We start from the raw sequence: 111,312 nt of genomic DNA, 5'->3' as shown, positions 1-111,312 counted from the left end.
GAACTGGCGGTGCTGTATGCGGCGCTGGGAGACGGAGGCATCGCCAAGCCGCTTGTCTGGCGGGAAGAGGAAGAGGCCGCCTCCCTCGCGCGTCCCGGACGGCGCCTGATCGGAGAGTCGAGCGCCGAGGAAATTATCCGCATCCTGCAAAATGGCCCGACACCGGAAGGTCGCGTGCCGGGCCGCCTGACGGAAAACGCCCCTCAGATCGCCTTCAAGACCGGCACGTCCTATGGCTATCGCGATGCGTGGGCGGCCGGGGTGGCGGGTGACCTGGCGATTGTCGTCTGGGTTGGCCGGGCCGATGGCGCGCCGCGGCCGGGTGTGACCGGCGGCGATGCGGCCCTGCCGGTCCTGTTCGAAATTGCAGACCGGGCGGCCCACCATCTGCGCGACACGGGTGAGGCGCGCGGCCGCCTGACATCCGAAAAGCACGTCAGGTCCAGGGGCGCCATGCGCGACTTTGCCGCCGCTGCGCCGCCGCAAATCCTGTTCCCGCCCCGCGATGCCGAATTGTGGGCCGGCAGTGTCGATGGTGCCCCGGCGCGCGGGTTCGTCCTCGCCGGCCGGGGCGACGGCAAATTGTCCTGGTATGTCGATGGCGCGCCCTGCGAGGTTGACGATGCGGGTGCGCCGGTCTGGTCACCGACGCGCGAGGGCTTTTACACCGTTACTGCAGTCGATTCAGCAGGCCGCGCCAGCCGAGTCCGTGTACGTGTGCTCACGGGGCCTGCCTGAAGACACGGCATTGCCGCAATTTCGACACGCCCTGGCAACACGCGATCAACACAAATCTGTTAGGTATGCGATTGCCGTCTTCTCGGCAGCGGGGGATTTCCCATATGTGACGTCAAACGGCGCGTATTGCCGCCGTCCTGATGAATAGTGAGTATGTCATGCGTGCCCGTTCTGCCCCCGTTGTCGCCATTGCTGCCGGCCTTGCCGCGACCGGCCTTGCCTTCTTTTCAAGTGCGGGCGCTGAGGACCAGCCAGTCAATGAAGCGCCCAAGCGCATGGCGTCGGCCGTCTTTGCCGGTGGCTGCTTCTGGTGCGTCGAATCCGATTTCGACAAGGTTGACGGCGTTATCGACACGATTTCCGGCTATACAGGCGGGCATGTCGCAAATCCGACCTACAAGCAGGTCAGCCGTGAAAACACCGGCCACTATGAATCGGTGAAGGTGACCTACGACCCCGATATCGTATCCTACGACTATCTCGTTTCCTATTTCCTGCACCATGTCGATCCGACGGATGCCGATGGCCAGTTCTGCGACAAGGGCGAGAGCTATCGCACCGCCATCTTCGTGGCGAGCCCGGAAGAGCGTGCCATTGCAGAGGCCGATATCGCTTCTGTTGAAGCGTCAGGCGTGTTGCCGGATCCGGTGGTGACCCAGGTGATCAGCGCTGACACGTTCTGGCCGGCCGAAGATTATCACCAAGATTACTATATCAAGAACCCGATCAAGTACCGCTATTATCGCGCGTCCTGCGGACGGGACGGCCGGGTCAAGGAACTCTGGGGCGACAGCGCCGCCGCTCACTGACCTGTCAGGAGCGGGCAGGGCTGTGCCGGAAATTCCGACTGGCCCTTGTGGCGCGCTTCCCACGCCGCGTCATGGCGCTCAGGCGCGAAGCCCGATGCCAGATAGAGATGGAACTGCCGCGTGATCGGGCAGCCATTGCGGCGCGTGCCGAGCGGGATCTCGATCTCTCCCACCGATTCAAATGTCGTGAAGTCGCTGCGCAGCATGGGCCGCATCGCCGGATGCAATGACACGACCAGCACGGTCTCATCCAGCGGCGGCTCAAGCGGCGCGGATTCGGAAAAGCTCTTCGGCACACCATACCGCCGCCAGGAGAGCAGGGGCAGGTCGCGGCCGCGCGCATAATAGTCCAGCCCGTGCCACACCTCGCGCTCGTCGACGAGCACGGACGTGGCACCAAGCTCGCGCGCCTGACGGAACACTTCCGCCGCCGCCGTCTCCCATCCGCGCGTACGCTTCTGCGCATTGTCGAAACCGAGTTCGGTCGAGATGTGGGCAGGGATGAGGGTCATGGTCGTGAAGAAGACAGCGATCAGGGCGTGGGCGGCGAGACTGGTCCACAGGAGGCCTGCCGGACGGTAGGCATGAAGGCGGCCATAGAACATCATTGCGCCTGCGATCACGCCGCCGATCAGCAGGCGCAGCCAGAGCGCAAGGTCCGGCGTGGCCAGGATGGCCACGAAGGTCAGGCCTGCAATCCAGAACCACAGGCTGCGATTGGGCTGCGCGCGGATCAGCCAGGCCGCCACCAGGACGCTGGCTGCCGGCCAGGCGGTCGCCGCCCAGTTGGCATTGGCCCGTGACAGGACAGCCTGCACGAGGATGATGACAAGTACCGGCACGACAAAGCAGAGCAGCCAGCGGTCACGGCCCATCAAGCCCGCCTCCGAGCGGCGCATCACGAACAGGCCGAAGACCAGCGAAATCAGGCTGATCGGCCCGAACACGCCCATCTGGTCGACAAGGAACTCAAGCGCATGTTCGGGATGGAAGAGGTCTCCGCCGAGATTGGCATTGTCCACCGTGTGGCTGACCGTCTTGAAATCATTGGCGGCATTCCAAGCCATGTGCGGTGCGAAGATGGCGCCAGCCACCAGGAGGGCGACCAGCCCGTGACGCGACAGCAAGGCCTTGCGCGTGTCGCGGTCGAGCAGCAGCGTCAGGCCCATGCCGATCAGGAAGTAGACCATCGCATATTTCGACAGGAAGCCCGCACCGAGCGCGACACCGAGGGCGGCCGCGCTGGCCCAGCCGCCCTCGCCGCTGCGCAGGCGCCAGAAGGCAAAGAGGCCCGCGCACCAGAACGGCATCAGCACGCCATCGGTCGATATCACGACAGATGACAGGATCACGGCGGGCATCAGCGCATAGCCGAACGCGGCCATCATGCCGGTGCGCGCGCCGTACATTGCGCGGCCGAGCAGGAATATGAACAGCGCGCCGATCGTGTGCAGGAACGGCGCCGCCAGCCGCACGGCCCATTCGTCATTGCCAAACACGGATGTCACCGCATGGATCACCCAGGCGATCATGGGCGGCTTGGAATAATAGCCCCAGTCCAGAGTCTCGCCCCAGCGCCAGTATTGCGCCTCGTCAGCATAGAGGTTCAGCGGTGCCACCGCGAGAAAGCCGACACGCAGCAAGAGGAGCAGGCCGAGACCCGCAAGCGTCGCACGCAAATACAGGGATTCCGATTCGCGACTCAGGCCTGCCATGTCGTCTCACCTTGATACATGCTCTGCTTATGCCGCGCACGGCGCGTCGAATACAGCCCCCTTTTCGGGCAAGACCTGCCCCCTGACGGCTCAAAGCGTGGCTTTTTTGCATCGCAACAAATCGAATGACACGATTCACGGCTACCTACGTTGAACTGTTAAAAACTTGTCACTAATCCGTCATGCAGCGGCGGTAAGCGACCGCAAACCGACCACGCACACCTTTCAGGTCGGCGGATCATTCGCATCAGGGGAAAATCATGATGAATTGGAATACTTTCGGTCGCGGCATGGCGGTTTCCGCCATCGCGCTCAGCGTGGCTGGCATTGCCTCCGCACAGGTCACAACTTCCAGCATTCGCGGACAGGTTTCCGATGCAGACGGCGCTCCCGTCTCCGGTGCGACAGTTGTCATCACGCACACGCCATCGGGCACACTCTCTGCGGCCGTTTCCGGCCCGAACGGCTCATTTTCGTCGCGCGGCCTGCGCGTCGGCGGACCCTACACCGTTGAAGTCACCGGCGCCGACTTCACGCCTGTCACCGTCACAGACATCTTTATCGCACTCGACCAGACCTACCCGCTGAACCTCACTGTTTCCGGCGCGCGTACGCTGGACACGGTTGTCGTCACCGGCAGCCAGCTTCAGTCCGGCTTCTCCAGCCAGGGGCTCACGACCTCGCTCGGCCTTGAGGCTCTCAACGAAGTCGTCACGATCGACCGCGACATTACCGACGCAGCCGAGCTCGACCCGTTCGCAAGCGTGAACGTCCAGTCGGGCGGCGCCAAGGAACTGACGATTGCCGGCGCAAACAACCGTTTCAACTCGCTCACCATCGACGGCGTTGCACTCAACGACCGCTTCGGCCTGAACGCCAACGGCTACCCGACCCAGCGCTCGCCAATCTCGTTCGACGCGATCCAGTCCCTCTCGGTTGAAACCGCTCCGTTCGACACCGAGTATAACGGCTTCACCGGCGGTACGATCAATGCCGTGACAAAGTCGGGCACCAACGAGTTCCACGGATCGGCCTTCTACTTCAAGACCGACGATTCGATGGCTGGCGACGAACTTAACGGCCGCACGGTTGACCGTTCGTTCGAAGAAGAGACCATCGGCGGCACATTTGGCGGCCCGATCATCAAGGACAAGCTCTTCTTCTTCCTCTCCTATGACAAGTATGAAGAAGCTGCAGCCCTGAACCGCGGCCCGACAGGCTCGGGCGCCGTCAATATCGAAGATGTGACGCCTGAAGATATTGCCGAAATCACCAATATCATGTCGACCGTCTATGGTTTCGACACCGGCGATTTCGCCGGCGGCGTGCCACCGGTCGAAGACGAGAAAATCCTCGGCAGCATCGACTGGAACATTACCGACAATCACCGCGCGAAATTCACCTATATCAAGACCGAAGGCGCAGCGATCAACGAGCAGAACGGCAACAACTTCGTGCAACGTGCCGATCTTGCCTACCCGTCCTCCTGGTATACCAACTCGGAAACAGTGGAATCCTTCATCGGCCACCTCTACTCCGACTGGACGCCGAGTTTCTCGACCGAAATCAAGATTGCCCAGACGACCCAGGCCACAGGCCAGGACAGCCTGAATGGCGCCGAGTTCTTCCTCGGCTCGGTCGAAACATCGACAGGTACCGTCATTGCATTCGGGCCTGACCGTTTCCGTCATGGCAACGAACTCGATCAGGAATTCATGCAGTACAAGCTGAAGGCCGAATACCTTTACGGCGATCACACACTGAAGGCTGGTATCGAGCGGGAAGAAGTCGATGTCGACAACCTGTTCGCCCAGAACTCCGAAGGCACGTATGCCTTCGCGTCGATCGACGATCTTCGCAACCGGATCGCAACTGACGTGACTTACAACAATGCCATCACCAATGACGAGAATGACCTTCGCGCCATCTGGGGTTACAATTACAATTCGGTCTATGTGCAGGACACCTGGGACATTCGCGACGATCTCAGCCTGCTCTTCGGCCTGCGCTATGACTACTACCAGTCGAGCGGCAAGATCCGTGAAAACCAGAACTTCATTGATCGCTACGGCTATTCCAACACGAACGACCTGGAAGGCCTTGATGTCGTCCTTCCGCGCTTCTCGTTCAAATGGGACGCCAATGACGCCGTCACGGTTCGCGGTGGTGTCGGCCGGTTCTCCGGTGGTTCGCCAAGCGTGTGGGTCTCCAACAGCTATTCCAACGATGGCGTGATCAACGGAGATGTTTCCGACTCCGGTACGATCCTCGTGCCGAACACGCCTGACGCGGCAACGGGCAACTATATCCCGGGTTACCTCCTGGACGAACTTGCGAACCAGACCCCGGACGGTTCGGTCAATGCGCTCGACAATTCGTTCGAGATCCCGTCGACCTGGAAGGCCAATCTTGGCGTTGCAGTCAACACACCGGGCAACTGGCTGCTGACAGCTGACGTGCTTTACAACAAGCTCGAGAACGCACCTTACTGGTATGATGCAACCTGCGGCGATCCGGTTTCTGCCGCACCAGACGGGCGTCCTGTCTATAGCTGTGGTGGTGCACCACAGGCCATCATCGTCGGCAGCGTTGACAAGGGCAACTCGCTGCTCTGGGCTGTTTCGGCCAGCAATGACTGGGAAACACCGGTTGGCGATTTTGACCTCTTCACCAGCTATACGCATGCAGACGTCAACGATATCGGCATGGGTACGTCTTCGACCGCCACGTCGAACTATTCCGACACGGCACGCTACAGCTACCAGAACCCACGGACGGGTACGTCGAACTTCGAAGTCGAGCACCAGTTCAAGATGCGCCTGAACTGGGAGAAGGAATTCTTTGCTGACTATGCAACCAAGGCATCGCTCTTTGCGACCCGTCGTTCGGGTCAGCCTTACTCCTACACGTTCAACACGACGGGACGGAATGATGTGTTCGGCATCAACGAAAGCAGCGCCGATGATGCCGGTGCCACTTTCTACGTGCCGACGGGCTTTGACGATCCGCTGTTCTCGGCGAATTCCTTCGGTGGAGATGTGAACCTCCAGCAGGACTTCTTCAGCTACATCGCCACCTCGGAACTCAACCAGTACAAGGGCAGCATTGCACCCCGTAACGGTGACAATTCCCGCTGGTCGACGATCGTTGATCTTCGCCTCCAGCAGGAACTGCCAGGCGCGATGAAAAACCACCGCACATTCCTGTTCCTTGATGTCGAGAACCTCGGCAACCTGCTCGACAGCAGTGCAGGCCGTATCGAGCGTACCCGCTATGAGTACAAACGTCTGGTCAGTGCCGCGACAATCGAAAATGGCCAGTACGTCTATGGCTTCCCCGGCCGCGATGGCATCTGGGGCACAGGCGACCGGGATGAATCGACATTCAGCACGTCGAAGAACTCCGAAGTCCTGAACCAGTCGCTCTGGCAGGTCCAGATCGGTGTGAAGTACGAGTTCTAGATCCTTCGCGGATCCAGAGCGTAGATTGGGGAAGGGCGGCCTGTCATGCAGGCCGCCCTTTTCCTTGTTTCAAACCTGTGGCAAGGCCAGCGACCATGACCGTTACCCCCCGTTTCCTCCCACCCGAATGGGCTCCGCAGTCTGTACTCTGGTGCGGCTGGCCCCGGCTTGCCGATGAGTGGGGCGGTGATTTCCACGGCGCGCGCGCTGAAATCGCCGCCTTTGCCCGCGTGGCGGCAGGCTTCCTGCCGGTGAAGCTGGCGGCCGGATCAGACGAGGCGGCCCGGTCAGCCCGCGAGGCTGTCGGCGATGTTGCTGAAATCGTCGAGGTTCCGACCGGTGATATCTGGCTGCGGGACACCGGCCCGATCATCACGACGGGCGAGGGCGGCGCGCAGGCCGAAACCTTCCGCTTCAATGGCTGGGGCGGCAAATACCTCATGCCCGGCGATGCCGATACGGCGGCTGCGGTGGCCGGTGTCGAAGGCATCAGGGTGCGCGCGCATGACCTGGTGCTTGAGGGCGGCGCGATCGACGTCGACGGGGAAGGGCGGCTGTTGACAACGCGGCAATGCCTGCTGAACCCGAACCGGAACGGCAACTGGACCGAGGCGGACGCCGAAGCCGCGCTGGCTGCGGCCTTCGGGGTGAACGAAGTGATCTGGCTGGGCGACGGCCTGCTCAATGATCATACCGATGGCCATGTCGACAATATCGCGCGCTTCATCGCGCCGGGGCATGTGCTGTGCCAGCACCCGGCCGGCAGCGAGGACCCGAATGCCGAGATACTGCTCGCCATAGAAGACAAGCTGCGTACCGCGGGGCTGATGGTCTCGACGATTTCCTCGCCGGGCCATGTCCACTTCGGCGATGGCGCGCCCGTGCCTGCCAGCCACATGAATTTCACCATCACGAACGGGGCGGTGATCGTCCCGACCTATGACGAGCGGTTCAGTCTGGTTGCGCTCGCCCAGCTCGGGCCGCTGTTTCCCGGCCGCAAGGTGATTGGCCTTCCGGCATTGAACATTTTGCGCGGGGGCGGCAGTTTCCATTGCATGACCCGCGAAATCCCCGCCTGAACCCCTTTCACCCGCTCACCGCCCCCTTCCGCCCCCTCGGACACCGCCCATGACCCGCTCCATCACCCTCGCCGCCATCCAGTTCTCGCCGAGCGACGACGTTCAGGAAAATATCGCCCGTGTGGCGGACTTAATCGAACAGGCGGCTGCGCAGGGCGCAGATGTCGTTCTGCCGCCGGAACTTTTCTGCGGCCATTATTTCTGCAAGACGCAGGAAGAGGCGCATTTTGCCCGGGCCCTGCCATGGGAAACTCATCCGGCAGTCGTGCAACTCTCTGAAATCGCAAGGAAATGCGGCGTCGTTGTGCCTGTCTCAATCTATGAGAAGGACGGTCCGGCCTATTACAATTCCCTCGTCATGCTCGACGCTGACGGCAGCGCCATGGGCGTCTACCGCAAGAGCCACATTCCGGATGGCCCCGGCTATCAGGAGAAATTCTACTTCCGCCCCGGCGACACGGGTTTCCGCGTCTGGGATACGCAAAAGGGCCGTATCGGCGTCGGCATCTGCTGGGACCAGTGGTTCCCGGAAGCGGCCCGCGCCATGACCCTCATGGGCGCCGACGTGCTGCTGTACCCGACCGCGATTGGTGCCGAGCCACAGGATTCAGCCCTCGACACGGCAGGGCGCTGGCGCCGGGCCATGCTGGGACATGCGGTATCAAACGTGATTCCGGTCTGCGCGGCCAATCGTGTGGGCGATGAAGGCGGGCAGGTATTCTATGGCACCAGCTTCATCGCCGACCAGGCTGGCGAGGTCGTGACCGATCTCGGCCGCACTGAGGAGGGCGTCATTCAGGCGACGTTCGACCTCGATGTGGTCGACCGGGATCGCGCGGCCTGGGGGTTTTTCCGCGACCGGCGGCCGGACCTTTACGGCGCGCTGGTCTAGTCCTGCGGGCCGCGGCGCGCCGCGTCGAACCAGTCTGTCATCACGCCGCCGGGTACGCGGGAAAGATCGCGGTACCAGTCCGGCAGGTTGTTGATCGCATCGGCTGTGTCACCCCAGCGGCGAAGGTTTGCATCGGCCGCAGAGTGGAAAGCCTCGCGCATGCGGGCCTCATCCATGGGCTGGAATTCCGGGACACCCTGAACGCCGGCGAGGCTTTTCTGCGCCGTAAGCATCATTTCCAGGGTCGAGGCAGTGAGGGCAAGCGAGGCGCGCCAGGGCGCCAGCCAGAGGTCCATCATGACGGAAAATCCTTGTTTCTAATCTGAATAGTAGGCCGATATTGTGCGGTGCACAACAAATCTCATGCCAAACATGCCTGCTTGCCCCGTTTTCGCCGCGAGCGAATGCCAATAGTCTCCTGCCATGACAGACTTCCAGTTCACCAATTTCACGCCGTCTCCGGCCCGCGGTCGGGTCCTCGTTTTCGATTCAGGGGTCGGAGGCCTGACCGTCGCTGAGGAAATCCGGGCGCTGGGGCCGGCCCTCGGCGTTCACTATGCCGCCGATAGCGGATTTTTCCCCTATGGGGACAAGTCCGATGAGGCGCTGCAGGAGCGCCTGCCGCGCGTTGCAAAGATGCTGTGCGATCATGTCCGGCCGGATGTCTTCGTGATTGCCTGCAATACGGCCAGCACACTGGCGCTGGAGGATGTCAGGGCTGTGCTCGACATTCCGGTCGTCGGCACGGTTCCGGCCATCAAGCCCGCGGCGGCATTCAGCCAGACGGGAACCATCGGCCTCCTGGCAACACCGGGCACGATCCGGCGCGCCTATACTGCCAGGCTCATCAACGAGTTTGCCGGAGACCGGCGCGTCATCATGCATGGCAGTATCGAGCTAGTCCGGCTGGCCGAAGCCCATGCGCGCGGCGAAGACGTGCCGATTGAGGCTATCGCGGCCGCCCAGGCGCCGCTGTTCGAGGCGCCGGGCGGTGACCAGATCGATACGGTCGTGCTGGCCTGCACGCACTTTCCGCTCGTGCGCGGGCAATTGATCGCCAGCGCGCCGCATGGGGTCAGCTACGTTGATTCCGGTGCGGCCATTGCGCGCCAGACGATCCGCGTCCTGCCGCCGGAAACCGAGGCGCGCGGGATTGGCGGCTCAGCCTATCTGACCAGCCCGCCCGAGGAGTCGCCGGATCTGGCGCTTGTCCTCAGGCGTTACGGCTTCCCGGATGTTCACTTGGTGGCTTTGGAGCCGATCGCGATGACTTCTGCGCCAAGAGCGTTGTAGAGGCTGGGCCAGGGCGCATCATGCACGATGGCGACTTCGGTTTCACCGAACCCGTTGAAGCGGCTGGCCATCGCGCGACCATAGGCGCCGATATTGCCAAACTCCAGATAGTCACCCTCGGTCAGGCCGGCCGGCAGCCAGACCTTGTCGGGGAACTTGTCGGTCGAATCGCAGGTCGGGCCGTAAACCGTATATTCGGCCATGCCGCGCAGCTTGCGTCCGTCACCCGTGATCGCGCGCACCGGAAAGGCCCAGCGTTCGTGAACGGCATCATAGAGCGAACCATAGGAACCATCATTGATGTAGATCGAACCGGGCTTCGCCAGTTCGATTCGCACCAGAAGGCTTTCAGCTTCGGCAACGAGCGCGCGGCCGGGTTCGCACCAGAGATCGGCGTTCTCGAGAACGAACATGTTCTCGAACGACGTTTCGACCATGGCGGCATAGGCTTCCAGTGATGGCGGCGGCGTATCGGCATAGATCGACGGGAACCCGCCGCCAACGTCCACGATATCGACGGTCACACTGGCCGAGATGATGATGCGCGAGACATCGGCCATGGCGGTTGCCCAGGCAGACGGCTTCATCGCCTGGCTGCCGACATGGAAGGACACGCCCAGTTCATCGGCATAGCGGCGGGCTTCGCGCAGGATGGCTGCAGCCTCGTCTTCGTTCGCGCCGAACTTGCCGGTCAGCGGCAGGGTCGCGCCATCATTCGACACGCCGATGCGCACGATGATGGTGAGGTCCCTGGCATAGCCGGTTTCTTCGAGGATCTTATGCAGTTCGGCCTGCGTGTCGGTCACGAAGATGCGCACGCCGTACTGGTGGTAGGCGCGGGCAATCGCGCGGCGGTTCTTCACGGGGTGAAGGAAGGCCATGCGGGCGCCGGGGAAGCGGTTGTAGATCAGTTCGATCTCGTTTTCGGATGCGACATCAAAGCTGTTGATGCCGGCAGCCCAGAGGGCGTCGAGCACGTGCACGCCGGGGTTTGCCTTGACGGCATAGAACGGCTGGGCCGGAAAGCTTTCCCGGAACCATTTTGCAGCCGCCGTCACCCGCTCAGGGCGGAAGCAGTAGACAGGAACATCGGGCTCTTGCGAGCGCACAATATTATAGGGGGTAGCGTAGGAGTGCATGACACCTAACCTCCAAAGGGCTTTTAACCAGCTTCGGGCGTTAGTGCAGGGGGCCCCCAGTTTAAGGGTTGGCCCAGATGTCCGCCACATCCGTATTCGGGCTGTGAGATATGCGATGATGGGGGGGAGCGCAAGTGAAAAAATGAGTCATTTTCGCTTAACGTCGCAAAAACGTCATACAACTTCGACGTGACTGTCATCGCCGGAGCGTATTGGAACGCCAGATATCCCGTTCCGGGAATGGATTTTCAGGAGGCATCGCATGAAATCTGGCGTTCTTGTCGGGGCAGCCCTTGCTCTCGCTGTGGCCCTTGCCGGTTGCGGGAAAACGGACCTGTCCACACTGGAAGTGTCTGACGCGGCGCCTCAGCGGCCGCCTGTGGCCGGTAGCACGCAGAAGATCAAGATCGTCGGCTCATCGACAGTCGCGCCCTTCTCGACCACCGTGGCCGAGCGTTTCGGGGCGACATCGCCTTATCCGACACCGATTGTCGAAACGACCGGGACCGGCGGCGGTTTCAAGTCGTTTTGCCAGGGTGTCGGCCCCGACCAGCCGTCGCTGTCGAATGCCTCGCGCCCGATCAAGACGAGTGAGACAGCCCTGTGTGCCAGCAATGGCGTCAACAACATCATTCCGATCGAGATTGGCTATGACGGAATCGTGGTGGCGAATTCCAGGCACGGCCCCGACTTCGACATTACCAAGACGCAGCTCTACCTCGCGCTGGCGCAGGACATTCCGGACGGTGCAGGCGGGTTCAAGCCGAACCCCTACAAATCCTGGCATGAAGTCGGTCCCGGCCTGCCGGACGAGCCGATCACCGTGTTCGGCCCGCCGCCGACCTCCGGCACGCGCGATGCCTTCGTCGAACTCGGCATGGAAGATGGCGCCGAGGCGCTGCCCGAAATGGCTGCGCTCAAGGCAAGCGACAGCGACGCCTTCAAGGAGCGGGCTCACACGATCCGCGCCGATGGCGCGTGGATCGACTTCGGGGAGAATGATACGGCCATCATCCAGTCACTGGTGAAGACACCCATGGCGATCGGCATTCTCGGACATTCCTTCCTTGAGCAGAACGGCGACAGGATCAAGGGCGCTTCGCTCGCGGGCGTGCCGGCGACATTCGACAATATCAATTCAGGCCAGTACGGCCTGTCGCGGGTCATGTTCATCTATGTGAAAGGGCAGAACCTGCCGCTCGTGCCGGGCCTGTACGACTTCCTCGAATATTACACCGATGAAGACGCGTTCGGACCGGACGGTTACCTCCTCGAGAAGGGGCTGATCCCGCTGAAGGATGAAAATCGTCAGGCCCAGCGCGATATTGTTGCCGCACTGGAAAGCCGGTCGGCACGGTAGGCGGGCCTACAGGCCCTCGATCGGCGGTTTCCTGCGGCGGCGCAGGCGGATCTTCTGCCAGAACCGCCGGCGCGCCGGCGCGGGAAGCGGCTGGAGATTCTCGATGAAGGCTTCCGCGCAGGCCTTCCAGCTATAGGTCTCGGCATAGGCGCGGCAGGTCTCGCGGCTGAGCGCCAGACAGTCCAGCGCGCCCTGTGCAAGGTCTCCGCCGACGGGCGTGATCGTGCCAGCATTTGATCCGGGGATGACATCGCGCGGGCCGGTGGCTTCGAATGCGGCGACAGGCAAGCCGGACGCCATGGCCTCCAGGACGACAAGACCGAACGTGTCGGTCAGGCTGGGGAAGACGAAGACATCTGCGCTGGCATAGATTGCGGCCAGCTCGTCTGCGAACTTCCCGCCAAGGAAGGTCACCTTTGGATAGTTGCGCTTCAATTCTTCGAGCTGCGGGCCGTCTCCGACGATGACTTTCGAACCCGGCAGATCGAGTTCGGCAAAGGATTCAATGTTCTTTTCGACCGCCACGCGGCCGACATTCAGGAAGATCGGTCGCGGCAGGCCCTTGAAGGGGTCGTTCGCGGCGCCCGCATCAATGCGTTTTGCCGGATCGAAAAGCTCGGTATCGACCCCGCGCGTCCAGGCCACAAGATTGATGAACTTTCGCGCGCGAAGCTCCTCGACCATGGACGGGGTCGGGACCATGACCTTGCCGGAATACTTGTGGAACCAGTGCACGAAGGAATAGCCGACCGATATCGGGATGGGCAGCCGGGCGGCGACATATTCCGGAAACCGCGTGTGATAGGCGGTCGAGAAGGGGTGCTTGACGGTCAGGCACATGGCGCGGCCGGCCATGCCGAGCGTGCCTTCGGTGGCGATGTGGATCGCATCAGGTTCGAAATCGTCAAACCGCTCCTCGATCTTCTTGCGGGCGAAGAGGGCAAGCTTGATTTCAGGATAGGTTGGCAGGGGAACGGTACGGAACCCGTCGCCGGGGTGAACGATTTCCCAGATATGCCCCATGGCTTCGGATTCAGCGATCACCCGTTTCATCGTGCGAACGACGCCGTTGACCTGAGGGTCCCAGGCGTCGGTGATCAGCATGATGCGCATGGGGGCTCCTTGAGGCCGCTGTCCGGTCGGCGGCAATGTGGCGGGGTTGGTCCCACGCGTAAAGAGGCGGAACCGCTGCAAACTCACTCGCGTTTGGTTCTATGGGACGATATATCTGTACCCGTAAACAAGAAAAGGCGGGCACAAATTTGCTCCGCCGCCGCACCGCTCCTCTCACACTAACTATTCGGAATTCCATATGCCTGATTCGATGCCTCTCGCCTCCCTTAACTGGGATAGCCTGGACGACCACAAGTTCGACGATGAGGAGGCACTTCTCGAGCGATTGCTGAAGGAGGCGCCGCTTGACGATGGCGCACGGCTGGCGGCTGTCCGGCGCGGCCGCGAACTGGTGGAAATCGCCCGCAGCCGGGGCCGCAAGAAAGGCATGATGGAAAGCTTCCTGGAGGAATTCGGCCTGTCGAATTCCGAAGGGTTAGCGCTCATGTGCCTGGCCGAGGCCCTGCTGTGCGTGCCCGATGCGGAAACCCGAGATGACCTGATCGCCGAGAAGATACGGTCGGGCGACTGGGCGTCACATCTTGGCCAGTCGGAAAGCTGGCTGGTGAATGCGTCGACCTGGGGGCTGATGCTGACGGGCCGCGTGATCGGGGTGCCGAAATCCCTGGAGAAGGGTCCGGGCGCCTTTGTCTCGGGACTGATCCGCGAAAGCGGCGAACCGGTCATCCGCGCCGCCATGATGCAGGCCATGCGGATCATGGGCGAGCAATTCGTCCTCGGCCGGACGGTGAAGGAGGCTCTCAAGCGCGGCAAGCGCATGGTGAAGACCGGAGAGGCGGCGCATTTCAGTTTCGACATGCTGGGCGAAGGCGCCCGCACGGCTGAAGACGCGGCCCGCTACCTGAAAGCCTATGAGCTGGCGATTGATGCCGTGGCTGCCGAAAAGGACAAGGCGGTTGCGCCAGAGAAGGCGAGCGGCGTGTCAGTCAAGCTTTCGGCCCTGCATCCGCGTTTCGAGGCGGTCAATGAAGCGCGCGTGATGAACGAGCTGTATCCGCGCCTGCTCGGGCTGTGTGAAAAGGCGGCGTCCGCGAATATCCATCTTTGTCTGGATGCGGAAGAGGCCGACCGGCTAGTACTGAGCCTCAAGCTGATGGACCGGCTGGCGCATGAGCCGTCGCTCAAGGACTGGACCGGTCTCGGGCTTGCCGTGCAGGCCTACCAGAAGCGCACGCTTTCGGTGATCGAGAAGCTGATTACGCTGGCGGAAGAGACCGGACACCGTTTCATGGTCCGCCTTGTGAAGGGCGCATATTGGGACAGCGAGATCAAGCATGCGCAGGTCGAAGGGTTTCCGAACTTCCCGGTCTTCACGACCAAGCCGGGAACGGATTTTCACTACCTGGCCTGCGCGAAGCTGATGCTGGATGCCTCACCGACGCTCTATCCGCAATTTGCGACCCATAATGCCCACACGCTGGCGGCGGTTGATATTCTCGCCGAAGCGGCGGGTGTCACCGACTATGAATTCCAGCGCCTGCACGGCATGGGCGAAGCATTGTATGATGCCGCCGAAGCCGGCCGGCGGGTGCGCGTCTATGCGCCGGTGGGGGCGCACAAGGACCTGCTGCCTTACCTCGTGCGCCGCTTGCTGGAGAATGGCGCGAATGCCAGCTTCGTGCACTCGTTCCTTGATCCTGATGTGCCGGTGGAAGATGTCGTCGACGATCCGATCACCCGCGTTGAAATTGGCCCCCGGCGGCATCCCGGCATCCCGACGCCGCCACGCCTTTATGGGCCTGAGCGGCGCAATTCGACCGGGCTGGACCTCAGCCAGAAATCCGTGCGCGATGCGACGGCGGCAGCGCTGAAATCCTTCCGCGATAGTCCGGCGATTGCGGCGGGCGCCATTGTTTCGGGCAAACCGGAAACCGGCGGCGGCGAGATGATCCGCGTTCCGTTCCATACCGAACATGTGCTTGGGGCCTGCAGGGAAGCCAGCCCCGAGGCGATCGACAGGGCGCTGGATGCAGCGGTCAGGTTCCAGCCGGCCTGGGATGCGCTGGGCGGATCCAAACGGGCAGAGCACCTGCGGGCTATGGGTGATATCCTTGAAGAGAATGCGCCGCGCCTGATCGCTCTGATGGCGCGCGAGGCGGGCAAGACGCTGGCCGATGGCGTGGCCGAGGTGCGCGAGGCGGTTGATTTCTGCCGGTATTATGCGGCGCAGGCCGAGCATGAGTTTGAAGGCGCGGTGCGCCTTCCCGGGCCGACGGGCGAAACCAATCACCTGTCGCTGCACGGGCGCGGTGTCTTCTGTTGCATCAGTCCGTGGAATTTTCCGCTGGCCATCTTTACCGGCCAGATCGCGTCGGCCCTCGCGGCCGGCAATACGGTTGTTGCCAAGCCCGCCGAGCAGACGCCGCTGGTGGCGTTCGAGGCGGTGCGCATGTTCCAGAAGGCCGGCCTGCCGGTGGATGCCCTTCACCTTATGCCGGGGAAGGGGGAAACGGTTGGTGCGGCCCTGACGGCGGACCTGCGCGTGTCAGGCGTCTGCTTTACCGGCGGCACATCGACGGCGCGGATGATCAACCGGGCCCTGGCTGAGCGCGATGGCGCGATCATTCCGCTGATTGCCGAGACGGGCGGACTGAACGGGCTGTTCGTGGATACGACGGCCCTTCGCGAGCAGGTGATTGATGACATGATCGTGTCGGCGTTCGGGTCGGCGGGCCAGCGCTGTTCGGCGCTGCGCATTGCCTTCATTCCGAAATCGACCGCGAAAAGCCTGATCGACGGGCTGATCGGCGCGATGGACGAATTGAAGATGGGCAATCCGGGCGAGGCCGATACCGATGTCGGGCCGGTGATCGACGCCGATGCGCGTTCGCTGCTGGCAGCGCACCTGGAGAAGATAGGCAAGGAGGCGAAAGTCCTGCACCAGGTTGACGCCGGAAAGATTGGCGAGGAGGGCTTTGGCTTTGGTCCGGCGCTGGTCGAGTTGTCCTCGATCGACCAGATCCACGAAGAGAATTTCGGGCCCATCCTGCATCTGCTTCGCTATGATCCAGATGATGTCGAGGAAGTTGGCGCGGCGCTGAAAGCCAAGGGATATGGACTGACGCTCGGCATTCACTCGCGGCTGGAGCGCTTCCACGCGGCGGTGAAAGCGGCCTGTCCGGTGGGCAATACGTATGTGAACCGGTCGATGACCGGGGCAGTTGTAGGTGTGCAACCGTTCGGGGGCGAGGGGCTTTCAGGCACCGGACCCAAGGCGGGCGGACCGCATTATCTCCATCGTTTCGCCACCGAACGCGTGGTAACGGTGAATATCACGGCCCAGGGAGGCGATGCCGAACTCCTGAGCCTGTAACAAGGAGACCAGCCGATGCTGAGATTAGCCTTCTGCGCCCTTATGGGCGTTCTGTTGACCACTGCGTGCACGAAGAAGCCGGAAGCGCCGGATACGGATGTCACGCAAGGGGTTGAGCAGCCCGCAGCCGGGGTGGCGGCCGAGGCCGGGCCGGACGCCGTGGCAGTGGCCGACACGCCGCACCAGATCGAGGTGTCGAAGGACTATTTCACCGGCTCTGCCCGCGTCGATGATGCCCTGTTCGCCGTGGCGCCGGATCTCGCGGCTGACCTGCTGGCCGATGCGCGTGTGCGGATCGAGGCGATGGATGAGGACGCGCTGACCTACAAGGAAACGGATCCGGACTATTTCAACCCGTACAGCCTGTCGGTCGAATGGACACTTGTGGCGCAGGCCGGCGGCCTGATCAGCATTGAAGGTTTCACCGGCGCCTATACAGGCGGGGCGCATGGCAATTACGGCACCGATGCGCGCATCCATGATGTGGCAGCGAAAACCGATATTGCGCTGGGCGACCTGCTGGCTGATCCCGAGGGGGCGATGGCGGCCAGCCTGCCGGTGGTGCTATCCGAAATCGGACGCCAGCGCGCCGAGAAGGCGGGCGGGGGCGGATCGGCCGACACGTTCCGGGGCGAGGCTGCGGATGCGATTTCAGCCGAGAGCATTCTGAGCGGCGAGATTGGCCTCGCCGCATCAAACGCGGCGGACAGGTTCGGCGGGTTCACTGTGCATTTTGCGCCCTACGAGATCGGCTCCTATGCCGAGGGCGCCTACAAGGTGACCGTGCCGCAGGCCGTGTTCCATGATTTCCTGAAGCCGGACTATGCGGGTCTGTTTGCAGGCGAACCGGTGATCGCGGAATAGGGCTGCGGTCCTCCCTGCACATGCGGCGCCTGTTGGGGCGCTTCGGGGGTGGTTTGCTGGTTTTCGGGAGCCGGTTCGGCGTCAGGTATCGGGAATCGTGAGCCCGTAGTCCCGGCCGATGCCGGGATCTCGTGCGGCAAATCCGGACCAGATGGCCTGAGGCCCCTGCCTGCGCAGGGGACACGGAGCTTTGGTTTCGGGGCTCAGGGCAAGCCTCAGCCGGTCCGATACGGGTGCACGGAATTTGCACGGACGATGCCCGGTAAGATCATCCGATGCGCGGATGAGGATGACCCGGCCTGTCTTTGTGACACCCCAGAACATCTGGCTGCCGGGGCCGCCATTTTCCCTGAACCATGCCTTGAGGCGCTGGATGCGGAAGTAGATCAGCGGCCAGAGGGGCATGAGGTACCAGGGCAGGCCCGGCAGGGGCGAGAGGAGGGAGAAAGGTGGCATCGCGGCGCATTATACGCGCAGTGTGAGGGGGTGGGATAAGCGCCCCCTCCGTCTGGCCGTTTCACGGCCAGCCACCTCCCCCGTGAACGGGGGAGGATGAAGGGTCGGCGCGCCTCCCTCTCCCAAGGGAGAGGGGCTTTTAGAGGGCCTGTTTGAGGGCGAGATAGATGGTTTGGGTGTGGTGCTTGTCCTGCAGGGGATTGTAGAAGGTCACCGGTTCGGCCCAGGCTTTTGCGAAGACGCCGGACAGGCGCTGCACGAAATCGCTGTCGGGGGTGACATCCGACCAGAGCCCCATCAGGCCGCCGGGCTTCAGGTGCGTCATCAACTGCTGCAGGCCCGCTTCGCTGTAGAAATGGCCGCTGCGCGCATCCAGCAGCCAGTCGGGCGTATGGTCGATGTCGATCAGGATGGCGTGGAACTGGCGGCCCGGATTGTCCGCATCGAAGCCGGTGCCGGACCGGGCGAGGGCGAAGAAGTCATCGCGCACGATCTGGCAGCGTGGGTCCGCGCTCAGCGGCGGGTCGAGCGGCACCAGCCCGGCATCGTGCCAGTCGGCCACCGCGTCCAGCATCTCGACCACACGCAGCGAGGCAACGCGGGGATACTCCAGCACGGCGCCTGCCGTGTAGCCGAGACCGAGGCCGCCGACGACGACATCCCATGTCTCATCCGTATCGGGATTGAGGCTGGCGAGCGTGTCGAGGCCGAGGCGGGCGAGGGCGATTTCCGACACGGTGAAAATGTTCGACATCAGGTGCTCGTCGCCGAGGATGATTTCGAACACGTCCACTTTCAGCAGAGGGTGAAACCGCCGGCGCAGGCTGATCGGCCCGATCGGCGTGTCGCGATAGTCGAGTTCTTCAAACAGGCGGCTCATGGGCGGGCGTCCTTGCTGCGGGGGCATCCCCGGCCGTCTCAGTCGCCGCTGACCATGAAATGGGCCATCAGTGTGGTGACGGGTTTGGACTTTTCGTCCTGCCAGGCTTCGGCATGGACCGAGCACATGCGCCGGCCCATCTTGGTGATGTGGGCGCGGGCATAGAGGTTTTTGGCGTGGGCCTGGCGCAAATAGTCGATGGTAAGGTTGATCGGCCGCGGCGGGCGGGTGAGGTGTTCGGTGACGAGGAAGACCTGCGCCATGGCCGTGATCTCGAGAAAGGCCCCGATGGCGCCGCCATGGATGGCACGGATGGCGACATTGCCGATCAGCTTGTCCTGAAAGGGCAGCACGGCGGTCATCTCGTCGCCCATGACTTCGCAATGCATGCCAAGTTCCTGCGCGAAAGGTGTGCGGGCGATGAAGGTGGTAACCTGGTCGGCGCGGCTGAGCACGGTTTCACGCGTCATCCTGGCCTCCCATGGTCGAAGGCGGGCGCGGCTTGGTGATGGCAAAGGCCCCGGCTGCGGTGGCGATGACCTTGTCGCGTGTCTCGTGATAGGCCCAGGCGCGGGTGAAGCAGATCGAGCGGGTGACATGATAGCACTCGGCCTCGCCGAGAATGTCGCGGCGCGGTTCGGCCGGGCGCATATAGTCGATGCGCAGGTCGAGCGTGGCGACAAAGCGGGCGCGTTCCATGGCCGAACCGGCCGCCGTGCCGCAGAGATTGTCAAGAAAGGCGGTCAGCACGCCGCCATGGATGACGCCGGTATCCGGGTCGCCGACGAGGCGGTCCTTCCAGGGCTGGACGCCCCAGACATGGCCCTTTTCCACCTTGGTCATGCGGAAGCCGAGACGGCGCCCCCACGGGATGACACCCGAGATCATGTCGAGGTTCCCCTGCATCAATTCCAGCGGAATCGGGGCTGACGTCGCGTCATTGCTCATGTGCAGGCCTCTTCATTTGACGTTCGATCCGCCCCGGATAACATCTGGTCAGGACCGTGGGAACACTTCACGCAAGGGAGGACATGCCAAATGGCATTTGACGGCAGCACGAAACCGAAGACCTGCATCATCGGGGCCGGGTGCTCGGGCTTTACCATGGCCAAGCGACTGAAGGACAAGGGCCTGCCCTATGACTGTTTCGAGATGTCGGACAATATTGGCGGCAACTGGTATTATAAGAATCCGAACGGCACCTCGTCCTGTTACCAGAGCCTGCATATCGACACGTCGAAGTGGCGCCTGGCCTTCGAGGATTATCCCGTGCCGGAGGACTGGCCGGATTTCCCCCACCATGCCCAGCTGTTGCAGTATTTCCATGACTATGTGGACCATTTCGGCCTGCGGGAGACGATCACGTTCAACACGGCGGTGACGGATGTGGCGCGCCTGCCGAACCGGCGCTGGAAGGTGACCCTGTCGACCGGGGAGACCCGTGAATATGACGCCGTAGCGGTGGCCAATGGCCATCACTGGGATGCGCGGATGCCGACCTATCCCGGGCATTTCGATGGTTACCAGGTGCATTCCCACCATTATCGCGACCCGTTCGAGCCGTATGACTTCCGGGGCAAGAACGTGATGATTGTCGGCGCCGGCAATTCGGCGATGGATATTTCGTCGGAACTGTCGCAGCGGCCGATTGCGAACAAGCTGTTCATCTCGATGCGGCGCGGCGTGTGGGTGCTGCCGAAATACATGGACGGGACACCGGCCGACAAGGCGGCGCTGCCTGCCTGGCTGCCGTCAAAGCTCGGCCGCAAGCTGGCGCGGGCCAAGATCAAGAAGACCATTGGCATGATGGAGGATTATGGCCTGCCGAAGCCTGACCATGAGCCGCTGGACGGGCATCCCTCGGTGTCTGGCGAGTTCCTGACGCGGGTCGGCTGCGGCGATATCCTGCCCAAGGGCGGGATCGAGCGGCTGGACGGCGATGGCGTGGTGTTCAGCGATGGCAGCCGCGAAAAGGTCGACGCGATCGTCTGGGCGACGGGGTATAATGTGACCTTCCCGTTCCTGAAACAGCCCGAACTGACGCCGCAGGACAATACATTCCCGCTGTACAAGCGGATGGTGAAGCCGGGCTTTGAAAACCTGTTCTTCCTCGGCCTCGCCCAGCCGCTGCCGACATTGGTGAACTTTGCCGAGCAGCAGTCGAAACTGGTCGCGGCGGCGCTGACGGGGGAATATGCCTTCCCGGACGCGGCCGAGATGGAGCGGGTGACGATGGCGGACGAGAAGGAACACCTTGGCCACTTCTATGACAGTCCGCGCCACCGGATGCAGGTGGATTTCGGCGTCTATGTCGCGGATTTGCTGAAAGAATTGAAGCGCGGCGCAAAACGCGCAGGCGTGGTTGCCTGATATTAAGATTGCCGGGGTATAGTCGCTGCGATGTTGCGTCTGTTTTCAGCCCTGATGCTGCTCCTGGTGGCCGCCGCGTGTGCCTCTGCGCCGCCACGGGCGGCCGCGCCGCGTGTCGTGGTGAATTACGGCCCGCCGGGTGATCCGCACAATCCGGTGCAGGGGCCTTACCAGCCAAACCAGTACCTGCAGGTGTGTAACGGCATGTCGGTGAGCAATTCGCCGCCCTTCTATCCGGGCGGCTGGGTGCAGGATTTCAAGCCGGTGATCGTGGTCAACACTGTGGTTCTGGTGACGGTGCCGACCAATGATGCCTGCCTGTCATCGGGTTTCGGCTTTCGCGGCGGGCGGATTCACGAGGGGGTCGATCTGACGCGGCGCCCGGCCGGGCCGGTCTATGCCGCAGCGCCGGGCCGGATCATCGAGGCGCGCCATTCGGACGGCTATGGCTGGCAGGTGCTGATCGATCATGGCAAGGGCGTGTACACGCGCTATGCCCATCTGGCGCATTTCGAACCGAGCGTGGCGGTGGGCCGCGAGATCGGCTTTGGCCAGCCGGTTGGCCAGATGGGCGATTCCGGCAATGCGACGGCCGTTCACCTGCATTACGAAATCCTGACCGGGAATTATCATAATCCCCGCGGCTCCAAGGGGCTGGACGTGCGTGACCCGTTCAGCTTTCCCGCCTATGAACTGACGTTCGCGGGGTCTTGAACGGGGAGCGGGGGACAATGGAGCTGACAGGCAGGGCGGCATGACTAGCCGCTTTTTCGATCCGTCGCTGGTGGCGCGGACCTATCGCGACCCGCTGGCCTGGCTGAGCCTTGGCACCGACCTGGTGCCGATCATCGCGATTATCCTGTTCCAGTGGGGGCCGACACCGCTGGTGGCGCTGTACTGGCTCGAGAACCTCGTGATTGGCGGGTATACGATACTGCGGCTGGCGGGCAGCGCGGTGACGGGCCTCGGGAACCTGCTGCTGGCCCTGTTCATGATCCCGTTCTTCACGCTGCATTACGGCATGTTCTGTTACGGGCATGGCATCTTCATCAAGTCATTCTCGGGCGCCGGGGGCGGCGATGGCTATATGGACGTTGTGAACTGGGCGCTGGGGTCCGGCGAGGGCATGGCCTGGTTCGTGGCGGTGATTGCGGCGTCAAACATGGTGTTCTATCTCATCGACTTCATCGGCAAGGGCGAGCTGCGCCGGACGAATCCGGCCGCCGAGATGTTTGCCCCCTATGGCCGCATCGTGACGCTGCATGTGGCGATCATTCTCGGCGCCTTCCTGTCGATTGCGACGCAGCAGCCGCTGCTGGGCGTGCTGGTGCTGATCCTGATCCGGGTCGTGTTCGGGATCGTGCTGTCTGTGCTGCGCCGCATGCGCCTTGAGGGCCAACTGGGCAAACTTGCAGACACATTCGCGCAAGCATTGTAAAAAGTTGACGTTTGATGACGGGTTGCGCTAGGTAAGCCCGCTGAACCGCCTGAGGCGGCAACAAAGGATATGGAATGCCCCCTGCCATCAAGACCCTTGCCGGAAGCGGCGCCGCAGCCGGAATCGGAACCGGAAAGCGCGCCAAATCCAAGGCCGCCAACCGCCGGGCGATTCTCGACGCCGGGCGGCGCGTGTTTGCGCGGATCGGCTTTGATGCCACGACCGTGCGCGACATCATCCGCGAAACCGACCTCGCTGCCGGGACATTCTACAATTACTTCAAGTCCAAGGAAGAAGTGTTCGAGGCCATTGCGGAGGACTCGACCCATCGTTTCCGGGCCCACCTGAGCGATGTGCGGGCCAGGGCGACCACGTTCGAGGACTATATCCACCAAGCCTATCACGCCTATTTCAGCTTCATTGCGGCCGAAAATGCAGAGGCGATCAAGGGCGGTGCGCCGCACCTGGCGCTGATCGGCGTGCGTGTGGATACGCCGGAAATGCTGGCCATTGCCGACGAGATCCGGTCTGACCTCGATCATGTCCTGTCGGCGGCCGGGGCGCCGGTGATCGATATCGACTATCTCACGGCGGCGGCAATCGGTATCGCCCGGGAGATGGGCGACCATATGCTGCATCGCCGCCCGGTCGATGCCGGTGCGGCCACGCGATTTGCAGCAGCCCTGCTATTGGCCGGCGTGCGGGACATTGCCGGCAAGGTGATCTGAGGAAGCGCTTGGCGGACCTCGGGGAAGGGGGCTAAGCTGGCCTGAAAAGGGCAGTTTGGGAGCCGGGCCATGAGTTTACAGCAGAAAATAGCGAAACTGATATTCAAACTGCCGGACGGTTTGCTCGTGCGGATGGCGGGGGGCAAGCCAATCGAGATCAACGGCCGCGTGCTGGAGCCTCAATTGCAGATGGTGGCGTGGAACGGGCGCAAGGCGCCGCCGCTGTCATCGCTTCCGGCAGAGGTGGTGCAGGCTGCCACGCGCGAACAGCTGGCCATGCTGGCGGCCGCACCGGAGCCCGGTGTGATCATCGAAGACTCGACGATTCCGGGGCCGGACAAGAACCAGATACCGGTCCGGATCTACCTGCCCGACGAACAGGACCCGGCCCATCCGATGATGGTGTACTATCACATGGGCGGCGGCGTGATCGGCGACCTTGATACATGCAATGCGTTCTGTTCAATGATCGCGGTCGTGGCCAAATGCCCGGTCCTCTCCGTCGACTATCGCCTTGCCCCGCCGCACAAGTTTCCGGCGGGCATCAATGACGCCATCGCGGCGTATGAATGGGCACTGCGCAATGCTGGCAAGTATGGCGCGCCCGATGGCGTCGCGGCCGTGGGCGGCGACAGTATGGGCGGCAATTTCGCAGCCATCGTGTCGCAGGAAATGAAGCGTCAGGACAAGCCGGTCCCTGCGCTGCAATTGCTGATCTATCCGGCGGTGGACCTGGTCGAGGAATTCCCGTCGCGCAAGGATTTCGCGAACACGTTCTCGCTGTCGACCGATACGATGGACTGGTTCATGGACCAGTACCTGCCGGAGGGGCAGGACCGCAGTGATCCGCTTCTGTCGCCGGGCCAGACCGGCGACCTGTCCGGCCTGCCGCCCGCCATTGTCATTACCGCCGGGCATGACCCGCTGGTCGACGAGGGCGACGATTACGCCCTGCGGCTGGGACGTGAGGGCGTTTACGTGAAGCACAAGCGATATGACAATCTCGCCCATGCCTTTACGGCGTTCACGGATTTCTCGCCGGGATCGCGGCGGGCCTGCCTGCAGATCGCGGGCATGGTGCGTGACATGTATGGCCGATCGTGAGGGCGCTTGTCTGCCATACGATCACGGATGATTTTTCCGGGACCGAAATCCGTGATGTGCCGATGCCTGAGCCGGGCCCCGGTGAGGTGCGCGTCCGGGTCAAGGCCGCGAGCGTCAATTTCCCTGACCTCCTGCTGACGCAGGGCAAGTACCAGCTGAAACTGGAGCCGCCCTTCACGCCTGGGATGGACTTTTCCGGCATCATCGACGCGCTGGGCGAAGGTGTGACGGGACCGCTGCGGCTGGGAACGGATGTTGCCGGCGGCGTGCGGTCCGGGGCGTTTGCCGAATATATCGTCGTGCCGGTCGCGTCGCTGCAGAAGAAGCCGCCGGCGATGAGCTTTGCCCAGGCGGCGTCCTATTCGGCTGCCTACCTGACGGCCTATGTGGCGCTGGTGCGCCGGGGCAACCTGCAGGCGGGTGACACATTGCTGGTGCATGGCGCGAGTGGGGGTGTGGGGCTGGCGGCGGTTGATGTCGGCAAGCTGCTGGGCGCGACGGTGATCGCGACAGGCGCGTCGGACGAGAAGCTGGAACAGGTGGTCGCTTATGGCGCCGACTTTGCCATCAATGTGACGCAGGGCTTTCGCGACAAGGTGAAGACGCTGACCAGGGGACGCGGCGCGGATGTGATCTTCGATCCTGTGGGCGGCGACGTGTTCGACGAGAGCGTGCGGTGCATTGCGTTTGACGGGCGGCTTCTGGTGATCGGCTTCACGTCAGGCCGGATCGCGACCGTGCCGACCAATATGCCGCTGATCAAGGGCTTCTCGGTGGTTGGCGTACGGGCAGGCGAATATGGCCGCCAGTTTCCCGAGAAGGGCCGGGAGAATGTCGAGACGATCTGGAAATGGGCCCGGGAGGGGAAGGTGCACCCGCGCGTGCATGCCGAGTTCCCACTGGAGCAGGCGATGGACGCGTTCGCGATGCTGTGGGACCGGAAGGTTGTCGGCAAGGTGGTGGTGACGCCCTGAGGCCCTGGCCGTCCGGCTTTCGGCGCGCTGCGCTAGCCCGTGTAGAGCACGAGCCCGAGAATGCCGGCGCTGACCAGCAGCACACCGATGATTTCCCGCGCGGTGATGCGTTCCTTGAAGAACAGGATCGACGCGCCGATCATGAACACGACCTCGATCTGGCCAAGGGCGCGGACATGGGCCGCGTTCTGCAGGGTAAAGGCCGTGAACCAGGCGAGCGAGCCCAGCATGCCGACAAGGCCGACCCAGCCGGCGCTGCGCCAGCTGCGCAGCAGGCGGCCTGCTTCGCCAGGTTCGCGCAGCTGGAGCCAGGCAAGCACGGCGAGGGCCTGGAAGGCGGTGACGAAGGCGAGTGTCGTGACCGCGCGCAGGAAGACGTCACCTTCCGCCAGCGACAGCGATGCGCCGCGATAGGCGACGGCGGACAGGCCGAACAGGCTGCCCGATGCGATGCCGATGAGCGCCTTGCGGTCAAGGAATGTGCGGCGGGCGGCGGGGTTTGCCGGGATCGAGATCAGGATCACGCCAATGAGGCTGACGAGGATGGCGAGCGCGACGGGCAGGGACAGCCTGTCGCCGAGGAGGACGATGCCGAACAGGGCCGTCTGCACCGGTTCTGTCTTGGTGAAGGCCGTGGCGACGGTGAAGTTCTTGTGGGAAAAAAGGTGGATCAGCAGGCCGGTCGCCAGGATCTGGGCGAGGCCGCCGAGAAGGCCGCTGGCGATGAATATGGGGTTCAGTGCCGGCGCGCTCTGGCCCGTGACGGCGAGCAGGCCTGCCAGAAGGAGGGCGGCGAGCGGGGCTGCATAGACGAAGCGTGCCGACGTGACGCCCCATGTGCTGAGCGTATCCTTCAGCCGCTTCTGCAGGACCGAGCGCAGGTTCTGCAGGAAGGCTGCAGCGATGGTAATGGGGATCCAGATTTCCATCCGGCGCTTGGACAGCAGGGCGTGCCGGTTGTCAAAGCCTGTTCAGCCCGGGCGGCCTAGCGCACGCGGGTGCACTGGGGATAGGTGGTTGTGCCCTTTTGCAGGACCGCGAAAGGTCCCTGGTCCCAGAACACGACGCGGGTGGGCCCGATGCCGGACTGGTAGCGCATGCCCCTGTCGGCCGCGACCTGTTCAAGCTGGTGAACCTGACCATTGAACATGACGGTTGCGGTGGTGCCGACAACGCTCGCCTGGAGCTGGAGGGCACCGCATTCGTAATAGGGGGAGATGACGTTCGACGCATAGGGCTGGGTATAGGCGGGGTCAGTTTCCATGCGCATGTCGTCCTGCTGGCTGGTGGCAGGCGGGGTGACGGCGCAGGCGGCCGCAGTGGTGGCGAGGGCGAGGAGGGCGGCGAGTGAGCTGGCGCGTTTCATGACGTGTCTCCGGTCTGGCTGTCTTCCCGGGCAAAGCGGCCAGACGCCGGAATGGTTCCGGCGCCTGAGCAGCATGTATCTAGCGGCGGGCCGTGATCGTGTCGCCGTTCGGGGCATAGATGACGAGCGTGCCATCCTGCGTGATCGTGTACTGTCGGGCGCTGCCGAGAATGTCGGTAAAGGCGCGTTCCTGGTTCATCAGGGCCGGCGGGCAGCCCTTGCGGGTGAGCACGATCTCGGTGAGGCGCAGGTCCTGGGGCGCGGTCGCCGAATAGCCGGCCGAGTAGGAATTGCACGACGCGTTGCCGCTGATCCGGCCCGAGGAATCAAAATTGATCGTTGCGCGGGAGAAATCGACGACACCGCGGCGGTTGATATCCTCGACGACCCATTCCTGGCCGGTCAGGCCGGTATAGGCCCCGGGCCCGTGCGTCTCGGGATACTGGGTGCCGGGATAGGGCGAGGTGTAGGGACTGCCGGGTGTGGCATTGACAAGAAAGATCGTGCCGAGATCGGAATAGGGCGCGTAGAGATCGACCGGGTAGGTCGTGTCTGTGGTCCAGAAGAGTTCGCCGCCGGGGCTGCGGATGGTGGCGCGCAGCGTGTACTGGCCGCGCGGGTCGACGTCGCGGTCGTCGATCGTCAGGCTGAACGGTACGGGAACCTGCGCATTGCCGAGGTTCATGACGGATTCATCGAGGATGTCGGACGGCATATCCATGCGGGTCGTGTCGCTGAGCGTGACGGTGGCGGTGCTGCCCGGCGGCAGGGCAATGCGCTCGCGATAGCTGAGCTGGCCGGTCACGACATGCTGGGTGACGCGGCTTTCGGCCGGGTATTGCGACGTGGGCGTGACGGCGCAGGCGGCGGTCATCGCGCCGAGGGCGACGGAGGCGAGGGCGGTCGAGAATTTCATTGTGGCGTTTCCCTTCAGTATGGACTGCCGGGAGGACGCGTTCTGTCCTGGGCCAGGATGCGTTCCCGTTCGCAGGTGTAAACGGCCCTGCGAACGGAAAGTTCCGCACTCAGACCGTGCGCTTGGCCTTGTCGGCGTCGTTGGTGGCGGTGATGGCGTCCTTCGCGGCCTGCCATTCCTTGTCGCCCCAGGCGGTGAGCTGGGAGAAGTTGCCGCCGGACGCATTGTACATGGCGCCGTCAATGGCGATGGTCTGGCCGTTGATGTATTCCGCGCCCGGCCCCATCAGCAGCACGGCGAGGTTGACCAGTTCGTGCATCTCGCCGACCCGGCCCATCGGATTGGCCGCGCCTGAGTCCATGCGCTTTGCGCCGTCCGCATCCGGCGCGAGCCGCTTGGACATGCCTTCGGTGGGGAAGGGGCCGGGCGCGATGGCGTTGAAGCGCAGGCCATAGCGGCCCCATTCGACGGCGAGGCTTTGCGTCATCGTGTTGACGGCGGCTTTGGACATGGCCGAGGGCACGACGAAGGGGCCGCCATTCCACACCCACGTGGTGAGGATGGAGATGACATTGCCGCGCGATCCGGCCTTGATCCAGCGCGTGCCGATATCGTGCGTCATGTAGAATGTGCCGCGGAAGACAATGTTCGCGATGGCGTCAAAGCCGCGGATCGAAAGGTCTTCGGTGCGGGAGATGAAATTGCCGGCGGCATTGTTGACGAGGCCGGTGAGGGGGCCGTGCTTGGCCCAGATTCCGTCATTCATGTCGGTAATGGCTTCGGCGACGCGGATGTCGCAGGCATGCGGCACGACCTTGCCGCCATGCTTTTCCATCAGTTCGGCCGCCGTTTCCTCGCAGACGCCTCCGCGCCGGCCGCAGATGTGGACCTCTGCGCCGAGTTTCAGGAAACCTTCGGCCATTTCCTTGCCGAGGCCGGTGCCGCCGCCGGTGACGAGGATGCGTTCATCCTTCATCAGGCCATCGCGGAACATCAATTTTGACGTATCCATAGGTGTTCTCCCTTCTCGTTTTCTGGTAGCCATCATAGCGCGATTGTCGCTGGAGGTATGCCATGAAACCCGTCCTTTTCACCCTTGTCTCGCTTGCCCTCGCGGCAGGAAGTGCGGCGGCCGATCCGCTCGACGTATTCGGCACGTTCGCCACCGAGGAAGAGAACTCGCATGTTGAGATTGCCGATTGCGGTGACGGCAGCCCGTGCGGCACGATTGTCTGGATCGATCCGGCAAGTGTCTCGGAAGGCAAGACGCCCGAGACCGCGACAGATGCCGACGGCAAGAAGATTCTCGGCCTCACCATGCTGCAGGGCTTCGAGAAAAAGGCCAAGGGCTGGGCCGATGGCACGATCTACAATCCGAAGGAAGGCAAGACCTATGGGTCGCGCATCAAGCGGCTGGACGATGGCGTGCTGGAAGTGAAGGGCTGTATCGGCCCGCTCTGCAAGACGCAGCTGTGGAAGCCGGTCAGCTGAGCGGCGTTACTTCCTGAACGGCAGGCTGACCAGCCGCCAGAGAACCCAGACGGGCAGAACGATCGTGGCGCCCGCCAGTGCGGGTTTCCAGAAATTGCGGATGGCCCATCCGGCCGCCGCCAGAGTCTGGCGCGCAATCGATGCGATGGCTTCGGGTATGTCCACATCCGGTGAGGCCGGATTGAAATTGGATGCCAGCACGACAAAACCGACAAGGATGCACAGTCCGAGCAGCTTGGCGACGCCCCATGGGCCGATGCCGAACAGGCGGATGAGGGCAGGGCGTGACGGGGGCTTTTCGACCGTAGCCTTCGGGGCCGGCTGAGGCGGGGGCGGCGGTGGAAGCGGTTCTACGACGGGCGGTTCGCTGTCACTCATGGTCCGCCTTGTTCACCGCCGTGTTGCCCTTGTAGTCAACATTGACCTGGTGGGGGTAGGGGATCGTGATGCCTTCGCGGTCGAAGGCTTCCTTGACCGCCTTTGTCAGGTCAGCGCGGACCTGCAGGAATTCCGGCGTTGCGATCCAGGCGCGCAGGCGGATCTTCACGCTCCAGTCGGCAAGGGCATGGATGCCGACCCAGGTTTCCGACTTGGACAAAATGCGCGAATGAGCGTTGGCGGTATCCTGAACAACCTGCAGCGCGTGGTCCATGTTGTCGTCGTAGGAGATGTCGAAATAGAGGTCGAACCGGCGGCGCGTCTGGTGGGTGTGGTTGATCAAGGGCTCGGCCCAGATCATGTTATTGGTGACAATCACGACCTTGTTGTCGATCTGTTTCAGCGAAGTGGTGAAGGGCGAAATGTCGGTGACCTCGCCTTCGAGGCCGGCGAGGCTGACATAATCGCCGATGCGGAACGGGCGCAGGATGGCGAGCATGACGCCGGCGGCGACAGACTTCATCGTGTCCTGCAGGCCAAGGCCGATGGCGAGGCCGAGGGCGCCAAGCACGGCGGCGAGCGAGGTTGTCGGGAAGCCGAGCTGGGTGAGCGCCGTGACAATGGCGACCGCGAAGATGAGGTATTTGACGAGGGATCCGGCGAACGCAAACAGCGTGTCGTCTGCCCCCGTGCGGCGATGGGCCTTGCCGCCGAAATTGCGCATCGACCGGGCGACCCAGTTGGCAAACATGATGGCGACGATGAGGATGGCAACAGCCGCCACGGCGCCGGGTCCCCGGCTTTCGACCAGGGCCCGCCAGTCATAGCCGGCAAGGCCCAGGGGCAGGGGTGACATCAGGATGAGCGCGAACAGGCGTGCGATCGAGGCGCCAAGGTCCCAGCTGGAGCCTTCGAAATCCTGGTCCTTTGGGGTGACCATTTTCCCGACGAGGATGATCAGCCGCTTGACCGCGATGGCGGCAATCCAGATCAGGATGGTCGCGCCCAGCACCAGCGACCATTTCAGGACCTGGGGCTCTGCGATTTGTGCCCAGGCGGGCCAGCCAGTCATGTCGATTTCCGGTATCATGAGGCTGTTCATGTCACGGGCCGCGCGAGGCTTCAACCAGCCTTTCACGCATTGGTGACTGGAAGAAGGGCCCGGAACAAGGCAAGCCGTACGGTTGATGATTGGGAGTGAGCGCATGAACAAGCAGGTCGTCCAGGAATATTACGGTGACATTCTCCAAACCTCCTCGGACCTGCGCACCGATGCGTGCACAACGGACGCCGCACCGCCGCAGCATGTGCGCGAGGCGCTGGCGCGCGTGCACGATGCCGTCGCGGAGCGCTATTACGGATGCGGGCTGGCGATTCCGGCCGAACTGGATGGGCTGCGCGTGCTTGATCTCGGCTGCGGCGCCGGACGCGATGTGTATGCGCTGGCAAGCCTTGTCGGCCCCGGGGGCCATGTCACGGGCGTTGACATGACAGCAGAACAGCTGGCCGTGGCGCGGGCGCATGAGGCGTGGCATGCCGAGGCGTTCGGCTATGCAAACCCGAATACGCGCTTTGTGGAAGGCGAACTGGAAAAGCTCGACGCGCTGGACCTCGAGCCAGCCAGTTTCGACCTGATCATTTCAAACTGCGTGATCAATCTGTGCACCGACAAGCCGGCCGTGTTCCGCGCGGCGCACCGGCTGCTGAAGCCGGGCGGCGAGCTTTACTTCTCCGACGTGTACGCCGACCGCAGGATTCCGGCATCGCTGGTGGCAGATCCGGTCCTTTACGGTGAGTGCCTGTCGGGTGCGCTCTATTGGGGCGACTATCAGGCTGTGGCCATGGCAGCGGGATTTGGCGATCCGCGCGTGGTGGATCATCGCCCGCTGGCGATCGTGGACCCTGTACTGAAGGCCAGGGTCGGGCCGATCCGGTTCGCTTCGGTGACGGCGCGCCTGTTCAAGCTGGACGGGCTGGAGCCGGCCTGCGAGGATTATGGTCAGGCGGTGATCTATCGCGGCGGCGTGGAAGGCATGGAGGAGGTTTTCGTCCTCGATGGTGAACACCATATCGAACAGGGCCGCGTGTTCCCTGTCTGCGGCAACACGCTGGCCATGCTGACGGGCACGCGGTTTGCGCCCTATTTCGACGTGCTGGGCACGGGCGACCGGCACTATGGCCTGTTCCCGGGCTGCGCGGCGCCGGAGGTGTTCGCCGCGGCTGGCCTGCCGCGACCTGCGCCGGTTGGCGGCTGCTGCTGAACGCTAGTCCCGGTTCACATTGACCTGGTGGGGATACGGGATGGAGATGCCAGCTGCGTCGAGGGCCGCCTTGACGTTCTGGGTGAGCGCCCAGCGCGTTTCCCAATAATCGGGCGTATTGACCCACGGACGGGCAATGATGTCGACCGAGCTGGAGCCGAGATTGTCGACGCGGACAACGGGCTGCGGATCGGCGAGGACGCGTTTGTCAGCCTTGATGACGCCTTCGATCACGCCGATCGCGTGTTCCATGCCGTCGCCGTAATCGATACCGAAGACGAGATCGATGCGGCGCGTCGGATAGCCTGCATAATTCTTGATGACGCCGTCGATGGCCTGGCTGTTGGGCACGATCACCTGCACATTGTCGGGCGTGGCCAGGATGGTTTGGAAGAGGTTGATGTCCTTGACCGTGCCGCCGACGCCCGCGACCTCGATGAACTGTCCGACGCCATAGGGGCGGAACAGCATGATCATGATGCCGGAGGCAATGTTGCCGAGCGCGCCCTGCAGGGACAGGCCGATGGCGAGGGTCATGGCACCAAGGATGGCGACGAAGCTTGTCGCTTCGACCCCGAACAGCTGCAGCGCGGCAATGATTGTCGCGGCGGTCAGGAACCAGCGGACGAGCGAGGCAAAGAAGCTGCCGAGGGTTTCGTCGATGTTCGGGCGCTTGATCGCCTGCCTTCGCACCATGCTGGCCATGGCGCCGGAAATGCGCAGGCCGACGATCAGCACGATGAATGCGCCAAGCGCCTTCAGGCCATAAGCGGCCAGGACAGGCCAATGCTCGGTGAACTGGGCTTGCCAGTCGATATTGTTCAGAAATTCCATGAATTACTCCCGAGGGTCAGGCGGCAGTGACAGCGCCATGCGCGCCGCGTGTCATCCGCAGGTAAAGGACGAGGACGGCCACCACGCCGGTCATGATGGCGAGCCAGTTCATGCCTGTGACGGTCCAGTTGTTGAGAAGAATGCCGAGAAGGCCCCAGACGAGCGCCACGAAGAACCACGGGCTGCGGCTGATGAAGCGCGTGAAGGCCCAGGCGGCAATGGCGGCGGGAACGAGTGTCGCCCACAGCATGAGCCAGGGGTAGTCGGTTGCACCGAGGGTCGTGAAATGACGGATGGTGATGGGAACCGAAATCGCTGCCGCGACCGTGATCCAGCCTGATAGCAGGCCGGTGACGGCATCCGCTGTCAGTTTCGCTGCGCTGCCGCCCATGCCGCGCATCTGGTCGAAACACCAGGCGGAATACCATACGGCTGCGCCGATCGGGAACAGGAGCGCAAAATCAAGCGGCGGCGAGACGATGAGCTGCGCGCTCAACATCCAGATCACATTCAGCATGCCGGCAATGACGAGCGTCAGGGCGATTCGTTCCATCCAGCGCTCGCGGCGAAAGATGGCGAAGAGCGCAAAGGCCAGATAGGCGAGAAAAATCAGGCTCCAGATCGAGAAAAACACCGGCAGCGGCTGTTCCGGCGCGCCAAGATCGCGTGTCGCGCTTCCGATTGGCGTGCCGATGCCCAGCAATGGCGCGAGTGCGCCGGACAGCGGCTGGAGGATGGCAAGCAGGAGCAGAATCAGTCGCGGTTGCATTTGCATACGTGACATATGACGCCGAACGCGCGCAGGGCAAATCACCCGTACTGAAAAAAGTGTGATGGCACGGGGCGGATTTGCGTTATAGGCCGTCGCCTCTGCGGAGATTTAACAAAGGATTTTGCTCATGGCAAAGACACCTGTGGCCAAGAAGGCCCCTGCGAAACCTGCGGCTAAAAAAGCTGCTGCAAAACCGGCAGCCGCTCGCGCTGCTGCAAAACCTGCTGCCACCAAGGCAGTTGCGGCGAAGAAACCCGCTGCAAAGCCAGCGCCCAAGGCAGCACCTGCTGCTGCCAAGCCGGCAACGAAAACGGCGACGACTGTCACCCTGCGTCAGATGTCGGTTGAAATGGCTGAGGCTCACGGCCTCACCAAGAAGCAATCGCAAGAACTGTTTGACGACATGGCAGTGCGGATCACGAAACGCCTGAAGAAGGGCGAGCGTATCCGCATGAACGGCCTCGGAACGCTGGAAGTGCGCAAGCGCCCGGCCCGCATGGGCCGTAACCCTGCAACCGGCGAAGCGATCAAGATCAAGGCTTCCAAGAAAGTTGCCTTCCGGGTCGCCAAGGAACTCAAGGAAACCGTTTGATAACGGACGTTTTCTGACATTCCGGAAAGGGTCGGGCTTGCAGAGAGCCCGGCCCTTTTTTGTGCGCCTAGTCTGGCAGCAGGGCTTCGAGCGTTTCAATCCGGTCGGCTTCGGCCGTTGGCTTGTCCCAGCGGATGCGGTTGATGCGGGGGAAACGCATGGCGAGGCCGGACTTGTGCCGGGGCGAACGTTGCAGGCCCTCGAAGGCCACTTCCAGAACAATGCCGGTTTGCTTGTTGGCGGTCACGGACCGTACCGGACCGAACCGGTCGATCGTATGGGCGCGCACGAAGGCATCCAGCTGTTTCAGCTCGTCATCTGTAAAGCCGAAATAAGCCTTGCCGACCGGGGCGAGCCTGTCTTCGCCGTCCTCATCGCGCCAGACACCGAACGTGAAATCGGAATAGAAGCTGGACCGCTTACCGTGGCCGCGCTGGGCATACATCAGTACGGCGTCGATGAGGAACGGATCGCGCTTCCACTTGTACCAGAAGCCCTTCGGCCGCCCGGCCAGGTAGGGGCTGTCCCAGCGCTTCAGCATCACGCCCTCGATTTCCGGCGCAGGCGGATCAAGCCGGGCATCATCCAGTGCGGCGAGCGTGGTGATGGGGACGAGCGGGGAGAGATCGAACCGGTCGGACCCTATGTCGGCAATGAAACGCTCAAGCAGGATGCGCCGGTCGCGGAAGGCCTGTCCACGCAGGTCGCAGGCCCCGTCCTGCAGTACGTCGTAGGCGCGGATGAAGGCCGGATGGGTCTCTCTCTGGCGCTTCGAGACGGTCTTGCGATTCAGTCGCTGCTGCAGGGCGTTGAACGGGGCGACGCCGCCGCCCGGATTGCGCACCAGCAGCTCACCGTCAAGCGTGCCTTCAAACGCCATGGCCGCGACGATATCCGGGAAGGCGTGGGAAATGTCGTCGCCGGTGCGGGTGTAGATGCGCCGCGCGCCGCGCTCGGCGGAGGCCTGGACCCGGATGCCGTCATATTTCCATTCGGCGGCAAAGGTCTCTGCTGTGATCAGCGTCGGGTTCACGGCGTCCGGGCTGTCGCGGTCGGCCTTTGGCACGAGGGGGTGGGCGAGCATGACCGGGCGGAACCGAGCGGCCATATCGGGCGCGGGTCTTTCGGCGCGGTCTTCGAGCCAGGCGAACAGCGATTCATAAGGCGGTGCGAGGCCGTGCCAGATTTCCTCGATCCCGGTGACGGGCTTGCCGCCGAATTGGGCAAGCGCGAGCTTGGCAAGGCGCGCCGAGACGCCGATGCGCAAGCCCCCGGTCAGCAATTTGAGGAAGGCCCATCGCCCGGTCGCATCGAGGCTGTCGAGCCAGCCGGCGACAAGTTTCATCGCTTCGGCGCGCGTCGCCTCGTTCAGCGTTTCAACGATCTCCGACAAGGGCGGCGTGCGATTGGCCCCGCGCGATTCCGGCCAGACAAGGCTGACCGTTTCGGCAAGGTCGCCGACATAGTCATAGGACAGGGCAAAGAGTTCCGGGTCCATGCGGCCATCCATGAGCGCGCGGATCATGGCGGGCTTGACGGCCGGAATGTCCAGATCGCCCGTCATGGCGGCAAGGGCGTAGCCCCGGTCCGGATCCGGGGCCGTCCTGAAATAGTCGGCCATCAGGCGCAGCTTGCCGTTACGCGAAGGCGTGAACACAAGTCTGTCAAGCAGGTCGGCAAAGGCTTGCATGCGACCATACATAGGGCCAAACACGTCGCATGACAGCGTCGGAGCAGGGCGGTGTGACGAATTAGGCAGACTCAATCACAAGGGACATACTTACATGACGCTCAAGCTCCACCACCTCAACGCCTCACGCTCGCAGCGCATCGTCTGGCTGCTCGCTGAACTCGGTGTGCCCCACGAGATCGTCCACTACAAGCGCAACGAGGTGACAAACCTCGCGCCGCCGGAATTGCTGAAGATCCACCCGATGGGCAAGTCGCCGCTGCTGGAAGACGGCGATGTCGTCATCGCCGAGACGGGTGCCATCGCAGAATACCTGATGGGCAAATACGATACCGCCTTCCAGCTGCATCCGCGACCCGGCTCGCCGGATTTCCCACGTTACCTGGAATGGATTCATGCAGCCGAAGGCGCCGTGTTCCTGCCGGGCCTGCTGCAGGTCTATTTCAGCCGCGTCGACATGACCGGCAATCCGGTGCAGGCCATGATGGCGGCTGAGCGCGAAAAGGCCGCAGCCACGATCGAGGCGCATCTTTCCAAGTATCCGTATTTCGCCGGCGAACACTTCACGGCGGCCGATTGCCTGATGGGCTTCCAGATCCTGATGGCCAGCGCGCAGGGCGGACTGGACAACCGGCCCGCGACCAAGGCCTGGCTTGAAAAGATGCAGGCCCGTCCCGCCTGGCAGAAGATGATGGAAGTGGGGATTTAAGGTTCGAGTCGCCGCCACTGCGAAGGCAGGTGCGGCGGCATCGCGGAGCGCTCAGGATGAGCCCCTTTGGATATCCCTACCGGCACGCGTCCGGGCTGGCGTCGCAGAGGGCCATGACGGAATCCATCCAGCCCATGTAGCCCTGCAGGTTGGTAAAGCGGCCATTATATTCGCCGGCGCAGAATTCGCCGGTGGCGCGGTTCTGCTCGACCACGGACAGGACGCCGACGACGGTCCGGCTGCCGTCAGCCTCGGTGACATAAAGCGGGCCGCCGCTATCACCGACGCAGGGGCCGGCGCCGCCGGCACTGGCGACGTTGATCAGCGACGGGCCATCAGCCGTGATCTGCAGCCGTGTCGCCAGCAGGTCATTCGACAGCTGGCCGCCAAGATGAGTCAGGCCCCAGCCAGCCATGTCGGCCGTGGGATAATTGGCGGGCGCGAGGGGCTTTTCAGTCGCGCCATAGCGGGCGACCGGCACATCGGCGAGGGGCGCAATCTGGTCCTCGTCAAGGCGGATCAGGGCGAGGTCATTGGCATAGCCATTGATCGTTCCGAGATAGCCGCCATGACAGACGGCCAGCGTGGCGCGTGTGACCTTGGAAAGCGGGCTGCGCAGATTGGCGGCGTCGCCGATGAGGCGGAGTTCCTCGTAATCATCATCAACGCAATGGGCCGCCGTGACGAACCAGTTGCGGGCGATACGCGTGGCGCCGCAATGGCCGCTGGCGACCCTGCCGTCGGCCTGCGCGCTGCGCGGTTCCAGCTTCACGATGCCGGGAAAGCTGGCAAGGCTGGCGGCCAGGCCGTTGACCGCCTCCGTACCGGCCGGGACCTGAACCTGTGACGTGGCACCTGAAACCGATGCGACCGTGGGTGTGGGCGGGCTGCCGGAGGGGCGGACGCAGGTGGAGGCGTTTAGCGCGGCCAGTGTGGGAAGGGAGGCTTGCGGGTTGAGGGCGAGACCGCCCGCAGATTCAGGTTGCAGAAGAGCCTCGTCCGGCGTGTCTGTGGCGGCGCCGTCTGAGGGCACGGCTTCGGCTGGCGCTGTATCATCGGTTGCGGGCGGTGTTTCGGCCGGCGCGGTTTCGGGCAGTTCGGATGCCGGGATGACCGCGGGCGTTTCCGGCACGACCTCGACGGAGCTGGCGCTGTCCTCGTCGAATGCGTCGGCAGGCAGCTGGTCGATGATTGCGGAGGCTTCCTCATCGGCCTGCGTCTGCGTCTCGGCGTCGGATGGATTGACGCCCGGCACGCGGATGGCGTCGCAGGCAGAAAGCACGAGCAGCGCGGCGCTGGCCGCCAGAAGGGCTTTGCGTTTCATGTCGTCCCCTTTGAATACACCTGTAGGCTCACTAAAGAACCCAAGCCGGGGCCGGGTCAACCAGCCTCGTCAGCATAGGCGACCATGCGCAGGGGCCGCGCGCGGCGTCCTTCGAGTTCTGCCCAGCGCACGAGGGCGTCCTCGCGGCCATAAGTCACCCAGAGATCCTGCGGGTTCACTTCGCGCACAGTCTCGGTCAGCTCATCCCAGTCGGCATGGTCGGAAATGACCAATGGCAGCTCCACACCGCGCTGTTTGGCGCGCTGCTTGATGCTCATCCAGCCGGACGCGAAACTGATGACCGGATCGGGGAAGTTCTGGGCCCATTTGCCGTCGAAACTGCCGGGTGGCGCAATGATGACCTGGCCGCGAAAGGTTTCGCGCCGGGCCTTCGGCAGGTCGCCGGAGGGCACCGTGACCAGTGTGCCGAGGTCGATCCCGACGGATTGATAATGGGCGCAGATCTTTTCGAGGCTGGAATGGATGAAGATCGGGGCGTCATGGCCAGCCAAGCGCAGGTGGCGGATGACGCGCTGGGCCTTGCCGAGCGAATAGGCGCCGATGCAGTGGCTGCGCTCCGGGAATTGTTGCAGGCTCTGCAGGAGGCGGCCGATTTCGTGGCCTGTGTCGGGGTGACGGAAAACGGGGAGGGCGAAAGTGGCCTCGGAGATGAAGACGTGCGTGCCTTCGACAGGCTCGAAACCGGCGCAGGTCGGGTCGAAACAGCGCTTGTAGTCGCCTGAGAAGGTCATGCGCAGGCCCTTGTGCTCGACCACGATCTGGGCCGAGCCGAGGATGTGACCGGCCGGGGCGAGCCAGACGGTGACGCCATTGATATTGACCACCTCGCCATATTCCAGCGCCTGTGTGGATTTCGCGAAACCGGCGCCATAGCGGCAGGCCATGATGGCGAGCGTGTCCGGGTGGGCGAGCACTTTGCCGTGTCCGCCGCGCGCATGGTCTGAATGGCCATGGCTGATCACCGCGCGGTCGACGGCGCCGCGCACCGGATCGAGATAGAAATCGCCCGGCGGGCAATAGAGGCCCTTGGGCGTGGGTTGCAGCAGGAGGTCCGGGCGGAGCATGGGAGGAGTGTAGGGGTTTGCGAGGTGTGGGGAAGGGGCTGGCTGCGGCGGCTTCCGCTTTGGGGCCAAGTGGGGTAGGCGACTGGGCCGCATTCTCCGCATAAGGGCCTTCCCCATGCAAGTTGGCATCGATTTCGGCACATCGAACACGTCCATCGCGTTTCGCGGCGCTGACGGAACACGCCTGATCGCGCTGGAGCCGGACGCGACATCGATCCCCACGGCGGTCTTCTATGGCTCGACATCCGGTGAATATGCCATCGGTGCCGAGGCGGTGAATGCCTACGAGTCCGGCGAAGAGGGACGCCTGATGCGGTCGATCAAGTCGGTGCTCGGCTCGTCGCTGATTGACGAGACGACCGAGGTGGGCCGCCGGCGGCTGCCGTTCCGCGATGTAATCGCACATTTCCTGACACGGGTGATTGCACGCGCTGAAGCGGAAACGGGCGAGCGTGTCGACTCGGTGATCCAGGGGCGGCCGGTCTCGTTCAACGACCGGCACCCGGAACTCGACAAGCGGGCCCAGACGATCCTCGAAGCGTGCCTGCATACGGCCGGCGTGACGCAGGTCGAGTTTCTTGACGAGCCCGTTGCGGCGGCGCGATCTGTCGCCTTTCCGAGCGGGCGGGAAAAGCGGGTCTTCGTGGTCGATATCGGGGGCGGTACGTCGGATTTCTCAGTCGTGCGCATATCGCCGGACAATGCCGGTTTCGATGTGCTCGGCAGCGCCGGGCTCTATCTCGGGGGCAATGATTTCGACCATATGCTGAGCTTCTTCGAACTGTCGAAACTGTTCGGCCATATGGAGACGCTGGAGCTGAATGGCCTGCCGGTGCCGTCATCGCCCTATTCGACCCTGTCGGACTGGAAAAGTCTCAACAGGCTCTACACACGCGACACGGCGAAACAGATCACCTGGATGCTGATGAACAGCCCGAACAGCGTTGGCATCCGCGCCTTCGACCACCTGGTGCGCAACCATGAGGCCCACGCCTATGCCAAGCGCACGGAGCAGATCAAGATCGGCCTCAGCGGCGCGGACACGCAGACCTTCACCTATGACACGCCGGACGCGCATCTTGAGAAGGTCGTCATGCGGGGCGCCTTTGAGGGCCTGATCAATGACGCGATCTCGCGCATGGACGCCGTGGCCGCCGAATGCCTCGCGCGGGCGGGCGTCGCGCCGGACCAGATTACCGATATCGTCATGGTGGGCGGCTCCACCTTCATCCCGCTGGTGCAGGAAAGGCTGGCCGGGCGCTTCGGCAATGCCGTGATGTCAGCCAATGACCGCTTCGGCGCCGTGGCCAAGGGCCTCGCCGTGCACGGGGCGGCGATGGTGACGGGGTAGGGGCTGCGCTCCCTGTGCGAGACTGCTAACCAAACCCTAACTGCCGCGCCATACTTGCGACATGAAGCCATGTGCATAGACTTGCACCGGTAACAGGAGAGTTTTGCCCATGCGTCCCGTCAGAGCCGTGATCGTATCCCTTGCTGCACTTGCAGTGTCCGCCCTACCTGCCATGGCCCAGGAAGGTGGCAATACAGACGCGATGGATGACGCGCTCGCCGCAGGCTGGAAAGCCGCCTTTACATGCTCGGGCCTGTTCAATGCCCGCCAGACGCTTGCCGAGATCGACCAGAATGACCTGAGCGGCATCTATCCCGATTACCAGCGTTCATTCGACAGGCTGGCGCCAGCGGACGTGAATACAGCCTTAAAGACCGTATCGGTCAGCTATTCGGCGACCATGCCGCCCCGCATCGCGGCCTGGCGGCCCGGCTTTGGCTGTACGCAGCTGCCGATCGGTGCCGATGCGAGCCAGATTTCCTTCCTGCCGCATTTTGGCAGCTGGCCGGTAGCTGCCGATCAGGACCGGGGCAGCGCCATCGGCTCGAACGTGAAGATCCAGTTGCGCACGGAAGAGGCCGAGCGGCTTGAAGCGCCGGTCTCGTTTGCTTTTGACGAACGCACCTATGGCAATGGCACGCGCACCAGCGCCGTGCTGGTCGTGCGTGACGGACAGGTCGTGGCCGAACGCTATGCCCGCGGCGTGGACCATGAGACGCCGCAACGGACATGGTCTGTCGGCAAGTCGATTGCCGCGACCATCCTGGGCGCCGCGCGCCGCAATGGGCTGATCGATATCGATTATCCGGCCGTGATTGCCGACTGGAACAATGGCGCCGATCCGCGCCGGACGATCACAATCCGCAACCTGTTGCAAATGGCGAGCGGCCTCGACAGTGGCGAGAGCGGTTCGCGCACAGACCGGATCTATTTCGGCGGCGGGCGTGTGGTGGACCAGGCTGGCAGCAAGGTGCTGGAGGCGGCGCCCGGCACACGTTTCAAGTATTCCAACAATGATACGCTGATCGCGATGCGCAGCCTGCGCGAAGCCATGAATGACGACAATGCGTTCCATCGCTTCCCCTATGAAAAGCTGCTGCACAGGATTGGCGCGACGCATACGACGATGGAAATTGACTGGAACGGCGATTTTATCGCATCGAGCCAGGTCTGGGCGACGGCGCGTGACCTTGCCCGTGTGGGCCAGCTTTACCTGCAGGACGGCATGTGGGGCAACGAGCGCCTGCTGCCGGAGGGCTGGGCGGAATTCGTGCGCACGCCCGCCCCGGCGCAACCCTCAGAAGGTCCTGGCTATGGCGCCCAATTCTGGCTGATGACCGATGCGGCAGGTGTTCCGGCAGGCACGTACTACATGGCGGGCAATCGCGGCCAGTATGTCGTGATCGTGCCGAGCATGAATGCCGTGATCGTCCGGCGCGGCTATGATGTGAATGGCGGTGCACGGTTCGAGATCAACGATTTCACCCGCGATGTGCTGCTGGCGCTGCAGGCGGCGGACGATGAGCGCGCCGCCCAGCGCACCGCCGCCGAGCTTGAGGCGCAGATGGAGAACATGTCGCCCAGGGAACGCGCGAAGTTCCTTGCCGACCAGCAAGCCGTCCAGCCATAGGACCGCGATGAAAAGGGAAGGCAGCGCGCCTTCCTTGCGCTAGGCTGGGGCCGAGATGCCTGACAGCGCCGCCCTGACATTTACCCTGCCTGAGCCCTTTGCGGGCTGGTTCGCTGCGCGTGGCTGGCAGGCGAGGCCGCATCAGCTGGCGCTGGCAGAGGCCTCGCTGGCAGGCGAGAGCGCCCTGCTGATCGCGCCCACGGGCGGGGGCAAGACACTGGCGGGTTTTCTGGGGAGCTTGATTGAAATATCGGAGCCTTTTCCTCCCCCGCCTGCGGGGGAGGTGGACGCGCAGCGGACGGAGGGGGAAAGGGCGCAACTTCTGACAGCCCCCTCAGCCCCTTCGGGGCATCTCCCGCGCAGGCGGGGGAGGATAGGGTCGCGCCGACCCGCCCTGCACACACTGTATATTTCGCCGCTGAAGGCGCTGGCGGTGGATGTGCAGAGGAACCTGATGGCGCCGGTTAGCGACATGGACCTGCCCATCCGCATCGAGGCGCGCACGGGCGATACGCCGGCCCATGTGCGCCAGCGCCAGAGGCGCAACCCGCCCGACATATTGCTGACGACGCCGGAGCAGCTGGCCCTCTTCATTGCGTCGGATCACGCAAGGGAATTCTTCGCTGACCTCAAATGCGTGATCGTTGATGAAGTGCACGCAATGGCGGCGTCCAAGCGTGGCGACCTGCTGTCGCTTGGGCTTTCAACGCTGGCCGGCTGGGCACCGGAATGCCGGTTCATTGGCCTGTCGGCGACGGTCAAAGAGCCGGAGGAACTGGCGCGGTGGCTGATGCCGGATGCGCGCATCATCCGGGCCGAGGGGGGTGTGTCGGCCGAGGTGGATATCCTTGTCTCGCGTGAGCGGATTCCCTGGTCTGGCCATTCGGGCCGGTTTGCCGTGCCGGAAGTGTATGAGGCCATCAAGGGCGCGAACATGGCGCTGGTCTTCGTGAATACGCGGGCCCAGGCCGAAGTGATGTTCCAGGAGCTGTGGCGGGCCAACGAGGACAACCTGCCGATCGCGCTGCACCATGGCTCACTGGCGCGGGACCAGCGCGTGCGGGTGGAGGCGGCGATGGCGGCGGGGCAGTTGAAGGCGGTTGTCTGCACCTCGACGCTCGATCTCGGCATTGACTGGGGCGAGGTGGACCTTGTGATCCAGATGGGCGCGCCGAAGGGGGCCGCGCGGCTGATCCAGCGCATCGGCCGGGCGAACCACCGCATGGACGAGGCGAGCCGGGCGGTGCTGGTGCCGACCAACCGGTTCGAGGTGCTCGAATGCCGCGCGGCGGAAGCGGCGGTCGAGGCGGGGGAGATCGACGGTGAGGGGCTGCGGCAGGGGTCCCTGGATGTGCTGGCGCAATACGTGATGGGCCGGGCCTGCGGAGACGGGTTCGAACTTGCGTCTCTGTACGACGACATCGTGCGGGCCGCGCCGTATGCGGAGATTGACTGGGAGACGTTCGAGCGGATTGTCGATTTTGTCGCGAGCGGCGGCTATGCGCTGAAGACCTATGACCGGTTCCACCGGATCGTGCGGCGGCCGGACGGGCGCTGGGTGGCGCGCACGGCGCAGGACGCCCAGCAGCACCGGATGAATGTCGGCGCGATTGTCGAGGCGGTGCAATTATCGGTGCGGCTGGCGAATTTCGTGGGGAAGGTGGCTGGCGCGCCCGGCGAGAAGCGCGCCGTGCGGGCGGGACGCAAGCTGGGCGAGATCGAGGAGTATTTCATTTCCACGCTGGTGCCGGGTGACACATTCCTGTTCGCGGGCGAAGTGTTGCGGCTGATCGGTGTCGAGGGGCTGGACGTTCTGGCCGTCCGGGCGGTAGGCGAGAAGCCGGCCATACCGAGTTACAATGGCGGCAAGTTTCCGCTGACCACGTTCCTTGCCGAGCGGGTGCGCCAGATGATCCATGACCCCGCGCAATGGGCGGGCCTGCCGGCGCAGGTGCGCGAATGGTTCGAGGTGCAGGTGCGCCGGTCGAGCATTCCGCCGCCGGATCACCTTCTGGTGGAGACATTCCCGCGCGGCGAGCGGCATTACATGGTTTGTTATCCGTTCGAGGGGCGCCTCGCCCACCAGACCTTGGGCATGCTGCTGACGCGGCGGCTGGAGCGGATGGGGGCCAGGCCGCTCGGCTTCGTGGCGAGCGAATATGCGATGTCCGTCTGGGCGATGGAGGACATGAGCGAGCTGGACATGGGCGGCCTGTTCCATCCGGACATGATGGGCGACGACCTGGAAGCCTGGCTGGACGAAAGCGCGCTGATGAAGCGGACCTTTGCGCATTGCGCCCAGATCTCCGGCCTTATCGCGCGCAACCTTCCGGGCAAGGAGAAGAATTCACGGCAGGTGAGCTTTTCCAGCGACCTGATCTATGACGTGCTGCGCAGTCATGAGCCGGATCATATATTGCTGCAGGCGGCGCGGCAGGACGCGGCGACGGGCCTGCTCGACGTGCGGCGCCTGTCTGACATGCTGGTGCGAATCAGGGGTCGGATCGACCATAATGTGCTGGACCATATCAGCCCGTTTGCCGTGCCGGTGATGCTGGAAATGGGGCGCGAGCCGGTGTTCGGCGCGTCAGTTCAGGATGCGGTACTGGGCGAAGCCGAGGCGGACCTGGTGCGCGACGCGATGCGGGACTAGGGGCCAAAGGGCCCTCACCTCCCACGCCCTGCGGGCGCGGTAGGTCAGGGTTTTGTGCGCTTGGGACCGGAAGCCTGCGCCCGTCCTTCGACTTCGCTCAGGATGAGCGCTTCGGGAGAGCCGGGCTTTGCGGCGACAGATTGGCAAGTCGCTCAAACACGCCATGCACGAGCCGCTTCCAGAATCCGAGGCGGCGCTCGGACACTTCGGCAAGGGCAAAGCAGGCTGCCAGCGTGACGGTTGCCATCAATGCGGCATGGAGCGGGCTGGCGCTGTCATAGAGGGGCAGGCCATGCAGGAATGTCAGGATCGGATAGTGGAACAGGTAGAGCGAGAAGGTCGCGCCTGCGCTCCAGCGAATGGCTGTCTCCATGCGGGCGCCCAGCCAGTCGGCATTGCGCGCGAGATTGTAGACGCCCAGGAAGTGGAGCGCCATCAGCACGGCGATCAGGAGGTTCCAGATGAATTCATCAGAGAAGCCGAACAGGGCGTTTGGTGTGATCGCCCCGCCGAGCAACTGGTAGGTAATCTGGGTCAGGTGCGCGGGAACATTCAGGGTCAGTGCGCCAGCATAGAGTGACCATGGCGTAAGGGTGAGCAGCCAGGCTGTCGTCCTTGACAGGCTGGCGGCATGGCCGCGGGAGACGAGCTGCTGCAGGCCGACGCCGAGCAGCCAGCAGGGTGCCAGCAGCAGCACGCGCGGGCCGACAAGCAGCGCCAAGAGTAAAAGGAGCAGGACACGGGTGTGGCCACGGCAGAACACGGCAACGCCAAATCCGGCATAGTAGAAGGCCTCATAGGCGACTGACCAGAATGGCCCGTTGGAGCCGACGCGGATATTGTCTGTCCACACCTGTGTGGTGAATGTCAAAGCGCGCAGGACCTGGCCGAGCCGGTCCTCACCATTGTACCACCAGCCATCATAGGCGTGGGGCATCAGCCAGGTGCCGAGGCCATCCAGCGCGAAGGTGAGCACGAGCGCCGGAATGACGACCGAGTAGAGCCGGGCAAAGCGCGCTTCTGCATAGGCGGCCGGGCCCCTGTCTTTCGTGAGCGTCGTATAGGCGATGACGAAGCCGGACAGGACGAAGAAGATGACCACGGCATCGCTGCCGAGATTGAGATCGCGGATCCATTGCATGTTGCCGTTTGTGAAGCGGGCATAGCCCATGTGTGAGGCGAACACGACGAGGGCCGCGAGGAAGCGAAGCGCATCGAGATAGAGCGAGAAGCCGCGGGTCATTCGGCGGCCACCTGTTGCGGCGCGCGGCGGGCACGCAAGGCGCCGGCAGCTTCGGTGAAAGGCACGGCATAGGCGGTAACGAGCGAAATGTGCACCTGCGGCTCCGGCACGCCATTGGCATCAGCCACACCGAACTGCAGGATCTCACGCCCTTTCGGAATGTAGAGCGTGCCGAAGGCCCAGTCCCAGATAGCGAGCATCTCGCCATAATTCCTGTCATGATGGCGCGGGGCCATGGAATGATGGATCTGGTGCTGCGCGGGGCTGATGAAGATGTGGTCCATGACCGGACCGAAATCCAGCCATATGTGCGAATGCCGCAGGTTTGCACCTGCCACGTTGAAAAGGGCGAGCGCCAGGCTGACTCCAAGGATCGTGACCAGGTTCAACACGCCGAACAGGGCGAGAATGAATCCGAAGACCGGCCCAATGCACAGGGCGCGGATAAGGGAGCTGATCAGGTCGTACACCGGATGTTTGCGGAAAACCGTGAGCGGTGTCAGGTGCTCTGCGCTGTGGTGCAGCTTGTGGAAAGGCCACAAAACGCTGCGTTCATGGTGGAGGCGGTGGGTCCAGTAAGTTCCGAAATCCCCGGCGATTGCCATGCAGATCGTGGCGAGGACGATTGCCGTGGTGGATGCGGCGGGTTTTGAGGCGTCGTGTATCAGGCCGCCCATCGACTGGGCGACAATGGCAGCCACGGCAACAAGCAATCCTTGGCCAAACAGGCCGACAAGCGGCGAAAGTACGCGGTTGGCGAGGAAGACTTTCGCGTCGACGAGGGATGAGCGCGAGAAATAGATGTGCGCAGGCACGAGGAAATTGACGAGCCCGCTGAAGCCCTCAGCGCGGAGGGTCCTGCGGTTGCAAAACCAGATGGCGCTGCCGATGAGGAGGAAGGCGGCGAGGCCGGTCCAGTGTGTGCGGTCACTGGTCGTGAAGGGCAGCAGACCGAACAGCCAATCGCCCGCGCGCTGTGCAATGCCCAGCGCATCTCCCGGGGAGACTGCAGATTCGGCCATGTCCCAAGCGTCCCATCACGGTTTGTATTTGTTTTCGCTTGAGGCTTTTGTAGGAGATCATGCTTAAAACCGTGTAAAGACAGGTGATTATCCTGGATATGTGAATCCGGCTTCACAGCGGGTGACAGGGTGCGTTGACGGCTGGGCGAATGCGGGTCACCTATCGGCCATGACAGCCCTTGCCGCCCGCCCTTCCGAGACGCTGCTGCATCTGGGCGGCGAGCTGTTGCTGCCGCTGCCCGAGGGTGCGCTGTGGTGGGCGGCGGAGCGGGTGCTGGTCGTCTCTGACCTGCACCTTGAGAAGGGCAGCGCCTATGCCACGCGGGGCCAGATGCTGCCGCCCTATGATACCGGCGCGACGCTGGGCGTGGTGGAGCGCCTGTGCACCAGCCTGATGCCTGCAACCGTGATCTCCCTGGGGGACAGTTTCCATGACCGGGCCGCTGAATTGCGATTGCCGGATGTCTATGCCGAACGGATCAGGTCTCTGACCGGGGCGCATGACTGGGTCTGGGTGGAGGGCAACCATGACCCGGACCCGCCAGCGCATCTGGGCGGGCGCGCGGCGAATGTGTTGCGAATCGGATCGCTGGTCTTCCGGCATGAGCCGACCGGCGCGGCGGGCGAGATTGCCGGCCACCTGCATCCGGCGGCGAAGGTGAAGGGGCGCGGGCGCATGGTGCGGCGGCGCTGCTTCGCCAGCGACGGGGCGCGGCTGGTGATGCCGGCCATGGGCGCGTTCACCGGCGGGCTGAATGTGCTCGACGCGGCCTTCGCGCCGCTGTTCCCGGAAGGCCTGATGGCTTTTGCACTTGGCGGCGAGCGGGTATTCGCCGTGTCAGCCAAGAGCCTCTTGCCGGACGTGGCCGCCGCGCGATGGCGGATGTGACAGGCCCTCTGCAATCCTGCGCGGATGGGGAGCCTTGACGATAGGATTATATACCCATTATACAGAGGGCAAGACGAAACAGGGCCCTTTCCATGCAGCACCGGGACATCTGGCGGGGCATTGACCAGCTGGCGGCGCATCACGGCCTGTCGGCCTCGGGCCTCGCGAAGCGCGCCGGGCTGGACCCGACGGCGTTCAATCCCTCCAAGCGCGAAGGCGCCGACGGGCGGCCGCGCTGGCCGTCAACCGAAAGCCTTGCGCGCGTGCTCGAAGCGGTGGGCAGCGGGTTTGATGATTTTGCCGCCATGGTCGAAGGGCGCCGGGGCGGTCTCGCGCCGCTGATCGGCTTTGCGCAGGCCGGGCGGGACGGGTTTTTTGACGATGCGGGCTTTCCGGTCGGCACGGGCTGGGAAGAGGTGCGGTTCCCGGGTCTGGGCGACGAGCCGGTCTATGCGCTGCAGATCAGCGGCGATTCCATGGAGCCGGCCTATCGGGCTGGCGACCGGATCATTGTTGCGCCGGGGGCAGAGGTGAAAGCCGGGGACCGGGTGGTCGCCAAAACTGTGGGCGGGGAAATCATGGCCAAGGTGCTGGCGCGGCGCAATGCGCGCGCAGTGGAACTCGCCTCGCTCAATCCCGATTATCCGGTGCGCAGTTTCAGGCCCGGCGAGATTGCCTGGATCGCGCGGATCCTGTGGGCGAGCCAGTAGGGGACAATGATGTCGCGGTTCAAATTGATACCGGAGGTGCATCTTGTTCTGCTGCGGGACGGGAAAGTGCTGATGCTGCGACGGTTCAATACCGGGTATGAGGATGGCAAATACAGCCTGGTCGCTGGGCATGTGGACGGGGGTGAGACGTTCCGATCTGCCATGGCGCGCGAGGCGCAGGAAGAAGCCGGGCTGGAGATCGCACCGGCTGCGCTGAGGCTTTTGCACACGATGCACCGAAATTCGGATGAGGAGCGGGTGTCACTGTACTTTGGTGTCGATGCCTGGTCGGGTGAGCCGGTGAACACGGAACCGCACAAGTGCGATGACATGCGATGGTTCGCGCTTACGGAGCTGCCGCAGAATACGGTGCCCTATATCCGCGTTGCCCTCGCCAGCATCAACGACGATGTGGCATATTTGGAATTCGGATGGGCGGGCGATTAGAGCATGACATATCTCATCCTCAAGGCGCTTGTTTCCGGCATCCTGATTGCGCTGGTTTCCGAGATTGCCAAACGCAGTCCGGGGTTCGGGGCGCTGGTAGCCTCACTGCCGCTCGTGTCGGTACTCGGCATGATCTGGCTGTGGAGGGACAGGCCGGATGCAGCCAATATGGCCGATCATGCGACCGCCACGTTCTGGTATGTGCTGCCGTCGCTGCCGATGTTCCTGCTGATCCCGGTCCTGTTGCGGCAGGAGTGGGGATTCTGGCCGTCACTGATCGCCGGATGCCTGCTGACTATTGTGCTTTACCTGCTGATGACGTGGATTGGTCCGAAGGTCGGGATCAAGCTTTAACCGCCGGATTCCCAAGGGAGAACGGACGCGTATTGCACATGACGCTCGGTAAGTGCTTTGCATGTCGGGCGAAAGCGGGTGAATAGGCTGCCATGACCGACAAGCCCTATGACGAACCCACACCGCAGGAATCGCTCGACCCCGAAGACTGGGATGAATTCCGGGCGCAGGCGCACCGCATGCTGGAAAGCGCCCTCGACCGCATGCAGTCCAGCCGGCAGGGCCGCGTATGGACCGAGCTGCCGGCTGACATCAAGGATGCGCTGAAATCGCCGCTGCCCCGGCAGGGATTGGGAACGGATGACGTCATCAGCCGGATGGAGACCCTGCTGCCTTACGGGGCGGGCAATACCAATCCGCGCTTCTTCGGCTGGGTGCACGGCTCTGGCACGCCCTCGAACATTCTCGCCGAGATGGCAGCATCGTCGATGAATGCCAATGTCGGCGGGCGCGACCATGGCGCGATCTATGTCGAGAAACAGGTGATCAGCTGGTGCCGGGAACTGTTCGAATTTCCCGAGACAGCCAGCGGCATCGTGGTGTCCGGCACGTCGATGGCAACGATCATTGCGATCAAGGTGGCGCGCGATGCCCGCCTCGATTTTGCCAGCCGCAAGGACGGCGTCTGCGGGCATGGACTGGTCGGCTATACATCGACCGAGACCCATTCCTGCGTGGCGCGGGCCTTCGACATGGTCGGCCTCGGCACCGATGCCCTGCGGCGCATTCCGGCAAATGACCGGTTCGAGATCGACATGGATGCCCTCAGGACCGCGATCACGAAAGACCGCGCCGCCGGGCTGACGCCCTTTGTGGTGATTGGCACGGCGGGTACGGTGAATGTCGGTGCGATTGATCCGCTGGAAGAACTCGCTGACCTCGCGAAAGCGGAAAACCTGTGGTTTCACATTGACGGGGCGTTCGGCGCGCTGGGCGTGCTGTCAGAGCGCGCACGGGATCGGCTGACCGGGATAAAGCGCGCAGATTCGCTGGCATTCGATTTTCATAAATGGCTGCACGTCAATTACGATGCGGGCTTTGCCCTCGTGCGGGATGAAACGCTCCACCGCGCCACTTTTACCGACCGGCCCGATTATCTGAAGGCCAAGGAGCGGGGTCTGGCCGGCGGCAACCCCTGGCCGGTGGAATACGGACCGGAGCTGTCGCGCGGTTTCAGGGCCCTGAAAGTGTGGGCCCAGCTGGCGGAGTTCGGCACCGACCGTCTCGGCCGGATGATCACCCGCAACTGCTACCAGGCGTCATACCTGGGCGAGCAGGTTGCCATGACGCCCGGACTGGAATTGCTGGCGCCGGTGGCGCTGAATATCTGCTGCTTCCGGCACGTGGTGGACGGCCTGCCGGATGCCGTGCTAAATGCAATGAATGACGAGATCGTGATCCAGCTGCAGGAGCAGGGCATTGCGGCGCCATCGACGACCCAGTTGCACGGACGCACGGCGATCCGCGTGAACATCACCAATCACCGCACCGCCCGCAAGGATCTCGATATCCTGCTGAGTGAAATCGTGCGGATTGCCGCGTCGCCGGAAGTGGCTGCGGTGCGTAAGGCAGCCGAAGGCGCACCGCCGTCTTGATGGTTTCCGCGGCCGGCTACCAATAGGCTTCCATGATCGCCTTCGCCCAGCCCGGTTCGCGCAGGTCTCCGCGCGGCTGGAAGCCGGACATCACGGGTTTGATGTCGAGTACCGGTGTGCCATCAATCGCGTCTAGACCCTTCAGATGCAGCACGGTGCCTTCGACCGCGCGTATTTCGCAGATCGTCGCACCGAGGCGATTGGGGCGGTTCTTACCACGCTGGGCGAAGATGCCGATCTTCGGCCAATCGGTCTGCCCGCGAGGGTAGCGCGCGCCCGTGACGATCTTTGCATCGGGCACCCGGTCGAAAAGGAAAATGACTTCCGCGTGGGAGAAGCTGTCCATGCCCATCAAGGCTTCATCGCCGAACACTGTCGTGTCGAGTTCGATTCGGGCCAACTCGGCGTCCCAGTCATCGTCACTTGCCTCGGAACGGGTACACCGGACAGTGCCAATGGGCCTCATCAGGAACGGGTCGCGCATGCAGTCTCCTTGCGGACAGAAGATTGACTACCCTAACGGGAATGCCCGATTTCTGCGAGTCGCTCGAATCTCCACTTGCCGCAGCGTTAAAGTGGCGTCACAAACCCTCCCCATGGATTGGGGTAAGCTTAGATCTTTTCACGCGGCCGCCGAAGCAGGCAGCCTGACATCTGCGGGCGAGCGCCTCGGGATTTCCCAGTCGGCTGTGTCGCGCCAGATTGCCGCGCTGGAGGAGCAGCTGGGCGTGTCGCTGTTCCAGCGCCATGCGCGCGGACTGGTCATGACCGACAGCGGACACACGCTCTACCGCTCGACCATGGAAATGGCTGCAGCGGCGGCGTCGGCAGGTGCGGCGCTGAAGGATCAGCAGGACACGCCGCAGGGCGAACTGATCGTCTCTGCCCCGATCGCCTTCGGTTCCACCTGGCTGGTGCCGCGCCTTGGCGGCTTCTCGCGCCGGCATCCGGACCTGCATCTCGACCTGCGTCTCGAGGACAAGGACTATGACCTTCTCAAGCTGGAAGCCGAGTGCGCGATCCGGCTGGAGGCGGCTGACAAGGCCGACCTGATCCAGCGCAAGCTCGGCACGGTGGCGACCAGCCTGTATGCGGCGCCGGAATACCTGAAGGAAAAGGGGGTGCCGCGTACGCCGCAGGATCTCGATAATCACCGCATCATCGCCTATGGCGACGAAAGCTCGCTGCTCAAAGTAATGAGCTTTGCCTGCCGCGTCGGCCGGGATGACAGCCCGCCGCGCCCTGCTTCACTGAAGCTGAACAATGTTTTCGCCATGCTGCGCGCCGTGGACGCCGGGCTCGGCATTGCCGATGTGCCGGACTATATGGCGAGCGCGATGCCACGGCTGGTCAAGGTGCTGCCGGACCATATCGGACCGATTTTCGATCTCTATTTTGTGTATCCCAGCGACCTGCGCCGATCCAAGCGCGTGGCGGCCTTCCGCGACTTCGTGACTGCGGAAACGGAGCCGCTGCGGCGGCCTTCCATGCATCAAAGCTAATGTGAACATTTGTTGAATTGCATTTTTGCATATTTGGACTGCGGACCTGCGGCTTGCATCTGTGCCTGCAATGCCTATTTAGCCTGTATGCCAAGGGCCCCGGGCATTACCCAATCTTCCTCCGATTGGGCGTTTCCTCCCCCCTTCGGGGCCCGATACTTGAAACCCGGCGCGTTCATTCGCAGCCGGGTTTTTTTTGCCTGACGATCACCCGCCGGTCATGTGACTGTAGAAGATCGACAGGCCGATGAGGATCAGCACGAGGCCGCCGCCGATTTCGGCGCGCTGTCCGAATCGCACGCCGAGCGCCGGGCCGATCAGATAGCCGATCGCGCTCATCATGAAACTGGTCAGGCCGATGCCCAGCGCGAGCCAGGCGCTCGTTCCTGCCAGCGCCATGGCCACGCCGATGGCTGCGGCGTCGATGCTGGTGCCGACGGCCGTCAGCACGGTACCGAGTGCGGTGCGGCGGGCGGGGGAGGGGTGACCCGTGGCGGCTTCATCCGGTTCGTTTCGCAGCCCTTCGCGCACCATGAGCACGCCGATGGCTGCCAGCAGGACGAGCGCTATCCAGTGATCGAACGCCTGGGCATGGACGGCGACGCTCTGGGCCAGCCCCCAGCCGAGAAGGAACATGAGCCCTTCGCTGAGCCCGAAAACGGACCCGACGCGGATTGCCTGTGCGGCGTCATGCGTGCGTTGCTGTGCGCCGCGCGCAAGGGCAGCCGCAAAGGCGTCTGTCGACAGGGCGAGACAGATGAGCGCGAGCGTGAGAACGGGATGCATTGCGGAGTGGTCGCCTCATTCGGAACCACCCTGCGATGTCACAGATTATGGCATTTCGCTAGAGGTTGGCCCGCAGCATCCAGGCGGTTTTCTCCGAAATGTCGGCGCGGCGCGTCATCAGGTCGACAGTGACGATATCATTGTTTTCCTCGGCCACCTTGAGGCCGACCTTGGCAGCACGGCTGATCGCTTCATGACCTTTGACGAGATTGGACAGCATCGCTTCGGCATCCGGCACGCCATTATCCGGCTTGATCGTGGCTTCCTCGAGCATTTCGGAGGATGAGCCGGGGGCGAAATGGCCAAGGGCGCGGATACGCTCGGCGATCTCGTCCAGCGCAGTCCAGAGCTCAGTATACTGGGTCATGAACATCGCGTGCAGCGAGTTGAAGCGCGGTCCGGTCACGTTCCAGTGGTAGCCGTGCGTCTTGACATAGAGCGCATAGGTCTCGCCGAGCAGGACACGCAGCGCCTGAGCCGAGGATTGACGGGCCTTGTCGTTCAGTCCGATATCGATGGGCATGATTTTCTCCTGTTAGCCTGGTTCTTATACGCAACAGGTGGGTATTCGATCCAGCCTGCGCCAATCGATACGCCGTTATAAAGATATAGAAAAAATCTATGTCAGGGCGGCGCAGAAACGCTGAATTCGCGTAAGCGCTTCGCTCAGGGCTTCGGTCGATGTCGCATAGGAGATGCGGAAGGCCGGGGACATGCCGAAGGCCGCGCCGAACACGACGGCGACTTTTTCCGTTTCGAGCAGTTCCGTGGCGAAATCCTCGTCCGTCCTGATCACATTGCCGGAGGGGGCTGTCTTGCCGATGACGCCGGCGCAGGAAGGATAGACATAGAAAGCGCCTTCGGGCGTGGGGCAGTGCAGGCCCGCGCATTTGTTGAGGCCCGCGACCACCATGTCGCGGCGCTGCTGGTAGACGGCGCGGCGCTCGGCCATGAATTCCTGCGGGCCATTCAGCGCTTCAACCGCCGCATACTGGCTGATCGAGCAGGGGTTGGATGTCGTCTGGCTGATCACCTTCCCCATCGCCTTGATCAGTTTCTCCGGACCGGCCGCATAGCCGATGCGCCAGCCGGTCATGGCATAGGCCTTGGACACGCCGTTCATGGTCAGCGTGCGGTCATAGAGGGCAGGTTCGACCTGGGCGATGGTCCAGTACTCAAAGTCATCATAGACGAGGTGCTCGTACATATCGTCCGTCAGGATCCAGACATGCGGATGGCGTAGCAGGACGTCGGCGAGGCCGCGCAGTTCCGCCTTGGTATAAGCGGCGCCTGTGGGGTTGGACGGCGAGTTGAGAATGATCCACTTGGTGCGCGGCGTGATCACGGCTTCGAGCGCGTCCGGTGTCAGCTTGTACTGCGTGTTCGGGCCGCACGGCGCGATAACGGGCTCGCCACCGGCCATCAGGACCATTTCGGGATAAGACACCCAATATGGCGCAGGCACGATCACTTCGTCGCCGGGATTCAGGGTGGCGACAAGTGCGTTATAGATGACCGGCTTGCCGCCCGGGGCGACATGCACCTGGGCGGGCTTGTAGGTCAGGCCGTTCTCGCGGGCGAACTTTGCGCAGATCGCCTCCTTCAGTTCCGGGATGCCATCGGCTGGCGTGTACTTGGTCTTGCCTTCGTGGATGGCCCTGATGGCGGCGTCCTTGATATTGTCCGGCGTGTCGAAATCGGGTTCGCCGGCGCCGAGGCCGATGACGTCATGGCCGGCGCGCTTGAGCTCCGCTGACTTGGTCGTAACAGCGATCGTGGCCGATGGCTTGACGCGGTCCAGCGCGTCGCTGAGGCGGATATCTGCGGACATTCTCTATGTTTCCCGTCGTGGCGATGGAGATTTCCTGGGTCGCTTGGCCATAGTCTGCGTGGGACTTCGGGGCAAGCTTTTCCCCAATACGGCGTGATGCGGCGGCGAGACGCAGGGCCTTGCCTCGTGAGCCGACATTGCTGTGTAATTTTGCCAATTGGATCAATTTTACCGGATATGTTTATCAGGTTTTCAACCAAGAGTGCGATTATCCAATGTCACGCACGGGTCTTTCGCGTCCGCGCGCGACTTGAAGGAAAGCAATGAGGCCATGGTCGCTTCGTCCGACGTCATTCCGATCGACAAGATCTGGAACCTAATCGTCAGCCAGGCGCGCCACGGCGCGCACGACTTCTCGATCTGGACCTCTCGTCTCAGCGATGCCGAGCGTATCGCCGGCCTCTGCGTGTTCATCCTGATCCTGATGTGCCTGATGGTGCGGCCGCGGCGGCAGCCCCGGCGCGAAACCAAATCCGGACCGCAATTCACCTATGCCCTGATCATCGTCATGATCTTCGCGTTCGGCATCGGGATGGCCTTTGATTCCAGCCTGAATGTCGACCTTCTGCTGCGGAAGCTGTTCTAGGTCTCGCAAGCCGGGCACGCAGGCGCTATCTGTGGAACCATGGAATCGCAGGACAATGGCGCACCCACGCTTCGCGGCGTGGATGTCATCAAGGACAATCTGAGACGGCTGCCCGGCCGCCCCGGTGTCTATCGCATGTTCGGCGATGGGGGCGAGGTGCTGTATGTTGGCAAGGCACGTGACCTGAAGGCGCGGGTGTCAAACTATACGCGCCTTGGCGGGCATACGCAGCGCATCGCGCGGATGATCTCGATGACGCGGCGAATGGAATTCGTCGTCACCGAAAGCGAGACCGAGGCGCTGCTGCTGGAAGCGAGCCTGATCAAGAGCCTGAAGCCGCGCTTCAACGTGCTGCTGCGCGACGACAAGTCGTTTCCCTATATCCTGATCCGGCGAAATCATCCGGCGCCGCAGATCAAGAAATATCGCGGCGCCAAGCACAATGAGGGCGATTATTTCGGCCCGTTCGCCAGCGCCGGGGCGGTGATGCAGACACTGGACACGCTGCAGAAGGCTTTCCTGCTGCGCACATGCGAGGACAGCGTATTCAATGCGCGCACAAGGCCCTGCATGCTGCACCAGATCAAGCGCTGTTCGGCGCCATGCGTGGGGCTGATCTCGACGGAGGATTATACCGAACTGGCCGATGAGGCGGCCGATTTCCTGCGCGGGAAGGGGGCCGACCTGCAAAAGCGGCTGGCCACCGAGATGGACGCCGCGGCCGAGGCGATGGAATTCGAGACAGCGGCGCGGCTGCGCGACCGGATCCGCGCGCTGGCGCATGTGCGCGCGACGCAGGACGTGAACCCGGACGGGCTGGAAGAGGCGGACATATTCGCCATTGCGATGGAGGGGGGCGTTTCCTGCGTGCAGGTGTTCTTCATCCGGGCCGGGCAGAACTGGGGCGCGACGGCGCATTATCCGCGCCATGACAGTGACCAGACGGTGGAGGAAGTGCTCGCGGCCTTTCTGGTACAATTCTATGACAAGCGCCCGCCGCCTAAACTGATCCTCGTCAACGAGATGCCCGAACAGGCGCGCCTGATCGGCGAGGCGCTGGAACTGAAAGTGGACCGGCGGATCGAGATACGCAGGCCTGAACGCGGATCGAAGCGGGACCTTGTCACCCAGGCCGAACGCAATGCGACCGAGGCAGTGACGCGCAAGCTGGCCGAGACGGCAAGCCAGACGCGGCTGCTCGACGAGGTGGCCAAAGTGTTCGAACTGGACGCGCCGCCGCAGCGCATCGAGATCTACGACAACTCGCACATACAGGGCACAAATGCCGTGGGCGGCATGGTGGTGGCCGGACCGGACGGGTTCATCAAGACCGCCTATCGCAAGTTCAACATCAAGGATCTGACCATCGAACCGGGTGATGATTACGGCATGATGCGCGAAGTGATGCGGCGCCGGTTTGCACGGGGCCTGAAAGAGAAGGCGGTCGGCAATGACCGCAACTGGCCGGACCTGGTTCTCATTGATGGCGGGCTGGGACAGTTGAATGCCGTTCTGGAGGCGCTGGCGGACCTTGGCCTTGGCCCGGAGGATGTGAACCTGGTCTCGATTGCCAAGGGTGTGGACCGCAATGCCGGACGTGAGCAATTCTTCCGGCCAGGCCGCGCGCCGTTCAAACTGCCGGAGACGGCGCCTGTCCTTTATTATCTCCAGCGCCTGAGGGATGAAGCGCACCGATGGGCGATTGGCGCACACCGGGCCAGGCGGTCAGCCGACATTGTCCGCTCTCCGCTCGACGAGATCGAAGGGATCGGGCCGGCCCGGAAGAAGGCATTGCTCCAGTATTTCGGATCGGCACGGGGCGTCTCGCGCGCCAAGGTCGCCGACCTGATGGCGGTCGAGGGCGTCAACGAGTCCCTGGCGGAGCGCATATACGGGCATTTCCACAGCGGTTGATGCAGGCGGGCTGCCCTGGATACTCGCCTTACAAGCGAGTAATGATGCATGCCTGCTATTGCCGCGTGCAGCAAACTCCGTCACGATAATGTCATGAAAGATACAATAAACAGTCTAAAACGAGAAGTTTCCGACTTTGTGACGGGCGCATGGCTGCGTCCGCCCTGCGCGCATCAGGTGGCTGCGCTATGCTGGCGCCGTGCGGGAGAGGGGCATGAGGTCCTGCTGGTGACGACCCGGGGAAGCGGTCAATGGATGGTGCCGAAGGGCTGGCCAGAGATCGGCAGGCCTGACCCTGACATGGCCGCAGTCGAAGCCTATGAGGAGGCTGGCGCGCGCGGAAGACTGCAGGCCGAGCCGGTCGGGCGGTTCCACTATGACAAGGCAATTGGCTGCGGCGTGCGGATGGAATGCGAGGCGACCGTTTACGCACTGGAAGTCAGAGAGCTCGCACCGGATTACCCCGAATCGGGCGAGCGCGAACTCGGATGGTTTTCGCCTGACGAGGCGGCAAGCAGGGTCCGGGCACCGGAACTGAGTGCCTTGCTGCGGAAGTTCGCGCCCTGACGGGTGCGCAAGAATCGACACATAAATACAGCTGAGCATCCCAAAATAGAGACGCGAATCCTGTCATGCCGCGAAAAGCCGTGCTAACGCCCGGCTCATCGCGGCAACGGAAGACGGGAACAGCAGGAACATGCCTCAATCCAGCGGAATGAAACCGACCCTCGACAAGGACCTTTCGAAGGTCGGTCAGATCGAACAGGCATCGCAATCACTCTCCCGCTCGCTGCTGATGCCTGGCCTGGCGCTGGTCTTCATTGCAGTATGTGCCGTGTTCGCGACGACCGTGACAGGCAGTGCGCCCGAATCCTTTATCATCGTGATTGCCGCCGCGATCGGCGCCTATATGGCACTGAATATCGGCGCCAATGATGTGGCGAACAATGTGGCCCCGGCTGTGGGGTCGAAGGCCCTGTCGATGGTGGGGGCACTGGCCATCGCGGCCGTGTGCGAAAGCGCCGGCGCGCTGATCGCGGGCGGTGACGTGGTCGGCACGGTGTCGAAAGGGATCATTGATCCATCGGGCCTGTCTGATTCCGGAACCTTCATCCTGTTGATGATGTCGGCGCTGATCGCCGCCGCGCTGTGGATCAATCTTGCGACGATTGTCGGCGCGCCCGTATCGACCACGCACTCCATCGTCGGTGGCGTGGCGGGGGCAGGGATCGCCGCTGCCGGCTTTGCCGCCGTCAACTGGCCGACCATGAGCCAGATTGCGGCCAGCTGGGTGATCTCTCCAATTCTCGGCGGCATCATTGCCGCCGGTTTCCTGGCTTTCATCAAGACCGCGATCATCTACCAGGACGACAAGATTGCCGCAGCCCGGCGCTGGGTGCCGCTGCTGGTCGCCATCATGACGGGGGCCTTCGCGACCTATCTGGCGACCAAGGGCCTGAAACACATCATGGACATTAACCTGCAGCAGGCAGGCCTGATAGGCCTGGCCATGGCGGTGCTGGCATGGCTGGTATCGAGCCCCCTGATCAAGCGCCAGTCGGAAGGCATGGAAAACCGCAACAAGTCCCTGCGGGATCTGTTCAAGCTGCCGCTGATCTTCTCTGCGGCGCTTTTGTCTTTTGCGCACGGTGCCAATGACGTTGCCAATGCCATCGGCCCGCTTGCGGCCATCGTGTCGACCGCGCAATCGGGCGCAGTGGCGGCCAAAGTGGGTATCCCGCTCTGGGTGATGGCGATCGGCGCGCTGGGCATTTCGTTCGGCCTCATCATGTTTGGCCCCAAGCTGATCCGCATGGTGGGTGACCAGATCACCAAGCTGAATCCGATGCGTGCATTCTGTGTGGCGCTGTCGGCCGCCATCACCGTGATCGTCGCTTCGGCCCTCGGACTGCCCGTCAGTTCGACGCATATTGCCGTTGGTGCGGTGTTCGGCGTCGGCTTTTTCCGGGAATGGTACACGGCCAATTCCAGGCGCCGCCGCGATTATATGGCGCGCAATCCGCGCAATCCGGATCGCGAATCTGCGCCAAGCAATGATCAGCCGCGCTACCGCCGCCTCGTGCGCCGCCATCACTTCATGACGATTATCGCGGCCTGGCTGGTGACCGTGCCTGCTGCAGGCGGGCTCTCTGCGGCAATCTTCCTGGTGTTCCGGACTTTCAGCCAGGGCTGACATGCGAAATGGCCCGGGTTTCCAGCGGCGCTGAGCGAACACCCCATGCCATGCCCCATTGCCCCCGTGCGCCAGCACTGGCACATGGTCGCCATGAGTTTCAAATGGATTCCCAATGCGTTGACGATCGCCCGCTGTGTTTTTGCGGGCCTTGTCCTGTGGGGAATCTGGAACGCCGAACTGGCCGGCCAGTCCGTTGCGGCGGCAGGACACGACGCGGTGGCTGACGAGGTCTTGCGCCAGAACATCATGCAACAGCTTTGGCACCAGTTTGCGCTGCTGGGGTTCCTGTCAGGTGCGCTGACTGATTTCCTCGATGGCTATCTTGCGCGGAAACTGAAGGCGCAGAGCCGGTTTGGCGTATGGCTTGATCCGATTGCCGACAAGTTGCTGGTTGGCGCCGCCCTGCTTGGCCTCGCAATGGTGTTCAAGACCTGGTTCATCTATCTGCCGGCTGCTGCAATCATTGCACGGGACGTTTTCATGACATGGTTGCGCACGACGTCCGCAGGCAAGGCCGTGGTGAACCCGTCGGACCTCGCCAAATGGAAAACCGGGTTTGAAATGGTGGCGATCATTGGCCTGATGCTGCCGCTGGCCTTTGCGCCGGCTGATATAGCCGTTGACGCCGCCGGATCAGTGCCGCTCTTTTTCAGCATCGGCGCATTCCTTCTGGTGGGCATGTTGTGGGTGGCCGCGGCCCTGTCGCTGCTGACGGGCTGGCGCTATATCCGCGCGGCCCGGGGCTGAAGCCGATTGCAGAAGCAAAAGGACGCCGGCCCAAGGGGAAGAAAGCCGACGTCCAACTTGCCTGATTGGCGTTCCGGACAAGGGAAGGTCCGGATTGCCTGCAATAGGGTCATTCACGCATGGCCGGGAGGGGAAGCAACCAGCCATGCAGCCGAGCCTAAACCGAGCCTCTTAATGGCGCGTTAACACCCAAGGCAGGATTGAGGCGCAGATTTCGCTACACGGTCAGCATTCAGCCCGCTATCGGCCTTATTCGGACCGGAATGCTGGGCAGATGAAAAAGCGTATGCCCTCCGAGATCAAGTTTCTCGCCTTCATACTGGCGGCGCTTCTGTTTCTTTGTCTTCCTGCCCTGTTCGCCTTTGCCGGGGCCGACGAAATGCCGCGAACACCGCGGTCCGATGGCGCCTATGCGCGCAATGCGCCATCGCTTGAAACGGACATGAAGGCTGCAGGCCTCACCCTCGGCCAGCCGGTCTATCTGCGGATAACCAAGGCGCCTGCGGAACTGACCGCCTTCGTTGGCGCCGAAGACGGGACCTTCCGCGCGTTCCGCACATGGCCGGTGTGCAGTGTTTCCGGCAGGCCTGGACCCAAGGTGAAGGAGGGGGACGGGCAGGCGCCGGAGGGGTTCTATACGGTCGGTCCTGCAGCCATGAACCCGGCTTCCACCTATCACCTGTCATTCAATCTGGGCTTTCCCAATGCCTATGACCGCGCGCGCGACCGCACGGGCAGCTTCCTCATGGTGCATGGGGCGTGCGTTTCGATCGGATGCTTTGCCATGACCGATGCGGGCATTGAGGAGATCTGGACCCTGATGCAGGCGGCCTTCACAGGGGGGCAGGGGTCTGTGCCTGTGCACATTTTCCCTTTCCCGATGACACCGGAAAACCTGCAGCTGCATGCGGCCAGCGAGTACGCGGAATTCTGGCAGGCCCTGGCGCCGGCCTGGAGCGCGTTCGAGACAAGTGGCCGGGTTCCCGATGTATCAGTGCGGCGGGGCGATTACGTGGTTCTGGCGGCCCAGTAGGGGCTGGCGCCGGCGTCGCCATAGATTTCTGCCAGTCGTTGCCGGGTTCCGGGCGTTGCGTCCTTAGGCGGGTGCATCGGGTCGACCCAGGCTGTTTCCGCGATTTCGCCGAACGACGTCGCTGCCGTTTCGTCCCATGCGCCATGTGCGATCCGGTAGAGGAGGACATGGTCATTGTGGAAGACGTGATGGTTTGAATAGACGCCCACCAGCTGTGGCGTGCCGGTCAGGTTGATGCCGCCTTCCTCCACGAGTTCACGGCGCAACGCCTCAATGGCCGGCTCGCCACGCTCGATGCCACCGCCCGGCATATACCAGCCCTTCACGTAGGTATGACGCACGAGAAAGACATGTCCGGCAGCGTTCTCGACGGCGGCGCGGACGCCGAGTGTCATCGGGCGGCGCAGCCGGGCATATGACTGAAACAGGCGTGTACGAAGGCTGGGCATGGCGCACCGTAACGTGTCGAATGAGGCTCGCCAATCGCCGCGACGCGCGCTAAGGACGGGGCCATAATTGAAACTGAGTCATAAGAACAACAAAGCGAGACGGTGTAATGATCCATCCCTCCCTGATAGCCATCGGCACGATCGTGCTCGTTTTCGGCATCCTGAATCTCATTGAATTCAAGCGTCTCGACTAGGGACACAGGGGCGAAATGCCAGAACTTACGCTGATTGCCGCCCTGATCGGGGGGCTTGTCATCATGGCTTTCGCCGGCGATTTCCTGGTGAATGGCGCGGTGGCGGTCGGGCGCCGCCTGGGTGTTTCGCCGCTGATCGCGGGCATATTCATTGTCGGGTTCGGCACATCCGCGCCTGAAATGATTGTGTCGCTCGACGCCGCCATCGAGGGCCGGGCAGGCCTCGCGCTTGGCAATATCGTCGGCTCCAATATCGCCAATGTCTTCCTCGTGCTGGGCATTCCGGCATTGATCTATCCGTTCGTCGCAGGCGGAAGCGGGCAGGGACGCGCGCTCGGCGCCATGCTGCTTGCAACGGCCCTGTGGATCGGCCTGACCGCGATCATGCCCTTGCATGCCGGTATCGGCATTTTCTTCGTGCTGATCCTGTTCGGATATTGCGTCTATACATTCCTCGCCGCCCGCCGGGCCCTGGCGCACGGCATTGATCCGGGCGTCTCTCTGGAAGATGCGCCGGATCTCAGCATCAGCCGCGCTCTGGTTTACGTGCCGCTGGGTATTGGCGGACTGATCCTCGGGGCCCAGCTGATCATCGCAGGCGGTGTCGGTGTCGCGGAATTCTACAATGTACCGCAGGAATGGATCGGCCTGACATTGCTGGCCGTCGGCACATCCATGCCGGAAATCGGCGCCAGTGTTGCGGCGGCCCTGCGCAAGCGCGCCGATGTGGCGATCGGCAATGTCCTCGGCTCGAACGTGTTCAACATCCTCGGGGCCGGCGGGATCATTTCCTTCTTCGGGCCGATCGAGGTCGCGCCGCAATTCGTGAAATATGATCACTGGGTCATGGGCTTTGCGGCGGCGATCATCGGAGTGCTCATTCTGACGAGGGCCCGCATCGGGCGCCTGGTCGGGATCCTGCTCCTCCTCATCTATGCCATTTACATCTACGGCCTGATCAACGGCTTCGATATTTCGGGCCTGTTCCAGCCGGCCGGAACATGACGCCCGGCGTCGCCCTGGTGACAGGCGCGGGCGCGCGTCTTGGCAAGGCGATGGCGGAGGCGCTGGGACAGGATGGCTGGGCAGTTATTGTCCACTACCGTCATTCGAAAGAGGGTGCCGAGGCAACCAGGGCGGTAATCGAAGCGGCAGGTGGCCGTGCGGCACTGGTCCGGGCCGACCTTGCCAGCGAAACGGAGACGGCGGGCCTGATAGCTGTAGCGTGCGCCGCGTTCGGCCAGCCGGTCAGCCTGCTGGTCAACTCGGCCTCGGCGTTTGATCAGGACAGTGCCCAAAGCCATTCGCGCGGTGACTGGGACACGCATATGGAAATCAATCTGCGCGCACCGGTGCATCTGGCACAGCAATTCGCCAATGAATTGCCGGCAGGCGAGCCCGGCCTTGTGGTCAATCTTCTTGACCAGCGGGTCTGGAAGCTGACGCCGGAATTTTTCACCTACACGCTGTCGAAAGCCGCTCTCTGGCAGGCGACCCGGACACTGGCCCAGGCACTGGCGCCAAATGTGAGGGTGAATGCGATCGGTCCGGGGCCGACGCTGCGCAGTGCTCACCAGTCCGTGGAGGCGTTCGCGGATGAGCAGAAGGCGACGCTGACGCAACAAGGCTCGAGCCCGGAAGAGATCGTGAAGGCGCTGCGCTACCTGATCAGCGCGTCCAGCGTGACCGGCCAGATGATTGCCTCGGATGGCGGCCAACATCTCATGTGGCAGACGCCGGATACGCTAGTCTGACTATCGAGACCCGTTCCCATTGATCCCGAGTTGAACCTTCAGAGGCCACATGAACTTTTCATCTGACACGTCCGCGCCGGCCCATCCCAATATCCTTGCCGCGATGGCCCGCGTGAATTCCGGAACGGAGCCGAGCTATGGCGCTGACAGTGTGACCCGGCGCGTGCGCCTTCAGCTGGAACGCGTGTTTGAAACCGAGGATTTCGATTTCTGGATGACGGCATCCGGCACGGCGTCAAACGCCTTGGCGCTGTCATGCTTCTGCCCGCCGACCGGTTCCATCCTCTGCCATGAGGAAGCGCATATCGAGCGCGATGAACGGGGCGCCCCGGAATTCTTTTCGGGTGGTGGAAAGCTGTCCCTGCTGACGGGGAAGGGCGCAAAGATTGACGAGGGCGCCTTGCGTGAGGCGCTCGCCAGGATCCAGCCCGGCTTTGTTCACGAGACCCCGGCGACGGTCCTTTCACTGACCAACCTGTCAGAATGCGGGCTGGCCTATAGCGCAGACGAGATCCATCGCTACGCCGCGCTGGCCCATGGTCGTGGCCTGGCCGTGCATCTTGATGGCGCCCGTCTGGCGAATGCTCTGGTCAAGACAGGTGCGACGCCCGCTGAAATGACATGGAAGGCGGGCGTGAACGTGCTGACACTGGGCCTGACCAAGACCGGGGCCATGGGGTGCGAGATCATTATCCTGTTCGGCAAGGCGCGTGAAAAATGGGGTGAGCTTCAGGCGCGCGCCAAACGATCCGGTCATATGCCGCCGAAAATGCGTTTCCTCGCTGCGCAGGCCGAAGCCATGTTCGATGGCGGCCTGTGGCTGGACCTGGCCGGGCGGGCAAACGCCAAGGCGACGCGGCTGGCGGCAGCGCTGATCGCGCAACCCGGCGTCCACCTCGCCTACAAGCCTGACGGCAACGAAGTGTTCGTGCGCTTGCCGGATGGCCTGGCCGAGCGTCTGTCTGCGGCAGGCGCGGTCTTCTATCCGTGGCCGGGCGATTGCCACCGCTTCGTCTGTTCGTGGGCGACGCGCGATGAAGAGATTGCCGCAGTCGAAACCGCGATGGGCTGACCGGTCAGCTGGATGTGAGCGCGCGGCCAAGCCAGGTGTGAAGGTTCTGGATCGTGGCCTGAGTGTCGATCGGGAATTCGGCTTCACCGCCAAGCAGTTTCTGGTGAATCGATATGAAGAGCAGTGGCGCCATGATGGCAAAGGCCGCCGTGCGCAAGGCATCTAGCGTAACCGGGCCATTGGGCGTGGCTTCCAGTTTGTCCATGATTGATTTGAGACCGGGTTCCACAAGGAATTTCAGGTAGGTCCGGCCTGCATTCTCGTCTGCAATGCCTTCAATCAGTCCGAAGGCATGCGCGCGCGTGAAGTGGCCGTACCGCATGCCCGCATCTGCGACGCGATAGTATTCTTCAATTGCCTCGGTCGGATTGGTCGCCGGATGCGCAACCAGTTCCCATATCCATTTGCCGCGTTCGCCCATGTTCTCGAGAATGGCTTCAACGATGCCCTGGCGATCATCGAAATAGTGGCGAAGGGTGGGCTCGGAGGCTTTTGCGGCGATCGCGAACTGCCGCAGCGATGGACGCCTGAGATCGGCTTCCAGCGCATAGCCAGTCATCGAATCGATGAGTGCTGCGCGCTTTATTTCAAAGTCATGGTTTCGTGCCCCTACCGGTCGCGGCATCGTCAACTCCAAAGTGAATCTGATGGTTCCGCCAGTCAAGAACCATTCTCAATTCATTCATACGAACATTTGGAAGTGTGGCAAACTATAATATTTATTGCAGATTGAGTGAATTTCCGTCGCCTTGTTTGACGGTGCCGCCTTTGACGCGCCGATCGTATCGGCTCAACTCCTTCGGGAGAATGGCATGGCGCGGCGGCCCCGGAATCGGTTGCGCGCTGTCTTGGCAGGGGCCTGCCGGGGACCGGGATGCCCGGTCTATTCGGAAATGGCTTCGCCGAGCCAGGTTTGCAGCAGGCCGATAGTTGCCCGGCTGTCGAGCGGTGCTTCTTCGGCTCCGCCGAGCAGTGTCTGGTGAATTCCGATCAGGATCAGGGGAGACAAGATGGCAAAGGATGCTGCACGCAGTTTCAGCGCAGATTTTGGCGCGCCGGTTGTGCTGGCCAGTTTGCTGGCGATGACTGTCAGGGCCGGCTCCAGCATGTATTTGAGATAGGCCTTGCCGGTGGCTTCGTCAGCGATCCCTTCGATCAGGCCGAATGCATGGGCACGTGTATAGAGATCGAATTGTGTGCCCGGTGCTGCAATCTGGTAATAGTTTTTCACCGCGCTTGCGATGGTCTCGGATGGAGATGCCAGGTCCATGCGGATGGACCGGCCGAGCTTGCCCATGCGTTCCAGGATGGCAACTACAACGCCGCGGCGATCCTTGAAATAGTGGCGGAGGGTAGGTTCGGATGCCTCGACCGCGATTGCGAACTGGCGCAGGGACGGCCGGCGCAGCTCAGCCGTGACGGCAAAACGCATCAACCCGTCGACGAGCGCGTTGCGCTTCTCTTCAAAGTCATGGTTCCGAGCGCCTGCTGGTCGCGGCATCTTCAACTCCAGAGTGAATTGGAAGGTTTCCCCCCTCCCGATCAAGACATGTTCCCGAATCGATCCTTACGGCATTTATATCTTCATGCAACCTATAATGAATATTACAGATCAGCCGTTACCCCAAAGACGTTCCCACCAGGATTTTTGTGGGCTGGGTGTCTCGATTTCGACTCCTTTCAGTGCACTTGCTGAAAAACCGCCTTCAGCCATTTTACCCCGAATCTTGTTCACGTCCCATCCGGTGAGCCTGGCCAGCGAGATCGCTTCCTCGTCCCATCGCTTGACGAGCGTGTTGGCATAGTCGCCTGCCGCCTTGCACGATGTGTAGTCGCCACGCCAGGGGTGACGCAGGACGTAGCGACCCTGATAGTTTTCCCGGTCGCCGGTGATCTCGAAGGTCAGGTCCTCTGGAAAGGTCTTCGCGTCATAGCGCAGGTGCAGGCGCGTCACGAACACATCGACCGGGGCCGGGCCGAATCCGCCGCGCGGGGTGGGGCTGTCTGAAACCTCTTCGAGCCACATCACACCCAGTTCGCGCAATTCGGACTGGCTGAGCGGTTCGGCAGCGCAGGGGTCACACCAGGCCATGTCCCAGGCGTATTCCATGAACACGGCCTTGCCGCTTTCCTTCTCCACCTGATGGGAGAACATGGCTTTGTAAAAGTCTGCGAACTCGTCTTTCACATAGATTGGCACATCCATATCGGACGGCAATTTCACGGTGCGGTAATTGCTGGTCTCGACGCGGCCTTCACGTGTCAGGGCGAACACGAAGAGTTCCTGTTTGCCTTCGGCGTTCACCGTGCCGAGCCGGATCGGCAGCATGAAGTCTTCGTCTTCATAGGCCACCTGGATCGGCCGCAGCATGGCCGAGCCGTCATGACGTTCGAGGCTGACCTTGGCGACGAAGAATTTCATGCCGCGCTTGAGATAGGCGCTGACGATTTCCTCGGCCCCGTCAGGGATCCTGTAGCCGTTCCGGTTCAGCCATGTGATCAGGCCATCGGATTCCTCGGCCGAGAGGATGAGGATGTCATATTCGCCAACCTCGTATTCGGCTTCGATCGTGACGCCGAAATCATCGGCTTCTTCCATGGCGCCAGCCATCGGTGGCGCGGCCATATCTGCCATCTCGCGCATCTGCTCGTAACGGCGTTCGGCCTCGCAGGGGTCTTCGTCATAGTATTCGACAAGGCGCGGGGCTGTGTAGGCGTCGAGATGATCGACAAGCGCCGGATTGGCGACATTGATCTGCTCGCGCTGGGGAATGTCGACCACGGGAACGACCATGGCGAATTCCGAGACATCGCCGCGGAAGTCCGACGCCATGGTGATGACGGTGCGCTCGCCGTCGCGGGCGAGGACGACCTTGGAGGCGTCGTTGAAGAGGTCGGTGTCGGCTTTGGCGACGTAGAAGCCGCAAAAGGCGCTGGCGGGGGCCGCGAAGGCGAGGCCGGCAAGCGGCAGGGCGAGGCCGGCAAACAGGTGCTTAAGTTTCATGGGATCGTGTCTCCTTAGTCCCCCAGGGGTTCATCCAAACAGGCGTGATGGCAGGCTGCCGCAGGCCCGGATCGGCAGGCGGGGCGCCGCGCGGCCATTCAAAGCGGCGCGCAGGCATGAGGCGGTCGATCAGGGGCGTCAGGACTGCGAGGGCGGCGAGCGCCATCAGCGGCGCGCCGCGCTGGTTCGGCCCGATGATGAACCATGCGGCGAGGCTGGCGACTGAGACGGCGAAGAGGAGGCGGCCGAGGCGGCTGTCGGGTGTCGAACGCGGGTCGGTGATCATGAAGAAGGCAAATATGAGCAGCGAGCCGGATGAGAGCTGGTGGAGCGGGATGGCCATCGGGTCGCCGAGCCAGGCGGCGCGGGCGAACAGGATGGCAGCGAATGTACCGAGAAAGCCGAGGGCGATATCGAGGCGCTTCGCGGAGGAGAGGGTGAGGGCGGCAAGGGCGAGGGCATAGCCGGCGATGAGGGGCATCTGGCCCCACTGGCCGGGCGAGACCCAGGCGTCACGCCCGAGCAGGAGCATCATGGACACGATGCCGATACAGCCCGGATTGAAGACATGCTTGTGGTTCACGCGGATAAGGAATTTCATGCTGATGCCGGTGAAAGTGGCGGCAAACCATATCCACGGGTCGGCGGCGCGCAGCAGGACAGTCACCCCGATCGTGGTGATCATGGCGGATTTCCATTCAAAGCCGTCAAGCAGGGCCTTGCCCGCGCGCAAGCTCAGGATGGCCGTGCCGATTGTCTGCGCGAGCACCGCGCCGGAAAAGGAGAAGGCGAGCGCGCGCGGATCGGCGCCGAAGCTGCTGGTCGTGTACGAAAAGAAGAAGAGGCCGAAGAGGGCGATGATCTGCCAATGGCGCGGGTCCGCATCGATCCGGCGGAAGAGGGCGACAGGGAGGCGGGCCAGTGCGTCCATTCAAGCATAGCATACGCTAATTGCGATCACATTACGGCAGGTTCATGTAAGGATCAGGCGGTCATGTCTGGACCCGAAGGCCGGAGCGCGGCAAGACTGATCTGAAGCACAAGGGGATTGGCAGATGACCACATTTATCCGCGCAGGCCTGGTCGGCGCGCTGCTGGCGGCATCGACGCTCGCGGGCTGTGCCTCAACTTATTACGGCGCGATGGAGCAGATCGGCTTCGAGAAGCGCGACCTGCTGGTGCAGCGCGTGACCGATGCGGCTGTCAGCCAGGAGAATGCGAAGGTCGAATTTGCCAATGCGCTGGAGGCTTTCCGCGCAGTGGTCGATATCGACGGCGGCGATCTGGAGGCTACCTATGACACGCTGTCGGATGCGTATGAAAGGTCGGAGGACAAGGCTGACAAGGTGCGGGCCCGCATCAGGGACGTGAAGGGCGTCGCGCGTGATCTGTTCAGGGAATGGGACAGCGAGTTGAAGACCTATTCCGATCCGGGCCTGCGGCGGGCATCTGCCGAGCAGAAAGCCGCCACCGAAGCGCGCTATGACACGCTGGTCACCAAGATGGACAAGGCCGCCGCCTCAATGGACCCGGTACTGGCCGTCTTCCATGATCGCGTCCTGTTCCTGAAGCACAATTTGAATGCCCGCGCGATTGCATCGCTGGGGACCGAGACAGCCGACCTTGAATCCGATGTGGCTGACCTGATCGCCGAGATGGAGCGGTCAATCGCCGAGGCCGATGCGTTCATCGCGGACATGCGCGCTGGCAGCTGAGGCGGACGGATGCAGATTGTTCCGGGAGATTTCGGCGATACGCGTGTGCTGGACCTGCTGCGGGCCCATCTCGACAGCATGCATGCCAATTCGCCGCCGGGGAATGTGTTCGCCCTCGACCTGTCGGGCCTGAAGGCGCCGGAGGTCAGTTTCTACACAGCCTGGGACGGTGACGCGCTGACGGGAATGGGCGCGCTCAAGGCGCTGGGTGATGGCAGCGGCGAGATCAAGTCCATGCGCACGTATGATGTACACCTGCGCAAGGGCGTTGGCGCGCGCCTGCTGGAGCATATTATCGCCGAAGCGCGGGCGCGCCGCTATCATCGCCTGAGCCTCGAGACCGGAAGCGGACCGGCCTTTGACGCGGCATTGGGCCTGTATCGGCGTTTCGGTTTCGTTGAGGGCGGTGCCTTCGGCGATTATGAAAAGAGTGAATTCAACCAGTTCTTCCACCTTGACCTTTAAGGGGCTCCGCCCATGCCTGACCTGCGCACTTTCTATCCCGAAATCGAGGCCTATGATTCCGGATATCTTGATGTCGGCGACGGGCATGTCATTTATTGGGAGCGGTCAGGCACAAAGGGGGCGAAGCCGGCCGTGTTCCTGCATGGCGGGCCAGGCGGGGGCTTTTCGCCAAGCCATCGGCGGCTGTTCGACCCGAAGCTCTATGACGTGATGCTGTTCGACCAGCGCGGCTGCGGCAAGTCCACGCCGCACGCCTCGCTGGAGGCGAACACGACCTGGCATCTCGTGGCGGATATCGAGCGGCTGCGCGAGATGATGGGCGTGGACAAATGGCAGGTATTCGGCGGTTCGTGGGGTTCGACACTGGCGCTGGCCTATGCGCAGACGCACCCGGAGCGCGTGAGCGAACTGGTGCTGCGCGGCATCTACCTGCTGACCAAGGCGGAGATGGCCTGGTACTACCAGTTCGGCGTGTCGGAAATGTTTCCAGACAAGTGGGAGCGCTTCCTGGCACCGATCCCCGAGGCCGAACGCGGCGACCTGACAGCGGCCTACCGCAAGCGGCTGACGAGTGATGACCGGGCCGTGCAGATCGAAGCCGCGCTGGCCTGGAGCCAGTGGGAAGGCCAGACGGTCACGCTGCTGCCCGACCCCGCGACCAGCGACGTGTTCGGCGAGGACGAGTTTGCGCTCGCCTTTGCGCGGATAGAGAACCATTATTTCACGCATGCCGGATGGCTGGAGGAGGGCCAGCTGCTGCGCGATGCCGGCAGGCTCAGGGCGATTCCGGGTATGATCGTGCATGGCCGTTATGACATGCCTTGTCCGGCACGGTTTGCCTGGGCGCTGCACAAGGCCTGGCCGGAGGCGGACTTCCACCTGATCGAAGGCGCAGGCCATGCCTATTCCGAGCCGGGAATCCTCGACCAGCTGATCCGCGCGACGGACAAGTATGCGGGGAAGGCGGGGTAGGGACGATCCGGCAAGTAAGCACTGCGGCGCTTGCTGCGCCCCTCAACCGCCACAGTGCTTCTGGCGCATGGCTGGGAGGGTCGCCATGCGCAAGGGTCGTGGAGAAACCGAAAGGCATGTGCGCGCAATCCCGGATCTCTCGTGTTTAATTCGTCCTGGCCCGATTTGCCGGGCAGGGGGTCAGGCGAATGCGAACGGGGCCACGCTTGCCGTGCTTTGGGCCGGGCTCAGGGGGGCAGGGGCTTTCAACTTAAAGCAGGAGCCGGACGTCCCTTCTGAAACCAGATTGCCGCCGATCTGCCGCACCATCATCCCGATAAGGTCGGTGCCGAAACCGGTATGACCGGAATTTGTTGTTTCCAGTCCGATGCCATCATCCTTGACATCGAGAAGGATGTCGCCGCCCACATGATTGAGACTTACGGAAATCGTGCCGAGTCTGTCTTCGGGAAATGCATGCCGCAGCGCATTGACGATGAGCTCGTTGACCAGAATCGCCAGAGTCCGCGCAAACGTGACGGGAACGGTCAATGAGGCGTTGCCATCATCAAAGCTCAGCTCGGCCTTGCCGTCGCACAGATCCTGCATCGAATCGCACATTATTTTCATGAGACGCCCAACATCGACCATGCTTTCGCCGCCGGCTGCCTGCAGTGCTTCGTGAACCGTGCTGATGGCCCGAATGCGTGATGCGGCACTTATAAGAGCCTCACGCACGTCATCGCTTTGTGTCCGCCTCGCCTCGGCTTGCATGACACTTGTGGCGATCTGCAGGCTGTTCTTGATGCGGTGGTCTGCCTCACGGAGCAGGACGGTCAGCTTGACCACGCGATCCTGAGATTGTTCCAGCGGCGTCCTGAGATGGAATGCGTCTGACGTTTCAATGGATCCAATCCGGGGCGCGTTGGCGCCCACGGCTCCTGCTGATATACCCACCTGCGAATTGGCCCAGGAAATAAACATAATGTTCCCTCCACGGCTATTCTTACCATGGGTCGAAAAACTTTTTGGTACGGTAGCAGACTCTTTGGTGCGTATTGTTTGCGAGATTCGCCATTTTGCGCGCTAAACGGGCGTCATGAGCCGGCAATTTCACGTTGTGAAGCGATGTGGCCGGACAATATCCTTCGGGTGCTCGCCGAACAGGCGGCGATATTCGCCTGCTATGGCTTCGTAGCATTCGCAGGCGGCATTCTCGAGACCGACGCGGTCAAGGATCGTTATCCGGCCGTGCTGGTAGCGGATGATGCCTGCCCGCTGCAGGGTTGCGGCGGCCACGCTGACGGTTGAGCGCCTCACGCCCAGCATGATTGAAATCAGGTCCTGCGTCAGGGACAATTCCGGTGTGCCGCTGCGATCCTGGGCGCTGAGCAGCCAGCGTGCGAGTCTCTGCGAGAGGTCGTGATGCGCGTTGCAGGCGGCGGTCTGGATAACCTGTGCGTGGAATATCTGCAGGTATTTGAGGGTCTCGGATCTCAAAATGGGACATGACTCTGCAAGCGAAAGGAACTTGCTGCTCCTGATCCTCAGGGCCTCGCCGCCGGTCTGGCACATGGTTTCGCAATAGGAGGTCTTCGCGCCAAGGATAATAGGCGCGCCAGCCGCCCCTTCAGAACCGATAAGGCCCACTTCCAGCGGTAGCCCGTCCGACAGGACGGCCATGGCCGAAATGAAGCCGGATTCAACCATGTAGACATGTTCGATGACTTCGCCGGAGCGGTGAAGTGTCTGGCCCAGTTCAAGCGATACGCGCTCCAGAGCGCCGGAAACCAGTGCAAATTCATTGGCGGGAAGGCTCGCAAGGAGCCGGTTGTGCAGTTTCGACTGACTAATACTTGCCATTGGGTCTCCAGCAATCGGGCGGGAGCTTGAACATCTCTCAGTCAGCTGAACGCCAAAAAGGGCAGCCGATAGGGACTCAATGCCTGAAAACACCTTTGGGGACCAGAACAAACTGTGTTCAGGGGCGTTTGCATGCCTTCGCTGCGTGGACCGGGAGCAGGCATGACCAGACGGCCTGTAAGCCGGGTTCTGTTCCCCGCGCCCTCTCGGGACATCGGTTCGGCAACCATTCCTCTGCGACAGGCCTCGCGGCCTGCCTCTCGCGACACACCCGGGGCGCGGGCTGAAGACATCCCGTATGCGCCCCCTACTTGGTCTTGCTCCAGGCGGGGTTTACCTTGCCAGGCCTGTTACCAGGCCCGCGGTGGGCTCTTACCCCACCCTTTCACCCTTACCTCCTGCCAAAGCGGGAGGCGGTCTGCTCTCTGTGGCACTTTCCCTCGGCTCGCGCCGGGCGGATGTTATCCGCCGCCTTGTCTCCCTGGAGCCCGGACTTTCCTCCAATGACAGGTTACCCCACCATCAGCGATTGCCTGGCCGTCTGGTCATTCACGGGCATATAGCGCACACTGGCGCTGGCACAAAGCCTGATCGATTCCTCCCGGAGGCTGTATGCGCAACCTGATCAACCGACTGCCGGTTCCTCAGATCGTCAAGCACTGGCTGCTGATCCCGCTCTGGTGCGCGATCGTGCGCCTGTCCAAGCCCGAAGTGCGCATCGTGACCGGCGGTATTTCCTTCTATGCGCTGTTCTCGATCTTTCCGATCATCTACCTCACCGTGACCCTGCTGTTCGCGCTGCTGCCAGGTGACATCAGCCGGCAATTATCGGACACAATCGACCAGGTTCTTGTCTCCGCCGTGGCGCCGCTGTCGAAGGCCGACCTCGACACGATCCGCGGGGCGACGGTCCGCACCCTGACCCTGCAGGCGCTCGGTGCGGTGGTCGTGGTGTTCTACACGGCGAGTTCCGGGGCCAAGGCCGCGATTACCGGCATAAGAATGGTGACCGGCAGCGAGCGGTCGAGCAAGATCATCCGCTTCAATGGCGTGTCGATCCTGATGACGGCGCTGCTGATCCTGGCGGTCTGGATCCTCGGCGCCCTGCAGCTGATGGCCTCGTTCATCACCGAGAACCAGGGCTTCATCGCCTTTGACCTCGCCCAGGACCTGTCCGACATCGCCGCGCGCCTTTGGCTCGGCAAGGGGATCGCCTGCTTTGCCATCTTCTACATGATCATCGCCCTGTCACTGCACGGGCGCATCAAGGGCCATCGTGCGAAGGCCGCAGGGGCCGCCTCAGGCGCGCTGGCCTGGCTGGGCGCGACATGGGCCTTTCATATCTATCTCAGGTTCTCGGCGCTCGACTCATTCTATGGCGCGCTGGGCTCGGTCATTCTCGGATTCATCTGGTTGTCGGTATCGGTCGCCTCGCTATTGCTCGGCGCGGCTTTGGCGGCCGAATGGGCCAGCCGCATACCGGAGGAAGGGCTCGCTGCGGAAGAGGGCGAAAACGAGACCGAGGCGCTTGCCTGACTGCCAGATCTATCGCCCGCTGAGCTCCCGCACACGCCGGATCAGGTGCCGCGTCCGGGCGTCCGCCGTGCCTGACAGGTGGTCAGGTCGCCAGCGGCGCTGGAAGGCCAGCACAGTGAGGTGTGTCGGGTCATCGTAGGTGCCCGTCGCGGGCAATGCATAGCCGATGGCCTTCAGGTCTTCCTGCAGGCGGCTGACCGCCTCGCCATTGTCACCGGGATGCAGGGCGGTATCGAACTCATGGTCCATCGGTGCCTCGGGCCAGAGGCCGATTCCGCCAGCGGCCAGGCGGGCCCAGGGAAAATGTTCGCCCGGATCAGACTTTCGCGCCGGAGCGATGTCGGAATGCGCAACAATGCGGCTCGCCGGGATCGCGTTGCGGGAAAGGATGCCCTGGCAGAGGGCAATTAGGGCGACGATCTGCGCGTCGGGATAGGGTGGCAATGTGCCGTCCGGCAGAGGCACATCGTGGCCGCCATTGACGATTTCGATACCGATGGAGCGGGAGTTCAGGTCGTCATCGCCCTGCCATGTGGAGACGCCGGCATGCCAGGCGCGCTTGTCCTCGCCGACAAGCTGGCTGATGCGGCCATCTTCCCAGACCATGTAATGGGCCGAGACTTCCGCTGCCGGATCGCACATCCGCTCGAGTGCCGCCGCGCCGCTTGCCATGCCGGTATAGTGCAGCACCAGCATGTCGACCGGGAACTTGCGGTCATTGAAATTCGGGCTGGGTGACGGAATGACCTTCATCAGCTGTCTCCGGGGCCGATCTTCTTGCCAAAGGCAGCCTCCGGCATGCGGGTATTGTGGCGCACCGCGATCACGAATACGCCCGAGAGAGAGATGACCGAACCGAGCACGAGCCGGGCCGTGATCGGTTCATTCAGCAGGACGATGCCGAAAATGACGCCCCAGATCGGTGTCATCAGCGTGAGCGGTGACAGAAGCGAGACATCGTATTTCTTGATCAGCGTGTAGAAGGCGGCATGGCCAAAGATCGATACGCCGACAATCGCGAACAGGCTGGCGAGGATGACCGGCCAGCCGCCAGCCATGTAACGCTCGACCTGGTTCGATTCGAACAGGCCGGAGACGAGGAATAGCGGCAGGAAGCTGAACAGGCCGACCCAGGCCTGCAGTTGCAGTCCGCTGACAGGCTTCATCCGCTTCATCAGGATGCCGCCCGCCGAGCCGATGACCGCCGAAGCGACGATATAGAGCAGCCCGACCGAAACGCCGAAGCTACCGGGATCCACCGCAATCAGCACCACACCGGCGAAGGCGAGCATGATGCCGAGCCCGCGCCGCCATCCAATGGTTTCGCCGAGGAAGGCCATGCTCATGAGAGTCGAGATCGGCACGCCAAGCTGGCCGGTCACGGCGGCGGCGGAGGCTTCGGCATTCTGCAGGCCCATGAACAGGAGCGCGAAATTCACCGAGCCGATCAAAAGCGCGATCACGAACAGCATCCTGAGATCGGCAGGTTTGGGCCGCAGGAACGGAATGAGGAAAAGGGCGACGCCCGCAAAGCGTACGGCAGCAAAAAACAGGGGCGGCACACCGACATCGGCGACCACCCAGCGCGTGAGAACGATGTTGAGTCCCCAGACGAGACACACGGCGAAGAGAAGCAGAAAGTCGCGAAAAGCCATGCCAGCCCGTTATCAGGCTTTGGCCGCAAAGGGCAGGGGGTTTAGACCTGCCCGCGCGGGACCTCAGACACCCAGACGGTTGACCGGTATCTTGAGATAAATCTGGCCATCGTCTTCCGCAGGCGGCATCGCTCCGCCCCGGATGTTCACCTGCAGCGATGGCAGGATCAGACGCGGTGCATCCAGCGTTGCATCGCGCGCCTTTCGCATGGCGACGAAGTCGGCTTCCGCGACGCCGTCATGCACATGCACGTTGGCGGCCCGCTGCTCGGCGACACTTGTTTCCCAGGCAGGCTTGTCACGCCCGTCGGGAAGGTAGTCGTGGCCGACGAAAACACGTGTCTCAGGCGGCAGATCGAGGATACGGCGGATCGAGCGGTAGAGCGTGGCGGCATCACCGCCCGGAAAGTCTGCGCGCGCCGTGCCATAGTCCGGCATGAACAATGTGTCGCCGACAAAGGCCGCGTCATCGATGACATAGGTTACGCAAGCTGGCGTATGGCCGGGTGTATGGATCACGCGCACGGTCAGGTCGCCGAGCGCGAATGTCTCGCCGTCCTGGAACAGGCCGTCAAACGTGCCACCATTCGGGCAGACATCCGTGGCGTGGAACATGGACGAGAACACCCGCTGCACTTCGGTAATGCGTGCACCGATACCGACCCGGGCCCCCGTCAACTCACGCACATGATGCGCGGCCGAGAGATGGTCGGCGTGCGCGTGTGTATCAAGCGCCCAGACAACTTTCAGTCCGAGTTCATCGGCTGCATCCAGCACGGCATCGACTGAATCTGTCGTGAGGCGCGCAGCGTGCGGTTCATAATCCAGCACCGGATCGATGATCGCGGCGGCGCGGGTCGCCGGATCCCACACAAGGTAGGTCACGGTTGATGTCTTGTCGTCGAAAAAGGCTTTGATCTGAGGCATGGGAGGATCCTTTCCACCCTGATATATTAGATATTGCTAATTTAACAAGATCTAATATATGTGATTCATGATGACTTCACTGCTCGACCCTGTCCTGTTCAATGTCAAAGCCGAGGAGGCCGCTGGCCTGCTGCGCAGCATGGCAAATCCGCATCGGCTGATGATCCTCTGCCGCCTTGGCGACAAGGAACTGTCGGTTGGCGAATTGCGCCAGGGAGCGGCCTTGTCGCAATCGTCACTGTCGCAGCACCTTGGCGTCCTGCGCCAGGAAGGCCTCGTGCGCACGCGCCGCGAGGGCCAGTCGATCTTCTATTCCATTGCCGACCCGGCGGCGATCCGCGTGATCACGACACTGGCAGCCATCTATTGCCCGGAATTGCTTGCGCACGCGCAGGACGCCAGCGGATCAAGGGATTGCCTAGCGGTCTGTCCTTTCGTGCTGGAAGGTGACACGCCGAACGAGACGCGGGCCGGACGCAAGCCGCCCTCACCTTGGACGCGCCGTGCAAAGCGAGCCGGACAATGATGGAATTCACGCCAATGGTCATCCTCGCGGCCATTGCGAGTGGCGCCATCATTGGCGTTTTCCTTGGCACGTTTGGCGGTGGCGGTTCGGTTCTGGCCGCGCCGCTCCTGCTCTATGTCGTGGGCGTTTCCGATCCACACATCGCGATAGGCACGTCGGCAGCGGCCGTGGCCGCGATTGCGCTCTTCAGCCTGATCGGGCACTGGCGCGGCGGCAATGTGAAATGGCCGTGCGCCCTCGTGTTTGCCATTTCCGGTTTTGCCGGATCGATTGCCGGATCCACGATCGCCAAGCAGATTGACGGCAGCCAGTTACTGCTCGCCTTTTCAATCGCGATGGCGGCGATTGCCCTGTCCATGTTCCGCAAGCCCGCCTTTGCAGGCGACCCTGACGTGCATCTGACGCCTTCGATCACCATGCGCATCGCGCCCCTGGGGCTTGTTGTCGGCATGGCGGCAGGCTTTTTCGGGATCGGCGGCGGTTTCCTGATCGTGCCGGGTCTGATCCTCGCCACAGGCATGACCATGTCCAACGCAACAGCATCCTCGCTCGTGTCGGTGGCCCTGTTTGGCGCGGCAACATCGGCCAATTACGCAATATCCGGCATGGTGGACGGGCGCCTTGTGCTGCTGCTGCTGGCCGGGGGCGCAATAGGCGGGCTCGTCGGCATCGTCATCTCACGCGCCCTGTCCAGTCGCGTGCGGACCGCCCGGTCGGCTTTTGCCGTCATGATCCTTGTTGTTGCGGCCTATGTGGCATGGAACGCAATCGGGGCCCTGACCGTTCAGCCTGCATAAAGCGCGGCCACCTCTGTCGGACTGAACAAGGTTGCTGAAGTCTTGTCATCGGGCTGATATAGGTCAGAAATAAGAAGCCGAGCCGGCGGGTGGGCGGTCCGACAATAAAAATGGAGACTTGGGATGGGATTGATCTGGTGGATTTTGCCTGCCGTGGCGGGGGTCATTGGCCTGATGCTGCTGTTTGCAGGCTTCGGGAAACTGGCCAAACTGAAGCCCCTCGCAGGGGGCGGACGCCTGCTCTTCGGCGTGGGCTTCCTGGGGCTTGCCGGGATCGTCGCCTTTGCCGGCCTCAACCTGCAAACCTACAAACGCCTGACCTTTGAGCGTGACGTCGCCAATATCAAGTTCGCGGAAGTCGCCGGAACACCCGGATCCTATCATGTCGATGTCACCTTCTCGGATGGCGCGAAGCTGCTCGAGGCGACCGGTGCGCAACCTGTCCTGCGCGGTGACCAGTTCGAGATCGGCGCGCAGGTCATCAAGTTCCAGCCCGTCGCCAACATGCTGGGCTATGATTCGATTTACCGGCTCGAATACCTCGAGGGGCGCGATGCCCGCAGGTTTTCCTACGAAGCGGTAACCGATGCGCAGACGAATGGTATCGCACTGTCCCAGAATCCAGGGCTTGATGTGCACGCGATTGCCGAGAAGCAGGGCCAGCGCTTCGGCATAGATGCGCAATATGGCTCGGCAACATACCAGCCGATGGGTGACGGCTTCGAATATAATGTTAACATCACCCAGGATGCGCTCGTTGCCCGGCCAACCGAGGCGACGAAATCTCTGATCCAGAAGGGAGCCTATCCGGGCTTCCAGCCGACGAACGGTGGCTGATATGAATCCCTGGGAGCGGTATGTTGTCCCGAACATGATCGCGTGTGCCTGTGGCACCAAGCCGATCATGAAGCAGCGCGAGAAGGTTGTTCCGAAAGCAGAGGGACGTGTGCTCGAACTCGGCTGCGGGTCCGGCACCAATTTCGCGATGTATGATTCCAACAAGGTCGACCGGCTGTTTGCGCTGGAGCCATCGCCCGGCATGCTGGTCAAGGCGCGGCGCGAGGCAGGCGCGCTCGGTATCGGCAGCAAGATTGAATTCCTCGAGACCGGCGCAGAATCCATCCCCCTCGAAGACAATTCCATCGATACAGCGGTCATCACCTTCGTGCTGTGCACGATCCCCGACTGGAAATCCGCCCTGGCCGAGACGCGCCGCGTACTGAAGCCCGAAGGCCGTATCCTGTTCTCAGAACACGGACTGGCGCCCGATGAAGGCATCGCCAAGTGGCAGCGCCGGATCGAGCCCATCTGGAAGCCGCTGGCAGGCGGTTGCCACCTGACTCGTGACATCGCGGCGCTGTTCACCGAGGCGGGATTCAAGCTTGAAGACGCAGAGACCATGTATCTGCCATCGACGCCGAAAGTGGCGGGCTTTGTCAGTTGGGGCGCTGCCCGCGCAGCCTGACACCATGCGCACACCGCCCTACCTGCCATACCTTGCAGGACCGCCGGGACTCGCGCCGGGCCTGAAACCCATTGATCCGGACAGATGGCTTCTACCCGACAGTGAGGCCGAAGCCTGGCTGCCCGAGAAAACCGTGTTGATGCGTACCCACCGGGCGCAGGTGTTTGCCGATTCCGGCGTGCCCGATGCCGTGGCCGAAGCGGCGACCGCCGTCCTGGACGTGACGGGACCAGGCAGCTGCACGTGGGACAGTCCGCTGGAAGATGCGGCGTCTCGTGTGTCCGATGACCTTTGCATCCTGTTGCCGGACGCGCGCGGGGAGTGGGTGCTGCGCGCCGCGAGCCTTGTTGCGCCGACATTCTGGTCGCTCGCGGAAAAGATCGGCCAGCCGCTGGCCGGGCTTCACGGCACGGTGCCTGACGCCAATCCGGACCTGGTCTCGCGCATTGCGCGCATGTTCGACGCGCTGCGGCCCGGCACGGTGCTGGAGCGGTTCAACTGGACAGTCCAGGCGAGCCGTGCACGGTTCACGCCGCGCAGCGCCCCGCTGAAAGCGATGGCGCGCGCGACGCCCGACGAGGCCGCGCTTGACCTGCTGTACTTTCGTGTCGAGCGCCAGACGATCTCCAAACTGCCCGGGACAGGCGCTGTCCTGTTCACCATCCGGGTCTGCATGGACCCTCTATCGGCGGCACTGCCGGATGCGCATCACCGGAAAGCCTTCGCGGCGGCGTGGGACGGCATCGACCCGGCCCTTCGCGCCTACAAGGGCTGGCTGGCCTATGACCGGCTGGTGCGCGCCGCGCTTGCGCAACTGGCCTGACCCCACGCCCGGGTGGACGGATTGCCCGTCGGCCCCTAGATCAAGCGGGATCGGAGCAACCGGAGACCCCTATGAAATACTGGCTGATGAAATCCGAACCCGATGCGTGGAGCTGGGACCAGCAAAAGGCCAAGGGTAAGGCGGGCGAGGAATGGTCCGGCATCCGGAACTATACGGCGCGCAACTTCATGCGCGACATGAAGCTGGGTGATCAGGTCTTCTTCTATCATTCCAACAAGGGGCTTGAAGTGGTGGGCATTGCCGAGGTTTGCGCGCTTAGCGCGCCGGATTCCACGACGGATGATGAGCGGTGGGATTGCGTCCACATTCGTGCGCTGGCCGACATGCCAAAGCCAGTGACGCTGAAGGACGTGAAAGCCAATCCGAATCTCGCCGAGATGAGCCTTGTGAAATCCTTCCGCCTGTCGGTGCAGCCCGTGCTGGCGTCTGAATGGAAAGAAGTCTGCCGGATGGGCGGGCTTGACCCGAAGACGCTGAAGCCCGTCTAGGCCCGCAGCTCAGCGCTGGCGCAGGCCGTCAGCCAGGCGGTAAATGGCCGTGTCGAAGGCTGCCTTCAGGCTCGGGTCGAGGTCTTCATGTTCCGCCAATGCCTTGCGCATGCACGCCATCCAGGCGTCGCGGTCTTCCGGCCCGATGTCGAAGGGCCGATGCGCGCTCCGGATGCAGGGCCGGGCCGGATCCTCGAAATAGTCACGCGGCCCGCCCAGCCAGCCGGTCAGGAAACTTGCCACATGCACGGCAACGGCTTGCAGGTCATCCCCGTGCATGGCGCGGATGCGCGCGGCGGCAGGATCCTCGTCCATGATCTGATAGAGACGCCGCGTCAGCTGCGCGACGGCAGCAGCGCCTCCAAACAGGGCAAAGGGCGAGTCCTGTGTCTGCATATCCGTCTGTGTCATGGCGCGGATTAGACACCACTGCTCGCGCATTTCAACGCGGCGCGCGGGCGCACGGAATTATACGTAGGCGAGGTCCATCGCGGCCTCGCAATGAATGCGGGCGCTGTCATAGACGGGCAGGGGGCTATTGGCTGCGTTCAGGACGAGGCCGATCTCGGTACAGCCGAGGATAACGCTGTCGGCGCCGCGGGCCGCTAGCGCCGCGACGATCTCGACATGGCGGCGTGTGGTCTCCGGCGTGACGATGCCCTTCACGAGATCATCGAAGATGATGCGGTGGATGTCATCGCGCTCCTCCGGTTCCGGGACGACAGGCGGCGCACCGAACGTGCCGGCAAAATGGGCCGGATAAAAGGGTTCCTCCATCGTGTAGCGGGTGCCGAGCAGGGCGGGCACACTGCGGCCGTCGGCAAGCAGGCGCGCCGCAGTTGCGTCGATGATGTGAATGAATGGCACGGAGAGGGCTTGCTGAAGGGGTGCGGCAACTTTGTGCATGGTGTTGGTGGCGAGAAGGATGAGTTCCGCGCCTGCGCCTTCAAGGCGCTGGCCTGATTCGGCCAGCTGGCGCCCGGCTTCGTCCCAGGCGCCGGATTGCTGCAGCGCCTGAACTTCACTGAAATCCAGTGCGTCGATCATCACCCTTGCGCTGGCATTTCCGCCCGAACGGACGCGGGCGATTTCACACAGGGTTTGATAGTAGATCACGGTCGAGGCGGGCCCCATGCCGCCTATGATGCCAATCTTTTTCATCCGCGATTGCCCTCTTCGAAACCCGCAAGCGTCCATTCGGCAAACTGCGCCAGGTCGCCGCCCGTGAACAGGAAGCCTGCCACACCTGCCGCACGGGCAGCATCAATATCTGTCTGTTTGTCGCCGATGAGGAAACTGGACTCGCGCTTCACGGGGAAGTCGGCCATCGCCTTCAGCAGCATGCCGGGTTTCGGCTTGCGATCGAAACTGTCACGCCGGTAGCGCGGATTTTCACCTTCCTCGTGATAGGGACAATAATAAACGCGGTCGATGATGGCACCTTGTCCGGCGAGCTCGCCAAGCATCCATTCGTGCAGGGTGTGCATGTCGTGCTCGGAATAGAGGTTGCGCGCGATTCCGGATTGATTGGTGACCAGGAAAACGAACCAGCCGCGCGCCTTGAAGGCCGCGATTGTCTCAGCCGCGCCGGTGATCCATTCAAAGTCCGAAACCTTGCTGACATAGCCCTTGTCGACGTTGATCACGCCGTCGCGGTCGAGGAACAGGGCAGGGCGCTGGTAGGTCATACTGGCGCTCTTTGCCCGTGTGTCCGGAAAGTTGCAACACTTGCCAACCCGCCGAAATGGCTGGACCTGTCCCTGAAAACGCGGTTGTCTTTGTGCAGAGGGGCCGGCAAGAGCCTCCACTCAGGACCCATGGGAGGGCAAATCTATGGAACAATATCTACCGCTCATTCTGAGCGCCGTCGGCGGTACGGTGCTCGGACCGATCTTTTCGAAGCTGACCGGCGGCAGCGGCACCGGCGGTGTCATTGGCGGCATTCTCGGCGGAATAGGCGCTCATTACGGACTTGATGCTGCAAATGTGCAGGTCCTTGGAGACGCGGCAGCCGGGGCCACAACGCCCATGAACATCCTTAACAGCCTGCTCGAGGGCGGCGTTGGCGGTGGTGTGGTTGGCGTGATCGTCGGCTTGTTGATGAAGAGCAGAGGCTAGCGCCTTCGTTATCTGAACCGAATGTCAAAACCATCTGGCGGTCCGGCCTGAGCCGGATCGCCTCTTTTATTCCGCGGCAGCCGGCAGGGCGCTCCGGTTTTCCCGCACCCCGCGCATGAATGGCACGATTGCGAGGATAGTCAGCAGGCCTGCCAGCAGAAAGGCTGCGCCGCCAAACGCGAAGGGCGCGCTGTCACGGGTGAAGTAAAAGAGTGCCCCATTCATCGCCAGTGGGCCGAGTATCATCGCCAGCGAATTCAGGCTGGCACTTGCGCCCTGCAACTCACCCTGCGCATTGCGCGGCGTCAGTGTCGACATCAGCGAATTGATGGCCGGACCGGTCACGCCCCCCAGGGCACCTATGGGGATGATCGCATACACGATCCAGGCCTGCCCGGCGAAGGCATACGCAAACATGACCAAAGCGCTGATCGACATGCCCAACAACGCCGTGCGTACCGTGCCAAGCCGCTTCAGGATAATGCCCATCAGGCCGGCCTGGACGACTGCCGCGCCAATGCCGACGAGGCCAAGCGAGAAGCCAATCTCTTTCGGGCTCCAGTCGTAGCGGATCTCGCCATGCACCGACCAGGTGGCAGGGTAGACGGTATGCGCAAGGAAGAAGATACCCGCGGCCAGCAGGAACCATGAAACCTGTGGCAGTCTGGAAAAGTGCTTGACCGCACCGAATGGATTGGCGCGCCCGATTTCAAAGGACCGCCGGTCAGCCTTGGCAAGGGATTCCGGCAGCACGAACAAACCATAGCAGAAATTGACGGCCGCGAGGCCCGCCGCTGCAAAGAAGGGCGCGCGCGGACTGATCTCTCCGAGAAAGCCGCCGAGCACCGGACCGAACACGAAGCCGAAGCCGAAAGCGGCGCCAATCATGCCGAACGCGCGGCCGCGGTCGGCCGGTTCGGTGACATCGGCAATATAGGCGTTCGCCGTGGAATAGGTGGCGCCCGAAACCCCCGACAGGGCCCGTCCGATGAACAGCAGCCAGATCGAACTGGCAAAGCCCATGATGAGGAAGTCGATGGCGAGCGTGCCAATCGAGACAAGCAGGACCGATCGGCGGCCGAAATGATCGGAGAGGGCGCCGATGGTCGGACCGAACAGGAAATTCATCAGGGCGTAGGTCGCTGCCAGAAGGCCCAGCCATATGGTGGAATCCTCCGGCGGCACGTGCAGCATGTCCTGAACGAGGCTGGGGATGACCGGAATGATCAACCCGAAAGCCAGCATGTCAATGGCGACGGTAATCAGGACAAACAGGAAGGCATTCTTGCCGTGTTTGCGGGGAGCGGGCGTATCGGTCATGTGCCCGCTTTGGGCGGGAATGGCGGAAAGGTCAATCGGTGCGTTGTTGCGATTGCCCGGCTGCAATCACGCCCCTTCCTGGAACACTTTGCGTGGCGCCGATCCGAACAATTTCCGCCACCGCGACAATTATGAAACGGACAGGCACGCAAACGCATATTAGAATGCTGCATGGCCGAAGGCATTCCGATTACGCGGGTTGATGTTCCGATGAGCCGGATCAATGCGATCCGCTCAGCCGTGCGCGAGGTCACGCATCTCGGGAACGCGCCCGATGCGTCGCGGCTGGCGACGCTTGACGACGCGCCAGCACTTCTCGCTTTCCTGTCCGACCCGGCCGTGCATGCGCCGATCTATACCCTGCCGCGCCCGTTGACCGAGGCGAGCGTCCACGCCTTCATTGAAGACCACCTCGTCCAGCGCGAGGCGGGCGAGGGCCTGTTGTTCGTGCGCGGCGAGGCGGATGCCATTCTTGGCTACAGCGATATCCAGGTCTGGCCGCATTGGGCGGCCGCCGAACTGGGCGGGGCGCTGCATCCGTCATTGCACCATCAGGGCAGGGGGTCGCGCGGGGCGGCAGAAAGTTTTGCCTGGATGTTCGAGGCGCTCCACCTTGACGTGATCTGCGAAACGGCGAGCCATGAAAACGTGCCGACCCAGCGCATGCTGGACGGGTTCGGGTTCACGCGCAAAGGCGAGATCCAGAGCGTCCGTCCTGACGGCACGACACGTGCATCACTGGTGTGGGAAATCACGCGCCGAGACTGGTTCCGCCTTCATCCTGCCTGACCGCTCAGGCGCCGACGTCTATTCAATGTCTGACAGGTAGTCGATGATGAGTTTGCGCTTTCTGGAATCCAGCGGATAGTAATCAAGATACATTGTAGTGTCCGGGTACATTATTTCCGGGTCCTTGAGGAACTTGTTCAGCTTGCTTTTTGTCCACTTGCCGCCTGCTCGTTCAAGTTCTTCGCTATAGGCGTAATTCTCCAGCGTTCCCACAGGGCGGTTGATCACGCCGTCCAAGGCCGGACCGATTTTTTGCCTGCCATGCACATCGTGACATCGCGCGCAGTTTTGCCGGAACAGGTCGCGCCCCTCAGTGGTGCTGCCCAGCTTGGGCAGGAAATCGGCCTCCAGTGCGTTCACGGCGGTGTAACCTGCGATTGCGACCGGTTCGGATACGTCCTTCTTATTGGCGGGCACGTCCTTGAGGAGGATCAGGGTCTGGTCATGTCCGCCTAGCAAGGCGATCCAGCCATTGTCGAGAATGTGAACATCTCGCAGCCGCGTACCCATCTCGATTTGCTCGGCATAGAGAAGGTCGTCCCCGTGCCGCCGCAAATGGAACAGGGATTGCGCACGAAGCGAGGTCGCGAGAAGATCGCCTTCCCACAATTCAAATGCCAGCGGATTGGCCGGAATGGTCGCGAGCGCGGAAATGCCGATCGACGGCATAAACGCCATGACCGGTCGCACGCCGCCCTCGTGGCGGCCCTGCACGGGGTTAGTGTGCATGGGGCGACGAGGTCTCCCATAGTGCATGCCGAGAGAGACATTCGGCCATCCATAATCGGCATCGCGCACGATGAGGTTGATCTCATCCCCGCCCTGAGGCCCATGCTCGGCCTCCCAGATACGACCCTCATTGTCGAATATGAGGCCTTGGGCATTGCGCACGCCGCTGGCGTATATTTCGGACTCTCCGGTGTCGACATGAATCTTGAGAATCTTGGCGTAGTCATTGTCGTACTGTCGCCCGACCCGATCCTCAGCGTGGAGTTCCCACTGGAGGCCGAAATCGCCGACCGTCATCAGCATGTTTTCGTCGTCGAGCATCAGCATGGTGCCGCCGGATTCAAGGCCGAAATAATGCCAGTCGAACTCTTCCATACTGATGCAGTCTCTGACGCGGTAGATTTCCTCCCAATCATCGCTGGCGACCTGGATGTCGTTATTGCGTGTGTCGAGCAGGGTCTTGCTGATGACGACGCAGATTTCGCTACTGTCGGGAACGAAGATGTGATGGCTCACATAAAGCGTAGCCTTGTCCGGGGTGCTGTCCGGTTGGATCATGATATCGTGCACCCGGTACCAACGGTTGTTGAAGGTTGGTTGGTCGGCGAATATTCCGGACTGTAGCTGTTCAAAATCCATTGGTACACGCACGGGGCTGTATTTGATCTCTCCATCCGTAATATCGACCATCGCGATATGTCCGGAGGCGGATACATAGAGGACTGTCGAGCCAATCGAGTCGATTGCGCCGCCTGATGTAATGTTGACCGTATCGCCGAGACGAATGTCGGCACGGTCCATGCTCAGCAGTCCTGTTTCAATCGTGGACCACTCAAAGTATAATTGATCTGCGTAAGGATTGGCCTTCTTAGTCAGGAACTCTGTCTTGATGTAGGATTTGATGTCGTCCTTGTGTCCCAGTACGAACAGGCCGGCCCCGCCGGCCAGGAATGCAGAGAAAAGCGCCGCGATCGCCAAAGTGAGGCTCAGCCACGTACGCTGGGCAATGTATGCCCAGGTGCTCTTGATAAAGTTCGGCATAAAGCCACCCACGTGTCAGGTCGTTACTCGCAGCTTGCGTATTCCACTAAGCGAACGCTCACGCAACACTTATGCCGCGATCTGGACCTGAATGAATAATAATCGGGCACCAGTATACACGTGGCTGGAGATTTCCCGACGTGCTCCGGGGAAATGTGTATCAAAGTTGCCTCTCGTAACCCGTGGCGGGACGGTCAGGTTCCTCCGTGAGCACCCAGGAATGGCACAATCTGGCCCAATAGGACGGGAATGATGCGGTCCGGCAGGTCATGACCCCATTTCCCGATCACTTCGAGTCGCGCGCCGGGAATGCGGCTTGCGATGTCGCGGCCCGCTTCGGGCCGGATCAGCGGGTCCATCGCGCCGTGCAGGACAAGGGTCGGATGGGTGATGCCTCCGAGCCGTTCATGCCAGCTCGGTTGGGCAACAATGGCGGCATATTGCCGGGCGACCCCCATCGGGCGGTCAGACCGGTTGAAGTCTGCCACCGTCTGTTCCCGGATGGAGTCGTCTGTGGCGCGGATATCCTCATGCGAACCGATGACGCGGCGCGACTTGACGGCAAGCTCGGCAACCGCCTCGGCGGTGCGGGTTTCGGGCACGGCCGTCAGGGCGGCCTGGGCTTCGGGCGTACTGCGCGGCAGGTCAGGTGCACTGGACGTGGTCATGACCGGGATCAACGTGCGCACGCGCTCCGGATGGTTGAGGGCCATCAGCTGCACGATCATGCCACCCATCGAAACGCCGAGGACGTCGGCCTTGTCTGCGCCAAGTGCCGTGACCAGTGCTGCAGCATCGGCCGCCATGTCATTCAGGAGATAGGGCACGACCTTTTCGGGCGGCGTGCCGGCTGAGATGGCCTGCACGATATCGCGCGGGGCGGGCGGCACGATCCCGGAAAATTCCGTACTCAGGCCAATGTCGCGATTGTCGAAACACACGACGCGGCGCCCGGCATCGGCAAGCCCGCGCTTCAGGGCATCGGGCCAGCGGGTTAATTGCCCGGAAAACCCGGAGACGAGCAGCATCAGCGGGTCATTGGATGACCCGGTTTCCTCATACTCGATCTCGATACCGTTTGCCTTTATGCGCGCCATTTGCGGCCTCCCATGCCTGCTTCTTGTTGCAGACGAGTAGAGGACATGTGGCCTTGCCTGTAAATCCTAGCGGCCAAGCTCTTTCATCGCATCGTCGAGCCCGGACAGCGTCAGTTCGAACATGCGGTGCTCGCCGATCAGTTCGCGGATCAGCTTGATGGAGCCGGTATATTCCCATGCGCCTTCCTTGACCGGGTTCAGCCAGACAAGATTGGGAAAGCGCTGCACGAAACGCTGGATCCAGATGCCGCCGGCCTCCTCGTTCCAGTGCTCGACCGAGCCGCCGGCATAGGTGATCTCATAGGGGCTCATCGTGGCATCGCCGACGACGATGACCTTGTAGTCGGACGGGAACTTGTTCAGCACGTCCCAGGTCGGGATGCGGTTGTTCATGCGACGGCGATTGTCCTTCCACAGGCCCTCATAGGGGCAGTTGTGGAAGTAATAGTATTCGAGGTTCTTGATCTCGGACTTGGCGGCCGAGAACAGCTCTTCCATGATGCGCACATAGGGGTCCATCGAGCCGCCGACATCGAGCAGCAGGAGCACCGACACGGCATTGCGCTTTTCCGGGCGCATCTCGATGTCCAGATAGCCCTTGCGGGCGGTGTTGCGGATGGTCGAGTCGAGGTCCAGTTCGTCCGGCGCGCCCTTGCGGGCCCATTTGCGCAGGCGTTTCATGGCGACCTTGATGTTGCGGGTGCCAAGCTCGACATTGTCGTCGTAATTCTTGAATTCGCGCTTGTCCCACACTTTCACGGCGCGTCGGTGGCGGGATTTTTCCTGGCCGATACGCACGCCTTCGGGATTGTAGCCATTGGCGCCAAAGGGCGATGTGCCGCCGGTGCCGATCCACTTGTTGCCGCCTTCATGGCGCTTTTTCTGTTCTTCGAGGCGCTTCTGCAGCGTTTCCATCAGCTTTTCGAAGCCGCCCATGGCCTCGATTTCGTCCATCTCTTCCTTGGTCAGGAATTTTTCGGACATCTTGCGCAGCCATTCCTCGGGAATGTCGGTCACATCGACGGCGTCTGCCATGCTGTCGAGGCCCTTGAAGACGTGGCCGAAAACCTTGTCGAACTTGTCGATATTGCGTTCGTCCTTCACCAGGGCGGCGCGCGAGAGATAATAGAAGTCGGTCACCTCCATATCGATGACCTGCTTGTCCATCGCCTCCATCAGCATCAGGTATTCCTTCAGCGTGACCGGCACCTTGGCTTCACGCAATTCATTGAAGAAATTGAGGAACATGGGGCATCTTTCCTGTCTTGAGGCTAAAAGATAACGTGCCTTGGGGCCCATGTCCAAGCTGACGCAGCGAAAAGCACGGCGCTCATGTCCGGTTCACCCGTCATGGCTTACAAACAGGGCCATGTTGAAGGCCATCCCGCTCCTGTTCGCAAGCCTGTGCCTGATGCCGCTGGCCCAGGCTGCGCCAATGGCCTGTAGCGGCTCAGGCGAAGCCAGGTGCATGTTTGAAGCGATCTGGGACGCGGCAGGCGTGCTGCCGTCCGAAAAGCAGGCGCGCCTAAAGCCGGCATTCCTGGAAACGGTCAGCCGCGCAGATGATGCGGCGCTCCTGCGATCATGGGAGACGCGCTTGGGCGTCACGACCCGCCATCGCACACCCCCGATCGACTATGCGAAGGACCAGGCACAGGCCGTGGTGGCAGAGGCCGGCTGGAGCGGGTTTGAACAGCGCGCCCGTGCCGGGACCGCGCCGTTCAATATCGGCCGGCCGGAAATCATGGCGGCAGGTGTGCGTCTCGCAGCCGATGAAACCACCCGGCGCCGCCTGACAGCCGCCATGTTTGACCTGGCGCAGACAAAGACGACGCGCGGCGGCATGGGCGATGATTTCGAGAAGGGTGATTTCGGGCATGCCCTGGCCGAACTCTCCATGCAGCACTGCGATCTGGCCGGTTTTGACCGGGCCGTCGCTCTGACGCCTGCGCCGGACAGTTTGCGCTACGCCCTCTGGCGGGCCCGCATCACCGGCAATGCCGGCCAGTTGGCCAGCCGGATCCGGTCAGAGGCTGACGCTGACGACACGCGGCATGTCCGCAATGCGCTGGAAGGCTATGGCCCGATTGTTTCGCTTGGCTATTGCCAGACCCTGTAAGTGAGACAGATTGTCAGTCAGGCTTCCCGCCGCATGGGAACCGGTTCATAAGGGGCCGCGATGACTGAATTTCACGATGATATGGCCGATCCTGACGGCGACCCTCCCGAAGCCATTTGTGGCAGCAAGGAAGTGGGCGCGATTGCGCACCTCTACCGCGCGGAAGTCTACCGCTCGACCGTCTGGCGCCAGCGCCTCGACCAGACCACGAACTGGGCAGTGATTTCGACCGGTATCGGTCTCTCCGTGGCCTTTGCCAGCGCGCAGGCCTCGCCATTCCCCATCGTGCTCGTCGGCGCGCTTTGCATCGTGTTCCTGACACTGGAATCGCGCCGCTATCGCTTTTTCTATGTCTGGCGGTTCCGCGCGCGCGTGCTGGAAATTGCCTTCTATGTGCCAATGCTGCGCGGGGAGGGGGCCCGCATCCCGATCGACCGGGGCACGGCTCTGTCAGACGATTACGAGAAGCCGCAATACCGGATTTCGAATATTCGGGCCATCGGCCGGCGCCTGCGGCGCAATTATGGCTGGCTGTTTGCCATTCTTGGTGCCGCGTACTTTGCGAAGATCGCCATCCACCCGACCGATGTCGAAACCTGGTCGCAATTCGTGCGCCGCGCGCACATTGGCCCGATCCCTGGCGAGGTCGCCATTGCCTTCGGCCTGTTGTTCCATGCGATCTGGATCACCATTGCGGTCAAAACCTGGCTCGACGAGCGGCATGACAAGTCAAAGATGGCCGACTTCCTGAAGAGCCGGGAGGACGTCAACAAGCGCGCCAATGCGCTGGAGCGCGAGGAAGCCCAGGCCGAAATGGATATTCTCGGGCATTAGGTCCGGCTTAGTGCCTGGCAAACAGAGAATGGATTTTTACGGCCATCTCGGATTGCCGGCTGACATCCAACTTGGCCAAGGCTGATTTGAGGAAGCTGCGGAAGGTCGAAATTTTCACGCCCATCCGTTCAGCGGCATCGTGCGGCGCTGCTCCTTCGGCTATCAGCACCGCTGCTTCGGCCTCCCTCTGGGTCAGCGCAAAGGCAGCCGACAACAGGGAAGTGGCCCCTGCCGGCAAGGTTTGCGGGAAATTGAAGGTGATGATGGCAAGGTGCTTTTGACGTGCACCGCCTGCCAGGGTCCTCACATCATCAGACAGATCGCTGTCGAGCCGGGTAACACGGACCACCGCTGAAGCTGCGCGATCCGGTGCGGTCATGACAAATATTGCCGGGATTCCATTCATAATGGTCATGCTGAGTGAGTGCTGGAGTGCGTCGCTGGCAGTTTTATTGTGAATCATCAGCCTTCCGTGCCGGCTTCCGACGCCGCACTTTTCTACAAGAAGCTGATCCGCCGAGTCATTCATCGCAACAATGCGGAGGGTTGGGTCAACGATGAAGGCGGCACCCGGAATGTGATCAATCGCCTGTTCCAGCATGTTTCGCTGGCGCTTCATGTCTCCGAATACCTGCTGCAGGCTGAATGCCCGCTTCAGATGCGGTGCCAGATACAGCATTTTCTCGAAGTCGCAGGTCTGGAACACGCCTTGCGATTTCGAACGGTAGAGCGAAATGCTTGCCGTCAGGTCCGGAGTGTCCACAACGCGTGTGCTCATGCCATCAAATGTGTCCGCTGCTTCCAGCACGTGATGCCGGTAGTCCGCAGCTATGTCGGAATAGGCGCACATTTGGTGGCCGGACAGGACGGTTTCGGATGTCCTGACAAGGAACTCCCGCATCCAGACGTCATGATGCCAGAGGTTATGATTATATGCTTCAGCCGAATCCGGGCTGACATTGCTTTGCAGCAGAAAGTAACGATCCGGCTCTGCGATAACGACAGCCGAGGAATGCGACTCGAACTCGTCCTGGAGGAGGTTTGCCAGAATGGCCAAACGTCTCCTGTCGGTTACGATGCCGTAGATGTCTGCCACCAGTTCATCGAGCATAACCTGCTTCTTATGCCAGTAGAAGCAGACGCAAGTCTAGATAGAAAGGAAGCCGACCCTTCGCCGAGTCAGGCAAAATTACGCAAAGCCAGCAGCGCGAAGACGGGGGGAGATCAGCCCGCCGGGCCGCGCCGTCCGCCGCCATCCTGACGGCGTGAGAGGAAGGCGAGGCGTTCGAACAGGGCAACGTCCTGCTCGTTCTTCAGGAGCGCGCCGTGCAGCGGCGGCGTCAGGCGCTCGGGATCCTTCTCGCGCAGGGTTTCCAGGTCGATATCCTCGTTCATCAGCAGCTTCAGCCAGTCGAGCAGCTCGCTTGTCGACGGCTTCTTCTTGACGCCCGGCAGTTCGCGCATGGCGTAGAATGTGGTGAGGGCATCGCCGACCAGCTTGTTCTTGATCTTGGGGAAGTGCACGTCGATGATTTCGCGCATCGTCTCTTCGTCCGGGAATTTGATGAAGTGGAAGAAGCAGCGGCGCAGGAAGGCGTCCGGCAGTTCCTTCTCATTGTTCGACGTGATGATGACGATCGGGCGAACCTTGGCCTTCACGACCTCGTTCGTCTCGTAGACATAGAATTCCATGCGATCGAGTTCCTGCAGAAGGTCGTTCGGGAACTCGATGTCGGCCTTGTCGATCTCGTCGATCAGCAGGACAGGGCGCTTCTTGGCGGTGAACGCCTCCCACAGCTTGCCTTTCTTGATATAGTTCTTGACGTCCTTGGCGCGCTCTTCGCCCATCTGGCCATCGCGCAGGCGCGACACGGCGTCATATTCATAGAGGCCCTGATTGGCCTTGGTCGTGGACTTGATGTGCCATTCAATCAGCTCGCAATCGAGCGATTTGGCGACCTCGATGGCCAGCACGGTCTTGCCCGTGCCGGGCTCGCCCTTGATCAGAAGGGGGCGCTCCAGCGCAATGGCGGCATTCACGGCCACTTTCAGGTCATCAGTGGCGACGTAATCCTTGGTGCCTTCAAAACGCATGGGCCCGGGTCCTCTTTTCGTGTTTCGACGCCACAATAGGCTGCATGCTTCGCTGAGCAAGCTTTGACGTTGCGGGAAGACTGTCATTCCGTGAAAAAGTGGTAATCGCGCCATTCCCCTACAGAAACGGCTTCGCACCATGTGCGCGCCGTGCTATACAGGAATGGCCATGCGCGCCGCCACAGAGCACCAGCTTCAGCTTAGCGTCGCGCCCGCCCCTGGCCTGCCATTCCTAAGCAGGAAAGGCATTTCAGGGTGGGTGCAGGCCGTATGATCCAAAATGCCCGATGATAACGGGCGCATGGCACTATTGCCCCATCAGCGTTCCCGACAGGATTAACGCCTGGCAATCAAGCGTTAACGCCTTTCTGCAAAATTCATGGAATTAGGCAGGATCGGATTCGCGTGCGATGCCCTTGAAGCTTTCCCTGAAGCCCGGCGAGACGTTCGTGGTCAATGGCGCTGTTGTCCGCAATGGCGACCGGCGGGGCGTGCTTCTGCTGGAAAACCAGGCCCGCGTCCTGCGGGAAAAGGACATCCTTCGCCCCAATGAGGCAACAACGCCCGTGCGGCGCGTGTATTTCGCGATCATGCAGATGTACCTGCTCGGCGAGATTGATGGCCCGGCCTATACACAGACGGCTGAAGCCGCAGCGGCGCTGCTGGCTGAAGCCTCGACGGAAGACGAACGCGCGGCCGTGCTGGAAATTTCCGCAGATGTCGCGGCGGCCGATCTGTATCGGGCGCTCAGCCGTTGCCGCAAGCTGATGACGGCAGAGACGGCAGGTGCCAGCTGATGGCGGATGGCAGCCTCTTGCGCGCGCGTGCCCAGCCTGGCGATGGCCGCCTTGGTCTCGACGAGGCCATCACGCGCCTTGAGGCCGGGCAGGGGGACGGCCTGGTTGTCGATCTCGGCAATGGACGCACAGCGATTGCAGACGGGCATCGCGGCAATGACGGGTTGCTCCAGCGCCTTCGCGGACACCGCATGATGGTGGCGCTTGCCTCCGGCGCGGCGGACCTTTCGCAATTCTCGGCCTCTGCCGGTGCAGTCAAGGTTTCTCCGCTTGTGCAGGAAATACTCGACGCTGCCGTCCAGAGGGATTAGGGGCCTCGCGCATGAGCGCAGAACTTGTTTCCCTTTTCACCGCGACATTCGTCACCTTTTTCGTCCTGATCGATGCATTGGGCGTGGCGCCGATCTTTGCGACCCTGACAGCGCAGGGCGATGCTGCCTATCGCCGGAGAATGGCGTTCAAGTCCACGTTCGTGGCGACCATTATCATGTTTGCCTTTGCCTTCGGCGGATCATGGCTGCTCGGGGCCATGCACATCTCGATTGATGCCTTCCGGGCCGCAGGCGGCGTCCTTCTGTTCCTGATCGCGCTGGACATGGTGTTCGAGAAGCGGACCGAACGCCGCGAGCATCGCGCCGAAGAAGTGCTGGGCGGTCATAAGCCGGATACGGAGCTGGATGATGTCTCGGTCTTCCCGATCGGCATTCCCATGATTGCCGGGCCGGGTTCCATCGCCACCGCCATGTTCTACATGTCGGGTGCCACCGATTGGACCGAAAAGGCCGTCGTCCTGTCGGCGATCGGTCTGAACCTTCTGCTCACGCTCATCATCTTCCTGGCCGCCGGGCCTTTGGTGCGCCTCATGGGCGCCAGCGTCGCCGGCGCGATGACGCGCATCCTGGGCGTCATTCTTGCCGCCCTCTCGGTACAGTTGCTGATTGATGGTATCAAGGGCGCATTCGGCCTTGGCTGATGCCTATTGCGGCGCTTCCAGCCGGGGCGGGCGGTGAAGGTTGCGCCGGAATGTCGACAGCGTCACCCAGAACATGATGAGCCCCGCAGCCGTCAGTCCCATGAACTGAAGCACCAGTTCTCGCGTCCAGCGCACACCTGTATCGGCAATGCGCAAGGCGTGCGGTCCCATTTGCTTGACCAGTGCCACGGACCGGTCGCCGCCGGCCTCGGCAATCAGGCGCACCCGGCGCAGGTCGGCGCTGTCCTTGACCTGTTCGATCAGCGTCACGGCAGCTGACGGATCTGTCAGCGATCCGATACGGTCAATCTGTGCGAGATCTGTTTCCAGCCGTGCCAGGCCGGTCGGGTCAATGGCGCCCTGATATGCCGCCCTGACGCGTTCGACCCGCACCTTGGTCGTGGCCAGTTCTGCAAAGGCATCTTCCAGGGCCGGTTTGAGGGCAGAGTCGGGCAGCGCGTCATCCAGCCGGTCGGTCAGGTATTCGGTGAATTCCGGCGTGATGCGCCGGGACCGGCGCGCCGATTTCAGGATCGACAGCGCACGGATGTTCGTTTCAACATCGGAATCCTGATCGCCAGTCTGCGCCAGCCCGATCCCTGTAATCTTCAGCACGAGCTTGTCGACACGGTCGCCCTCCAGCCAGCGCTCGGAATGGTTGGCGAGGTCGGCATGCGTTCCCAGCAAGGCAAAGCGGGCTTCGGTGACCGGTGCGTCTTCTTCGTCTGCCGCCGGATCACCTTCGGTCGTCGCTTCGTCCGGCGTGCCTGAGCCGCTTTCTTCCACCGGTTCGGCCTGTGTGTTCTGATTGCGCGCAGATCCCAGGGCGGCAGCAAACCGCTGGCTGACCTCGACCGGCAGCTTCCTGAGGGCGGCCATGGCGATGCGCTCGTCCTCGGTGCCGGTCACTTCGGCATTGGCCGCCACCATCAGCTCCTTCACCTCGTCGCGGCTCAGCATCTGGGGCGCTGTCATGAGGAAGCCGCGGGCTGCGTTGACATCGCGCGCGGTCAGTTCGCGCAGGACGATATCATGCCAGAATTTGTATTTGTCAGCGGCGTTGCGCGGGGCCATCGCGGCGAAGGCCTCGTCCATGTTGTTGCGTGTCTGATCAATCGCCTCGACAGAGGGCGCATCAGAGAAGGTGGCGCCTGAAAAGGCCCCGCCGAGTATCTGCGCCCCGATGACCGGCATGAGAATAAGCAGTGAGTTGAATATCACGGCCTGCATCCAGCCGGAGGAGCGGATTGATCTTTTCCGTCGGCGGGCCATGAGCACTGAATCCGTTGCGAAAGCTGCACATTGGACGAGGGTTCATAGAGCGCGGGCTCGCCCTAAAGATCAAGCCTTGGCCTGCTAATTGCTTCTGGAATGGTGCCTTTGGAACCTATTCTTTATGTCACAATACCACCGTTTATACATCTTAACGTCACAATTAACTGAAAACGTTGGGAAAAATAACTGCGCGGCGGCGATTGCGATGAATCGCTTGCCGCTCTATATCGGGCCCATCCTGATTAAAGGAGTCTGCTATGAGTATTGAACTATCAGACGACTACCGCCCCTCCGACGACGAGGAGTTCATGAACGAGCGTCAGCTGGCTTTCTTCCGGCGTCTGCTTGAGAACTGGAAGGCGGACATCCTCGACGGCGCAAAGCAAACGATCCACAACCTGCAGGACGAATCCGGCTCCTTGCCTGACATTGTCGACCGGGCCTCGGCTGAAAGCGACAAGGCACTGGAACTGCGCACACGCGACCGTCAGCGCAAGTTGATCTCGAAGATCGACAGTGCCCTGCGCCGCATCAGCGATGGCAGCTACGGTTTCTGCGAGGCGACGGGTGAGCCGATTGGCCTGCGCCGCCTGGAAGCGCGCCCAACGGCAACGCTCAGCCTCGAGGCGCAGGAGCGTCACGAGCGCAAGGAACGCACCCTGCGCGACGACTGATCGCGATTTTTCGCAATTCGCAAAACAAGAACGGCGGCCTCCCGGTTTTCGGAAGTGCCGCCGCCTTTTTTCCCATCAACCCAACGCCGCGGCGATTCTGCGTCGTGCCTCGTGCGTTAAGGGGATGATCGCATCAAGGTCCAAACGTTCCCTTACTTGACGGTAATCAGCCCCTTAACTCAAGCGGTGCTTGTTTAACTTTGCGCCTGAATCCATTAATGCCGCCGCTGCCTGCCACACTGCGAACGCAGCCGCTGGCGAAAAGTCCTAACCAAGCGTTAACCCTCTTGGGGCCACAATGGTCCCTTGATCCACCGGAAGCATGCCAACGCCCATGAACCGACCTCTGCCCGCCACTGCCGATGACGGATGGGACATGTCTCCAAGGCGTGAAAGCGCGGTAATGCTCGATATGCCGACCAGCTTTGAAACGTTCGAACAATCGGCCCGCAAGCCTGTTCTTCGCGGCAAGCTCAGCTCGGCCGAGATCGAGGCGCTTCTGCGCCCGGATCTCTCCGACATGGCGCCCGAACCGGCCCCTCCGCCGCCAAAGACGGTCACGCCGCGCCCGATACCGGACCTCGACCAGCCCCTGACTGCCCGCGCCGACCTGCCGGAGGACGCGTTACGCATCGCCGCGCGCCTGTCACTGGCATTCCGCCAGGGCTGCGGCCTGCGTGCCGCCGCCACGGTCACCGAAGCGTCGGCGGGAACCTTCGCCTCGGCGCTGGCTCCTCATTCCGGCGAAATGGGCCGCGCGATTGCCTGCTTTGCAGCGCCGAGCGGCGAGATCATCGCCATGCTCAGCCTGAGTGCGCCGCTTGCTGCTGCCCTCATTGAGAGCGCCTGCGGCGGCAAGCCCGGCCCGTTCGTGCCGCGTGAACTGACGCCGCTCGATGCCGCTCTGCTTGAAGGTCTCGTACGCCCGCTCGGGGCGGGCATCTCTCCGACTCTCAGCTTCTCGCGCATCGAAACCGATGCCGATTTTGCCGCCGCCCTCGCGCGGCCCGGCGAGGCAGATGTGATCGATCTCGATATCCGGTTCGATTCGGTGCGGATGCCCGCGCGGATGATCCTGGCCAGCGACGACCTGTTCGACCTGGTGCCAACGGCCCCCACACCCCACCCGTCCCGCACCCCCACAGCCCACCCCGTCCCCTCGGGCGCCGCGGTTACCGCCGTGCTCACCGCCCGTATCGCCAGCCTCAGCGTGCCCCTGTCGCGCCTGACAGACCTGAAGGCGGGCTCCACCCTGCTGCTCGGCCTGCCGGCGGACCAGCCCGTGGAACTCTTGTCAGGTGGCCGCAATGGCCCGGTCGCCGCCGAAGCGCAAATTGGCCGCAAGGGCGCCCAGATGGCCCTGCGCATCACGAAACGCGGCCCGGCCCTGCGCTAGGTCAGGTTGACCGCACCTTCCGTTTACGCGTCATGTGCTCCTCTGCGGCCGCACGTGAGGCTTCCGGCGACCCGCCGCTGCGCAGCTCGGCCTCCTTCTGTGCCCAGAGACGCTTCTGGTAATTTGTCGAGATGATATCCGTCACGACCAGCACGAAGATGACCAGGTAGAAACTGGATTTGCTCATCGCATCGATTGTGAAGCCGAAGATCGTCAGGTGCGCAATGTGCGCGCCCTCGGTGACGAGCAGCACCCCGACAAGGAAAAGGATGAACAGGCCAAGCACCTCGTACATCCTGTTTTTCTTAAGAAAATCGGCGACCGTATCGGCCATCAGCGCCATCGCGACACCTGATGCAATGATCGCAATCGCCATCAGCCAGACCTGGTAAGTGATCACGATGCCGCCCGCCGCATCGACAGATTTCTCATTGGCGATCGCCATGGCGGACAGGATTGAGTCAAACGAAAAGACGAGGTTCATGGCGACAATCAGGAGCGTTGCCTGAAGGACTGTTTTGGGTTTCCCGCCTTCACTGTGTTCGATGAACTCAACGCTCAGCAGGTGGGTGATTTCCTTGACGGCCGTGTAGATGATGAACGCGCCACCTGCGAAAGTGATCAGGCTCTGGAATGTGAACTCGCCGGCGAAGATACCCGGCAGGTTCACGCCGAACAGGGGCGCGGAAAGCGCATCGAACAGGGCGACGATGATGAATAGCAGGACAACACGGAACAGGACAGCAAGGCCGATGCCCCAGCGCCGCACCATGGGGGCCTTTTCCTCGCCGACGCGCTTGGATTCAATCGAGATGTAGAGAAGATTATCGAAGCCGAGAACGGCCTGCAGCATCAGCAGCATCAGGAGCGTAAACAGGCCCGATAGCGAAAAAACTTCCTGAATTAACCCTGCCAGCATGGCCCGGCCCCCTTGGTTCGAAACGTGTGCGTGTCAGGGGGTAGCGCGGCGACTCTAAAAATGTTCCGCTATCGCGCGTCAGCTTGTCTGATGAATTCCGCCTGGATTTCGATTTCCACCTCATCGGTAAGCAGGCCTGAATATCTCGACACGCCGAATTGTGTCCGGTCGATCCGGGCTGTTGCCGAAAATCCGATGACGTCCGCGCCGCGCAGCCGGTCGAACGCAGCGCCATTGAACCTGGCGTCCAGCGCAACGGGGGCCGTGACCCCATGCAGTGTCAGATCGCCCGAGACAGTGGCCGTCGTGTCACCTGTCAGCGTGACGGAGGTGGACTGGAACACCGCCTGGGGAAAGGCGGCCGCATCGAACCAGTCAGGCCCCATCAGCTCGGCGGCGAACGCCTCATTGGCTATATCCAGCGAGGTCATGTCGATCACCGCCTCGACGCTGGAACCGGCCGGATCGCCCGCATCCCCGGTAAGGCTCGCATCGAACATCTCGAACCGCCCGATATAGGTGGAGTAACCGAGGTGGTTGATCCGGAACAGGACAGCGGCATGCGTCTTGTCGAGCGCATAGTCGCCTGCCTTGACCTGCGCCGCTTCGGTGCTCACGTCCGGCTTCAGCAAGGGCGCGACCACAGACGCGCAGGCGGCGAGCAGGGCGAGGCTCAACCCCGCCGCTGCCGGTCTCAGCAGGCCTTCGCGCATCGCGTCAGCTCTCCTTTGTTTCCTCAACCCACGCCCGCACGTTCTGCTCCAGAATGGCCAGCGGAACCGCGCCATCTCTCAGCACAACATCGTGAAAGCCGCGAATGTCGAACGCGTCACCGAGTTCGGCTTTCGCCATCTCGCGAAGTTCGACAATTTTCAGCATGCCAATCTTGTAGGCGGTCGCCTGGCCCGGCATCACGATATAGCGGTCGATGGCTTTCTGGCAGTCGCCTTCGGGATTGGGCGTATTGTCCAGCAGATACTGGACCGCCTGTTCGCGGGTCCACTTCCTGTCATGGATGCCGGTATCGACGACGAGACGCGCCGCGCGCCAGATTTCCATCGCGAGCCGGCCAAAATCATCATACGGATCAGAATAGTATCCCATTTCCTTCGGCAACAGTTCCGAGTAGAGGCCCCAGCCTTCGGTATAGGCCGTGTAGCCGCCATACTTGCGGAAGCTTGGAATGCCTTCCAGTTCCTGCGCCATGGCAATCTGCATGTGGTGTCCGGGAATGCCCTCGTGGAAGGCCAGTGCCTGCAACTGGTAGGTCGGCATGTCCTGCATCCGGTAGAGGTTGGCGTAATAGGTGCCCGGGCGGCTGCCATCGGGGGCAGGGCGTGAGTAGAAGGCCTTGCCGGCTGACTGTTCGCGGAAGGGTTCCACCGCCTTCACGATCAGGTCCGCCTTCGGGAAGGTCTTGAACACGGTGGGCAGGTCTTCCCGCATGGCGTCGATCGCGGCCGTCGCCTCGGCAAGATATTCTGCGCGCCCTTCATCCGTATTGGGCTTGAAGAATTGCGGGTCCGTGCGGGTGAATTCGAAGAATTCCTTGAGCGTGCCCTCAAAGCCGACCTGTTTCATGATGCCGCGCATTTCGTCCTGGATGCGGGCGACTTCCGCCAGGCCCAGTTCGTGTATCTCGTCCGCCGTCATGTCGGTCGTGGTGATCTGTTTCAGGCGCATGGCATAATAGGCATCAGCGTCCGGCAGCTTCCACGCGCCGTCATCTGTCGTCGCAGCAGAGGTTTGCGCCTCAAGTTCGACAATGGCGGCCTCATAGGCCGGGCCAACACCATCGCGCAGCGCGGCGGCTGCGCGCGCGAGAAGCGGCTCTGCCTCTTCCTGTGTGATGGTTTCGGCCTCAACCAGGGCGGTGACCTTGTTGCGGAAGTCCTCCATGATCGGGCTGTCTTCGCCCGCGTCGATGAAGGGATAGCCCGTGATCACACCGCGCGAATCCGACAGGACATAATCATAAACAAAGCGCGGCGGCAGAATGCCCTTGGCGGCTGAAGCCTGCGCGTTGGCAACATTCTGGCCAAGATAGGCGGGAATGCCTTCGAGGCGTGAGATATAGGCTTCAGCATCCGACAGGCTGGTCACCTTGTGCTGGTTAACCAGGAAAGCCGGGATTCCCGACTGGACGCCGAACATCTGATTGAAAACATAGGCGTGATCGCGGAAGGGGAAGGCCGCTTCGGCCTGCGACAATTCGTATTCGGCCAGACGCCAGGACAATTTCGCCTGCGGGTCCAGCGTGTCATAGTCGAACGTCGCCTTCATTTCGGCCACGATGGCGCGCTGGAGTTCAATATCCCCCAGTGCGTGGGCTTCGGAGACATCGTCCCACTGGCCGTAATCGTCCTTGATGCCGAGATAGGTCTGGGTCATCGGGCTGCGGGCGACCGTTTCAAGGAACTTGGCCTCGAACCATGTGTTGAGCCGGGTACTTTCGTCCGCAATAGCTGCCTGAGGCGTTTCGGCGGGCGTGACCGTATCCGCGGCAGGGGTCTGCGCAGGCGTCGGGGTGTTGCAGGCGGCCAGAAACAGGATGGCGGCGATGGCAGTGGCGGTTCGCGTCATGGGAAGCTCCGAATCAAGTGAGGTTTGTGCAATTTCCACAGTGAGTCTTAACGCTTTTTTCGGTTTCGTTAACCTTTGCTGTGTCAAAGTAAGTGGACTAGGATTCCGCGACGGCTGAGTCGGCCAGGTGCCGGCGGAATCAGTGTATAGTGATCCGGCATGTTGCGATGCTGTCGGTGCAGGAGATGTAATACGCATGGATTCCCTGGAACTGACGCAGGCGGCCAATACGGGCGATGACGGCGAAACCACGGGCGGCGACGGCTTGTCTGCATGGGGTGGCCGCATCGACGTCATGCAGCTGCTGTTCTGGGGCTGCCTGCTGATTTCCATTGCCGCAGCGAGTGTTGCGCTCGCCTGGCCGAAGGCTTCCGGTGCGCCGGGGCCCATCCTGCTCATCACCATGGCGTCCGGCGGGCTCGTATTCCTGCTGTGGATCGTGCGCGGGGCAGGCCGGTTCCTCGGATTGTTTCCGGAGCGTGGATCGGCTGCGCGCGCTGTTCAGACAAATATTCCCCGTTTCGGCTGGATCGAGGCGCTCGACGAGTCAGTGCTGATCACCGACCAGGGCGGCGCGCCCGTTGCGGCCAACCAGTCCTATTCCGAACTCAGCCAGCTTGCCCTGATGATCGGCCAGGGGGATGGAGGCGCTGTCACGGTTGATCGCCTGTTCGGCGCCAATCCGGGTCTTGCGGCACCTGTCTACCGGCTGTCCAAGGCGGCCATGGCGGGTCAGGCTCGCCGCGAGGTCCTGCCGCCCATCACGATCGGCTCCGAACAGGTGCCGGCCCAGTTCGAGATCGGCGTCTCGCCCCTGCCGCGCCAGCGGGTGCTCTGGCGTATCCGCCGCATCGTCGGCCAGCAGGAGGCGACCGGCGCCTCTGACCTGAAGTCGCTCTATGTCGAAGATGCACCGATGGGTTTCTTTGCTGCCCGCCCGGATGGCACGATCACCTATGCCAATTCATGGCTTCGCGAACTGCTCGGCTTGCCGGAATCGGCCAAGAACATTCGCATCGACGACATCATGCGTCCCGAATTCGTGAAAATGCTCGCGCGTGACCGCAAGACCGGCGCGCCCGGCCGTGCGGACATCCAGCTGCGCGCCCGGGACGGCGTCGAAGTTCCGGTCCAGGCCATCACGACATGGGCCGGACGCGGGTCTGAAGCGGCTGGCCGCACGATCATCCTTGCCAACCAGCAGGTGATGAACGGCCAGGAAGAGCGCCTGAATTTTGCGTCATCGTCGCGCCCGCCGCGCCTTGAGGGCGATCCGATGTTCGACGACGCGCCGTTTGGCGCCGTGCGCCTGCAGGGCGACAGCGTGGACGGGGCAATCATTCTGGATGCCAACCGCGCACTCATGGAGATGACCGGCGGCGACGCGACGCCGGGCGGCCATTTCTCCAACCTGTTTGTGGCTGAGGACGGCCCGGATGCCCTGAACGCGTCGCTGATTGATGCGATCGACAAGCCTGTCGGCCTGAAACTGGCCGGACGCGAACAGCGTCACGTCAACGTGTTCGTTACGCTGGATGGCAACGGCCGGCCATCGGTGGCCTATGTCATCGACATCACCGAGCAGCGCGAGCTGGAACTGCGCCTCGCGCATGGCGAAAAGATGCAGGCCATCGGCCAGCTGGCCGGCGGCGTGGCCCACGATTTCAACAATGTGCTCCAGGGCATCATCCTCAACAATGAAGACCTGATGACCAGCCACCCTGTGGGCGACCCGTCCTACAACAACCTGAAATCGATCCACGAATTCTCGATCCGCGCCAAGGATCTCGTCCGCATGCTGCTCGCCTATGCCCGCCAGCAGACATTCAAGCGCGAAATCTTCAACGTGACGGACTTCCTGTCCGAATTCTCCATCCTGCTGCGCCAGATCCTTGATGAACGCGTCGAGATCGAAGTGAAGCACGGCCGCGACGTGCCGCATATCAAGGCGGACAAGAACCAGCTTGAAACGGCGATCATCAACCTCGCCACCAATGCGCGCGATGCGATGATCAGCCACAATAATGGTGGCAAGCTGACCATCCGTACGGCGCGCGCCACGGGCAGGGATGCGCAGGCCAGGGGCTTCGGCTTTGTCGAGGATGGCGACTACATGCTGATCGAGGTGGAAGACACCGGCCATGGCATGCCGCGCGATGTCATGGACAAGATCTTCCAGCCCTTCTTCACAACCAAGGAAGCCGGTGTCGGCACGGGCCTTGGCCTTGCCACGGTCTACGGCATCATCAAGCAGTCGGGCGGCTATATCTGCCCCATCTCCACCGTGGGCAAAGGGACGACATTCCAGATCTACCTGCCGGCCCTCCGCGCAGAAGACATCCCGGCGCCCGTCGAAATCACGCAGGCTGAGAGGCTCGCCAATCGCCCGGTGGATATTTCCGGACGTGGCCGCATCCTGCTGATCGAGGATGAAGACGGCGTACGCGCAATCACCGCGACGCAGCTTCGCAAGCGCGGCTACGAGGTGTCTGAGGCGTGCGACGGCGAACAGGCCATGGAACTGCTCGAAGACGCTCCCGGCAGTTTCGATCTCGTCATCTCTGACGTTGTCATGCCCGGCATGGACGGCCCGACCCTGATCCGGGAAGCCAAGGAGTTGCTGGGCCATGCCCGCGTCATCTTCATCTCCGGCTATGCCGAGCGCGACCTTGCCAAGCAGCTGGACGATGACCGTGCGGTTTCATTCCTGGCCAAGCCCTTCACGTCCCGCCAGCTGGCAGAGCGCGTGAAGATGGAACTCGGCAATCCGAAAGCCGAAGCAGCCTGACCGCTTTTTTTGAAACGCTTGAAATGTCATAGGGCCTCATCCTGAGCGAAGTCGAAGGATGAGCGCGATTTGCGCTTTCACATCATCCGTTTCGTTGCCCAAAATTCCTTGAGAACGAGGGCAAAGCTGCCAGGATGTTCCGCGCAGGCCCAATGGCCCGCATCCGGCTCGATGTGTAGCGGATACTGCCAGCGCTTTGCGAAACGCTGCGCCACCGAGACATCCACAAAGGGATCGTTTTCGCCCCAGTAGAGCTGTCCCTTGGCAGGCAGGTTTGCCAGGTCATCCTCCCAGTCACCCGAGAACCGCAGGCCGCGGGCGGAGCGGTACAGCTTGAGGATCGCTTGCCGCATCGTCTTGTCCACCAGAGGGGCTTCATGCGCCGCCATGCTCGCAGGCATGCCGCCTTCGGCCAGTGCGGCCTCAAGCTTGGCTGTGTCCCGCATGCCCGCCATCACAAGTTCGCCAAGAAGGGGCGTCGCCCACATGCGCGCCATGCGGTGGCCGGAATACTGGCTGTCGATAACGGCATTGGTGACACACCAGCTTTCCACCAGGTCCGGCCGCAGCGAGCAGGCGCGCAGGGTGAGCAGGGCGCCCCAGTCATGGCCGACAATGTTCACCGGCCGCCCTACGGCTTCCATCTGGCCGATCAGCCAGTCCGCATAGGCTTCCTTGGTGCACTTGAAGCCTTCCGGCACAGGGCAGCCAAACCCGGGAAGGGCAGGCGCCATCCACTGGTCCGGCTTCAGGCCAAGCGCCTTGACCAGCGGGCCCCAAAGGAAAGGCGTGTCCGGCACGCCGTGTACAAACAGGATCATTGTCATGCCCCCCCGAGCCCAAGTGACTGTTCCTGAAAGCGATTGAGCCACAAGGCGCGCCTGTGAGCAAGGATTTCGCGCTCAGGTGGCCATATCGGGCCGGGATGATACCCATGGGGGCACCCTAGCCCAGCGTCTTCCAGCAGGCTTTGCCGAAGGTGTCATAGGCGTCCATTTCAGTCACCATCTGGCGGAAGAGGACGGCATCACCGATCTCCTCCGGCAGGAGGGGATCGAGATTGATGGTGCGGATGACGGACTGGCCTACGAGCAGGGTTTCGCGGGCGGCGGCGTCGGCCGGCAGGCTGGCGGCGGCCTTACGGCTCGCCTGCATGGCCGCGATGGCACCCTCATAGGTCGCTTTCAGGTCGTCCGTGGACCAGAGATTGCGCCAGTTCACGCCCGCCGGCATGGCGGTCTCACTGATGGTTACGAGAAGTGCATCTTCCTGCAGGCCGAGGCGCAGGAGGGCAGCGCGCAGTTCCGCCAGTGACTGGCGCAGATTGTCGGGCCGCACCCACAGGCCCGCCTCGGCCTGGGCAAAGCCATAGAGGCGCAGGGCCCGCATGCGGGCGCGCAGATCTTTCCGGTCAGTGCGGCCAAGGTGATGCGTGATGACGCCGATCCAGCCGCCACTCCAGGGCCGTGTGCGGTCCGGCGCCCGCCGCCAGTCACTGATTTCGGCGGTGAAGGCAGCCGCTTTCGGGCCAGTCGCATAGACGCCCCGGTCAACGCTTTCCAGCAGGCCCTCCTTCACGAGCCGTGTGACGGCCATGCGGATCGCCGTCGGTTCCATATCGAACAGTCCGCCCGCGCGGGAGAGATAGGCAAGCGTCTGGGCCCGCTGTCCCGGCACGCTCATCAGCGACAGGACAAGGGTGCGCGCGGAGACGTCTTCGGGGGCGGTTGACTTAAAACGTAACGACATTTGACGTATTGTGCATAATTGTGTTACAAAGACAAAAAGATAAAGAAGTCGAAGGGAAGACGCCTGAACATGACCGAAGCCATACGCCTGTCCGATGCGCTGACGAAGGAAGAATTGCGCGACCTGTCGACGCCTTCGGACGTGAAGGCGATCGCGTCGCTCCTGTTCAACTGGGCGCTGATCGCGGCGGCCTTCGCCGTGCCGATCATCTGGACCAACCCGCTGACCATTCTCGCAGCGATCCTGTTCCTTGGCGGGCGCCAGCTCGGCCTCGGCATCCTCAACCATGACTGCGCCCACCATGCCTTCGTGAAAAGCAAGGCGGGCAATGACTTTATTGGCCACTGGCTCTGCGGCGCGCCGATGAACATCTCGGTTTACGCCTATCGCGCCTATCACCTGAAGCATCATAAATACGCCGGCACGCCCCAGGACCCGGACAGGATTTTCGTCAAGAACTATCCGGTCTCCCGCGACAGCCTGAAGCGCAAGCTGCTGCGCGATATCACCGGCCGCACGGGCTTTCGCGACACGATGATGAAGCTGAAAGGCTTCAAGCTGAAAAAGCATTATCCCTGGCTGGTCTTCCATGCCGGCCTGCTCACGGTGCTGACACTGGTCGGCGCGCCTTGGGCCTATCTCATGTGGTGGGCAGCGGAAATCTTCGTTTATCCGCTGCTGACACGCGTGCGCCAGATTGGCGAGCACGGTGTGGCAATCAACCGTGACAGCCTTGACCCGCGCGACAATACCAGCACGACGCTTGCCTCATGGTGGGAGCGCCTGTTCATCGCGCCAAACCAGGTGAACTATCACCTTGAACACCACCATTTCGCCGCCGTGCCGGGCTATAACCTCCCCCGTCTGCACAGGCTGCTGTCAACGCGCGGGTATTATCGGGACCATGACTGCATCTCGCACGGCTATCGCGACGTTCTGAAGCGGGCGGTAAGAGAAGACGAAACCGAGCGTATGTCTGCCGCCTGAGGCTGTTCCTCTCCTGCGCACCGGTCTAAGCTCGCCCTGCTGTGCAGGAGACGCCCCATGATCCGATTCGCCCATCCGATTTTCGCATTCTGCCTGACAGGTCTCGTACTGTCTGCCTGTGCCAGGACCGAACCGGTCGTGGATGAGGCCATCCCGGCCGAGCCAAGTCTGTCAGTGGAAGAGCCGGCCGTCCGCCCGGATGGCGTGTTCGAGAATACGCAAGCCGAGAAACTCGGGCAGGGGCGGGCCATCGCCGAGACTGTCTGCTCGACCTGCCACTCCATCGAGACCGAGGGCGCGAGCCCGCATCCGGACGCAATTCCGTTCCGTGACCTGTCAAAGCACTATCCGGTTGAATCGCTGGCCGAGCCGCTCGGCGAAGGCATCATGGTCGGACATCCGGACATGCCGGTTTTTGAGTTTGAGCCCGATCACATCGACTCATTGATTACCTACCTGGAAAGCATTCAGTCACCGCACGAATTGTAGCGGCGCCGCACCCGTATCAGGAATAGACAAATTCCCTGCCATCCAGATCAATGACCGGGATCTCGTCCTTCTCGGCCCAGTAATCCTGGTTGTGCTGCCATTCCGGCTTGGTGCCGCGCTTCGGCATCAGGTGAATGGACCGCATCAGGTAATTCGGATTGAAATTGCCCGCATCGATCCAGGGCAGGCGCTCCATGTCCTTGTCCTCCGGCCGCAGCGCGACCTCGACCTGGCGCACGTGTTTTTCGTCCATGTGCTTGAGCAGGTTGCAGACAAAATCACCCAGCAGGTCGACCCGCAGGGTCCAGCTGGCGCGGAAATAGCCGAAGACCCAGACCATGTTCGGCACGCCCGTGAACATCATGCCGCGATAGGTGACCGTATCGGAAAAATCGACCGGCTTGTTGTCGACCGTGAACGGAATGCCGCCGAGGACGGACAGGTTGAAGCCGGTGGCGGTGATGATGATGTCGGCTTCCAGTTCCTCGCCTGATTTCAGCAGGATGCCCTTTTCCGTGAAGCGTTCGATATGGTCGGTGACAACCGAGGCCTTGCCGCTGGCAATGCCCTGGAAGAGGTCGCCGTCCGGCACGAAGGCGATGCGCTGCTGCCACGGGCGGTAAGCAGGCGTGAAATGCTTGTCCACGTCGAAGTCAGGTCCCAGGAATTCCCGTACACCAGCGAGCAGTTCTTCCTTCACGGCGTCGGATTCCTCCACCGAGCGGCGCGTGAATTCGTTCTGGTCGAACAGGACCTTGCGGCGCACGATCTCGTGGATCCAGGTCTCGTCGATCTGCAGCTTGCGCAGTTCGTCGGCCAGTTCGTTCTCGTTGCGGCCCGGGATGAAGTAAGTCGGCGAACGCTGCAGCAGCGTGACATGCTGGCAGTCGGCGGCAATCGCGGGCACGAGGGTTGCGGCGGTGGCGCCCGACCCGATCACGATGACGCGCTTGCCCTTGTAGTCGAGGTCTTCCGGCCATGTCTGCGGGTGCACGATCCGGCCTTTGAATGTGTCCATTCCCTCCCATTCGGGCGTAAAGCCCTTGGAGTGATCGTAATAGCCTTGGCACATCCACAGGAAGTTCGCCGTGATCTGAACCGTCTCGCCTGTATCGGAGCTCCGCGCCTCGATCGTCCAGCGCTTGTCAGCCGACGACCAGCTGGCCGACAGGATTGTGTGGTGATAGCGGATGTGCTGGCCAATATCGTTTTCGTCGATGACCTCGTTCATGTAGCTGAGGATCTTGTCGGCGGCGGCAATCGGCTGGCCGGTCCATGGCTTGAAGCGATAGCCGAACGTGTAGAGGTCGCTGTCAGACCGGATGCCCGGATACTTGTGGGTCAGCCATGTGCCGCCAAAGCTCTCCTGGGATTCGAGAATCACGAAACGCTTGCCGGGCGTCTGGGTTTTGAGGTGATAGGCCGCCCCAATGCCGGAAATCCCCGCACCCGCGATCAGGACATCGAAATGTTCCGTCGCTGTCTTGTTGGATTTGCGTTCAAGTGTCTGTGTATCTGCCATGAGTTCCGTTTCCGTCCCTGAAGTGCCAGCCATGCGTGTGGCCGTGCGGTTTGCGGGTATAGAAGCGCATTCAGGTGTGGACGTACACTCCGGAAATTCCCCTAGTTGTTAAGAATCGGGAGATGCCGTCGCGTTAACCCTCCCACCGTTAAAACCGTTTGTGCGGCGCAACAAAGCATGTCATAGGCTCACGCAGCAGGGACAGCGCCCCATAAAGGCGTGCCGCTGCTCTCGCATTGATCGTAAGCCTATCCGGTTTCGCGTCGAGTGCGCGCAAGAACCGGGATGCCGATCACTACAGGCTTCCTACACAATTAGAGCCATACGCGCGCCGGTGCATTTCGCCCCGTTTTGCGCGCACGAACATGAAAGAGTCATTTTGACCCATTTTTCCGAACTCGGCCTCGCCGAGCCCGTCCTCAAAGCCATTACTGCTGAGGGCTACACCATCCCGACCCCCATTCAGGCGCAAGCCATTCCCGTCCTGCTCAAGGGCCGTGATGTCGTCGGCATCGCCCAGACCGGCACCGGCAAGACGGCCGCCTTCGTGCTGCCGCTGCTGAGCCTGCTGGCCACCAAGCCATCGCGCCCTGCGCCTCGCACGGCCCGCGTCCTCATCCTCGCGCCAACGCGCGAACTGGCCGCCCAGATTGCCGACAGCGTGCGTGCCTATGGCAGCCACATGCGTCCCAGCGTGGCGGTTGTCGTCGGCGGCGTGAAGCCCGGCGCGCAGATCAAGGCCATGTCGCGCGGCGTCGATTTCCTCATCGCCACGCCCGGCCGCCTGCTCGACCATATGGACACCAAGGCCATCAGCCTTGCCGACACAACAGCCGTTGTGCTCGACGAAGCTGACCAGATGATGGACCTCGGCTTCATGCCGGCCATCCGCAAGGTCATGGCCGCCGTGCCGATGAAGCGCCAGACGCTGCTCTTCTCGGCCACGATGCCGAAGCCGATCCGCGCCCTCGCTGACGATTTCCTGCGCGATCCGGTCGAGATTGCCGTGACGCCGGAATCCCGCCCTGTCGAGCGCATCGAACAGGCCGTCTACATGATCAAGGGCAATGCCAAACCGGCCTTCCTGTCCGAACTGCTCGGTGCTGACGACATGGACCGCGCGATTGTCTTTACGCGCACCAAGCATGGCGCCGACAAGGTGGTCAAACACCTCGCCAATGAAGGCCTCTATGCAGAAGCCATCCATGGCAACAAGAGCCAGAACCAGCGCATCCGCGCGCTCGATGCCTTCAAGACCGGCAAGGCGCCGATCCTGGTGGCAACCGATATTGCGGCACGCGGCATTGATGTCGATGGTGTCAGCCATGTCATCAATTTCGACATGCCGAACATCTCGGAATCCTATGTCCACCGCATCGGCCGTACGGCCCGCGCAGGCAAGACAGGTATTGCCATCTCGCTCGTCGGCAATGACGAACGCGCCTATCTGCGCGATATCGAGAAGCTGACCGGCAAGTCCATTCCGCGCCTTGATCCGCCAGCCGGCACGGCACTTGACCTTTCGCAGCCGGAAGAAGAAGGCCCGCACAAGCAGCAGCGCAATGGCGGCCGCAGCCGTCCGGGCGGTAGTGGCGGTGGTGGTGGCCGTGGCGCCCATGCCCGCAGCGGCAGTGGCGGCGGCAAGCCCCGCGCCCATGG

The 111,312-nt window shown here is 62.4% G+C and carries 111 protein-coding genes and 1 other RNA gene (1 of these 112 only partly in view); 60 read left to right on the top strand and 52 right to left on the bottom strand.

All coding sequences use genetic code 11. The annotated features are described in order from the left end of the window. Together VR74_RS16385 and msrA are read left to right on the top strand one after the other, a co-directional pair. The coding region annotated (locus VR74_RS16385) for a penicillin-binding transpeptidase domain-containing protein (RefSeq protein ID WP_045698546.1) crosses the window boundary (this coding region is incomplete at its 5' end): on the top strand, positions 1-738 show 738 of its 1,107 nt. Its footprint begins 369 nt before the window's first position. A 158-nt stretch (positions 739-896) separates the two neighbouring features. Continuing rightward, positions 897-1,547: a peptide-methionine (S)-S-oxide reductase MsrA gene (gene msrA, locus VR74_RS16380; RefSeq protein ID WP_045698600.1), complete on the top strand. Its 651-nt coding sequence runs from the start codon at positions 897-899 to the stop codon at positions 1,545-1,547. Here the strand turns inward: msrA and VR74_RS16375 are convergent. Beyond that, positions 1,541-3,262 carry a glycosyltransferase family 39 protein gene (locus VR74_RS16375; protein ID WP_045698545.1) on the bottom strand — a complete coding sequence of 574 codons (1,722 nt, stop codon included), beginning with the start codon at positions 3,260-3,262 and terminating at the stop codon, positions 1,541-1,543. The two genes, msrA and VR74_RS16375, sit on opposite strands and share 7 nt — an antisense overlap. 260 nt (positions 3,263-3,522) lie before the next feature. Between VR74_RS16375 and VR74_RS16370 the strand changes: the two genes are divergently transcribed. The 3 genes from VR74_RS16370 (at position 3,523) to aguB (ending at position 8,694) form a co-directional block, all read left to right on the top strand. Further along, entirely contained in the window at positions 3,523-6,723 is a 3,201-nt protein-coding gene (locus VR74_RS16370) for a TonB-dependent receptor (RefSeq protein WP_045698543.1), read from the top strand. A gap of 95 nt (positions 6,724-6,818) precedes the next feature. Continuing rightward, complete coding sequence (locus VR74_RS16365) at positions 6,819-7,802, top strand: agmatine deiminase family protein (RefSeq protein WP_045698541.1); 984 nt, start codon at positions 6,819-6,821, stop codon at positions 7,800-7,802. Positions 7,803-7,851: 49 nt separating this feature from the next. Next, positions 7,852-8,694, top strand: coding sequence for an N-carbamoylputrescine amidase (aguB, locus tag VR74_RS16360; protein ID WP_045698540.1), 843 nt, complete (start codon positions 7,852-7,854; stop codon positions 8,692-8,694). On the opposite strand, the gene VR74_RS16355 is transcribed toward aguB, so the two are convergent. Continuing rightward, positions 8,691-8,993 (bottom strand): hypothetical protein, encoded by a 303-nt coding sequence (locus tag VR74_RS16355; protein ID WP_045698539.1) that lies wholly within the window; start codon positions 8,991-8,993, stop codon positions 8,691-8,693. The two genes, aguB and VR74_RS16355, sit on opposite strands and share 4 nt — an antisense overlap. Positions 8,994-9,117: 124 nt before the next feature. On the opposite strand from VR74_RS16355, the gene murI reads away from it, so the two are divergent. Next, the gene (gene murI / locus VR74_RS16350) at positions 9,118-9,987 is read left to right on the top strand and encodes a glutamate racemase (protein WP_045698538.1); all 870 of its coding nucleotides are present in this window, start codon (positions 9,118-9,120) and stop codon (positions 9,985-9,987) included. On the opposite strand, the gene VR74_RS16345 is transcribed toward murI, so the two are convergent. Then, entirely contained in the window at positions 9,933-11,126 is a 1,194-nt protein-coding gene (locus VR74_RS16345) for a type III PLP-dependent enzyme (protein ID WP_045698537.1), read from the bottom strand. The genes murI and VR74_RS16345 overlap by 55 nt on opposite strands. A gap of 262 nt (positions 11,127-11,388) precedes the next feature. On the opposite strand from VR74_RS16345, the gene VR74_RS16340 reads away from it, so the two are divergent. Then, entirely contained in the window at positions 11,389-12,486 is a 1,098-nt protein-coding gene (locus tag VR74_RS16340; RefSeq protein ID WP_299950895.1) for a substrate-binding domain-containing protein, read from the top strand. Positions 12,487-12,492: 6 nt separating this feature from the next. Here the strand turns inward: VR74_RS16340 and VR74_RS16335 are convergent, their stop codons facing one another. Next, positions 12,493-13,599 (bottom strand): glycosyltransferase family 1 protein, encoded by a 1,107-nt coding sequence (locus VR74_RS16335; RefSeq protein ID WP_045698536.1) that lies wholly within the window; start codon positions 13,597-13,599, stop codon positions 12,493-12,495. Between the two features lie 199 nt (positions 13,600-13,798). On the opposite strand from VR74_RS16335, the gene putA reads away from it, so the two are divergent. Both putA and VR74_RS16325 read left to right on the top strand, forming a co-directional pair. After that, complete coding sequence (gene putA / locus VR74_RS16330; RefSeq protein WP_299950892.1) at positions 13,799-16,933, top strand: bifunctional proline dehydrogenase/L-glutamate gamma-semialdehyde dehydrogenase PutA; 3,135 nt, start codon at positions 13,799-13,801, stop codon at positions 16,931-16,933. 15 nt (positions 16,934-16,948) lie between these two features. Beyond that, positions 16,949-17,797, top strand: coding sequence for a DUF3298 and DUF4163 domain-containing protein (locus VR74_RS16325; RefSeq protein WP_299950889.1), 849 nt, complete (start codon positions 16,949-16,951; stop codon positions 17,795-17,797). Between the two features lie 81 nt (positions 17,798-17,878). Here VR74_RS16325 and VR74_RS16320 read toward each other — a convergent pair whose 3' ends face one another. The 4 genes from VR74_RS16320 to VR74_RS16305 form a co-directional block, all read right to left on the bottom strand. Then, positions 17,879-18,253, bottom strand: a complete 375-nt coding sequence (locus VR74_RS16320; RefSeq protein ID WP_045698534.1) for a hypothetical protein — start codon at positions 18,251-18,253, stop codon at positions 17,879-17,881. Positions 18,254-18,392: 139 nt separating this feature from the next. Then, positions 18,393-19,133: a spermidine synthase gene (locus tag VR74_RS16315; protein WP_045698532.1), complete on the bottom strand. Its 741-nt coding sequence runs from the start codon at positions 19,131-19,133 to the stop codon at positions 18,393-18,395. A gap of 38 nt (positions 19,134-19,171) precedes the next feature. Then, positions 19,172-19,603: a PaaI family thioesterase gene (locus VR74_RS16310; RefSeq protein WP_045698530.1), complete on the bottom strand. Its 432-nt coding sequence runs from the start codon at positions 19,601-19,603 to the stop codon at positions 19,172-19,174. Next, positions 19,593-20,081, bottom strand: coding sequence for a PaaI family thioesterase (locus VR74_RS16305; protein ID WP_299950886.1), 489 nt, complete (start codon positions 20,079-20,081; stop codon positions 19,593-19,595). The genes VR74_RS16310 and VR74_RS16305 overlap by 11 nt, the downstream gene beginning before the upstream one ends. 90 nt (positions 20,082-20,171) lie before the next feature. Here VR74_RS16305 and VR74_RS16300 point away from each other — a divergent pair, with 90 nt between their 5' ends. The 6 genes from VR74_RS16300 (at position 20,172) to VR74_RS16275 (ending at position 25,747) form a co-directional block, all read left to right on the top strand. Continuing rightward, complete coding sequence (locus VR74_RS16300; protein WP_045698528.1) at positions 20,172-21,503, top strand: NAD(P)-binding domain-containing protein; 1,332 nt, start codon at positions 20,172-20,174, stop codon at positions 21,501-21,503. Positions 21,504-21,533: 30 nt separating this feature from the next. After that, positions 21,534-22,217 carry a M23 family metallopeptidase gene (locus VR74_RS16295; RefSeq protein WP_299950883.1) on the top strand — a complete coding sequence of 228 codons (684 nt, stop codon included), beginning with the start codon at positions 21,534-21,536 and terminating at the stop codon, positions 22,215-22,217. 40 nt (positions 22,218-22,257) lie between these two features. Continuing rightward, the gene (locus tag VR74_RS16290) at positions 22,258-22,941 is read left to right on the top strand and encodes a DUF6498-containing protein (RefSeq protein ID WP_045698526.1); all 684 of its coding nucleotides are present in this window, start codon (positions 22,258-22,260) and stop codon (positions 22,939-22,941) included. Between the two features lie 74 nt (positions 22,942-23,015). Next, on the top strand, positions 23,016-23,669 hold the full coding sequence (locus VR74_RS16285; protein WP_045698524.1) for a TetR/AcrR family transcriptional regulator: 654 nt from the start codon (positions 23,016-23,018) through the stop codon (positions 23,667-23,669). A gap of 69 nt (positions 23,670-23,738) precedes the next feature. Further along, positions 23,739-24,773, top strand: a complete 1,035-nt coding sequence (locus VR74_RS16280; RefSeq protein WP_045698523.1) for an alpha/beta hydrolase — start codon at positions 23,739-23,741, stop codon at positions 24,771-24,773. Continuing rightward, positions 24,770-25,747: an NADPH:quinone oxidoreductase family protein gene (locus VR74_RS16275; protein ID WP_045698521.1), complete on the top strand. Its 978-nt coding sequence runs from the start codon at positions 24,770-24,772 to the stop codon at positions 25,745-25,747. The genes VR74_RS16280 and VR74_RS16275 overlap by 4 nt, the downstream gene beginning before the upstream one ends. A 32-nt stretch (positions 25,748-25,779) precedes the next feature. Here VR74_RS16275 and VR74_RS16270 read toward each other — a convergent pair whose 3' ends face one another. From VR74_RS16270 to VR74_RS16255, 4 genes are all read right to left on the bottom strand, one after another. Then, complete coding sequence (locus VR74_RS16270) at positions 25,780-26,676, bottom strand: DMT family transporter (protein ID WP_045698519.1); 897 nt, start codon at positions 26,674-26,676, stop codon at positions 25,780-25,782. A 56-nt stretch (positions 26,677-26,732) separates the two neighbouring features. Continuing rightward, on the bottom strand, positions 26,733-27,113 hold the full coding sequence (locus tag VR74_RS16265) for an MliC family protein (RefSeq protein ID WP_045698518.1): 381 nt from the start codon (positions 27,111-27,113) through the stop codon (positions 26,733-26,735). Between the two features lie 79 nt (positions 27,114-27,192). Next, entirely contained in the window at positions 27,193-28,029 is an 837-nt protein-coding gene (locus VR74_RS16260; protein WP_045698516.1) for a YbaY family lipoprotein, read from the bottom strand. A 109-nt stretch (positions 28,030-28,138) separates the two neighbouring features. Beyond that, positions 28,139-29,041 (bottom strand): SDR family oxidoreductase, encoded by a 903-nt coding sequence (locus VR74_RS16255; protein ID WP_045698514.1) that lies wholly within the window; start codon positions 29,039-29,041, stop codon positions 28,139-28,141. 62 nt (positions 29,042-29,103) lie between these two features. Between VR74_RS16255 and VR74_RS16250 the strand changes: the two genes are divergently transcribed. After that, a complete protein-coding gene (locus tag VR74_RS16250) occupies positions 29,104-29,520 on the top strand; it encodes a DUF2147 domain-containing protein (RefSeq protein ID WP_045698512.1) in 417 nt (138 codons plus the stop codon). Positions 29,521-29,526: 6 nt separating this feature from the next. Here VR74_RS16250 and VR74_RS16245 read toward each other — a convergent pair whose 3' ends face one another. After that, positions 29,527-29,898, bottom strand: coding sequence for a hypothetical protein (locus VR74_RS16245; RefSeq protein ID WP_299950880.1), 372 nt, complete (start codon positions 29,896-29,898; stop codon positions 29,527-29,529). Beyond that, the gene (locus VR74_RS16240; protein WP_299950877.1) at positions 29,891-31,000 is read right to left on the bottom strand and encodes a mechanosensitive ion channel family protein; all 1,110 of its coding nucleotides are present in this window, start codon (positions 30,998-31,000) and stop codon (positions 29,891-29,893) included. The genes VR74_RS16245 and VR74_RS16240 overlap by 8 nt, the downstream gene beginning before the upstream one ends. A gap of 103 nt (positions 31,001-31,103) precedes the next feature. Here VR74_RS16240 and VR74_RS16235 point away from each other — a divergent pair, with 103 nt between their 5' ends. Next, a complete protein-coding gene (locus VR74_RS16235) occupies positions 31,104-32,159 on the top strand; it encodes a methyltransferase domain-containing protein (protein ID WP_045698587.1) in 1,056 nt (351 codons plus the stop codon). 3 nt (positions 32,160-32,162) lie between these two features. Here VR74_RS16235 and VR74_RS16230 read toward each other — a convergent pair whose 3' ends face one another. Beyond that, complete coding sequence (locus VR74_RS16230; RefSeq protein ID WP_299950874.1) at positions 32,163-32,993, bottom strand: mechanosensitive ion channel domain-containing protein; 831 nt, start codon at positions 32,991-32,993, stop codon at positions 32,163-32,165. 16 nt (positions 32,994-33,009) lie between these two features. After that, positions 33,010-33,762: a hypothetical protein gene (locus VR74_RS16225; RefSeq protein WP_299950871.1), complete on the bottom strand. Its 753-nt coding sequence runs from the start codon at positions 33,760-33,762 to the stop codon at positions 33,010-33,012. Between the two features lie 340 nt (positions 33,763-34,102). Here VR74_RS16225 and VR74_RS21600 point away from each other — a divergent pair, with 340 nt between their 5' ends. Next, entirely contained in the window at positions 34,103-34,357 is a 255-nt protein-coding gene (locus VR74_RS21600) for an HU family DNA-binding protein (protein WP_045698583.1), read from the top strand. A gap of 67 nt (positions 34,358-34,424) precedes the next feature. Here the strand turns inward: VR74_RS21600 and VR74_RS16215 are convergent, their stop codons facing one another. After that, positions 34,425-36,047, bottom strand: coding sequence for a cisplatin damage response ATP-dependent DNA ligase (locus VR74_RS16215; protein ID WP_045698581.1), 1,623 nt, complete (start codon positions 36,045-36,047; stop codon positions 34,425-34,427). Between the two features lie 94 nt (positions 36,048-36,141). Here VR74_RS16215 and VR74_RS16210 point away from each other — a divergent pair, with 94 nt between their 5' ends. After that, on the top strand, positions 36,142-36,756 hold the full coding sequence (locus VR74_RS16210) for a glutathione S-transferase family protein (protein ID WP_045698508.1): 615 nt from the start codon (positions 36,142-36,144) through the stop codon (positions 36,754-36,756). A gap of 76 nt (positions 36,757-36,832) precedes the next feature. Here VR74_RS16210 and VR74_RS16205 read toward each other — a convergent pair whose 3' ends face one another. Both VR74_RS16205 and VR74_RS16200 read right to left on the bottom strand, forming a co-directional pair. Next, positions 36,833-38,080 (bottom strand): trypsin-like serine protease, encoded by a 1,248-nt coding sequence (locus tag VR74_RS16205; RefSeq protein WP_299950864.1) that lies wholly within the window; start codon positions 38,078-38,080, stop codon positions 36,833-36,835. A gap of 56 nt (positions 38,081-38,136) precedes the next feature. Then, positions 38,137-39,165: a ligase-associated DNA damage response exonuclease gene (locus VR74_RS16200; protein WP_045698506.1), complete on the bottom strand. Its 1,029-nt coding sequence runs from the start codon at positions 39,163-39,165 to the stop codon at positions 38,137-38,139. A 115-nt stretch (positions 39,166-39,280) separates the two neighbouring features. On the opposite strand from VR74_RS16200, the gene VR74_RS16195 reads away from it, so the two are divergent. The 3 genes from VR74_RS16195 to VR74_RS16185 all read left to right on the top strand — a co-directional run bounded on the left by VR74_RS16195 (position 39,281) and on the right by VR74_RS16185 (position 44,799). Then, complete coding sequence (locus VR74_RS16195) at positions 39,281-40,516, top strand: Hsp70 family protein (RefSeq protein ID WP_045698504.1); 1,236 nt, start codon at positions 39,281-39,283, stop codon at positions 40,514-40,516. A 109-nt stretch (positions 40,517-40,625) separates the two neighbouring features. Then, complete coding sequence (locus VR74_RS16190; protein WP_299950862.1) at positions 40,626-42,146, top strand: serine hydrolase; 1,521 nt, start codon at positions 40,626-40,628, stop codon at positions 42,144-42,146. A gap of 55 nt (positions 42,147-42,201) precedes the next feature. Continuing rightward, positions 42,202-44,799, top strand: a complete 2,598-nt coding sequence (locus tag VR74_RS16185) for a ligase-associated DNA damage response DEXH box helicase (RefSeq protein WP_045698500.1) — start codon at positions 42,202-42,204, stop codon at positions 44,797-44,799. 97 nt (positions 44,800-44,896) lie between these two features. Here VR74_RS16185 and VR74_RS21205 read toward each other — a convergent pair whose 3' ends face one another. Both VR74_RS21205 and VR74_RS16175 read right to left on the bottom strand, forming a co-directional pair. Next, positions 44,897-46,042, bottom strand: a complete 1,146-nt coding sequence (locus VR74_RS21205) for an acyltransferase (RefSeq protein WP_299950860.1) — start codon at positions 46,040-46,042, stop codon at positions 44,897-44,899. Next, positions 46,039-47,064 carry a sterol desaturase family protein gene (locus VR74_RS16175; RefSeq protein ID WP_299950859.1) on the bottom strand — a complete coding sequence of 342 codons (1,026 nt, stop codon included), beginning with the start codon at positions 47,062-47,064 and terminating at the stop codon, positions 46,039-46,041. The genes VR74_RS21205 and VR74_RS16175 overlap by 4 nt, the downstream gene beginning before the upstream one ends. Positions 47,065-47,233: 169 nt before the next feature. Between VR74_RS16175 and pdeM the strand changes: the two genes are divergently transcribed. From pdeM to VR74_RS16150, 5 genes are all read left to right on the top strand, one after another. Continuing rightward, positions 47,234-47,953, top strand: a complete 720-nt coding sequence (gene pdeM, locus VR74_RS16170) for a ligase-associated DNA damage response endonuclease PdeM (protein ID WP_299950858.1) — start codon at positions 47,234-47,236, stop codon at positions 47,951-47,953. A 92-nt stretch (positions 47,954-48,045) separates the two neighbouring features. Further along, positions 48,046-48,663 carry a helix-turn-helix transcriptional regulator gene (locus VR74_RS16165; RefSeq protein WP_045698499.1) on the top strand — a complete coding sequence of 206 codons (618 nt, stop codon included), beginning with the start codon at positions 48,046-48,048 and terminating at the stop codon, positions 48,661-48,663. Between the two features lie 9 nt (positions 48,664-48,672). Further along, the gene (locus tag VR74_RS16160; RefSeq protein ID WP_299950857.1) at positions 48,673-49,110 is read left to right on the top strand and encodes an NUDIX domain-containing protein; all 438 of its coding nucleotides are present in this window, start codon (positions 48,673-48,675) and stop codon (positions 49,108-49,110) included. Positions 49,111-49,113: 3 nt separating this feature from the next. Next, positions 49,114-49,464, top strand: coding sequence for a DUF3147 family protein (locus tag VR74_RS16155; RefSeq protein ID WP_045698495.1), 351 nt, complete (start codon positions 49,114-49,116; stop codon positions 49,462-49,464). 92 nt (positions 49,465-49,556) lie between these two features. Continuing rightward, positions 49,557-51,059: a pyridoxal-dependent decarboxylase gene (locus tag VR74_RS16150; protein WP_045698493.1), complete on the top strand. Its 1,503-nt coding sequence runs from the start codon at positions 49,557-49,559 to the stop codon at positions 51,057-51,059. A gap of 16 nt (positions 51,060-51,075) precedes the next feature. On the opposite strand, the gene VR74_RS16145 is transcribed toward VR74_RS16150, so the two are convergent. Beyond that, positions 51,076-51,543 (bottom strand): SAM-dependent methyltransferase, encoded by a 468-nt coding sequence (locus VR74_RS16145; RefSeq protein ID WP_045698491.1) that lies wholly within the window; start codon positions 51,541-51,543, stop codon positions 51,076-51,078. Positions 51,544-51,655: 112 nt separating this feature from the next. Here VR74_RS16145 and VR74_RS16140 point away from each other — a divergent pair, with 112 nt between their 5' ends. Continuing rightward, positions 51,656-52,561 (top strand): LysR family transcriptional regulator, encoded by a 906-nt coding sequence (locus VR74_RS16140; protein ID WP_045698489.1) that lies wholly within the window; start codon positions 51,656-51,658, stop codon positions 52,559-52,561. A 207-nt stretch (positions 52,562-52,768) separates the two neighbouring features. On the opposite strand, the gene VR74_RS16135 is transcribed toward VR74_RS16140, so the two are convergent. From VR74_RS16135 to VR74_RS16125, 3 genes are all read right to left on the bottom strand, one after another. Beyond that, the gene (locus tag VR74_RS16135; protein WP_045698487.1) at positions 52,769-53,347 is read right to left on the bottom strand and encodes a manganese efflux pump MntP family protein; all 579 of its coding nucleotides are present in this window, start codon (positions 53,345-53,347) and stop codon (positions 52,769-52,771) included. A gap of 58 nt (positions 53,348-53,405) precedes the next feature. Beyond that, positions 53,406-53,870: a Dps family protein gene (locus tag VR74_RS16130; RefSeq protein WP_045698486.1), complete on the bottom strand. Its 465-nt coding sequence runs from the start codon at positions 53,868-53,870 to the stop codon at positions 53,406-53,408. A 96-nt stretch (positions 53,871-53,966) separates the two neighbouring features. Continuing rightward, on the bottom strand, positions 53,967-55,178 hold the full coding sequence (locus tag VR74_RS16125; RefSeq protein WP_045698484.1) for a pyridoxal phosphate-dependent aminotransferase: 1,212 nt from the start codon (positions 55,176-55,178) through the stop codon (positions 53,967-53,969). Positions 55,179-55,449: 271 nt separating this feature from the next. Between VR74_RS16125 and VR74_RS16120 the strand changes: the two genes are divergently transcribed. From VR74_RS16120 to VR74_RS16095, 6 genes are all read left to right on the top strand, one after another. Then, a complete protein-coding gene (locus tag VR74_RS16120) occupies positions 55,450-55,764 on the top strand; it encodes a hypothetical protein (protein ID WP_045698482.1) in 315 nt (104 codons plus the stop codon). 39 nt (positions 55,765-55,803) lie between these two features. Continuing rightward, complete coding sequence (gene uvrC, locus VR74_RS16115; protein ID WP_045698481.1) at positions 55,804-57,678, top strand: excinuclease ABC subunit UvrC; 1,875 nt, start codon at positions 55,804-55,806, stop codon at positions 57,676-57,678. A gap of 93 nt (positions 57,679-57,771) precedes the next feature. Beyond that, a complete protein-coding gene (locus VR74_RS16110; protein ID WP_045698479.1) occupies positions 57,772-58,245 on the top strand; it encodes an NUDIX hydrolase in 474 nt (157 codons plus the stop codon). 130 nt (positions 58,246-58,375) lie between these two features. Further along, positions 58,376-59,872: an inorganic phosphate transporter gene (locus tag VR74_RS16105; RefSeq protein WP_045698478.1), complete on the top strand. Its 1,497-nt coding sequence runs from the start codon at positions 58,376-58,378 to the stop codon at positions 59,870-59,872. Positions 59,873-59,917: 45 nt separating this feature from the next. Beyond that, entirely contained in the window at positions 59,918-60,622 is a 705-nt protein-coding gene (gene pgsA, locus VR74_RS16100) for a CDP-diacylglycerol--glycerol-3-phosphate 3-phosphatidyltransferase (RefSeq protein ID WP_299950856.1), read from the top strand. Between the two features lie 274 nt (positions 60,623-60,896). Continuing rightward, the gene (locus VR74_RS16095; protein ID WP_299950855.1) at positions 60,897-61,655 is read left to right on the top strand and encodes a murein L,D-transpeptidase family protein; all 759 of its coding nucleotides are present in this window, start codon (positions 60,897-60,899) and stop codon (positions 61,653-61,655) included. Here VR74_RS16095 and VR74_RS16090 read toward each other — a convergent pair. Next, positions 61,631-62,104 carry an NUDIX domain-containing protein gene (locus VR74_RS16090; RefSeq protein WP_045698476.1) on the bottom strand — a complete coding sequence of 158 codons (474 nt, stop codon included), beginning with the start codon at positions 62,102-62,104 and terminating at the stop codon, positions 61,631-61,633. The two genes, VR74_RS16095 and VR74_RS16090, sit on opposite strands and share 25 nt — an antisense overlap. Before the next feature lie 209 nt (positions 62,105-62,313). Between VR74_RS16090 and VR74_RS16085 the strand changes: the two genes are divergently transcribed. From VR74_RS16085 to VR74_RS16075, 3 genes are read left to right on the top strand one after another with little or no spacing between them, the layout of a single operon-like run. Continuing rightward, positions 62,314-63,303 carry a calcium/sodium antiporter gene (locus VR74_RS16085; RefSeq protein ID WP_045698474.1) on the top strand — a complete coding sequence of 330 codons (990 nt, stop codon included), beginning with the start codon at positions 62,314-62,316 and terminating at the stop codon, positions 63,301-63,303. Next, positions 63,300-64,052: an SDR family oxidoreductase gene (locus tag VR74_RS16080; RefSeq protein WP_045698472.1), complete on the top strand. Its 753-nt coding sequence runs from the start codon at positions 63,300-63,302 to the stop codon at positions 64,050-64,052. The genes VR74_RS16085 and VR74_RS16080 overlap by 4 nt, the downstream gene beginning before the upstream one ends. Before the next feature lie 49 nt (positions 64,053-64,101). Next, entirely contained in the window at positions 64,102-65,124 is a 1,023-nt protein-coding gene (locus VR74_RS16075) for a beta-eliminating lyase-related protein (RefSeq protein ID WP_045698470.1), read from the top strand. A gap of 4 nt (positions 65,125-65,128) precedes the next feature. Here VR74_RS16075 and VR74_RS16070 read toward each other — a convergent pair whose 3' ends face one another. The 4 genes from VR74_RS16070 to VR74_RS16055 form a co-directional block, all read right to left on the bottom strand. Beyond that, positions 65,129-65,749, bottom strand: a complete 621-nt coding sequence (locus VR74_RS16070; protein WP_299950853.1) for a hypothetical protein — start codon at positions 65,747-65,749, stop codon at positions 65,129-65,131. A gap of 258 nt (positions 65,750-66,007) precedes the next feature. Then, positions 66,008-66,625 carry a hypothetical protein gene (locus VR74_RS16065; protein WP_299950851.1) on the bottom strand — a complete coding sequence of 206 codons (618 nt, stop codon included), beginning with the start codon at positions 66,623-66,625 and terminating at the stop codon, positions 66,008-66,010. 111 nt (positions 66,626-66,736) lie between these two features. Then, entirely contained in the window at positions 66,737-68,128 is a 1,392-nt protein-coding gene (locus tag VR74_RS16060) for a DUF2330 domain-containing protein (protein WP_045698464.1), read from the bottom strand. Next, positions 68,118-69,059: an RnfABCDGE type electron transport complex subunit D gene (locus VR74_RS16055; RefSeq protein WP_299950849.1), complete on the bottom strand. Its 942-nt coding sequence runs from the start codon at positions 69,057-69,059 to the stop codon at positions 68,118-68,120. Before VR74_RS16055 ends, VR74_RS16060 begins: the two co-directional genes overlap by 11 nt. Positions 69,060-69,183: 124 nt before the next feature. On the opposite strand from VR74_RS16055, the gene VR74_RS16050 reads away from it, so the two are divergent. Genes VR74_RS16050 through pip form a run of 3 tightly spaced genes read left to right on the top strand, consistent with a single transcriptional unit; the run spans position 69,184 to position 71,280 of the window. Continuing rightward, entirely contained in the window at positions 69,184-69,843 is a 660-nt protein-coding gene (locus tag VR74_RS16050) for a DUF2959 domain-containing protein (RefSeq protein ID WP_045698462.1), read from the top strand. 9 nt (positions 69,844-69,852) lie between these two features. Then, positions 69,853-70,308, top strand: a complete 456-nt coding sequence (locus tag VR74_RS16045) for a GNAT family N-acetyltransferase (protein WP_045698460.1) — start codon at positions 69,853-69,855, stop codon at positions 70,306-70,308. Between the two features lie 12 nt (positions 70,309-70,320). Beyond that, a complete protein-coding gene (gene pip / locus VR74_RS16040) occupies positions 70,321-71,280 on the top strand; it encodes a prolyl aminopeptidase (RefSeq protein WP_045698458.1) in 960 nt (319 codons plus the stop codon). Between the two features lie 180 nt (positions 71,281-71,460). Here pip and VR74_RS16035 read toward each other — a convergent pair whose 3' ends face one another. The 3 genes from VR74_RS16035 to rnpB all read right to left on the bottom strand — a co-directional run bounded on the left by VR74_RS16035 (position 71,461) and on the right by rnpB (position 73,667). Next, on the bottom strand, positions 71,461-72,108 hold the full coding sequence (locus VR74_RS16035; protein ID WP_299950847.1) for a sensor histidine kinase: 648 nt from the start codon (positions 72,106-72,108) through the stop codon (positions 71,461-71,463). Positions 72,109-72,372: 264 nt separating this feature from the next. Next, on the bottom strand, positions 72,373-73,122 hold the full coding sequence (locus tag VR74_RS16030) for a Crp/Fnr family transcriptional regulator (RefSeq protein WP_045698455.1): 750 nt from the start codon (positions 73,120-73,122) through the stop codon (positions 72,373-72,375). A 162-nt stretch (positions 73,123-73,284) separates the two neighbouring features. After that, positions 73,285-73,667, bottom strand: an RNA gene (gene rnpB / locus VR74_RS16390) — RNase P RNA component class A. A 67-nt stretch (positions 73,668-73,734) separates the two neighbouring features. Between rnpB and VR74_RS16025 the strand changes: the two genes are divergently transcribed. Beyond that, positions 73,735-74,658, top strand: a complete 924-nt coding sequence (locus VR74_RS16025) for a YhjD/YihY/BrkB family envelope integrity protein (RefSeq protein ID WP_045698453.1) — start codon at positions 73,735-73,737, stop codon at positions 74,656-74,658. Between the two features lie 9 nt (positions 74,659-74,667). Here VR74_RS16025 and VR74_RS16020 read toward each other — a convergent pair whose 3' ends face one another. The 3 genes from VR74_RS16020 to VR74_RS16010 all read right to left on the bottom strand — a co-directional run bounded on the left by VR74_RS16020 (position 74,668) and on the right by VR74_RS16010 (position 77,240). Next, positions 74,668-75,411, bottom strand: coding sequence for an N-acetylmuramoyl-L-alanine amidase (locus VR74_RS16020; RefSeq protein ID WP_045698452.1), 744 nt, complete (start codon positions 75,409-75,411; stop codon positions 74,668-74,670). Then, positions 75,411-76,313 (bottom strand): DMT family transporter, encoded by a 903-nt coding sequence (locus tag VR74_RS16015; RefSeq protein WP_045698451.1) that lies wholly within the window; start codon positions 76,311-76,313, stop codon positions 75,411-75,413. The genes VR74_RS16020 and VR74_RS16015 overlap by 1 nt, the downstream gene beginning before the upstream one ends. A gap of 63 nt (positions 76,314-76,376) precedes the next feature. Then, positions 76,377-77,240: an MBL fold metallo-hydrolase gene (locus VR74_RS16010; protein ID WP_045698450.1), complete on the bottom strand. Its 864-nt coding sequence runs from the start codon at positions 77,238-77,240 to the stop codon at positions 76,377-76,379. A gap of 67 nt (positions 77,241-77,307) precedes the next feature. Between VR74_RS16010 and VR74_RS16005 the strand changes: the two genes are divergently transcribed. The 6 genes from VR74_RS16005 to VR74_RS15980 all read left to right on the top strand — a co-directional run bounded on the left by VR74_RS16005 (position 77,308) and on the right by VR74_RS15980 (position 81,360). Further along, entirely contained in the window at positions 77,308-77,766 is a 459-nt protein-coding gene (locus VR74_RS16005; RefSeq protein WP_299950845.1) for a metalloregulator ArsR/SmtB family transcription factor, read from the top strand. After that, positions 77,766-78,563: a sulfite exporter TauE/SafE family protein gene (locus VR74_RS16000; RefSeq protein WP_045698560.1), complete on the top strand. Its 798-nt coding sequence runs from the start codon at positions 77,766-77,768 to the stop codon at positions 78,561-78,563. Before VR74_RS16005 ends, VR74_RS16000 begins: the two co-directional genes overlap by 1 nt. Before the next feature lie 123 nt (positions 78,564-78,686). Then, positions 78,687-79,400, top strand: coding sequence for a hypothetical protein (locus tag VR74_RS15995; protein ID WP_045698449.1), 714 nt, complete (start codon positions 78,687-78,689; stop codon positions 79,398-79,400). Position 79,401: 1 nt separating this feature from the next. Further along, complete coding sequence (locus VR74_RS15990) at positions 79,402-80,028, top strand: class I SAM-dependent methyltransferase (protein ID WP_045698447.1); 627 nt, start codon at positions 79,402-79,404, stop codon at positions 80,026-80,028. 4 nt (positions 80,029-80,032) lie between these two features. Continuing rightward, on the top strand, positions 80,033-80,851 hold the full coding sequence (locus VR74_RS15985; protein WP_299950841.1) for a heme-dependent oxidative N-demethylase subunit alpha family protein: 819 nt from the start codon (positions 80,033-80,035) through the stop codon (positions 80,849-80,851). Between the two features lie 71 nt (positions 80,852-80,922). Next, the gene (locus VR74_RS15980; RefSeq protein WP_045698445.1) at positions 80,923-81,360 is read left to right on the top strand and encodes an EVE domain-containing protein; all 438 of its coding nucleotides are present in this window, start codon (positions 80,923-80,925) and stop codon (positions 81,358-81,360) included. A gap of 9 nt (positions 81,361-81,369) precedes the next feature. Here the strand turns inward: VR74_RS15980 and VR74_RS15975 are convergent, their stop codons facing one another. From VR74_RS15975 to VR74_RS15965, 3 genes are read right to left on the bottom strand one after another with little or no spacing between them, the layout of a single operon-like run. After that, entirely contained in the window at positions 81,370-81,771 is a 402-nt protein-coding gene (locus VR74_RS15975; protein ID WP_045698442.1) for a group II truncated hemoglobin, read from the bottom strand. A gap of 57 nt (positions 81,772-81,828) precedes the next feature. Next, positions 81,829-82,521: an aspartate/glutamate racemase family protein gene (locus tag VR74_RS15970; protein WP_045698440.1), complete on the bottom strand. Its 693-nt coding sequence runs from the start codon at positions 82,519-82,521 to the stop codon at positions 81,829-81,831. Next, entirely contained in the window at positions 82,518-83,048 is a 531-nt protein-coding gene (locus VR74_RS15965) for an HAD family hydrolase (protein WP_045698438.1), read from the bottom strand. The genes VR74_RS15970 and VR74_RS15965 overlap by 4 nt, the downstream gene beginning before the upstream one ends. Before the next feature lie 145 nt (positions 83,049-83,193). Between VR74_RS15965 and VR74_RS15960 the strand changes: the two genes are divergently transcribed. Continuing rightward, entirely contained in the window at positions 83,194-83,478 is a 285-nt protein-coding gene (locus VR74_RS15960) for a hypothetical protein (protein WP_045698436.1), read from the top strand. Positions 83,479-83,544: 66 nt separating this feature from the next. Here VR74_RS15960 and VR74_RS15955 read toward each other — a convergent pair whose 3' ends face one another. Then, a complete protein-coding gene (locus VR74_RS15955; protein WP_045698555.1) occupies positions 83,545-84,798 on the bottom strand; it encodes a tetracycline resistance MFS efflux pump in 1,254 nt (417 codons plus the stop codon). A 171-nt stretch (positions 84,799-84,969) separates the two neighbouring features. Between VR74_RS15955 and VR74_RS15950 the strand changes: the two genes are divergently transcribed. Continuing rightward, the gene (locus VR74_RS15950) at positions 84,970-85,587 is read left to right on the top strand and encodes a GNAT family N-acetyltransferase (RefSeq protein WP_045698435.1); all 618 of its coding nucleotides are present in this window, start codon (positions 84,970-84,972) and stop codon (positions 85,585-85,587) included. Between the two features lie 18 nt (positions 85,588-85,605). Here the strand turns inward: VR74_RS15950 and VR74_RS21200 are convergent, their stop codons facing one another. The 3 genes from VR74_RS21200 to VR74_RS15935 form a co-directional block, all read right to left on the bottom strand. After that, a complete protein-coding gene (locus VR74_RS21200; protein ID WP_299950839.1) occupies positions 85,606-87,357 on the bottom strand; it encodes a PQQ-dependent sugar dehydrogenase in 1,752 nt (583 codons plus the stop codon). Between the two features lie 194 nt (positions 87,358-87,551). Continuing rightward, positions 87,552-88,454: an alpha/beta hydrolase gene (locus VR74_RS15940; protein ID WP_045698433.1), complete on the bottom strand. Its 903-nt coding sequence runs from the start codon at positions 88,452-88,454 to the stop codon at positions 87,552-87,554. A 66-nt stretch (positions 88,455-88,520) separates the two neighbouring features. After that, positions 88,521-89,702, bottom strand: a complete 1,182-nt coding sequence (locus tag VR74_RS15935) for a VWA domain-containing protein (RefSeq protein ID WP_045698431.1) — start codon at positions 89,700-89,702, stop codon at positions 88,521-88,523. A 121-nt stretch (positions 89,703-89,823) separates the two neighbouring features. Here VR74_RS15935 and VR74_RS15930 point away from each other — a divergent pair, with 121 nt between their 5' ends. Beyond that, complete coding sequence (locus VR74_RS15930) at positions 89,824-90,573, top strand: hypothetical protein (RefSeq protein WP_045698429.1); 750 nt, start codon at positions 89,824-89,826, stop codon at positions 90,571-90,573. 60 nt (positions 90,574-90,633) lie between these two features. Next, entirely contained in the window at positions 90,634-91,407 is a 774-nt protein-coding gene (locus VR74_RS15925) for a DUF2270 domain-containing protein (protein WP_045698427.1), read from the top strand. A 7-nt stretch (positions 91,408-91,414) separates the two neighbouring features. Here the strand turns inward: VR74_RS15925 and VR74_RS21195 are convergent, their stop codons facing one another. Next, complete coding sequence (locus tag VR74_RS21195; protein WP_299950837.1) at positions 91,415-92,518, bottom strand: hypothetical protein; 1,104 nt, start codon at positions 92,516-92,518, stop codon at positions 91,415-91,417. Between the two features lie 113 nt (positions 92,519-92,631). Continuing rightward, the gene (locus tag VR74_RS15915; RefSeq protein WP_045698425.1) at positions 92,632-93,501 is read right to left on the bottom strand and encodes a MoxR family ATPase; all 870 of its coding nucleotides are present in this window, start codon (positions 93,499-93,501) and stop codon (positions 92,632-92,634) included. A 410-nt stretch (positions 93,502-93,911) separates the two neighbouring features. Here VR74_RS15915 and flbT point away from each other — a divergent pair, with 410 nt between their 5' ends. Genes flbT through VR74_RS15900 form a run of 3 tightly spaced genes read left to right on the top strand, consistent with a single transcriptional unit; the run spans position 93,912 to position 95,271 of the window. Beyond that, complete coding sequence (flbT, locus tag VR74_RS15910; protein WP_045698423.1) at positions 93,912-94,298, top strand: flagellar biosynthesis repressor FlbT; 387 nt, start codon at positions 93,912-93,914, stop codon at positions 94,296-94,298. Beyond that, positions 94,298-94,609: a hypothetical protein gene (locus tag VR74_RS15905; RefSeq protein ID WP_045698422.1), complete on the top strand. Its 312-nt coding sequence runs from the start codon at positions 94,298-94,300 to the stop codon at positions 94,607-94,609. The genes flbT and VR74_RS15905 overlap by 1 nt, the downstream gene beginning before the upstream one ends. An 11-nt stretch (positions 94,610-94,620) precedes the next feature. Next, complete coding sequence (locus VR74_RS15900) at positions 94,621-95,271, top strand: MarC family protein (protein WP_045698420.1); 651 nt, start codon at positions 94,621-94,623, stop codon at positions 95,269-95,271. 3 nt (positions 95,272-95,274) lie between these two features. Here the strand turns inward: VR74_RS15900 and VR74_RS15895 are convergent, their stop codons facing one another. Then, positions 95,275-96,543, bottom strand: coding sequence for a hypothetical protein (locus tag VR74_RS15895; protein WP_299950835.1), 1,269 nt, complete (start codon positions 96,541-96,543; stop codon positions 95,275-95,277). A gap of 260 nt (positions 96,544-96,803) precedes the next feature. On the opposite strand from VR74_RS15895, the gene dksA reads away from it, so the two are divergent. Both dksA and VR74_RS15885 read left to right on the top strand, forming a co-directional pair. Further along, a complete protein-coding gene (gene dksA / locus VR74_RS15890) occupies positions 96,804-97,220 on the top strand; it encodes an RNA polymerase-binding protein DksA (RefSeq protein WP_045698416.1) in 417 nt (138 codons plus the stop codon). A gap of 334 nt (positions 97,221-97,554) precedes the next feature. Next, positions 97,555-98,616 (top strand): FliM/FliN family flagellar motor switch protein, encoded by a 1,062-nt coding sequence (locus VR74_RS15885; RefSeq protein ID WP_299950833.1) that lies wholly within the window; start codon positions 97,555-97,557, stop codon positions 98,614-98,616. A 1-nt stretch (position 98,617) separates the two neighbouring features. On the opposite strand, the gene VR74_RS15880 is transcribed toward VR74_RS15885, so the two are convergent. The 3 genes from VR74_RS15880 to VR74_RS15870 form a co-directional block, all read right to left on the bottom strand. After that, positions 98,618-99,535 carry a tellurium resistance protein TerC gene (locus tag VR74_RS15880; RefSeq protein WP_045698413.1) on the bottom strand — a complete coding sequence of 306 codons (918 nt, stop codon included), beginning with the start codon at positions 99,533-99,535 and terminating at the stop codon, positions 98,618-98,620. A gap of 68 nt (positions 99,536-99,603) precedes the next feature. Further along, complete coding sequence (locus VR74_RS15875; RefSeq protein WP_045698411.1) at positions 99,604-100,248, bottom strand: YceI family protein; 645 nt, start codon at positions 100,246-100,248, stop codon at positions 99,604-99,606. 4 nt (positions 100,249-100,252) lie between these two features. Beyond that, positions 100,253-102,118: a DUF885 family protein gene (locus VR74_RS15870; protein WP_045698409.1), complete on the bottom strand. Its 1,866-nt coding sequence runs from the start codon at positions 102,116-102,118 to the stop codon at positions 100,253-100,255. Between the two features lie 196 nt (positions 102,119-102,314). Here VR74_RS15870 and VR74_RS15865 point away from each other — a divergent pair, with 196 nt between their 5' ends. Continuing rightward, on the top strand, positions 102,315-104,906 hold the full coding sequence (locus VR74_RS15865) for a response regulator (protein WP_299950831.1): 2,592 nt from the start codon (positions 102,315-102,317) through the stop codon (positions 104,904-104,906). Between the two features lie 77 nt (positions 104,907-104,983). On the opposite strand, the gene VR74_RS15860 is transcribed toward VR74_RS15865, so the two are convergent. Both VR74_RS15860 and VR74_RS15855 read right to left on the bottom strand, forming a co-directional pair. Then, the gene (locus tag VR74_RS15860; RefSeq protein WP_299950830.1) at positions 104,984-105,727 is read right to left on the bottom strand and encodes an alpha/beta hydrolase; all 744 of its coding nucleotides are present in this window, start codon (positions 105,725-105,727) and stop codon (positions 104,984-104,986) included. A 124-nt stretch (positions 105,728-105,851) separates the two neighbouring features. Then, positions 105,852-106,655, bottom strand: a complete 804-nt coding sequence (locus VR74_RS15855) for a hypothetical protein (protein ID WP_045698405.1) — start codon at positions 106,653-106,655, stop codon at positions 105,852-105,854. A gap of 69 nt (positions 106,656-106,724) precedes the next feature. Between VR74_RS15855 and VR74_RS15850 the strand changes: the two genes are divergently transcribed. Continuing rightward, positions 106,725-107,642 (top strand): fatty acid desaturase family protein, encoded by a 918-nt coding sequence (locus VR74_RS15850; protein ID WP_045698403.1) that lies wholly within the window; start codon positions 106,725-106,727, stop codon positions 107,640-107,642. Between the two features lie 57 nt (positions 107,643-107,699). Next, entirely contained in the window at positions 107,700-108,131 is a 432-nt protein-coding gene (locus VR74_RS15845; protein ID WP_299950828.1) for a c-type cytochrome, read from the top strand. A gap of 16 nt (positions 108,132-108,147) precedes the next feature. Here the strand turns inward: VR74_RS15845 and VR74_RS15840 are convergent, their stop codons facing one another. Continuing rightward, complete coding sequence (locus VR74_RS15840; RefSeq protein WP_045698402.1) at positions 108,148-109,653, bottom strand: NAD(P)/FAD-dependent oxidoreductase; 1,506 nt, start codon at positions 109,651-109,653, stop codon at positions 108,148-108,150. 379 nt (positions 109,654-110,032) lie between these two features. On the opposite strand from VR74_RS15840, the gene VR74_RS15835 reads away from it, so the two are divergent. Further along, positions 110,033-111,312: DEAD/DEAH box helicase (locus tag VR74_RS15835; RefSeq protein WP_045698400.1), on the top strand; the 1,280-nt coding region annotated here is incomplete at its 3' end.

The sequence above is a fragment of the Hyphomonas sp. BRH_c22 genome (assembly GCF_000961795.1).
Lineage (GTDB): Bacteria > Pseudomonadota > Alphaproteobacteria > Caulobacterales > Hyphomonadaceae > Hyphomonas.
The sequence above is the reverse complement of the archived record's forward strand: the minus strand, read 5'-3'. Positions and strand labels throughout refer to the sequence as shown.

What these genes read in the sequence shown, in the direction of transcription:
- VR74_RS16120 (WP_045698482.1), top strand. Translation starts at nt 55,450, where the DNA reads ATGGTCGCTTCGTCCGACGTCATTCCGATCGACAAGATCTGGAACCTA.
- VR74_RS15870 (WP_045698409.1), bottom strand. Translation starts at nt 102,118, where the DNA reads ATGACGCGAACCGCCACTGCCATCGCCGCCATCCTGTTTCTGGCCGCC.
- VR74_RS15860 (WP_299950830.1), bottom strand. Translation starts at nt 105,727, where the DNA reads ATGATCCTGTTTGTACACGGCGTGCCGGACACGCCTTTCCTTTGGGGC.
- VR74_RS16345 (WP_045698537.1), bottom strand. Translation starts at nt 11,126, where the DNA reads ATGCACTCCTACGCTACCCCCTATAATATTGTGCGCTCGCAAGAGCCC.
- VR74_RS15990 (WP_045698447.1), top strand. Translation starts at nt 79,402, where the DNA reads ATGAATCCCTGGGAGCGGTATGTTGTCCCGAACATGATCGCGTGTGCC.
- VR74_RS16375 (WP_045698545.1), bottom strand. Translation starts at nt 3,262, where the DNA reads ATGGCAGGCCTGAGTCGCGAATCGGAATCCCTGTATTTGCGTGCGACG.
- VR74_RS21195 (WP_299950837.1), bottom strand. Translation starts at nt 92,518, where the DNA reads ATGCTCGATGAACTGGTGGCAGACATCTACGGCATCGTAACCGACAGG.
- VR74_RS16355 (WP_045698539.1), bottom strand. Translation starts at nt 8,993, where the DNA reads ATGATGGACCTCTGGCTGGCGCCCTGGCGCGCCTCGCTTGCCCTCACT.
- flbT (WP_045698423.1), top strand. Translation starts at nt 93,912, where the DNA reads ATGCCCTTGAAGCTTTCCCTGAAGCCCGGCGAGACGTTCGTGGTCAAT.
- VR74_RS16045 (WP_045698460.1), top strand. Translation starts at nt 69,853, where the DNA reads ATGCAGATTGTTCCGGGAGATTTCGGCGATACGCGTGTGCTGGACCTG.
- VR74_RS16185 (WP_045698500.1), top strand. Translation starts at nt 42,202, where the DNA reads ATGCCTGACAGCGCCGCCCTGACATTTACCCTGCCTGAGCCCTTTGCG.
- VR74_RS15965 (WP_045698438.1), bottom strand. Translation starts at nt 83,048, where the DNA reads ATGACCTACCAGCGCCCTGCCCTGTTCCTCGACCGCGACGGCGTGATC.
- VR74_RS16105 (WP_045698478.1), top strand. Translation starts at nt 58,376, where the DNA reads ATGCCTCAATCCAGCGGAATGAAACCGACCCTCGACAAGGACCTTTCG.
- VR74_RS16300 (WP_045698528.1), top strand. Translation starts at nt 20,172, where the DNA reads ATGGCATTTGACGGCAGCACGAAACCGAAGACCTGCATCATCGGGGCC.
- VR74_RS15970 (WP_045698440.1), bottom strand. Translation starts at nt 82,521, where the DNA reads ATGAAAAAGATTGGCATCATAGGCGGCATGGGGCCCGCCTCGACCGTG.
- VR74_RS16200 (WP_045698506.1), bottom strand. Translation starts at nt 39,165, where the DNA reads ATGCTCCGCCCGGACCTCCTGCTGCAACCCACGCCCAAGGGCCTCTAT.
- VR74_RS16195 (WP_045698504.1), top strand. Translation starts at nt 39,281, where the DNA reads ATGCAAGTTGGCATCGATTTCGGCACATCGAACACGTCCATCGCGTTT.
- VR74_RS15855 (WP_045698405.1), bottom strand. Translation starts at nt 106,655, where the DNA reads ATGTCGTTACGTTTTAAGTCAACCGCCCCCGAAGACGTCTCCGCGCGC.
- VR74_RS16235 (WP_045698587.1), top strand. Translation starts at nt 31,104, where the DNA reads ATGAACAAGCAGGTCGTCCAGGAATATTACGGTGACATTCTCCAAACC.
- VR74_RS16290 (WP_045698526.1), top strand. Translation starts at nt 22,258, where the DNA reads ATGACTAGCCGCTTTTTCGATCCGTCGCTGGTGGCGCGGACCTATCGC.
- VR74_RS16150 (WP_045698493.1), top strand. Translation starts at nt 49,557, where the DNA reads ATGACCGACAAGCCCTATGACGAACCCACACCGCAGGAATCGCTCGAC.
- VR74_RS16095 (WP_299950855.1), top strand. Translation starts at nt 60,897, where the DNA reads ATGAAAAAGCGTATGCCCTCCGAGATCAAGTTTCTCGCCTTCATACTG.
- VR74_RS16315 (WP_045698532.1), bottom strand. Translation starts at nt 19,133, where the DNA reads ATGAGCCGCCTGTTTGAAGAACTCGACTATCGCGACACGCCGATCGGG.
- VR74_RS21205 (WP_299950860.1), bottom strand. Translation starts at nt 46,042, where the DNA reads ATGACCCGCGGCTTCTCGCTCTATCTCGATGCGCTTCGCTTCCTCGCG.
- VR74_RS15950 (WP_045698435.1), top strand. Translation starts at nt 84,970, where the DNA reads ATGGCCGAAGGCATTCCGATTACGCGGGTTGATGTTCCGATGAGCCGG.
- VR74_RS15925 (WP_045698427.1), top strand. Translation starts at nt 90,634, where the DNA reads ATGACTGAATTTCACGATGATATGGCCGATCCTGACGGCGACCCTCCC.
- VR74_RS15960 (WP_045698436.1), top strand. Translation starts at nt 83,194, where the DNA reads ATGGAACAATATCTACCGCTCATTCTGAGCGCCGTCGGCGGTACGGTG.
- VR74_RS15930 (WP_045698429.1), top strand. Translation starts at nt 89,824, where the DNA reads ATGTTGAAGGCCATCCCGCTCCTGTTCGCAAGCCTGTGCCTGATGCCG.
- VR74_RS16130 (WP_045698486.1), bottom strand. Translation starts at nt 53,870, where the DNA reads ATGCCCATCGATATCGGACTGAACGACAAGGCCCGTCAATCCTCGGCT.
- VR74_RS16190 (WP_299950862.1), top strand. Translation starts at nt 40,626, where the DNA reads ATGCGTCCCGTCAGAGCCGTGATCGTATCCCTTGCTGCACTTGCAGTG.
- VR74_RS16140 (WP_045698489.1), top strand. Translation starts at nt 51,656, where the DNA reads ATGGATTGGGGTAAGCTTAGATCTTTTCACGCGGCCGCCGAAGCAGGC.
- VR74_RS16065 (WP_299950851.1), bottom strand. Translation starts at nt 66,625, where the DNA reads ATGCCGCGACCAGCAGGCGCTCGGAACCATGACTTTGAAGAGAAGCGC.
- VR74_RS16255 (WP_045698514.1), bottom strand. Translation starts at nt 29,041, where the DNA reads ATGGATACGTCAAAATTGATGTTCCGCGATGGCCTGATGAAGGATGAA.
- VR74_RS16080 (WP_045698472.1), top strand. Translation starts at nt 63,300, where the DNA reads ATGACGCCCGGCGTCGCCCTGGTGACAGGCGCGGGCGCGCGTCTTGGC.
- VR74_RS16145 (WP_045698491.1), bottom strand. Translation starts at nt 51,543, where the DNA reads ATGCGCGACCCGTTCCTGATGAGGCCCATTGGCACTGTCCGGTGTACC.
- VR74_RS15940 (WP_045698433.1), bottom strand. Translation starts at nt 88,454, where the DNA reads ATGGCGCGCATAAAGGCAAACGGTATCGAGATCGAGTATGAGGAAACC.
- VR74_RS21200 (WP_299950839.1), bottom strand. Translation starts at nt 87,357, where the DNA reads ATGCCGAACTTTATCAAGAGCACCTGGGCATACATTGCCCAGCGTACG.
- uvrC (WP_045698481.1), top strand. Translation starts at nt 55,804, where the DNA reads ATGGAATCGCAGGACAATGGCGCACCCACGCTTCGCGGCGTGGATGTC.
- VR74_RS15880 (WP_045698413.1), bottom strand. Translation starts at nt 99,535, where the DNA reads ATGCTGGCAGGGTTAATTCAGGAAGTTTTTTCGCTATCGGGCCTGTTT.
- VR74_RS16070 (WP_299950853.1), bottom strand. Translation starts at nt 65,749, where the DNA reads ATGCCGCGACCGGTAGGGGCACGAAACCATGACTTTGAAATAAAGCGC.
- VR74_RS16125 (WP_045698484.1), bottom strand. Translation starts at nt 55,178, where the DNA reads ATGTCCGCAGATATCCGCCTCAGCGACGCGCTGGACCGCGTCAAGCCA.
- VR74_RS16205 (WP_299950864.1), bottom strand. Translation starts at nt 38,080, where the DNA reads ATGAAACGCAAAGCCCTTCTGGCGGCCAGCGCCGCGCTGCTCGTGCTT.
- VR74_RS15955 (WP_045698555.1), bottom strand. Translation starts at nt 84,798, where the DNA reads ATGACCGATACGCCCGCTCCCCGCAAACACGGCAAGAATGCCTTCCTG.
- VR74_RS16285 (WP_045698524.1), top strand. Translation starts at nt 23,016, where the DNA reads ATGCCCCCTGCCATCAAGACCCTTGCCGGAAGCGGCGCCGCAGCCGGA.
- VR74_RS15935 (WP_045698431.1), bottom strand. Translation starts at nt 89,702, where the DNA reads ATGTTCCTCAATTTCTTCAATGAATTGCGTGAAGCCAAGGTGCCGGTC.
- VR74_RS15895 (WP_299950835.1), bottom strand. Translation starts at nt 96,543, where the DNA reads ATGGCCCGCCGACGGAAAAGATCAATCCGCTCCTCCGGCTGGATGCAG.
- VR74_RS16340 (WP_299950895.1), top strand. Translation starts at nt 11,389, where the DNA reads ATGAAATCTGGCGTTCTTGTCGGGGCAGCCCTTGCTCTCGCTGTGGCC.
- VR74_RS16055 (WP_299950849.1), bottom strand. Translation starts at nt 69,059, where the DNA reads ATGGACGCACTGGCCCGCCTCCCTGTCGCCCTCTTCCGCCGGATCGAT.
- VR74_RS15980 (WP_045698445.1), top strand. Translation starts at nt 80,923, where the DNA reads ATGAAATACTGGCTGATGAAATCCGAACCCGATGCGTGGAGCTGGGAC.
- VR74_RS16310 (WP_045698530.1), bottom strand. Translation starts at nt 19,603, where the DNA reads ATGACGCGTGAAACCGTGCTCAGCCGCGCCGACCAGGTTACCACCTTC.
- VR74_RS15875 (WP_045698411.1), bottom strand. Translation starts at nt 100,248, where the DNA reads ATGCGCGAAGGCCTGCTGAGACCGGCAGCGGCGGGGTTGAGCCTCGCC.
- pgsA (WP_299950856.1), top strand. Translation starts at nt 59,918, where the DNA reads ATGCCATGCCCCATTGCCCCCGTGCGCCAGCACTGGCACATGGTCGCC.
- VR74_RS15995 (WP_045698449.1), top strand. Translation starts at nt 78,687, where the DNA reads ATGGGATTGATCTGGTGGATTTTGCCTGCCGTGGCGGGGGTCATTGGC.
- VR74_RS16050 (WP_045698462.1), top strand. Translation starts at nt 69,184, where the DNA reads ATGACCACATTTATCCGCGCAGGCCTGGTCGGCGCGCTGCTGGCGGCA.
- VR74_RS16160 (WP_299950857.1), top strand. Translation starts at nt 48,673, where the DNA reads ATGTCGCGGTTCAAATTGATACCGGAGGTGCATCTTGTTCTGCTGCGG.
- VR74_RS16030 (WP_045698455.1), bottom strand. Translation starts at nt 73,122, where the DNA reads ATGGCAAGTATTAGTCAGTCGAAACTGCACAACCGGCTCCTTGCGAGC.
- VR74_RS15845 (WP_299950828.1), top strand. Translation starts at nt 107,700, where the DNA reads ATGATCCGATTCGCCCATCCGATTTTCGCATTCTGCCTGACAGGTCTC.
- VR74_RS16365 (WP_045698541.1), top strand. Translation starts at nt 6,819, where the DNA reads ATGACCGTTACCCCCCGTTTCCTCCCACCCGAATGGGCTCCGCAGTCT.
- VR74_RS16215 (WP_045698581.1), bottom strand. Translation starts at nt 36,047, where the DNA reads ATGCAAGCCTTTGCCGACCTGCTTGACAGACTTGTGTTCACGCCTTCG.
- VR74_RS16155 (WP_045698495.1), top strand. Translation starts at nt 49,114, where the DNA reads ATGACATATCTCATCCTCAAGGCGCTTGTTTCCGGCATCCTGATTGCG.
- VR74_RS15885 (WP_299950833.1), top strand. Translation starts at nt 97,555, where the DNA reads ATGAACCGACCTCTGCCCGCCACTGCCGATGACGGATGGGACATGTCT.
- VR74_RS15915 (WP_045698425.1), bottom strand. Translation starts at nt 93,501, where the DNA reads ATGCGTTTTGAAGGCACCAAGGATTACGTCGCCACTGATGACCTGAAA.
- VR74_RS15900 (WP_045698420.1), top strand. Translation starts at nt 94,621, where the DNA reads ATGAGCGCAGAACTTGTTTCCCTTTTCACCGCGACATTCGTCACCTTT.
- VR74_RS15975 (WP_045698442.1), bottom strand. Translation starts at nt 81,771, where the DNA reads ATGACACAGACGGATATGCAGACACAGGACTCGCCCTTTGCCCTGTTT.
- VR74_RS16245 (WP_299950880.1), bottom strand. Translation starts at nt 29,898, where the DNA reads ATGAGTGACAGCGAACCGCCCGTCGTAGAACCGCTTCCACCGCCGCCC.
- VR74_RS15905 (WP_045698422.1), top strand. Translation starts at nt 94,298, where the DNA reads ATGGCGGATGGCAGCCTCTTGCGCGCGCGTGCCCAGCCTGGCGATGGC.
- VR74_RS16020 (WP_045698452.1), bottom strand. Translation starts at nt 75,411, where the DNA reads ATGAAGGTCATTCCGTCACCCAGCCCGAATTTCAATGACCGCAAGTTC.
- VR74_RS15840 (WP_045698402.1), bottom strand. Translation starts at nt 109,653, where the DNA reads ATGGCAGATACACAGACACTTGAACGCAAATCCAACAAGACAGCGACG.
- VR74_RS16280 (WP_045698523.1), top strand. Translation starts at nt 23,739, where the DNA reads ATGAGTTTACAGCAGAAAATAGCGAAACTGATATTCAAACTGCCGGAC.
- VR74_RS15865 (WP_299950831.1), top strand. Translation starts at nt 102,315, where the DNA reads ATGGATTCCCTGGAACTGACGCAGGCGGCCAATACGGGCGATGACGGC.
- VR74_RS16325 (WP_299950889.1), top strand. Translation starts at nt 16,949, where the DNA reads ATGCTGAGATTAGCCTTCTGCGCCCTTATGGGCGTTCTGTTGACCACT.
- pdeM (WP_299950858.1), top strand. Translation starts at nt 47,234, where the DNA reads ATGACAGCCCTTGCCGCCCGCCCTTCCGAGACGCTGCTGCATCTGGGC.
- VR74_RS16240 (WP_299950877.1), bottom strand. Translation starts at nt 31,000, where the DNA reads ATGAACAGCCTCATGATACCGGAAATCGACATGACTGGCTGGCCCGCC.
- VR74_RS16015 (WP_045698451.1), bottom strand. Translation starts at nt 76,313, where the DNA reads ATGGCTTTTCGCGACTTTCTGCTTCTCTTCGCCGTGTGTCTCGTCTGG.
- VR74_RS15985 (WP_299950841.1), top strand. Translation starts at nt 80,033, where the DNA reads ATGCGCACACCGCCCTACCTGCCATACCTTGCAGGACCGCCGGGACTC.
- VR74_RS16230 (WP_299950874.1), bottom strand. Translation starts at nt 32,993, where the DNA reads ATGGAATTTCTGAACAATATCGACTGGCAAGCCCAGTTCACCGAGCAT.
- msrA (WP_045698600.1), top strand. Translation starts at nt 897, where the DNA reads ATGCGTGCCCGTTCTGCCCCCGTTGTCGCCATTGCTGCCGGCCTTGCC.
- VR74_RS16090 (WP_045698476.1), bottom strand. Translation starts at nt 62,104, where the DNA reads ATGCCCAGCCTTCGTACACGCCTGTTTCAGTCATATGCCCGGCTGCGC.
- VR74_RS15850 (WP_045698403.1), top strand. Translation starts at nt 106,725, where the DNA reads ATGACCGAAGCCATACGCCTGTCCGATGCGCTGACGAAGGAAGAATTG.
- VR74_RS16210 (WP_045698508.1), top strand. Translation starts at nt 36,142, where the DNA reads ATGACGCTCAAGCTCCACCACCTCAACGCCTCACGCTCGCAGCGCATC.
- VR74_RS16265 (WP_045698518.1), bottom strand. Translation starts at nt 27,113, where the DNA reads ATGAAACGCGCCAGCTCACTCGCCGCCCTCCTCGCCCTCGCCACCACT.
- VR74_RS16295 (WP_299950883.1), top strand. Translation starts at nt 21,534, where the DNA reads ATGTTGCGTCTGTTTTCAGCCCTGATGCTGCTCCTGGTGGCCGCCGCG.
- VR74_RS16110 (WP_045698479.1), top strand. Translation starts at nt 57,772, where the DNA reads ATGAAAGATACAATAAACAGTCTAAAACGAGAAGTTTCCGACTTTGTG.
- VR74_RS16005 (WP_299950845.1), top strand. Translation starts at nt 77,308, where the DNA reads ATGATGACTTCACTGCTCGACCCTGTCCTGTTCAATGTCAAAGCCGAG.
- putA (WP_299950892.1), top strand. Translation starts at nt 13,799, where the DNA reads ATGCCTGATTCGATGCCTCTCGCCTCCCTTAACTGGGATAGCCTGGAC.
- murI (WP_045698538.1), top strand. Translation starts at nt 9,118, where the DNA reads ATGACAGACTTCCAGTTCACCAATTTCACGCCGTCTCCGGCCCGCGGT.
- VR74_RS16085 (WP_045698474.1), top strand. Translation starts at nt 62,314, where the DNA reads ATGCCAGAACTTACGCTGATTGCCGCCCTGATCGGGGGGCTTGTCATC.
- VR74_RS16320 (WP_045698534.1), bottom strand. Translation starts at nt 18,253, where the DNA reads ATGCCACCTTTCTCCCTCCTCTCGCCCCTGCCGGGCCTGCCCTGGTAC.
- VR74_RS16060 (WP_045698464.1), bottom strand. Translation starts at nt 68,128, where the DNA reads ATGAAACTTAAGCACCTGTTTGCCGGCCTCGCCCTGCCGCTTGCCGGC.
- VR74_RS16250 (WP_045698512.1), top strand. Translation starts at nt 29,104, where the DNA reads ATGAAACCCGTCCTTTTCACCCTTGTCTCGCTTGCCCTCGCGGCAGGA.
- VR74_RS16165 (WP_045698499.1), top strand. Translation starts at nt 48,046, where the DNA reads ATGCAGCACCGGGACATCTGGCGGGGCATTGACCAGCTGGCGGCGCAT.
- VR74_RS16075 (WP_045698470.1), top strand. Translation starts at nt 64,102, where the DNA reads ATGAACTTTTCATCTGACACGTCCGCGCCGGCCCATCCCAATATCCTT.
- VR74_RS16335 (WP_045698536.1), bottom strand. Translation starts at nt 13,599, where the DNA reads ATGCGCATCATGCTGATCACCGACGCCTGGGACCCTCAGGTCAACGGC.
- VR74_RS16010 (WP_045698450.1), bottom strand. Translation starts at nt 77,240, where the DNA reads ATGCCTCAGATCAAAGCCTTTTTCGACGACAAGACATCAACCGTGACC.
- VR74_RS16135 (WP_045698487.1), bottom strand. Translation starts at nt 53,347, where the DNA reads ATGCATCCCGTTCTCACGCTCGCGCTCATCTGTCTCGCCCTGTCGACA.
- VR74_RS16025 (WP_045698453.1), top strand. Translation starts at nt 73,735, where the DNA reads ATGCGCAACCTGATCAACCGACTGCCGGTTCCTCAGATCGTCAAGCAC.
- VR74_RS16305 (WP_299950886.1), bottom strand. Translation starts at nt 20,081, where the DNA reads ATGAGCAATGACGCGACGTCAGCCCCGATTCCGCTGGAATTGATGCAG.
- pip (WP_045698458.1), top strand. Translation starts at nt 70,321, where the DNA reads ATGCCTGACCTGCGCACTTTCTATCCCGAAATCGAGGCCTATGATTCC.
- aguB (WP_045698540.1), top strand. Translation starts at nt 7,852, where the DNA reads ATGACCCGCTCCATCACCCTCGCCGCCATCCAGTTCTCGCCGAGCGAC.
- VR74_RS16270 (WP_045698519.1), bottom strand. Translation starts at nt 26,676, where the DNA reads ATGGAAATCTGGATCCCCATTACCATCGCTGCAGCCTTCCTGCAGAAC.
- VR74_RS16260 (WP_045698516.1), bottom strand. Translation starts at nt 28,029, where the DNA reads ATGAAATTCTCGACCGCCCTCGCCTCCGTCGCCCTCGGCGCGATGACC.
- VR74_RS16370 (WP_045698543.1), top strand. Translation starts at nt 3,523, where the DNA reads ATGATGAATTGGAATACTTTCGGTCGCGGCATGGCGGTTTCCGCCATC.
- dksA (WP_045698416.1), top strand. Translation starts at nt 96,804, where the DNA reads ATGAGTATTGAACTATCAGACGACTACCGCCCCTCCGACGACGAGGAG.
- VR74_RS16225 (WP_299950871.1), bottom strand. Translation starts at nt 33,762, where the DNA reads ATGCAACCGCGACTGATTCTGCTCCTGCTTGCCATCCTCCAGCCGCTG.
- VR74_RS16175 (WP_299950859.1), bottom strand. Translation starts at nt 47,064, where the DNA reads ATGGCCGAATCTGCAGTCTCCCCGGGAGATGCGCTGGGCATTGCACAG.
- VR74_RS16000 (WP_045698560.1), top strand. Translation starts at nt 77,766, where the DNA reads ATGGAATTCACGCCAATGGTCATCCTCGCGGCCATTGCGAGTGGCGCC.
- VR74_RS21600 (WP_045698583.1), top strand. Translation starts at nt 34,103, where the DNA reads ATGTCGGTTGAAATGGCTGAGGCTCACGGCCTCACCAAGAAGCAATCG.